Here is a 106,625-nt window from a genome sequence, read left to right as displayed (position 1 = left end):
ATCCAACGAGAACACCAACGGGCTGCTGCGCCAATACTTCCCCAAAGGCACCGACCTGAATGTCTACGGGCCCGAGGACCTCGAACACGTCGCCCAGGAACTCAACGCCCGACCACGCAAAACACTCCACTGGGACACCCCCGCCGAACGTCTTCGTGGTTTACTAGAAGCCAACTGACCTCGGGTGTTGCATCGACCCCTGGAATTCGCCCCCGGGTGCGAAGAATCGGTATGTCCCCCGGCGCAAGAAGGTCCAGGCTCCGTCTGACCCCCGACGAACTAACGAAAATGCCCACTAGCGGCCCAGCGTCGCCGTCGTGCCGCGGCCGATTTCGAGGCGCGGACGCCTGGACATATAACCTGGTCATGTATGCCCATCATGGGTATATTGCCGAGTATGACCGAAGTTGCCTTCTGGATCCTCACGGCCCTCGCTGGCGGACGTCAGCACGGATACGCCATCCTGCGTGACGTTGAACAGCTCACGGCGGCCGAGGTCTCGTTGCGGGTTACCACGCTCTACGCCACGCTTGAACGTCTCGAACGGGAGGGGCGCATACGCAGGGCGGGCGAAGAAACAGTCGACGGGCGTGCGCGCCGCTATTACGAACTGACAGAAGATGGGCATCAGGCGTTGGCCCTGGAGGCGGAACGACTCGCTGCCAGGCTTCGGGCTGCGGAAAGCCGGTTAGCGGCGCCCCGGACTGCTCACAGCCGACCTACGCCGGCAACGATGTCATGGGGGATGGCGCGATGAGCGGGTATCGACGGCGACGGTACACCCGGCTGTTGCGCTGGTATCCGCGATCCTGGCGCAAGGAGCACGGCAGCATCGTGCTCGATAGTGTGGAACAGCATGCCGGCGACCGGGGCGTGGCGCGCCCGACTATTCGGGAAGCGTGGTCCCTCCGGGCCCACGGACTGGGCGAAAGGGCGACGCATCGGTGGGCCGCCGGTTTCGCTGCGGCGGCTTTGGTCGCGTTCATCGGAGCCACCGGGCTGCTGTTGAGCAATGCGTCATTTCTTCCCGGGGCAGGCCTTGTTCAGCTCCTTTTTGCCGTGTTCATCGGACCCCTCGCACTGGCCCTTTCCGCCGTCGTGCTTTTGCATCGGGCGGGGCGGCTCTCCGCCCCGGTGGCGTTGTCCACCGCGGCCAGTGCCTTACCGGCGTTCGGTTTCGCGGCCCTGGCAGCAGCGAGTTGGGCGGCCGGCTTCGACGAAGCCGACGCGGGTCTGGGTCGCAGCTGGTTTGGATCGTCCACGCTTCTATTCCTCGTTCTCGCGTGGTGTGCCGGCACAATTTGCCTGGCCGCTCCGCTCAGCTCGGTGCTGAGCAAACGGCGCTCTATGCCCACCCGATTCGTGCAAAGTACTGTTCTGGCAGCACCTTTGGCGCTTATCCTCGGCGCGCTGACGCTGAGGGCACAGATCATCGGCACCTTGGGTGCCGTCGTGCTGCTCGTCGTGGCTCTGCGTAAAAGCACGTCGACGCACCCGGCAGCACCCCGTGGGGCTGCGGGGGCAGCAGTGCGGTGGTCCCCGCCGAGGCCGGTGGCAGCCTGGAGCCGGCAGGGGGACGCTGCCGCTGGCGCAGCGGCGCTGGTGACCGTGATTGTGGGACTCGGGTGCGCAGTGTTTGCCCTCACCGGCAGCAACTGGGCACCAATGGTCACCGATTCCACCCACGCCATGAACCTCGGCCTGGCCGCCGGCGCACTGGCAGCCATCCCTGCGACCATCGCTGCCGGGCTCATGCTGACCCCGCGGTTTGGCGCCGTCATGCGCTGGTCGGCCGTCATCTGCTGCGCAAGTCTCATTCTGGCAGCGGCCGCCCAACTCCTCGGCGCCGGACACCCCTCGCAGTGGCCGCTTACCCTTGTCGCAGCAACGCTGATGGGCTTCGCTATCGCGCTGCCGTTCGGGCGGCTCATTCCCGGAGGGCGCTCACTCCGCATCGCCGTGACAGCGGTGCTCGGCTTGGCGGGTTCGACCATCGGACTCAACCTCGTGACCATGGCGGCGTTCATCGCACCGCTTGCCGCCGCCGCACTCGTCGTCTGGTCACTGACGCGACTTGCCGCCTCATCGTCAAGGCCAGCGGAGGCCAGGCACGTTGGCAGCCCGTCGTAGGGTGCTGGCGAGGGGGCGGGGGCGACCGGATCCAGCGGCGCCGCCCTGCGACGGAAGCGCCTGCCAGCTAAGCAATACTGGGAAGGCGGCCGTCACTCCATTGGCGCCCGCCACGCCTCTCACGCAACCACGTTCTCAAGGAGTCACCAAGGAATGCGCCCTACCGTCGTAGCCGTGCCTGCAGGAACTTTTATCCTCCGAAAAGCTGAAGCGTCCGACGTCGACTCAATCGTGACGCTGATAGCAGCGGACCCTCTCAGAGCGTCCGAGGAATCGGTTGGCCTCGAAGACCGCGATCCGTACGACCTGGCATTCAGCAAAATCGATGACGATGATGCCCAACTTCTGGTTGTCGCGGTTGCACCCGCAGGCGACATCGTTGCCACCATGCAGCTGACTTTCATCCCCGGCCTCGCCCGGGCTGGCGCGACACGGCTGCAGATCGAGGCAGTCCGGGTTCATTCCGAGCTACGCGGCAACGGACTCGGCGGTGCCATGATGACCTGGGCTTTCGCGGAAGGGCGGCGCCGCGGTGCTCGACTGATCCAGCTCACGTCAGACCAGTCCCGGCCCGCCGCACACCGGTTCTACGAGCGCATGGGTTTCGAAGCCTCGCACCTGGGCTTCAAGCTCACCCTCTGAGCTGTTGAACCGCCGCGTGAACCGCGCGCGGCTGATGAATCCGGCGGTGCCTTCGCTGGCCAGGTACTTTGGCGACTTCTACGACTGCGACTTCGCCCGGACCACCGAGATGGCGGCGGTGGAGGTGTCATCCGCGGCGTGCGCCGCAGAACCTGCTTCCTCCGCGGCGGCCGGCTGGACGACGGCGATCGACTGCGTCGATGTGTCACCGGCGTCGGGCTCGTCCCCGGGGATGGCCTGCACCGAAACGGCAGTACCGGCGTCGCCCGCCGGAACGTCATCGGTGTCAGGGGCGGCGATCGGGATCGGCGTCACCTGCACTGCAGACATCGCACTGCTGGCGGGGACGGCCGCCAGGCCGGACACGGAATCCGGCGCGAGCAGCGTCACCCTGCTGACGGACGGGAGCGTGATGTTGCCCGGATCCGCCGGCAGGCCGGCAGCGGGAGCAGCCGCCGGCTCCGGGAGCGGTTCCACGCTGATGGGCTGCCCGCCGTGTTCGGCAACGTCATCGGCCAACGCACCGAGCATGGACTCCGCCTCGTCGATCATGTCCTGATTTCCGGCCGCGAGTCCCTTGACCAGGTACTGGGCCAGGGCGAATTCGGCCGAGAGCGCGGCACGCCGCAGCAGGTGGGCATCGGGAACGTCGCGCCGGCATGAGGTGTAGTGCTCCAGCACTGCGTCGACGAAGTCCTGGTCATTGGAGGCGACCAGCCAGGCCATGTCGTCGGCCGGATCGCCGATCCGCAGATCTGTCCAGCCGGTTACGGCCGTCACCCGGTCGCCGTCGACCAGCAGGTTGTCCTCGTGGAGATCGCCGTGGACGACGCATGGATTGAAGCGCCACAGCGAGACGTCCTCCAGCGCGTGCTCCCAGCGGCGGAGCAGCAACGGCGGGATCTTGCCCGTGGTCGCGGCCTGATCGAGTTCGTTGAGGCGCCGCTGGCGGAACTCGTTGGGCGTGTAGCTCGGCAGATCGGCGTTGTTGACCAGGGTCTGGGGGAGATCGTGGATGGCGGCCAGGGCGCCGCCGATTTCGCGGGCCAGAGCCGCGGACCCGGCGCCAAGTTCCTCGACGGACCGGGTGGACCCTGCCAGATGCGAGTAAACGAAGGTGCTCAGCGGACCCTGCCGCACGGTGCCGGCCACGGTGGGCATCAGGAAGGGAAGCTCGGCACGGATGCCGGGAACGAACGCCCGCAGGACCAGAAATTCCGTCTCCAGCCGCGTGCTGGCCTCGGGATGCCGGGGCGAGCGGACACGCCAGCGCTTGCCTTCGGAGTCCAAAAGGAGCGCCGAATCGAAGTCCGCCGGATCGTCGGGCGCAGAGCTAACGGCGGTCGGGGTCAGCCCGGGGACTGCCGCGGTTGCCACAGCTGCCAGTTCGATTGGTTGTCTTCTCACCCTTCCACGGTAGATTGAGCGGCGCCCACAACGGCGATGCACGACGGCGAGTCTGGAAGATAGGGAATAAATAGCACCCATATTTCCTTTTGCCAGGCCGGCCCGTGCCGCCGCTCACACGGTGATGTGAGCGTGCCCGCCAGGACCGGCGGAAAATGTGAATTGTCATCGGGAGTCAGTACGGTGGGTACATGAGTCATGCGGAGTCAGCGGCGTCAAAGTACCCGCCTCAGGTGAGCACGCCAGTCTCTCCCCAGCACGGTCCGCCCGCGGACCAGCTGGCGGACAATGTCCTGCCGGTGCGTGGCGCGCTGATTGACCGCGGATCCGCAGCCCGGACCAAGCCCGGGATGCTGGCGGAGCTCATCAGCTCCGGGACCGCCCGGGCCATGGTGCTTTCCGGCCGGCAGGCTCTCATCAGCGGCAGGAGCCTGGTCCTCCTGGATGCGGCCGAGCTGGCGGAGCATCTGCAGGGGACCGCCTACGCCCCGGAGCAGCTGATCTACCTGGGGACGGCACTGCCCGGCTCCGGCCTCGACGCCGGCACCCAGCTGGTTCTCTTCCTCCTGCCGCAGCAGTTCGAGGTCCAGGCCGAGGAATTCGAGGCGCACATCGCCGGCATCCCTTCGGGCGCGCAGTGGGCCGGCTTCCGTGATGTCGCCGCCGGGCTGAACGCCACGGACACCGCCCTCTTCATCGAAGCGAGCGCCATCGCCAACTGGCATGCCACGCACACGCACTGCCCGCGCTGCGGCACTGCGACCCAGCCGGAAGCCGGCGGCTGGGTCCGCCGCTGCCCGGCGGATAGCTCCGAGCACTACCCGCGCACCGATCCCGCGATCATCGTCACCGTGGTGGGAACCGACGGCCGCCTGCTGCTGGGCGGCGGCGGCCCCCTCGATGCCCGGAACTACTCCACGCTGGCCGGCTTCGTCGAGCCGGGGGAGTCGCTGGAACAGGCCGTCGTCCGCGAGATCGGCGAGGAGGTGGGGGTGCGGGTCACCGCGAGCCAGTACCTTGGATCCCAGCCGTGGCCCTTCCCTGCCTCGCTGATGCTCGGCTTCACCGCCATCACACCGGACACCGAGGCCAGGCCCGACGGCGTCGAGGTCACCAGGGCGCGCTGGTTCAGCCGGAGCGAATTGCAGGACGCGGTGCTCAGCGGCGAGATTGTCATCTCCAGCCGGCTTTCCATCGCCCGGGCCCTTATCGAGCACTGGTACGGCGGCGTCATCCGGGACCGGCCGGGCGGTTGACGGCTCCGTGAACGCCCCGAACGCGCCGGCCGCGCACCGGCCCGTCCGCCGCGCAGGACACCCTCGGCCGGCTGAACAGCGCGTGAACCGCAAAAGTGACCCAGTAAAGTGACCAGTAAAGTGACCCGGTAAAGTGAGCACAGAGAATTTCAGCCCCAGCGACTTGCCCATGACCCTGTCCGACGTCGACGGGCCGGGCAGCGAGCCGGCGGCCCCGGACAACAGTTCCCCGGACAACCGCTCCCTGGAAGAACGCATCCTGGGCGGCCTCGACGCAGAGCAGCGCGAGGTGGCGAGCACCCTGCAGGGGCCGATGTGCGTGCTGGCCGGCGCCGGCACGGGCAAGACCCGCGCCATCACCCACCGCATCGCCTACGGAGTGCACTCGGGTGTGTACAGTCCGCAGCGGCTCCTGGCCGTCACCTTTACCTCGCGCGCCGCGGCTGAAATGCGCAGCAGGCTCCGGGACCTCGGCGTCGGCAACGTCCAGGCGCGCACCTTTCACGCCGCGGCGTTGCGGCAGCTGCAGTTCTTCTGGCCCCAGGCCATTGGCGGGGCGCTGCCCAACCTGCTGGACCACAAGGCCCAGATGATCGCCGAGGCAGCCCGACGGCTCCGGCTCAGCACCGACCGGGCCTCCATCCGCGATCTTGCCTCCGAGATCGAGTGGGCCAAGGTGTCCATGCTGACACCGGCCAACTACCTGGAAAAAGCCCAGGGCCGCGGGAACCCCGGCGGCTTCGACCTGACCGCCGTCGCCCGCGTCTTCCAGTCCTACGAGGATGTGAAGACGGACCGCAACGTGATCGACTTCGAGGACGTGCTGCTGATCACCGTAGGCATCCTGCAGGAGGATCCCAAAGTGGCGGCCACCGTCCGCGAGCAGTACCGGCACTTCGTCGTCGACGAGTACCAGGACGTCTCGCCGCTGCAGCAGCGGCTGCTGGAACTGTGGCTGGGCGGCCGCGACGAGCTGTGTGTGGTGGGCGACGCCAGCCAGACCATCTATTCGTTCACCGGCGCCTCGCCGAAGCACCTGCTCGGTTTCAAGGCGATGTACCCGGAAGCGAACGTGGTCAAGCTGATCCGGGACTACCGCTCCACCCCGCAGGTGGTGAAGCTGGCCAACGAGCTGCTGGCGGGCCGGCGTAGCGGCGGCCCCGTCGCGGATGCCGCCTGGGCCAAACCCCTGCAGCTCCTGGCGCAGCGCCCGGCCGGGCCCGTGCCGCAGTTCACCGAATGTTCCGACGACGAGGCTGAGGCCGCCACTGTTGCCGTCAAGGTCCGTGGGCTGCTCGACGCCGGCACCCCGGCGAGCCAGGTGGCCGTGCTGTTCCGGACCAACGGGCAGTCCGAAGCCTACGAACAGGCCCTGGCTTCGGCCGGAATCGGCTACCAGCTGCGTGGCGGGGAGCGGTTCTTCGCCCGCAAGGAGGTCCGCGACGCTATCCTCCAGCTCCGGGCAGCCACCCGCGCCGTCGCGGAGACGGCCACGCCCGAGCCGCTCGGCCAGCTGGTCCGCGACATCGTGGCCTCGCTGGGCTACACGGACGCCGCACCGCACAGCGGCGGCGCCCTCCGGGAACGCTGGGAGTCCCTCGCGGCCGTCGTGGCGCTGGCCGACGAGCTCGTCATCAGCCGTGGGGGGCAGTTCAGCCTCGCCGACTTCGTGAACGAGCTCCAGGAACGCTCCCTCGCCCAGCACGCCCCGACCGTCCAGGGCGTCACCCTCGCCTCGCTGCACGCCGCCAAAGGCCTCGAATGGGACGCCGTCTTCCTCGTGGGCCTCAGCGAGGGGCTCATGCCGATCTCCTTCGCCGACAGCCCCGAGTCCGTGGACGAGGAACGACGCCTGCTGTACGTGGGGATCACCCGTGCCCGCGAGCACCTGTTCCTGTCCTGGTCCACCGCGAGGACGCCGGGCGGCCGGGCGAACCGCAAGCCCTCGCGGTTCCTGGACGGGCTGCGCCCGGACTCGGTGGCGAGTTCCTCCGTCCGGGGCAAGGGCGCCGCGCCGCGCCGGAAGGCCGCCGTTCCGGCGTTGTGCCGGGTCTGCGGAACCATGCTCTCCTCCGGTGCCGAACGCAAGGTGGGACGCTGCAACGCGTGCCCGCCCACCTACGAGGACCAGACCTTCGACGCGCTGCGGCAGTGGCGCAAGGACGTGGCCCTCGAGGCGGACGTTCCCGCCTTCGTGGTCTTCACCGACGCCACGCTGACCGCGATTGCCGAGGCCCGGCCGGAGTCCCTTGAACAGCTGGCCAAACTTGCCGGCGTCGGCCCGGCCAAGCTGGAGAAATACGGCGAAGCCGTGCTGGCCGTGCTCGTCGAAAGCACCACCCACTGATGGCCGGCGATGCAGCCGGCCGGGCCGGGAACCGTGCGCCGTCACCCGCGCCCCCGGCGCTGACCACCGCCGACGGCGCCCCGGTGGAGGTGCGCCGCTCGGCCCGACGGCGCCGGACCGTCGCCGCGTTCTGGGAGAACGGCACCGCCGTGATCGCCATTCCGTCGTCCTTCAGCCGTACCCAGGAGCGCGAATGGGTGCACCGGATGCTCGAAAAGCTCAGGCTCCAGGGGGAGCGGGGAACGCGAGCGGGCAAGAGCCGTCCGCGCAGCGACGCCGCACTGGCCGCGCACGCCGCGGAGCTGTCCGCGAAGTACTTCGGCGGCCGCGCCGTTCCGTCCTCGGTCCGCTGGGTGAGCAACCAGAACTCCCGCTGGGGGTCCGCGACGCCGTCAGACGGCACCATCAGGCTCTCCGACAAGCTCCAGCCGATGCCGCAGTGGGTCATCGACTACGTCCTGCTGCACGAACTGGCGCACCTGCTGGTGGCCGGCCACAACGCCGCGTTCTGGCGCCTGCTGGAGGCCTACCCGGAAACGGCACGGGCCAAGGCGTTTCTTGAGGGTGTCTCCTTCGCGACCGCGCGGGGCCTGACGCCGGGCGACGCCGATGACCTGGACGGCGTCACCGACGCCGACTGAACGGCGACGAGGGGGGCCGGCCGACGCGGACTGGACAGTGACGGCGGCGGCGGGCATGGGAATGCCCCGGCTGGAACTGGCGTTCCGGCCGGGGCACACTGACTCATCCGCTATGACTTGGTGCTGTCGCCCCCGCCGGGAGCTTCGTCGGGGCCGGGTTCCTGGGAACCGGCCTCCCCTGTATCACCGGCGTCCCCGTCGGCCGGTGTCCCGGTCTCGGGCTCATCGAATCCGCCGCTAAGGAGCTTCTGCAGGGCGTCGTCCACTTCGGTGCCGCTCGCCTCGGCAAGCTGCCGGCGACCGCTGAAGCCACGGGGATCATCCAGGTCCTCTGCCGTTGGCAGCAGATCGGGGTGCTGCCAGATGGCGTCGCGTCCCTCGATGCCGCGTTCCGCCTTGAGCGAGGCCCACAGCGTGGCGGCCTCGCGCAGCCGGCGCGGCCGCAGCTCCAGCCCCACCAGAGACGAGAATGCGTGTTCGGCCGGCCCTCCGCTGGCACGGCGACGGCGGACGGTTTCGCGCAGTGCCGCGGCCGAGGGAAGCATCTTTTCCGTGGCGGCCCAGGTGAGTTCGTCTACCCAGCCCTCCACGAGGGCGAGGGCGGTCTCGAGCTTCTCGAGGGCCTGATCCTGCGCCGGGGTACGCTGCGGCATAAAGACGCCCTGTGACAAGGCCTCCTGGATGCCTTCGGGGTTGCCCGGATCCAGCTCGCGGGCGAGTTCCTCGATCTTCGAGGTGTCGATGTGGATGCCGCGGGCGTAGGCTTCGATCGCTCCGAGCAGGTGCCCCCGCAGCCATGGGACCTGCACGAAGAGCCGGGCGTGGGCCGCTTCGCGGACGGCCAGGAAAAGCCGGATGTCGTTCTCGGGCAGGCTGAGGCCTTCGCCGAATTTCGCCACATTGGACGGCAGCAGTGCCATTTCGAGGTCGGCCAGCGGTACGCCAATGTCGGTGGAGCTGACCACTTCGGCCGAGAGGGCGCCGATTGCCTGCCCCAGCTGCATGCCAAAGATGGCCCCGCCCATGTTCTGCAGCATCGAGGAGGCGCCGCCCATCATGGACTTCATTTCCTCCGGCATCTGCTCGGTCATGGCGGTGGACAGCGCATTCGCGATGCTGTTGGCCACCGGCTCGGTCAGCCGCTTCCAGGTGCCGAGGGTCTCCTCGACCCACTCCGCGCGGGACCAGGCCCGGCCGATCAGGCCGGTGGCCGGCAGCCCCGTGACCTGATCAAGCCACAGTTCGGCGAGGCGCAGGGCCTCATCGACTTCGCGGGACTGCTGGGCGGTGACAGAGGGGTCGGAGCCGCTTGCGGCCACCCGGCGGGCGTTTTCGTGCGCCAGCTGCCAGTTGACAGGGCCCTCCGAGGAGGCACCCATCATCGCCTGGACCTGCGAGAACATCTGGGCGAGGAGATTCGGATCATCCGGAAGGCCGGCGGCCTTGGCGAGCTCGGCGGGGTCGATATTGCCCATGCCCTGGCCGCCCATCAGGTTCTTCAGCATCTCTGCGAGCGGGTCCTTGGGTTCCTCGTCGCCATTGGACGGATTAAGTGGGTTGGATGTCATGATCCCGCCGATCGTCGGTGTGGCTGCTTCTCACGTTCACGGTACCCCGCGGCGAGCAGGGCTGTCTGCCGAAACCGCGCCACGTTCGCTGTAGGCAAAGAGCCGTCCCGGCAAGCGAGCGCGTACTGTTAGAAACTGGAATATTGGCAGGCGGCAGCCGCGGCTGAGGCCGCGGCCGCGGTGCGCTGTTCACGGGTCCGCTGGATCCCCAGGCGCCGGCACGGAGAGGTCTTTCATTGACGATTACCCAGGGCGGGCCGCCTGCCGGCGAGCCGGCAGCCGGCCCGGCCAAGGGCCGGAGGGCCCAGCTCGCCGGACCCCGTGTCCCCAGGAAACGGGACAGACGGTCCTCCGCGCTGCTCATCTCGGGAGTCCTCGCCGCGGGCCTGGGCATCACCGCGGTGAGCCTGCCCGTCCCGTACGTCGTCGAATCACCCGGACCGACGTTCAACACCCTCGGCACGGACAACGGCAAACCGGTCATCACCGTGACGGGACGCGAGGCCTTTCCGGCGAAAGGAAACCTGGATCTCACCACGGTCTACGTCGACGGCGGGCCTAACGGCCCGGTCACCGTTTTCGAAGCCTTCTCGGCATGGATCGGCGGCACCAGGGCCGTCTACCCCGAGGAACTCATCTATCCCACCGGGGTGACGAAGGAGCAGTCCCAGGAGGAGAGCGCCGTCGCAATGACCACCTCGCAGGAGAACGCCGTCGCCTCGGCCCTGAAGGAGCTCAACATCGCCTTCGAGCAGAAGATGCAGATCGCCGGTGTCCCGGACGGATCCGCCTCGAGCGGACAGCTCCGGGACGGTGACGTACTGGTGTCCATCAACGGCAAACCGATCACTTCCCTGAGCGTTGTCCAGACGGAACTGGCTGCCGGCAACGGGGCCCCGGTGACGGTCGTCGTCGACCGTGGCGGCAGCAGCGTGCCGGCCACCATCACGCCAGGCAAGGCCAGCGGCGGCCGCTTCATTCTTGGGGTGATGCTGCAGTACAAGTTCACGTTCCCCTTCGACGTCACCATCTCCCTCGAAAAGGTGGGCGGCCCCAGTGCAGGGCTGATGTTCGCCCTTGGGATCGTCGACACGGTGACCCCTGGTGACCTGACCGGCGGAAAGCACATCGCGGGAACCGGCACCATCACCCCCGACGGCGCCGTGGGCCCGATCGGTGGAATCGCGCAGAAAATGCACGGTGCACGCTCCGGCGGGGCCACCATGTTCCTGGCGCCGGCGGAAAACTGCGGCGACGTCGTCGGCCACATCCCGGACGGCCTGCAGGTGGTTCGGGTCGAGAATCTGGCCGCGGCTCGGAAAGCTGTCGAATTGACCGCGTCCGGTGCAGATACATCCGGGCTTCCTGTCTGTACCAGCAACTAGACTGACCCCGGAACTAAGCCCTTCCGCCACTCGTGGCACGTATAACAGCCGACGCAGCCCTGCCGGGGCGGCGCCCGGTGTGGATAGAATGCAGCAACACCGTATATTGCAACGCCGCACCAACCGATAACTAAACAACCAATACCTGACGACCAGCTATGAGGTACCGAGTTTGTCCCGTCCCGCCAGCCCTGTCCCGCCCGGAAGACCGCAGACACGACGAGGCGCACTGACGCCGACGCTGATTGTCGTGGCCTTGATCGTGGTCGGCTTCATTTTCCTCGCCAATGTCTGGACGGACGTCCTCTGGTATCAGCAGCTGGGCTTCTTTGAAGTCTTCGTGACGGAGAACCTCTCGCGCATCGCGATTTTCCTGATCGGCTTCGCCGTGATGTTCGCGGCCGTCTTCTTCGCCATCCGGATCGCCTACCATTCCCGTCCCGTGTACGCGCCGGATTCGGAGATCCGTGACAACCTGAGCCGCTACCAGACCCAGCTTGAACCGATCCGCCGCGTCGTGATGATCGGACTTCCCGTGCTGTTCGGCCTCTTCGCCGGCAGCGCCACCGCGAGCCAGTGGCAGAAAGTCCTGCTGTTCCTGAACCAGGAGCCCTTCGGCCAGGCAGATCCGCAGTTCGGACTCGACCTCAGCTTCTACCTGATGACCCTGCCGTTCCTCGGCGTCGTGACCGGCTTCCTGATCAGCGTCACGGTTGTGGCCGGCGTCGCCGGCATCCTCACCCACTACCTCTACGGCAGTATCCGGATCATGGAACGCGGCATCTTCACGAGCCGTGCGGCCCAGATCCACCTCGCCGTCACCGGCGCAGTCTTCCTGCTGTTGCTCGGCACCAATTTCTGGTTGGACCGCTACGCTGCGCTGCAGAGCAACGGGGGACGTTGGGCCGGGGCCATGTTCACGGACGTCAACGCCGTCATTCCCACCAAAGCCATCCTCGCCGTGGCCGCGGCGCTTGTCGCCGTGCTCTTCATCGTCGCCGCCGTCATCGGAAAGTGGCGCCTGCCGCTGATCGGCACCGCCATGCTCGTGATCACCTCGATCCTCGCCGGCGGCGTCTACCCCTGGGTGATCCAGCAGTTCCAGGTCCGCCCCTCGGAGCAGACCCTGGAGAAGAAGTTCATCGAGCGGAACATCAGCATGACCCGCGCCGCGTACGGCCTCGATCAGATCCAGGAGAAGCGGTACGAGGCCACCACCGACGCCACCACAGGCGCCCTGGCCCCGGATGCGCAGACCACCACGAATATCCGTCTCCTGGACCCCAACCTGATCTCAGACGCGTTCTCGCAGCTTGAGCAGTACCGGCCCTACTACCAGTTCCCGAGCGCCCTGAACGTGGACCGCTACGAGGTGGACGGAAAGATCCAGGACACCGTCATCGCGGTGCGCGAACTGAACCCGGACGGGCTGAGCGCCAACCAGCAGTCCTGGCTGAACCGCCACGTCGTCTACACCCACGGCTACGGCGTGGTCGCAGCCAAGGGCAACAAGTTCACCGCCGACGGAAAACCCGAATTCCTGCAGTCAGGCATCCCCTCCACCGGTGTGCTCGGCAACGACTCGACGTACCAGCCCCGGATCTACTTCGGCGAAAACTCGCCCGAGTACTCCATCGTCGGCGCCCCCGACGGGGCCCCGAACCGAGAGCAGGACCGACCCGCGGCCAAGGAAGGCGACGGCGAAACGCAATACACCTTCACCGGAAACGGCGGGCCGAACGTCGGCAGCTTCTTCAACAAGATCCTGTACTCCATCAAGTTCCAGTCCTCGGACCTGCTGCTCTCCGACGGGGTCAACGCAGAGTCCCAGATCCTCTATGACCGCAACCCGAAGGACCGCGTGGAGAAGGTGGCGCCTTACCTGACGGTGGACGGCAACGCGTACCCTGCGGTGGTCGACGGCCGGGTGAAATGGATCGTCGACGGTTACACGACAAGCCAGTACTACCCCTACTCGCAGCAGGAGCAGCTTTCGGCGGCCACCACCGACTCGCAGACAACCGCGGGCCGCACCACGGCCCTGCCGAACAGCTCGGTCAACTACATCCGCAACTCGGTGAAGGCGACCGTGGATGCCTACGACGGCTCGGTAACGCTGTACGCCTGGGATGACCAGGATCCGGTGCTGAAGGCGTGGCAGAACGTCTTCCCCACCTCGCTGAAGCCGTTCTCGGAGATGTCCGGTGCGCTCATGAGCCACGTCCGCTACCCGGAAGATCTGTTCAAGGTCCAGCGTGAACTGCTGGGACGCTACCACGTGACCCAGGCGGACAGTTTCTACAAGAACGACGACGCGTGGAGCGTTCCGAACGATCCGACCGTCAAGGAGAATGTCAAGCAGCCGCCGTTCTACATGTCGCTGAAGATGCCGGACCAGGACAAGCCGGCTTTCCAGCTGACGTCATCCTTCATTCCGCAGGTGGTCAACGGCAACGCCCGCAACGTGCTCTACGGCTTCCTGGCCGCGGATTCGGATGCCGGCAACGAGAAGGGGGTGAAGGCGGAGAGCTATGGCCAGCTCCGGCTCCTGCGGATTCCGCCGGAAACCCAGGTTCCCGGACCCGGACAGGCGCAGAACAAGTTCAACTCGGATCCCACCGTCTCGCAGGCCCTGAACCTGCTGCGCCAGGGCGCGTCAGCGGTGCTGAACGGCAACCTGCTGACACTGCCGGTGGGTGGCGGCCTGCTCTACGTCCAACCGGTCTACCTGAAGTCCACGGGTGAGACCTCCTATCCCACCCTGCAGCGTGTCCTGGTAGCCTTCGGCGACAAGGTCGGCTTCGCGGCGACCCTGGATGAGGCGCTGAACCAGCTGTTCGGAGGCCGCTCCGGCGCCACGGCAGGCGATGCCGCCAACAACGGCCAGACGCCGCCAACTTCCGCCCCGGGCGGCAGCGCGACGCCGCCGGTAGCGGGCACCGCGGACGCCAAGGTGGAGCTCAAGGCGGCCCTGGACGAGGCGACCGCGGCTATCACCGCCGGCCAGGAAGCCCTCGCTAAGGGTGACTTCGCAGCGTACGGCGAGCAACAGAAGAAGCTCTCGGCGGCCCTGCAGCGGGCGCTCGCCGCCGAGGGCAAGGTTGCGGCGACTACGGCCCCGGCACCGTCGGCCACTCCGTCGCCGGGCGGCACCGCCTCGCCGTCGGCCACCCCGTCGCCGACGCCGAGCAGCTAACAGGGGGACATGCTCATTCTTCGCACCCGGGACTGGGCAGAATGACACTATGTGCACCTGCTGGCCCCGGCGCGGGGCATGTCCCTTCGGGCCGGTGTCCGGTCCAGCGGGACATGCTCATTCTTCGCGCCCGGGACTGGGCAGAATGACACTGTGTCCACCTGCTGGCCCCGGCGCGGGGCATGTCCCTGAGCCCGGCCACCGCGCCCAGACCCCCGGGCCGGTGACTTGACCCCGGCGGAGGGAGATGCACATCACGCCACCTCGATTTGGCCTCCAGTTCACCGGCCGGTAGAGTTGATCTTGCGACGCGGGGTGGAGCAGTTCGGTAGCTCGCTGGGCTCATAACCCAGAGGTCACAGGTTCAAATCCTGTCCCCGCAACTGAAGAGAAGGCCCGGAATACTGGATACAGTGTTGCGGGCCTTCTGCTTTAAGTCCTTCTGCTTTGAATTATCGTGGCGGCCATGCACCGGGCGCTTCGACCGGGGGCGTGGATGGACCCCGGGCGCGGACCCGGACCCGATGGCCTGAGGCAGTGTGGCGCGGGCGCCGCCAGAAGTAGGGTAGTGTTGAGCAAGCGACGCGGGGTGGAGCAGTTCGGTAGCTCGCTGGGCTCATAACCCAGAGGTCACAGGTTCAAATCCTGTCCCCGCAACTGAAGAGGAAAAGAGAGGCCCGGATCTGATGATCCGGGCCTCTCTTGTTGTTGGCGGAAACGCTCCCCGGCGCGGCATCGCTGACGTGCCCCCGTGCACGTGGCCTACAGATCCCGACCGGCGGGCCCGCGCTTAGCCGTCCTTGAGCCGCTGGTAGGTGTCCAGCGCACGCGCACGTGATTCCGCAAGCCCGACGATCGGCTCCGGGTAGCCGGGTGCAGCGCCGTCGGCCTTCCACGGTTCATGGATTGTCTTGCCGTCCAGCCCGGTCAGCTCCGGGAGGTATTCGCGGAGATAGCGGGCCGCGGCGTCGAACTTCTTGCTCTGCGTGACCGGATTGAAGATGCGGAAGTACGGCGAGGCGTCGGCGCCGGAGCCTGCCACCCACTGCCAGTTGGCCGGATTGCTGGCCGCATCGGCGTCGACCAGCGTGTCCCAGAACCAGGCCTCGCCCAGCCTCCAGTCGGCCAGCAGGTTCTTCACGAGGAAGGACGCCGCCGCCATTCGGACACGGTTGTGCATCCAGCCGGTCTGCCAGAGTTGGCGCATACCGGCGTCGACCAGCGGATAGCCGGTCCTGCCCTGCTGCCAGGCCTGCAGTTCGGCGTCCGAGGGGCTCTGCCAGGCGAAGCGGTCAAACTCTGGCCGGTAGTTCCGGGTGGCCAGGTGCGGGTTTTCGTAGAGAAGTTGCCAGCAGAATTCCCGCCAGCCGAGTTCGGAGCGGAAGATCCCGACGTCGGCCGGGGCCTGCCGTGGATAGCGTTCGCGGAGGGTGTGCCAGATCCGGAACGGGCTGATTTCGCCGAAGCGCAGGTGGGGGGAGAGACGGCTGGTGCCCTCGACGCCGGGGACGTCGCGGCCGGTACCGTACTCCTCGGCCGGGCCGTCGACGAAGTCCACAAGACGGCTGTGGGCGCCGGTTTCCCCCGGGGTCCACGTCGCCGCGAGTCCCGCGCTCCAGTCCGGCCGGCGGGGGAGTAGCCCCCAGTCCGCCAGCTTGTCGCCGGCCGGCGGCTGCCCCGTGGCGCCCGTGGCGGGTGCCGGCAGGCTCTGCGGTGCGTCCAGCGGCAACCGGGGCTCCGGCGCGTCCAGGCATGCCCGCCAGAACGGTGTGAAGACTTTGTACGGCCCTCCTGCCCCGGTGCGCACAGTCCACGGTTCGAACATCAGGTTGGCCTGGAAGCTCGCGGCGTTGATCCCGTGGTCCGCCGCCCAGCCCTTGACGCCGGCGTCCACTGCGCGTTCCGGGCCGCCGTAACGCCGGTTCCAGAGCAGCGCCGTGGCAGCCGTTTCCGCGGCCAACTCCTGGATGATCCCGGCGGCAGGGCCGCGGCGGAGCAGCAGCCGCGAGCCGGCCGCCTCAAGGTCCGCGGCGAGCCCGGTCAGCGAGTGGTGCAGCCACCATTTAGCCGCGCCGCCGAGCGGGCGGATGCCGGGGGAGGCCTCATCGAGGATATAGACAACGGTCAGCGGCAATCCCCGCGACGCTGCCTCCGCCAGGGCCGGATTGTCGTCGAGGCGGAGATCGTCGCGGAGCCAGACTAGGGACGAGGGCGTGGATCCAGAAGACATGAATCCACGGTACACGTGCGGCCGCAGGCTGTGCACAGCAATCTGTGCACTGCAATCTGTGCACAGCAGGCAGCACACAGCGCTGCCGTGGACGACGCCGTCGTGGACAACACTGAGGGGGGCCGGGGACAGCAGAAGCCGGGCCCCCGGAACCGTCGTGTGCTGCTGACGATGGGCCGGGGGCCCGGCTTCATGAGCCCTGCCTGACGGACCGGCGGGAGCCCGCCGGCGGTGTGCCTAGAGCTTGTCGAAGTCGGCGTCGTCCACGGTGGAGGCGGCGGACCGGCTCTCGCCTGCCCCGATCGCCGCGGGCGCGCCACCGGACTTCAGCGCGGCAAGCCGTGCTTCGATCTCGGTCTGCTCGCCGAGGTCTTCGAGCGAGTTGAACTGCGAGTCCAGGCTGGAGGCGGAGAGTTCCTGCTGGCCGCGGACCTTGGCCTCTTCACGGCGGATCTTCTCTTCGAAGCGGCCCACCTCCGAGGTGGGATCCATGAAGTCAATGCTCTTGAGGGCATCGTGCACCTGGGACTGGGCGGCGGCAGTCTTGGATCGTGCCACGAGCTCGTTGCGCTTGCCGGTGAGCTCGTTGAGCTTGCCCTTCATCTGGTCCAGGCCGTGCTTGAGTTTGTCCACGACGTCGGTCTGGGACGCGATGCTCGGCTCCGCGGACTTCGCCTCATTCTCCGCGGACATCTGGCGCTGCAGGGCCACCTTGGCGAGGTTGTCGAACTTTTCGGCATCGGTGACGTCGCCCTTGGCCCGGTACTCGTCGGCCTTGCGCGACGCTGCGAGTGCCTTGTTGCCCCAGTCCTTGGAGTTCTTGACGTCTTCGTTGTAGTCGTCCTGGAGCATGCGCAGGTTGCCGATGGTCTGGGCCACCGCGGACTCGGCCTCGGCGATGCTGTTGGTGTAGTCCCGGACCATCTGGTCCAGCATCTTCTGCGGGTCTTCAGCCTGGTCCAGCAGGGAGTTGATATTGGCCTTCGCCAGCTGCGCCATGCGGCCGAAAATGGACTGCTTCATGGTGTTACCTTTCGTCCTGCTCAGTGGTTCCCACTGAAGTCGGTCAACAGTGAAATGTACCGCTTCTATCCGCTGGCGGAGAGATTTCCGCCGGCGCCTAGTCCGTTGTGAGTTGTTCAGGCCGGGGGCCGGAGGCTAGAAGTCGCCGCCCCCGCCGCCGTCGCCGCCCCAACCGCCTCCCGAGTCGCCGCCGCCCCAACCTCCGCCGGAATCTCCGCCGCCGCCTCCCCAGCCTCCGCCGCCGCCGCCGTTCAGGATGGAATTGATCAGGATGCCGCCAAGAATGGCGCCGCCCAGACCGCCGCCTCCGCCGCCGCCGAACATCCCGCCGCGGCCGTAGCCCTGGTTGGCGGCGCCGTCGAACTGGTCCACGTCGGACTGTGCCAGCTGGGCCGCCTGGGCCGCCAGCGAGTGGGCCTGCTGGGCGTACTGCAGCGCAGTGACGGGGTCGGCGCGGGAGACGGACAGGGCATAGTCCAGGTTCCGCTGGGCCTCGGCAAGCCGGGTGCGGGCCTCGGTGCCAACTCCGCCGCGTCGGGCGGTGATGTAATCGGAGGTCGCGCTGATCTGCGCCTGGGCCGACATGATGCTCTGCTGAAGCGAGGCCTGCGCGCGGCGGGACTGTTCCTGCTGGTCCCGGATCCCGGTGAGGGAAGTGTCCAGCGACTGACGCGCCGTTTCGACGCGCCCCAGGGTGGCGATCGGATCGATCTTTCCGCCCTGGATCTCTGCTTTGACCTGGGCCAGGGCTGCTTCCACACCGGCGACCGGACCCGCCAGCTCAGGGTGCGCCCCGGACTGGATCATGGCCCTGGCCTGCGCGAGGTCCTGCGAGACGTCCGCGACGGCGGACTCGAGTCCGTTTCGTGCCTCACCCAGGGCGCCGCCGACCTTGGTAATTGCGCCGAGGAGGACGTTCGTCTGATGCAGGCTCTCTTCCGCGGCCCGGACCGCGACGGCCGCGAGGCCGCCCTCCCCGGCGCTGAGCTTCTCCTGAGCCGTCACGGAGGCGTTCTGCACAAATGCCAGCCGCTCCTTGGCCTGGCCGATGTTGTCGGCCACCTGGACAAGGGCGCTCTCGGCGTACTTGGCGCGCAGCTCAGTGAGGGACTGTTCGGCGCTGGCGATCCCGGCCGCGGTCTCCTGGGCTCCGGCAGTCACGGCGGCGAGCGCCTCGGGGGCGTTTTTTTCGAGCTCACGGAGCGAATCGAAGTCCGACTTCTGCTCCCGCAGGGAGGCGAGCGCGGCCTCGGACCGGCGGATGATTTCGCCGAGCCAGGTCCGCTGCTGCTCCTCGGTGTCCGGGATATGGTCATCGAGCTGCTGCTGCAGTTTGAACGACTCGGACATATGGCCCTTGGCTTCCTGCAGGGCTTTTGTGAAGTTTCCGACGGCGGCATCCCCGTATTGCGCCTGGGCGAAACCGAGCTCCTGCTCGCTGGACTTGATTGAATCGTCCGCCTCGATCAGCAGCGAGCCGGTCTTGCGACGAAGTTCTTCAACTGTGAACCCGGCAAGCGGGTCAAGCTCGGCACCCTGCGGGCCGGAGCCGGCGCCTGCGGCCTGCCCGGCCTTCTTCCGGCGGTTGCGGAAATAGAGGTACGCACCCGCGCCGCCCGCCGCGACGACGCCGGCGCCGACCAGGACGGCGCTCCCTGCGCCGGCCCCGGATGGCACGTTGCCGGCCCCGCCGCCGGCCGCATCGCCGATGGCCGCGGCCGTGTCAATGGCAGCCTGGGCGTAGTCACCGTTTCGCAGCTGCGGATCCACTGCGGTCTTCTCAATGTTGGCGCGCTGGGTATTGGTGATCTTGCTGTTGGACGGCTTGCTCAGCAGGTACTGCTTGGCGTCCGTGGCGACCGTGAGCAACATTGCATTCGGACCCAGGCTTGCCTTACCAGCCACCGCTGCAGCCCAGGCCGCCCGGTCGGCAGGGTTCTCGAACTTCTTCACGTAAACGACGTGGAAAGTCATGGCACGGTCGGCGCCGAGCTTTTTGATTGCCTGTTCGACGTCGCCCTTGCGGTCGCCGAGAACCCCTGCGGAGTCAACAATCTTCGTGGCGGGGTCAAGGTTTACCGGATCTTCGGCCAGGGCCGGAGCGGCGGGAACTGCCAGCAGTCCGGCCACGCCAAGAACAGTGAGGTAACGCTTTAACTTAGACCGCATGTGCAACCCTTCAGCACTTCTGCGACCAGTTCGGCCGAACCAGTCGTCACAGAATGCAGCAGCGCCCCAACGCAAAAGTAAAGCCGCAGGTCGCTGTGGCGATTCCATTTGATTCTATGGTGCACCCAGTTGGCCGTCCACCGAGGGGAATATGCCACCAGCGAAAAGCGCTGAATCGTTCAAAGTGCGCCGCCGGGGGCGCCGGTCCCGGCGTTCAGGAACCTCCCAGCTAATGTCCGCTCTAGTATCAGTGTGAGCGTCCATAGTTAATGCGGACAAGGATGAAAGGAAGTCTGATGACTGAGAACCCAGCGCAGGGCGCCACACCGGAGCCATCAACGCCGAACCGCGAGGCCTCGACGCCGGATGAGGTCACTTCGGGGAACACCCGGGCTGTTCCCGCGCCGGACTCAATGCAGGAGAACCCGACCCTCCGGATGGACCGGTCCGCGGACACCCCGCAGCCGCACTACCCGCAGCATCAGCCGTCCTACGGCCGGCCTCCCGCTCCCCAGCCCCAGGCTCCCCAGCCCCAGAATGAGGCGCCTCACACCGGTGCGCCCCAGATGGGGAAGCCCGGCCCGGAGCACACCGCCGCGTACGGCCAGGGCACCGGCTATTCAGCCTTCAGCCAGTCGCAAAGCCCCGGCGGCCAGCCGCAGCACGCCCAGGCACCGTTCGGCTCCTACCCGGGCAACCAGCCGCCGTCGGGTTCGCCGTACGCCACTAATCCGGCCCACGCACCCAAGCGCAAGGCGGCGTTCGGGGTCCCCACCCTCGTGGCCAGCATCCTGGCCGCCGGCCTGATCGGTGGCGGCGTGGTCGCAGGGACAACCCAGCTGCTGGGCGAGAGCCCCATCACATCCACGGGATCCAGTAACAGCACCCAGGCCGGCCCTGTGATCGTGAACAACAAGGACGACGTCAACGCCATCACGGCGGCGGCCGTGAAAGCCAGCCCCAGTGTGGTAACCATCAAGGCCACCAGCGGCAGCGAGGGCGGCACCGGCTCCGGCATCATCCTGGACGGCGAGGGCCATGTCCTCACCAACACCCACGTCGTAACCCTCGACGGTAAGGCGGCCAGTGCCGCGATCGAGGTCCGGACCAATGACGGAAAGGTTTACAGCGCGAAGATCGTCGGCACTGATCCGCTGTCCGACCTCGCCGTCGTCAAGATCGACAACCCCTCCGGCCTCATCCCCGCCACACTCGGCGATTCGGGCAAACTCAACGTCGGGGACACCGCCGTCGCGATCGGATCGCCGCTTGGCCTCACGGGAACCGTGACGGACGGCATCGTGTCGACGCTCAACCGCACCATCAGCGTCGCGTCGTCCGCGGCTCCCAAGGAAGGGGCCGACAACTCCCAGGGCGGCGACCAGGGCTTCCAGTTCGCGCCTCCCGGCGGCGGGCAAGGCCAGAGCACAGCGAACCAGGGATCAATTTCGATCAATGTGATCCAGACGGACGCGGCCATCAACCCCGGCAACTCCGGCGGCGCCCTGGTGAACACCAAGGGCGAAATCATCGGCGTCAACGTCGCCATCGCGTCGGCCGGGGGTGACGCCGCGAGCAGCGGCAACATTGGCGTCGGCTTCAGCATCCCGATTAACAACGCCAAGCGCGTCGCCCAGGAGATCATCAAAAATGGCAAGGCAAGCCATGGCCAGTTTGGCGTCAGCGTGAAGCCCAAGACTGCGGGTTCCTCGGCCTCCGCCTTCTCGGTGGGAGCGGAAGTCGCCACCGTGGAATCCGGCTCCGCCGCGGACAAGGCCGGCCTTAGGGTTGGCGACGTTGTCACGAAGTTCCAGGACCTGCAGATCAGCGATCCGAACCAGCTCACCGCTGCAGTGCGCGAGCAGGCCGCCGGAGCAACGGTCAAGGTCACGGTCCTCCGGGGCGGGCAGCAGAAGGAACTCGACGTGACCCTCGGCGCAGCAGCCGACCAGTAACAGCCGACCAGTAACAGCCGGGCGGGACCCGAACAGCTGGACCCGAACAGCGGGGCCCAAGCTGCAGAGCCCGGGCAGCAACCCCCGAAGGCCGGGCGGCAGCACGTGCCGCCCGGCCTTCGGCCGTCAGCGAAGTCCCCCCGCGCCGGGTCCCGCAATATGGTTAGCTAGGAACAGCCCGGCATCCCGGGTGCTCCATGGCCACGACCCGCCCGGCTGGCTGCCCACCCGCATGGAAGGCTGCTGTACTCACAGTGGAAAAGACTTTGAAGATCATCGTGCTGGTCAAGCACGTCCCTGACGCTCAGTTCGACCGGCACCTTACCGGCGCGGGCCACACCACTGAACGCGCCGAAAGCATCCTGTCCGAGCTGGACGAATATGCCCTCGAAGCCGCTCTGCAGCTCAGCGAGGCCCGTGGCGGGGAGGCGGCCGGCAACAAGGTGATCGCCCTGAGCATGGGCCCCGCCGGTGCTGTCAACGCGGTGAAAAAGTCTCTGCAGATCGGTGCGACCGAGGGTGTCCACCTCACGGACGAGGCGCTCGCCGGTTCCGATGCCGCGGCGACGTCCCTGGCCCTGGCGGCGGCCATCCGCCATCTCAGCGCGGACATCCCCGCGGACCTCATCCTGACGGGCATGGCCTCCACCGACGGGGAGACCTCGCTGGTTCCGGCCCAGCTCGCCGAGCGTCTGGATCTTCCGCAGGTGACCTTCGCCTCCTCGCTGGTGCTCGACGGCGCCAGGCTCACCGTCCGCCGCGACGGCGACGCACACGCCGATACTGTCGAGGCGACGCTGCCTGCCGTCGTCTCGGTCACGGACCAGATCAACGACCCCCGGTACCCGAACTTCAAGGGCATCATGGCGGCAAAGAAGAAGACCATCACCACCCTGACCCTGGTGGATATCGGCGTCGACCCCGCGCAGGTGGGACGGTCCGGGTCCTGGACCGCCGTCGAATCCGCGGAGCCACGCCCGGCGCGTACCGCCGGCACCATCATCACCGACGACGGCGACGCCGGCATCCAGCTGGTCGAGTTCCTGGCCGCCCAGAAGCTGCTTTAAGGGGATTTGCATGGCAAAAGTACTGGTATTCATTGACAACCCAGGCCTGGCCCTCAAAAAGGCCAGCCTTGAGCTGCTTACTATCGCCCGCTCCCTGGGCGAGCCTGTGGTGGCCTTCAACGGCGAACTGCACGATGGGATCGCCGCGGCCCTGGCCGCTTACGGCGCCCAGACGCTGTACTTCCCCTCCGCGACGGACCTCGACGATTACCTCGTGGGTCCCAAGGCGTCCTATCTTGCCGCCGCGGTGCACACTTCCGGTGCCACGGTCGTCTTAACCGAGAACTCGGCGGAAGCGAGGGAAATCGCGGCAAGGCTCGGCATCAAGCTTGGTGCCGGCGTCATCACCGACGTCGTGGCCGTGGACCCGGACGGAACGGCGCACAAATCCGTCCTGGCCGGTTCCTACACCACCACGGCGAGGGCCACCACTGCGGCCGCGGTCCTGACTGTCAAGTCCAACAGCATCACGCCGGAACCCGCAGTCACCGGCACGGCCCCGGCAACCGTCACCGTGGTGGTGCCGGACCCTGCCGCCGCGGCTTCGGCAAGGATCACGGCCCGCAACGAGAAAGCCGCCAGCGGCCGCCCGGACCTGACCGAAGCGCGGATCGTGGTGGCCGGCGGCCGCGGTGTCGACGGCAACTTCGGCCCCGTGGAAGAGCTCGCGGACGCGCTGGGCGCCGCCATCGGTGCCACCCGCGCCGCAACCGACGCAGGCTGGATCGGCCACGACGCGCAGGTGGGCCAGACCGGCAAGACCGTCTCTCCCCGGCTGTATATTTCCGCCGGCATCTCCGGAGCCGTCCAGCAGAAGGCCGGCATGCAGACCGCCGGGCTGATCGTGGCAGTTAATAAGGACGCCGAGTCGCCGATTTTCGAGATCGCCGACTTCGGCATCGTCGGCGACCTCTTCAAAGTCCTCCCGCAGGCCACCGAAGAAATTAAGAAACGCCGGGGCTGAGTCCTTGGACACCTTCGCCACACAGGCGCACAGCCCGTTCGGTCCGGAACATCACCGGATTGAGCGGGTGCTTTGTTTCACCGCCCACCCCGACGACATCGATTTCGGCGCCGCCGGCACCATCGCCGCCTGGACCGCAGCCGGGGTGCAGGTCAGCTACTGCATCATGACAGACGGGGACGCGGGCGGCTTCGACCCTGACAAACGGGAGGAAGTCAGCGGCCTGCGGAATGAGGAACAGCGCCGCGCCGCCGCTCTGGTGGGCGTCACGGACATCCACTACCTCCATCAGCGTGACGGCTACCTTGAGCCCTCGCACGAGGTGATCCGCGAGGTGGTGCGGCTGATCCGTCAGCTCCGGCCCGACGTGGTGCTCTCGATGCACCCGGAACGGAACTGGACCCGGATCCAGAAGAGTCACCCGGACCATCTGGCGGTGGGCGAGGCCGTGACCCGGGCGGTGTATCCGGCGTTGGAGAATCCTTTCGCCTATCCGGAGCTGGCCGAAGCCGGGCTGGAGGCTTACAAGCTGCCGTATCTGTGGCTCTTCGCCGGGCCGGAGGAACGCGAAAACCACTTCGTCGACGTCACCGGGCAGGTTGACAGCAAACTCGCCGCGATCCACGTCCACGCCAGCCAACACCCCGACGTCGACGCCATGGACCGCACCGTCCGGACGCTGATGCTCCGGACCGCGGAACGCGGCGGACTCCCGGCCGGCCACAGCGCCGAGGTATTTCACGTCGTAACAGTCAACGGCCCGGGGACCATCGCCGGTTTCTAGTGTTGCCCCCTGCTGTCCGCTCCCATAAGCTGGCCTCTGTTTAAATCATATTTAATTGAGGAAGGCAGACTTTAATGGCGAAGACTGCGCAGCACCCCGTCCTGGTCATCATGGGCGTCTCGGGATCAGGAAAGTCAACTGTGGCCGGTCTGCTGGCCGGCCGGCTGGGCTGGGATTTTGTGGAAGGCGATGATCTGCACCCCGCATCAAATGTTACGAAGATGCACGCCGGCCGGGCCCTGACCGACGAGGACCGCTGGCCCTGGCTGGAAATCATCGCCGGGTGGATCCGGAGGCACACCGGGTCCGGTGTCCCCGGCGTCGTAACGTGCTCGGCGCTGAAGAAGCGCTACCGGGATGTCCTTCGCAGCGAAGGCGTGGTGTTCGTGTTCCTTGACGGCAACAGGGACCGGATCTCGGACCGGCTGGCATCCCGGCACGGTCACTTCATGCCACCGGCCCTGCTCGAGTCCCAGTTTGAGGCGCTCGAGGCGCCCACGGAGGACGAAAACGCCATCACCGTTCGCGTCGGAGCGACGCCCGCGGAAGAAGCCCAGGAAATCATCGACCGGCTGCAGCTCCTTTCTGCCGACGCCGGCAGGCCCTGAGCGGCGCAGCCAGCCCCCAGACCAGCCATCCATTTGTCACCATTCAAGGAACTCGTTGTGAAATTTCTGATAGCCACCCAGCTTCCGGCTGCCGTCGAGGCCTGGACTGGCTTCGACACCCGCCTTATGGTGGTCGCGGCCCTCGGCATCGCCGTCATTGTGGTGCTGATCACCAAGTTCAAGCTCCACCCCTTCATCGCGCTCATTCTTGGCTCGGCCTTCGTTGGCCTTGCCTCCGGCGTGGAACCGGCCCTGGTCATCAAAAACTTCGAAGACGGAGTTGGCGGCGTCCTGAAGGAAGTGGGCCTGCTGATAGCCCTTGGAGCCATGCTCGGCAAGCTGCTGGCGGATTCCGGCGGAGCCAACCGGGTGGTGGACACACTGCTGGCCAAGGCCACAGGGAACAAACTGGTCTGGTCCATCACGCTCGTCGCGGTCATCATAGGCCTTCCGATGTTCTTCGAAATCGGACTGGTGCTTCTCTTGCCCGTCATCGTCCTGGTGACACAGCGCTCCAAAATGCCGCTCATGCGGATTGCCATCCCGGCGCTGGCCGGCCTCTCTGTGCTGCACGGACTTGTGCCGCCGCACCCGGGACCCCTGATCGCGATCAGCGCCGTCAAGGCAGAGCTCGGCACCACGCTGGCACTGGGCCTCGTCGTCGCCATCCCCACGGTCATCATCTGCGGCCCGCTGTTTTCCCGGCTGGCCGCCAAATGGGTGCCCGTCGGCGCCCCCGGTATTGCGGGCGGCATCGACACCCGGCACGGCGCCGACATGGAGGGCGTCAAACGCCAGCCGAGCTTCCTCATCACCCTGCTGACCATCATTTTCCCGGTGGTGCTCATGCTCCTCAAGGCCGTCGCGGACATCATCTGGCCCGACGCCGCGACAGCGCCGTGGATCCGGACCTTCGTCGATTTCGTCGGCCAGCCCCTTGTCGCCATGACCCTGGCCGTGCTGCTGGCGATCTTCACGTTCGGCTACGCCGTGGGGTTCACGGGCAACAAGATCACTGCCAAGATCGGTGCAAGCCTGGGTCCCATCGCCGGGATTATGCTGATCGTGGGCGCGGGCGGCGGCTTCAAACAGACCCTGATCGGCGCCGGCGTCGGCGATGCCGTGAAGAAATGGGCCGAAGGCACCAACATGTCCGTCCTCGTGTTGGGCTTCATCGTGGCCGTCGCGCTGCGCCTGGCGACGGGCTCTGCCACCGTGGCGACGGTAACGGCCGCCGGAATCGTCGCACCGCTGGCCAGCTCGCTCACTCCGACGCACGCGGCGTTGCTGGCCCTTGCGATCGGCGCCGGCTCGCTGTTCCTCTCGCACGTCAACGACGCCGGGTTCTGGTTGGTCAAGGAACTCTTCGGACTTACCGTTGGCCAGACCTTCAAGACCTGGTCCGTGATGGAGACCCTGATCTCCCTGGTCAGCTTCGGCATCATCATGCTGCTCTCGCTCATCATCTAGCCGGTTTGGCCGCCAGCATCAGTTCTCGCCTTAAACTACAAGCCGCGCAGGCCTTTACCCTCTGAAGGTTCAAGGCATGCGCGGCTCTGTTGGCGGATGGTCCCCGCGCTATGCGCCCAGCGGGGCTGCGGCCACGGTGGGCAGTGTCGGCGAAATCGAGCCGCCGGCCGGTTCCACCGTGATGCCCAGAGCCGCGGCGGAACTGATGCCCTTGACGACGGCGGGCTTGGACAGCGCTTCGGCGTCCATCAGTCCCTGCGACACCGGTGCCGAGCCATCCCTGGGGATCAGCCACATCTGGTAGACCTTGCCCGCCGGCGGAGCCGGGACGTTGTTCATCCTGACCACTATGGCATCCCTCGAGCTGGAGACGGACACAGTGGCCGTACCGCCGCCGGCGACGTCGACGGTCGCCTGCCGTACGTCCCCTGCCTGCATCACCTGGTTGAGAGGGTCGTTCTGGTTTGCCATGTACGCCCCGACGCCCACTCCGCCGAAGGCGATCACGGCTGCGGCTGCGGCGCCGACCAGCCAGTTGCGCATGCCCTGCGGCCTGCGTCGCCCTTCGCGGCGCCGGCGGGCGGCGCCGAGCTCATCGGCGACGGGCAGTTCGGAAGATTCCCGGACGGGCCGGGCCATGACTGGCGGAACCGTTGCGGGCGCCTGGCCCGGGTGGCCTCCGGGCACCCGGCCGGAGGCCTGGGCCGGAAGGGATACCATGATCCGGTCCAGCAGGCCGGCGGGCGGTTCGTCCTCGGCAGTGAAACTTATGGCGAGCGTCTCCCGGGCCTGGCGGACGCGTTCGTTGAAGGCATTCCGCTCCGCCGGAGGGGCTGAGGCGACGTAGTCCTCAATGGCGGTGCGTTCGGCGTCGTCGACGGCGTTTAGCGCGAAGACCTCGGCGAGGTCAACCGCGCGGCCGGAGGCGAGGTCAGTGTCGATCTCGGCTGCAAAGCCGCCGGGGACGCGGCCGTTGTTCTGTGCATTCATGTCGGTCATCTCAAATCACCCCCAGGCAGGACTTCAATCGGATCAGTCCATCGCGGATGCGGGACTTGATGGTGGGTACCGCAGCACTGAGTTTCTCTGCGACTTCCCGGTAGGTGAGGCCGCCGTAGTAGGCGAGCCGGACGGATTCCTGCTGCGTGTCGGTCAGCGTATCCAGGCAGCGGACAACGGCCTCGGCCTCGAGCCGGCTGCCCACCGCATCGGCAACCGAATCGTGGTCGATTTCCTGGCTGCTGGCGCCGTATTTCGCTTCCCGGTCGGTGGAGGACTGGGAGGAGCGGACCTTGTCCACAGCGCGGCGGTGCGAGATTGTCATGAGCCACGCGAGCGGGGTTCCGGCCGCGGGATTGAACTTGGAGGCGTTCTGCCATACCTGGAGAAAAACTTCCTGGGCGGTGTCCTCGCTGAGTTCCACATCGATCAGGACGCGCCGGGCCATGCCGAATACACGCCGGGAGGTGAGCTCATAGAACTCTGCAAAGGCGGCCTGGTCACCGAGGGCGACCTGTTCCAGCAGCGCGCCAAGCCGGCGGTTCACGTCGGCTGGAGTGCCCGGGGGAGCAGTGGCCTCGGGGTTTGGGGCGTTTGGAGTTTCCATCACCTTCAAGCATAAGGTGCCCGCCGCCGATCGTGGGCCAGGGTGGGTTTGTCTTCTGCCGTGGCCGACCGCAATCCGGTGGGCCGGACGTCTGTCTAACTGCGCTGATATCACCTGCCGATCCTCGCTCCCTTTCCTGCTCTGGGCCCCGTGGCCTAACCGGGCTTCAGAAGTGATTCGGGACAGCGGTGGTGGCGGATGGGCGAACAACGGAAATAGTTGCGCCGGCTAGTGCTTGGCTCCGGCGAACCCGTTCTGTCGCCATGCCTCATAGACGGCGATGGATGCCGCGTTGGCCAGGTTCAGGGACCGCAGCGCCGGCAGCATTGGCAGGCGGACGCGTGAGGTCACATGGGGGTCGTGCTTGATCTCCTCGGGCAGGCCGGCCGATTCGGGGCCGAACAGCAGCACATCCCCGGGACGGTAGCTGATATCGGTGTAGGAAGCCTCGCCGTCAGAGGTGAAGGCGAAGACACGCTCCGGTCGCAGCGCCGCCCACGTCGCGCCGATGTCCGGGTGTACGGTGACGACGGCGAGGTCATGGTAGTCGAGGCCGGCCCGGCGGAGTTTGGCATCGGAAAAATCAAAGCCCAGCGGTTCGACCAGGTGCAGTTCGGCGCCGGTAATGGCGGCCAGCCGGATGGCGTTGCCCGTGTTGCCGGGAATTTCAGGGGTGTGGAAGAGGATGCGGAACACGCTCCCATCCTAGCGAGCCGCCGTCGTCGTCAAAGCCGCGGTGGAACCGCGGCCGTCGGCGCTTCTAGTGCATCCCGCGCAGCAGCCGGGCGAGCACCGGGATGTTGACGGTGTTTGGGGCCGGGCCGGAGCCCAGGAACTGCTTGAGCCCGCGTGCCAGGCCGGCGGCGTTGACCACCTGGACCAGACCGTGGCTGGTGCTGTCCCGTAAAGGACTTCGGCGGTGGTGGTCGATGACGGGCTCGTGCAGGTTGCCGTCCGTGCTGTGCACCACGGTCCAGCCGGTGACGTTGAGTTCCGGGAAGATGTCCTGCATCCGGCGCACCACCTGGGCCAGCTGGGGCGGGGAGATGGACCGGCCGCCGTGGGTCAGGGTGCTGCCGTTCCAGGCATAGGCGCCCGGCGGCAGCAACATTGAGCCGATGATCGCCATCCGGTAGCCGGACAGCAGAACATGGTCGATGTGGTTGCTGTCGGCGGGGGACTGCAGGCCGTTGACCAGCCGTGCGGCCGGGATTGCGGGGAGGATCTGGCGGCTGATCAGCTGAACGGTCCGCATTTCCCGCTGGATCCTCGCTTCGGCCCCGAAGATGCCACGCTTGCGCGGCATGCCGTGGACCTGCTGGCGGGCCAGTTCCGCCGGAATCAGCGGCACCCCGCCGGCCTGCGCCACCTCCTCGAAAGACGGGACGTAGACGGGGGCATCTGCGGACGTGTTGCGTGGCGTGTTGGGGTGGCGGATAGTGGCCGAGGCCCGGCTTCCGGCCGCCGGGGCGTCAAAATGGGCTCCCTCTCCGGCCGGGCCCGCGCTGAAGTCGCGGGATCCGCTGCCATAGGACCTGTCGTAGTCGGCGCGGCGCTTCGCATTGATGAGTGTCTCATACGCAAGGGTCACCTGCCGGAAGGTCGCAGGGTCGCCGCCGTGGTCCGGGTGCGAGCCGCGGGCGGCCTTGCGGTAGGCCACCTTGATTTCCTTGTCCGTCGCCGTCACGGGGATCCGGAGGACCTGGTAATGCGAGCTGTTGCCCTGCGTCAAGCAAGAATCCTTTGCATTGATACTGCCGGTTGATCGCTCCGGTCCATTCTGGCTGTCCGGCTTGGCCAGTTTAACCGGATAGGGGAACAACGACCGCGCGGGCAGTGATGGTTCCCGGCTGCTGGCATAATTCACGCCATGATTATCGCCGTCGCCGTCAACCCGCGGGCAGCCTTTGGCCGCGGGCAGCATGCCGGCCGGGAGGCGACGGACTGCTTCCGCGCCAGCGGGGCCGAGGTGGTGCTCCTGTGCGAGGACAGCTACTCAGAACTCGCCGACGCAGTGGACACGGTCCTGGCATCCGGGGTGGACGCCCTGGTTGTGGTGGGCGGCGACGGCATGGTCCACCTCGGCATCAATGCGCTGGCCGGTTTGGGCGCCCCGTACGGCTCGGTCCCGCTGGGTGTTGTTCCCACCGGCACCGGGAACGATATGGCCCGCGCGCTCGGCCTCCCGCGGCACAACATCCCCGCAGCCTGTGATCGACTGCTTGCGGCCCTGGTGTCCGGCGGCCGGCTGATCGACGTAGGGCGGGTCAGCTCCGGCGGGGTGTCCTGCTGGTTCGCCGGCGTGGTCTCGGCGGGGTTCGACGCCGCCGTCAACGAACGTGCCAACGCCTGGCGCTGGCCGCGGGGCAAGGCCCGCTACAACCTCGCCATGCTCCGCGAACTGGCCTCCTTCCGCGCGATCAACTACACCGTGACGGCCGACGGCGAGCGCTGGCAGCAGGGCGCAATGCTCATCTCGGTGGCCAACGGGCAGTCGATTGGCGGCGGCATGAAGGTCACCCCGGATGCCGTGCTCGACGACGGTTACCTGGACCTGTTCATCGTGGGGCCGCTTTCCAGGCTTGGCTTCCTGGCGGTCTTCCCTAAGGTGTTCTCCGGCGGCCACACCGGACATCCCGCGGTGCACATCCGCCGGGTCCGCAGGGTGGAACTGGCCGCGGAAAACGTTGTGGCCTATGCCGACGGCGAGCGGGTCGGGGCGTTGCCGCTCACCATCGAAGTGGTTCCGGGGGCCGTCCGCGTCCTGGCGTAGTCGGGCCCGGGGCCAGCATCGACATCTGCGGACCCCGGACCGGTACGACCACCTCGCGTGCTCTGCCGGCGATCCTGGACGCGTCCGGCGCCGTTTCTCCACGTCTAAAAAGGGCGACGTCGTGGACGGCACACGCAGTGTCCGGGTAAAACCGCTCAGGTGTGGGTGTTGATCCTCAGAAGATCGCCCAGCCGTACACGCTCACCCAGCACTTCGCCGTCGGCTCGCGGACCCCCGGGTCCAAACCGGATGCGTACTTCGATCCGAACGCTGAGGACATTCTGTCTCAGTTCTTCCTTGCCGCCGACCTGGGGGCCTGCCCATCACACAGATGTATCTGTGGGTGACGGAGCAGTCAGCCGCAGCCCCATCGAAATCCTGAAAGAGCACGGCTACCAGCTCCGTCGTGCCGATCCGCACCCTTAACCGGTGGATGTCCATGTGTCGCAATGGCGAACGGTTCCGCTTCCGGGGCGCAGGCCGCATTCGGACCTGGGCCGACGCGGACTTCCGCGGGACCCGAGCTATTCGACGGTCCGGGCGCTGGTCACCGGCATCGACCCCGGCCTCCGGACACTGGCCCACGACGGCGCCGCTGCGTACCGGAACACGTTTGAGCTGGTCTACCGGTGCACCGCCAGCCGCCCGAACGAGCAGTGGCAGGCCGGCCACACCCTCCTCGACATCGAAGCCATCGACGAGAAAGGCCAAGCCGCGCGGCCGTGGCTGATCGTCGTGCTCGACGACTACTCCCGGGTACCGTTCCAGCCTGACGTAGGGCTACGGGGCGGAAGGAAAACCAAGGTGGGCGACCTCTGCAAGGAGCTTGGTCTCAGACAGCAAACGATCTAGCGCCGCGTCTCCCCTTTCGGAGATCTGCGGGCGATGGCGCGAAAGTCATCGCGAAGCGATAGTCGTCATTCGCCCCGAAATGAGCCCAGTTCCTCGGCAGCGATCGGTGCGGCCGATGGCTTGGTGGCAGCGTGCCGCACGAACCTGTAGGTGAAGAGCATGGCTACGAGGCCGGCGACGAACGTCATGATCCCTGTCGCCTCGTAAAAGAGCTGTCCAGCTTCTGGTGACCAGAGGTGGAAAACAGTATTGATCACTTCAGCGTCGCTTCCGGGGAGATAGGTCGTGTTGTCCAGGCCAGCGGCCTTCAAGACATGGTCGAGAAAACCATCGGCGATACCGAAGTAGAAGAACACCACTCCGGTATAGCCCGCGTAAACCCAGGAAGGCAATCGGCTTGAGCCCCGGCTGTACCACCACATCAGCAGTATGGGGATGGCCAGTAGTGCGACTGCCGGGACGAGCAATTCGGGGCCCAGCCGGTATACGTGGTGGATCGACGTCACGAGAACCATGATCTCGGTCGGAATAAGTGCTCGAAGTATGCTTCTGTCTTTCAGTAGTGATTGCATGATGTTCCTTCTGGTTGGGGTGGTAAATTTTCAGCGACCGCGACCAAAACAAGAATCATCCCGAGGCCGCCGACCTTACGCAGCAATCCGTGCAGGGCGGACCGATCTGTGGTGGGGGCCTGTGAGGGCCAACCGCCGCGTGACTGCACTGGCGCTGATAAAGCCGGGCCCCCGTGGCCGAGGACTGGTGTCCGGTGGTGGGACATGATTCTCCTAAGTCAAACAGTGATGTACGAAGTACATGTCGATCACTATAACCCATACATAGATGTTCGAGATAGAGCAAAAGAAGAACTTGGCGACTGCGATGCCCTGCGCGCGGCGTGGCACAACGTTCAGAATGTACTTGTACACGGATGTTTGACATAGCATGGTGCCATGGCGAAACAACCGGAGGACCGAACACGTCGAGCGGATGCCGAGCGCAATCGCGCCGCCATCAGGGAGGGGGCGGTCACTTGCCTTTCTGTGGACCCGAGGGCCAGCATGGCCGAGATCGCCCAGGCCGCAGGCGTCGGACGGGTGACGCTCTATGGTCACTTCTCGTCCCGGCGGGAACTCGTCGACGCGATCGTAGAACAGACGGTGCGCGAGGCTGAGGCACAGCTCGCTCCCTTGTCACTGGAATGCGACCCGAGCCAGGCGCTTGAACTTCTGGTCACAACGTCATGGCGAGTACTCGTCAGATCCCATGGCTTGCTGGCCGCCGCAGAGCAGGAGCTGGGCCCCGATCGCATCCGTCACCATCATGACGAAACGATGTTGCGGGTGGGCCGGCTCATCGAGCGTGGGCAGGCTGAAGGGGCGTTCCGGTCTGATCTGTCCGCCGCATGGTTCACCGCGTGCTTCTTTGCCCTCCTCCACGGCGCGTCAGCGGAAATCCGCGCCGGGAGGATTGACGACCGTGAAGCAGGGTCGGCCATTTCGACGACAATTCTTGCCTTGGTAGCCAAACCAGTTGCCGCTCCGCGCCGGACCTGAGCAGCGGAAACAATATGCCACGGTGATCCCGGGCATGACATTCGTCATGGGACTGGACCGAGACCGCCCAGCGCGCCTCGCTCCCCCCGGGCACGGTCCGGAACTACCTCTCGTCGGCGGCCTCCAAGCTTGGCGCGGCAAACCGTCACGAGGCCGTGCATGTCGCTCGCGTCCATGGCTGGATCCGAGTCGGCAGGAGTCAGGTCCAGCAACGCTCCGTCCCCGCCAAATGTTCAAGGGGAGTGAACCCCGGACGGCATTGACAGTCATCATTCCGATGTGCAACAACCACTCCGACTGGTGGTGTGGCGCAATGGCTACGTCGGTCTCCTCGTGGGTATGAACGCATGGGGGTTCAGCTCTCGACGAGTCATCGTACATCGCGAGGTGCCCACCCGAGGTCGATTCAACCCGCGGGAAGCCTGCTTGCTACCCGCTCTCATCGATAAGCGCGAACCTCATCGCCTACTGGAGTGAAATGAACTACCAACGAGTTGGAAACGCTCTAGCAGCTCTTTTGTTTGTCGTTGTTGCGGTGGTGAATTATGCGCAAAACGACTCAGGAATAGGCACTATATTCCTAATCTTTGGAGCAGTCTTCTTGGGGCTCGCGCTCTCGCCTAAAAAACGAAACTGACTATCGATTAGGACCCTCAGGGTCGCGTCTGCTCCGGCGCCGAAGCTCGACGTCGGCACGGAGTCGTTGCGGAAGTGGATCGAGGGCCGGTGCTGATGACCTTGCGCCTGTTACTCGCGGCGGCGTCCATCGCGGACTGCGGCGAGTCAGTCCATTCCTGCCTCAGTTCACCGAGTCAGAGGCGAGGGTTCCGCCGCCGAACCAGCTGGGCCGTTCCCCACGCGCCGGGCGCTCGGCAACGGAGCAGCCGCGGGTGGCGTGCACGGTAGAGAGTTCTTCCAGGCCGTACTTCGTCTCCAGGGGCCGACAGGTTTTCTGCGCCCGGCTGTAGTCGCCGTGCGTGGACGCTTTGGTTCCGTCTTCACGGACCAGCGACACCGCAATGTGGATGTGGTGGTTGCCGTTCTCGCTGGTGCCGTTGCTCCTTCTTGGCCGCATCCCGCTGCATGTTTTTGACGCGGACCTCGACGCCGAACGTCCTGCGCGGCTGGTCCAGGTGCTTGGCAATGACCAGGGCATCGTCACAGTCCAGGACGCCGTCGTCGTACCAAGCCATGATCGCACCGTCGCCGGCCAGGAGGTGAGGATCGCTATGCGCGTTCTTCGTCTTGTCCGTATCGGTCGATGCAAGGTAAACCATCAGAGCGCCCATGCGGGAACCGCGTGTGGCGTGGCTGGCGATCTGGTTCACGTAGTTCGATACACGGGCCAGCAACATGTGAAACGCCATCAACTCAGCAGCAGCGGCGTTGCGCTGAGCCGGAGTTTCAGACGCCTCCGAGAGCGCAGCAGGGATCAGCAAATTGGGAACCGTCACATGCTCCCGGGCGGCGCAAGCAACGAGGGTGGCTTGCGCCCGGCAGGCAGCATCGTCGGCGCCAGGCGCGGCGGGAGAGTCTAGAATCGTGCGGAGACCCGGGCGACCTGACCGGCACAGCGCATTGGATGGCGGAGCAGGCATGGACAGCGGTGGTAGGGAAGCAGGGATTGAAGCGAAAAGCGGCACTGCGCCAGTTGTCCGCCACGGGCAGCGGGCCCACCGGGGGAGTAGTGCGTTCCTGGCGCTGGGCATGGCCGCTGTACTCGCAGGCTGCAGCGTGGGAGTCCCCGACCCTGCCGCGCCCCAAGCGATTCCGGCAACCTCCACCCTGGCCACCCCCACCGTTACCCCCGGCCACGACTCCGCGGCCATCGCCGCACGGGACATGCCCTTCGCCGCCGGGGAGAGCCTGGCCGCCGGCGTGGCCGTCCAGCTCTCCGATGGGCTCCGCGAGGCCCCCGGATGGACGCCCGGTAAGCAGAATGTGGCCGGCGTCAGCGAATATCTGAAGGCAGACGGCTGCGTGGTTTCAGCCAGGGTGCGAGTGAACCAGGGAGCGCTCGCCGTCGCGGGGGATGACAAGGCGTCCACCGAGGCGCTCTTCCAGTACTTGGACCCAAGCATCCTTTCGTCCTTCCTGTTGCCGGGCTCCCTGCGCTGGGGCGGCGAAACGGGCAAGCCCGCCCCGAGCGTGGAGGTGCTGGTATTCGACAGCGGCGCCGGCGCCGACGGACGGTCAACCGCCGTCTACTCCCGGCTCTTCAGCAAGGCGGGCTCCTCCGTCTACGTCTCCGTCTCATGCCCGGACGCCGCCAGCCTCGCGGCGGCTCGGGCCGACGTCGCGGCCCGCCTCGCCGTCGTGCCGCCCTCGGACTGAGCCGGACCGGACCGGGCCAGACCAAGCCGGACCAGGCCGCACTTTGCCTCCGGCCGCCCACCGTCAGGAACGGTTCACCGGGCCCACTTCAGCGCCGGCCTGTTCAGCGGCGGCGCCCCGTGCTGTGGGAATGGAACAGGCAATTAAGCAATGAATATTGTTTTTAGAGTTAGGCTGAAGTTATGATCCGAGCCCCCTGGACCCGCAGGATTGCGGCCGTCGCCTCCCTCGGTGACGAGAGCCGCAGGAAGCTGTTTGATTTCGTCGCCACCGCCCCGGAAGCCGTCAGCCGCGACGACGCCGCAGCTGCGCTCGGCCTGCCCAGGAGCACAGCCTCCTTCCAGCTGGACCGGCTGGTGCAGGACGGGTTGCTGGCGGTGGAGTTCCGGAAGCTGGGCGGCAGGGTTGGGCCCGGCTCCGGCCGCCCGGCCAAGCTGTACGCGGCCGCCGTCCAGGAGATCGCCGCCTCCGTGCCGGACCGCAACTATGACCTGGCCGCCGAGCTGATGGTCTCAGCTATCGAGGAATCGGCGGCCGACGGCGGTTCCGCCCGGGAGGCGCTGGTCCGGGCCGCGTTTGCCCGCGGTCAGGCGACGGCCAGGGCGGCAACCGGCGGCGCTGGCGGAGCCACGTTCGCCGAGTTCCTCGCCGCCGAGGGGTACCGCCCCGAGATCGACGGCGAAGGAGGCCTGGTGCTGCTGAACTGCCCCTTCCGCCGGATCGCCGAAGGCCATACCGGGGTGGTCTGCACCATGAACGGCGCCTTCCTGGGCGGAGCCGCGGCCGGCTGCGGCCTCGACCCGGTCCGGGTGCAGGCGCTCGACATCGAGAATTTCCGGGCTGGCGGAACCGCACGGCCGGCGCAGTGCTGCGCCCGGATCAGGCCACCGCAGGAGCCGGGTCTTTAGGAACGCCGGCGCGCTGCGGCGGGTGCCGCGAGCCTGGCCTGCCCCCTGATGCCGGTCAGCAGCACGCCCGCTATCACCAAGAGCCCGCCGGCGATCTGCACGAGGCTGAGCGGCGTCCCCAGCGCCACCGTGATGACGGCCGTGAAGACAACTATCAGGTTGAGGTAGTTCCCGGCGGTGCCCGGCGGGGTTGTTTTCAGCGCGAGGTTCCAGAACAGGTAGGCACCGAGAGACGGGAACACGGCAATGTACGCCAGCGACCAGCCCTCGGCCGGGGTATCCGGAAACTGCACCTTCATGGCGAGCGCGAAGGGTGCCAGAGTTACCGTCGCTATCACCACCTGCACGGCGGTGGCCGCGATGGGCGGAACGTCCAGCCTGCGGGCGATGATCGTGTAGCAGCCCCAGACGACGATCGCGCCGATCATCATGACTTCACCGATATTGATGGACAGGCTGAAAACGCGCTGCAGCTCGCCCCTGGTCAGGACCAGCAGCACGCCGAGCAGTCCGAGGCAGATGCCAAACCAGCCCAGGCGCGTGGTCCGCTCGCCGAGCACGACGATCGCCATAACGACGATCAGGGCCGGATTCGCGGCCGTGATCAGGGAGGCATTCATCGCGGAGGTGTAGCCGAGCGCACCGTACAGCAGCAGGGTGTAGCCGCTCATGCCCAGCACACTCAAGAGCAGCAGCACTGGCCAACGGCGCAGCACCGAGCGCCAGTCCGGCTTCTCGATGAAGTGCGCCAGGAGCAGCAGCGGCACGGCGGCCAGCGTCCAGCGCCAGAACGTCAGGTCCAGGGGGGTCATCGAGGCGACGGCGGCCTGGCCCACCACGAAATTGCCGGACCAGAACAGGGTGGCCAGCACAAGGTACAGGGACGCTTTCACCGCTCGAATGTACACCAGTACCGGGTCCTGCCCGTCAGCTCCTCCCCATGCCGGCGCGGGTAGGCGCGGGTAGAATTGCCCTGTGCCCGTATACCTGGATCATGCCGCAACCACCACCCTCGCTCCGGAGGCCCTGGCTGCGCTGACGCGCGAGCTGGCCCGGACAGGTAACCCCTCTTCGCTGCACGGCGCGGGCCGCCGCGCCCGCCGCGCCGTGGAGGACGCCCGCGAGGTCCTGGCCGCGGCGGCCGGGGCACACCCCTCGGAGGTCATCTTCACGTCCGGCGGTACCGAGGCGGACAATCTCGCCGTCAAGGGGCTGTACTGGGCCCGCCGCGCCGAGAACCCGGCCCGCACGCGCATCCTGTGTTCCGCCGTCGAGCATCACGCGGTGCTGGACGCCGTGGAGTGGCTGGAACGGCACGAGGGTGCCGAGGTCAGCTGGCTGCCGGTGGATGCCAGCGGGGTCGTAGATCTTGCGGTCGTGGCGGCCGAGCTGTCCCGCGATCCGGCGTCCATCGCGCTGGTCACGGTGATGTGGGCCAACAACGAGGTGGGCAGTATCCAGCCGGTCGGCAGGATCGTGGAGCTGGCACACGCGGCCGGCGTGCCGGTGCATTCCGACGCCGTCCAGGCCTTCGGCTCCGTGCCCGTGGACTTCCGCGGCACCGGCCTTGACGCCATGACCATCTCCGGGCACAAGATCGGCGGCCCCGTCGGCGTCGGCGCTCTCCTGCTGGGCCGCGCAGTGAAGCTGACCCCGGTCCAGCACGGCGGGGGACAGGAACGCGACGTCCGGTCCGGCACCCTGGACACTGCCTCGATCGCGGGCTTCGCCGCGGCCGCCGGAGCCGTCACCGCGAAGCTGCCCGGGGAGGCCGCACGGATCACCGCGCTGCGGGACCGGCTGATAGACGGCGTCCTCGCGGCGGTGCCCGGGGCCGTGCTGCGCGGAGCCCCGGGGGCCGGTCGGCTGCCCGGCAACGCGCACTTCACCTTCCCCGGCTGCGAGGGCGACTCACTGCTCTTCCTGCTGGACCTGGCCGGGGTGGAATCCTCCACCGGCTCGGCGTGCACGGCGGGGGTTCCCCGGCCGTCCCATGTGCTGCTGGCGATGGGCCTGGACGAGGACACGGCCAGGGGTGCCCAGCGCTTCAGCCTGGGCCATTCCTCTACCGGGGCCGACGTCGACGCCCTGCTGGCCGCGCTGCCCGGCGCCGTCGCCCGCGCGCGCCTGGCCGGGATGGCGGGACACGAGTCCACCATCCAGACCGCCGGAACGGTCGCCCGTGAATCTGCCCGTCAGGCCGCCGGTCAGGCCGCCGGCAGGAGCTGATCCAGCGGGACGGCCGGGTCCGCCAAAACATCAGGGCGCAGCGCCGATTTTGAGGTGATGAGTGACTTGATCATCTTCTGCGGCTTGTCGGACCGCGGCCAGTTCACACTCATTCCAGCCACCACGCGGCCCTCGCGCTGCCAGAACGCAAGGAATTCCCTGGCCTCGAGCGAGCCGCGGATGGTGGGCGGCCCGGTGATCAGCGTCGGGAAGCCGGAGTACTCCATGCTGACGTCGAACTGGTCGGTGTAGAAGTAGGGGACCGTGTCCAGCACGGCGTCCTGGCCCAGCATGGCCCTGGCGGCGACCTTGCCGCCGTTGAGGGCGTTGGACCAGTGCTCGCTGCGGTGGTGCTCACCGGTGAACGGGTGCAGGGCGTTGGCAACGTCGCCGGCCGCGAAGATCCCGGCCGCGGACGTCCGCAGCGAGGCGTCCGTGAGGATGCCGTTGTGCAGCCCGATCCCGGCGGCCGCGGCCAGTGAAACCTCGGGGACCACCCCCACGGCCATGACCACCAGGTCCGCGGGCAGGACCTCGCCCGCGTCGGTGACCACGCCGGTCACCCGGCCCGCCCGGCCCGTGATCTCGGCGGCCGAGGCGGGGAGCCGGAAGCGGACGCCGTTGGCCTCGTGCAGCGAACGGAAGAACCCGCCCAGCCCGGGGCCGATCGCCGCGCCCAGGGGCACCTCCTCCAGCCCCAGCAGGGTCACAGTGTTGCCATAGGCGCTCGCCGCTGCTGCCAGTTCCATGCCGATCCAGCCCGAGCCGATCATCACCACGTTCCGGCCGCCGCCGTCGAGCTGCTGGCGCAGGCGGCGGCTGTCCTCCACGGTCCGGAAGGTGCCGACCCCATCAAGGTCGCTGCCCGGCACCGGAATCGCCCGGGGCCGTGAGCCGGTGGCCAGCAGCAGCGAGGCATACTCCAGCCGGCTGCCATCACCGAGGCCCACGGTGCGGGCGGCCGGATCGAGGGATGTGACGGGGCTACCCAGCCGCAGTTCGACGCCGTTCTCCGCGTACCAGCCCGCCGGCACCACCGGCAGGGCGTCGTCCTGCGCCTGGCCCAGCAGGTACTCCTTGGACAGCGGCGGCCGCAGGTACGGGTGGTGGGTCTCTTCGGCCAGCAGGACCACCGGCCCGGCGAAGCCTTCCGTGCGCAGGGTCTTGGCGGCTATGGCGCCGGCCAGTCCGCCGCCGACGATCACGATATTCTCAACAGCCATGTCCGCTCGATTCCCGCTGGTGCGTGCTTCGTTTTCTAAAACCGGTAATCCTGACGCTAGAAGCGCGGCGCGGTCCCGTCAAGGCCTTTTGGGCAGGATTCGGCGTGGCGATAGAATAGGGCGGCAGGCATTGCGTTGTCCCTGCGGCCCCAGCCGTGAATAGCAGCCGTCACCAGCATCCTTGAATAGCAAGCCGTGAGCAGGCCGCCGTGCACTCCGGCGGCGGCCAGCGGCCGGCACTGTCTGCCGCACCCCGAACCCTAGAGAAAGCCAGTATGCGAGTTCTTGCAGCCATGAGCGGCGGCGTTGATTCCGCCGTTGCCGCCGCCCGCGCCGTCGAGGCGGGACACGACGTCGTCGGGGTCCACCTGGCGCTGTCCCGGATGCCCGGCACCTTGCGAACCGGCAGCCGCGGCTGCTGCACCATCGAGGACTCCCGCGATGCCTGGCGGGCCTGCGACGTGCTGGGCATCCCCTACTACGTCTGGGACTTCTCCGAGCGGTTCAAGGAGGACGTGGTCCAGGACTTCATCGACGAATACGCCGCCGGGCGCACGCCCAACCCGTGCATGCGCTGCAACGAACGGATCAAGTTCGCCGCGCTGTTGGAGAAGGCGATCGCGCTGGGCTTCGACGCCGTCTGCACCGGCCACTACGCCAAGGTGATTTCCGACGCCGACGGCAACCCTGAGCTGCACCGCGCTGCGGACTGGGCCAAGGACCAGAGCTATGTGCTCGGCGTGCTGACCCATGAACAGCTTAAGCATTCCATGTTCCCGCTGGCGGACACCCCGTCGAAAGCCGAGGTCCGGGCCGAAGCCGAACGCCGCGGGCTCTCCGTGGCCAACAAGCCGGACAGCCACGACATCTGCTTCATCCCCGACGGCGACACGGCCGGCTGGCTGGCTGAGAAGATCGAGATGACCACCGGCGACATCGTGGACGAGTCCGGCGCGAAGGTCGGCGAGCACCCCGGCGCCAACGCCTTCACCGTCGGCCAGCGCCGCGGCCTGAAGCTGGGCACGCCTGCCGCCGACGGCAAACCGCGCTTTGTGCTCGAAATCCGGCCGAAGGAAAACAAGGTGGTGGTGGGGCCCGGGGCCCTCCTGGCCATCGATGAGATCCGCGGCATCAAGGTCTCCTGGGCCGGGCTGCCGATCGCCGAGGTGCCCACCGGCGAGGAATTCGACTGCTATGCCCAGGTCCGTGCCCACGGGGATCCCGTGCCCGCCAAGGCGCACATGGAACGCGCGGACGCGAATGACGACGGGACTGGCGGGACAGGTGTGACTGGCGGGACAGGCGCAGACGCCACCGGCGGCGAGCACGGAAATCTGGTGGTCATGCTGGCGGAACCGCTGCGCGGCGTGGCGCCCGGCCAGACGGTGGTCCTCTACCAGGGAACCCGCGTGCTTGGGCAGGCCACCATCGACACGGCCCGGTCGCTGCAGCGCGCGGCGCTCTAACAAGCGGTGCACTAACTGGCAGGGCACCAACAAGCAGGCACTGATCGCAGGAGCACCGCACATATTCGATGTGCGGTGCTCCTGCCGTCTTAACGCGCGTTCCCGGTTTCCGGGCGGCTGCGAACTGCCGGAATCCGGGCAGGATCGCTGAAGATAGTGATGAATTCCACCGGTTCGTGTAAATTTTGTGTCTCATCTCACAGGATGTGACGATTCACCGCGTGGTGTCTGGTTGAATCTAGGAATCAGGACAGCGTGCAGCCCGCCGAGTCATGAGCAGAATCGTCTCCGGGCCGCGCACCAGTACTCATCGAACAGAAAGTTCACAGATGGCAATGAACAAAAACGCCCTGCAGAGCGCCATCGCGCTCGCCGGGGTATCCGCCTTCGCACTGACCGCCTGCACGGGCCCTTCCGGCGGCGGAACAGCGACCGGCAGCGCAGCCGGCGGAGGCAACATCACCTACGGCACCACTGACAAGGTGGTTACCCTCGACCCGGCCGGTTCCTACGACGCCGGCTCCTTCATGGTGATGAACCAGATTTACCCGTTCCTCATGAACTCGAAGCCGGGGACGGCTGATGCCACCCCGGACATCGCCGAGTCCGCTTCCTTCAGCACCCCGACGGAGTACACCGTCAAGCTCAAGTCCGGACTCAAGTTCGCCAACGGCCACGCGCTGACGTCCTCGGACGTCAAGTTCTCCGTCGACCGGATCGTCAAGATCGCCGACGACAACGGCCCCTCGTCCCTCTTCAGCAACCTGGCCTCGGTCACGGCCAAGGACGATTCCACCGTGGTCTTCACGCTGAAGGCCGGCAACGACCAGGTCTTCCCGGGTGTCCTTGCCGCCAACGCCGGACCCGTCATCGACGAAGAGGTGTTCCCGGCCGACAAGCTGATGAGCGACGACGAGATCGTCAAGGCCAAGCCCTTCGCAGGCCAGTACACGATCGAAAGCTACAAGAAGAACGAGCTCGTCAGCCTCAAGGCGAACCCCGACTACAAGGGCCTGCTCGGCAAGGCCGCCAACGACAGCGCCACGATCAAGTACTACGCCGACTCCAACAACCTGAAGCTGGACGTCCAGCAGGGCAACATCGACGTCGCCGGCCGCAGCCTGACCGCGACCGACGCCGCCGATCTGGAGAAGGATGCCAAAGTCAAGGTCCACAAGGGCCCCGGTGGCGAACTGCGCTACATCGTCTTCAACTTCGACACCATGCCGTTCGGCGCCAAGGCCCCCGACGCCGATCCCAAGAAGGCTCTCGCGGTCCGCCAGGCGATGGCCAACATCGTTGACCGCGACGCCATTGCCAGCCAGGTCTACAAGGGCACGTACCTGCCCGCGTACTCGGTTGTTCCCGACGGCTTCGTCGGAGCCATCAAGCCGCTCAAGGACATGTACGGCGACGGCAGCGGCAAGCCCAGCCCGGACAAGGCCAAGAAGGCCTTCACCGACGCCGGCGTCACCGCTCCGGTCACCCTGAAGCTGCAGTACAACCCGGACCACTACGGCAAGTCCTCGGGCGACGAGTACGCCATGATCAAGGAGCAGCTCGAAAAGTCGGGCCTGTTCAAGGTGGACCTGCAGTCCACCGAGTGGGTCACCTACTCCAAAGACCGCACCAAGGATGCCTACCCGGTCTACCAGCTCGGCTGGTTCCCGGATTACTCCGATGCAGACAACTACCTCACGCCGTTCTTTATCCCCGGCAACTTTCTGAAGAACCACTACGAGAACTCCGCCGTCACCGAGCTGATCGGCAAGCAGCTGACCACCGTAGACAAGACGGAACGCGAAAAGGTGCTCGGCGAGGCCCAGACGGCCGTCGCCAAGGACTTGTCCACGCTGCCGCTGTTGCAGGGCGCCCAACTGATGGTCGCCGGCAAGGACATCAAGGGTGTTGAGAAGACCCTCGACGCTTCCTTCAAGACCCGTCTTGGTGTGATTTCCAAGTAGGTCCAATTCCCCATCCGGTTCTGACCAGCACGAAAGGCGGGGCGCCAGCACGGCGCCCCGCCTTTTGTGCTGGGACAGGACACACAGATTCCCGGGCTCCTTGGCTCCCGGAAACACACATTTAGGTACCAATGACAACACTTATTGAGGCGCCGCCAACCGACGCCGACGGCCTCCTGCCGTCGAAGAAGAAGTCGTCCGGCGGGGGACTGGGCCAATACATCCTGATCAGGTTTTTCCTCATCTTTCCGACCATTCTCATCCTGGTCACCATGGTGTTTTTCCTGATGCGGATCACCGGCGATCCCATCACGGCAGCCCTGGGCGGCCGGCTCCCGCCGGAACAGCTGCAGGAGCGCATCACCGCTGCCGGCTATGACCGGCCCATCCTCGTGCAGTACTTCGAGTACCTCGGACAGCTGATCACCGGCAACTTCGGCACCACGCTGTCCGACAACCGCAGGGTCTCGGAAATGCTCACGACCTACGGCGCGGCTACCCTGGAACTCTCGATCAACGCCGTGCTCGTGGCGCTGCTTGTCGGCATCCCGCTCGGCATGATCGCCGCACACCGGCGTGACAAGGCCGCCGACGCCGTGCTGCGCATCTTTGCGATCCTCTGCTACGCCACTCCGGTCTTCTTCGCCGGGCTTCTGCTCAAGCTGACGTTTGCGGTCTGGCTGGGCTGGCTCCCGGTGGCCGGACGCGCCAAGACCTCGAGCGAACTGGCCCTCACCGCCCTGCAGGCCCCGACCGGCATCTACTGGCTGGATGCCATCCGCAGCGGAAACGTAGCCGCCTTGGGTGATGTGGTGGCGCACGCCGTGCTGCCGGCCCTGGCCCTTGGCCTGCTGACCGCCGGCATCTTCCTGCGCCTGGTCCGGACCAACGTGATCGGCACCCTCGGCAAAGACTATGTGGAGGCCGGCCGTTCACGCGGCGTCAGCGAATTCCGCCTCGTCACCAAGCACGCCTACAAGCCGGCCCTCATTCCCATCATCACCGTGATGGGCCTGCAGATTGCCGTCCTGCTGGGCGGTGCCGTGCTGACCGAGACCACCTTCGAATGGAAGGGCCTCGGCTTCCAGCTGGCCACCTACCTGACGGCCCGCGACTTTGTCGCCGTCCAGGGCATTGTGGTCCTCCTGGCAGTGATCGTGGCCGTTACCAACTTCATCGTGGACATTGTCGCCGCGCTGATCGACCCCCGCGTGAGGTACTGACATGAGCACCGCTCCCACAATCGAAACCGGCGCGGACCGCCGCGCACCCTGGTTCCGGCGTCTGCCGGTCATCTCGCATTTCAACAAGAGCGTCGGACTGCAGCGGGGTATGCTCGTCGCCGGACTCGTCCTGACCGGTATTTTCCTGCTGACCGCGATCTTCGCGCCGCTGATTGCCCCCTTCGGCTTCTCCCAGATTTCCGACGCCGGCGGAAGCTTCCCGGCGCAGGAGGCCCCCGGCGGCAAACACCTGATGGGTACCACCGTGGGCGGCTACGACGTCTTTTCCAGGGTCGTCTGGGGCGCCCAGACCGCCATCCTGGTGATCATCGTGGCCGTGGTCATGTCGATTTTCATCGGCGTTGCATTGGGCCTGATCAGCGGCTACCTCGGCGGCTGGCTGGACCGGATCCTCGTGGTGATTGCTGACGCCGTCTACGCCTTCCCGTCGCTGCTCGTCGCAATCGTCATGGCGATCGTGATCAGCGGTGGCCGGTCGAGTCTGTGGGGCGGAATCCTGGCAGCGGCGATTTCCATCACCGTCGTCTTCATCCCGCAGTACTTCCGCGTCATCCGGGCCGAGACCATCCGGCTCAAGGCCGAACCGTTCGTGGAATCGGCAAAGGTGGTGGGTGCCTCCAATATCCGCATTATGCGCCGTCACGTGTTCAAGAACGCCACCCGTACCCTGCCGCTGATCTTCACGCTCAACGCCTCCGAGGCCATCCTTACCCTGGCCGGCCTGGGCTTCCTCGGCTTCGGCATTGAGCCGACCTCGGCCGCGGAATGGGGCTTCGACCTCAACAAGGCGCTGGCGGATACCACCTCAGGTATCTGGTGGACGGGGGTGTTCCCGGGCCTGGCGATCGTCCTCACCGTGCTCGGACTGACGCTGGTCGGCGAGAGCATCAACGACCTCAACGATCCCCGGCTGCGGGGCCGTAAGGCAGCCTCCGCCGGAAAAGGCGGCCCCGATTCCACCACCGCCGCCACGGCAGCAACAGCAGGAGAAGTGAGAAGTTCATGACCACCAACATTGACAAGCGCGGCACAGGCGCCGGACCTGTCCTGGACATCGACCACCTCAAGGTCACCTTCGCCACAGACGCCGGCGACGTCTACGCCGTCAAGGACGTGAGCCTGGCGGTCAACCCCGGCGAAGTGGTGGCGATCGTGGGCGAATCCGGCTCCGGCAAGACCGTCACCGCTAAGACCATCCTCGGACTGCTGCCGGACACCGCCATCAGCTCCGGAGCGGTGCTGATCAACGGCAACAACGTGATCAGCGTCAGCGCCGCGAAGCTCCGGCAGATCCGGGGCCGGGACGTGGCCATGGTCTTCCAGGAACCGTCCACCGCGCTCAACCCCGTCTTTACCGTGGGCTGGCAGATCGCCGAGGGCATCCGCGCCCACGCCGGCCACGGGGGAGCCGGTAAGGTCAGCGCCAAGGAAGCCAAGTCCCGCGCGGTCGAGGCGCTCCGCAAGGTGGGTATCCCGGATCCGGAAACCCGGGTCAACTACTACCCGCACCAGTTCTCCGGCGGGCAGAAGCAGCGCGTGGTCATTGCCGCGGCGCTGGCGCTGAACCCGGGGCTGATCGTCGCCGACGAACCCACCACCGCCCTGGACGTGACCGTGCAGGCCGAAATCCTGGAGCTACTGCGGGATCTCCGGGACAAGTACGGTACCTCGATTGTGCTCATCACCCACAACATGGGGGTGGTGGCCGATCTCGCCGACCGCGTCGTCGTGATGTACCAGGGTGACGTCGTCGAAGAGGCGTCCTCGCGGGTTCTCTTTGCCGACCCGAAGCAGGACTACACCAGGAAGCTCCTGGCCGCGGTTCCGCACCTGGGCCGGAACTCGGCCTCGGAAGGCATGACCGAGCGCGCCCACCAGGGCGGGGAGGTCCTTGTCGAGGCCAGGAACCTGACCATCGAGTACCCCGGCCGGCTGGGAAGCCCCGCCTTCAAGGCCGTCGACGGAGTCAGTTTCACGCTCTCGGAAGGCGAGGTGTTCGGGCTCGTTGGCGAGTCGGGATCGGGCAAGACCACCATCGGCCGGGCCATCGCGGGGCTGAACCGGACCACGGGCGGAAGCCTGCAGGTGCTGGGCTACGAGATGCTCAACCTCAAGGAACGCACCTTCAAGCCGCTGCGCAAGCAGATCGGCTTCGTGTTCCAGGACCCGGCGGCGTCCTTCAATCCGCAGCTGACCATCGGCGACTGCGTCGCCGAGCCGCTCATCATCCACAGCAACCCGACGCCGGCGCAGGCACGCCAGCGGACCCGCGAGCTGCTCGAATCCGTGCAGCTGCCGGCGTCCTACGCGGAGCGGTTCCCGCACGAACTCTCCGGCGGGCAGCGGCAGCGCGCCTCACTGGCGCGGGCGCTGATCCTGAACCCGAGGCTGCTGATCGCCGATGAGCCGACGTCGGCCCTCGACGTCTCGGTCCAGGCGAAGGTGCTGGAGCTGTTCAAGGAGCTCCAGGCCGAGTTTGGGTTCGCCGCCCTGTTCATCAGCCACGACCTCGCCGTCGTGGATATCCTGTCCCACTGGGTCGGGGTGCTCTACAAGGGCAAGCTGGTGGAGCAGGGCCTGGGTAGCCAGGTGATGGGCAATCCGCAGCACGCCTACACGAAGAAGCTCATTGCGTCCCTGCCGGTTCCCGACCCGGATGAGCAGGCCCGGCGCCGGGAGGCATTCCGCGAGGTGCTCCACAGCTAGACCGCCGCCGGGGATCCGCTGGCCGGACATGCCCACCGTTCGCTTCCACGCGGGATACCTCCACAACCATGGATCTTCCTGCTTTCACCGGCGTCACGTCAGGTGGGACTCCAGCGGTTCGCCAAAGATGGCCGCTTTGGGGCGTCCCGGTGCGCCGGTATGACGCTCCTGCCCAGTTGCTTCCGCGCGCACCGGCCGGCACCCGCGGGATCCTGCGGAATTCTGCGGTTCCCGGGGGCCGAGACGGGTTCCGGAACGGAGTAACTGGGCTGGAACGTCGTCACCCGGGGAGCAAGGACGAACGCAGCAGCTCCGCCACTGGACATGCCCAGCGGCGGGGGCTTCGTGGTTTTGGGTCGGCAGGTCCTTCGTGGCAAGGGGGGCAACGGGGCGGCCACCATGCCGTCGATTTGCCACAGATGGCCGGGATGACGGCCCTTATACCGGCCATTTGTGGAGAATGGGCGCACTCAAACGCACTCAAACGCACTCAAACGGCACCACCGGACGGCGCACCCGAACGGCTCCCGCCAGGTGTGCCCGGACGTGACGATCATCGAAGAGAAATCGATGGCGCGCCTGGCAATCCGCCCCGACTCATGGCCTCTCTGCGGAAACTGGCCATCACCCTCTGCCGGATAGCCAAGACACCAACATTGCGGAAGCCACCAGACGGTGGTGATGGTGATAGGCCGTCGGCCGGAAACGCCAACAGAACCTTCAAATCCGCCAGAATCAAGCCACTGGCCACGATTTTGCAGCAGTCATGGGGCAGGCGCCCGCACATGCCGCCGGGAAAGCGCCCGGCAACGCTTCGGGAAAGCGCACCGGAAGGCCCCGGGGCAGGCTCCCGCACCAGCCGGCCCGGGCCGCGTTGAACGGTTTGGAACCGTGGGGTACCTAGACTGGGTCAATGACCGAGCAGAACCAGACTCATCCCGACGCCGACGCCGACGCCGACACTTATGACCCCGGGGCCAGCTCACTGGCCGGTCAGGTGGATCCGGCGGTGATGGCGGAACTGCTGTCAATCCGCTCCAGCATCGACAATATCGATGCCACCCTCGTGTACCTCCTCGCGGAACGCTTCAAGGCGACGCAGAAGGTCGGATTCCTCAAGGCTGGGCACAAGTTGCCAGCCGGCGACCCGGGCCGGGAAACCGCCCAGATCGCCCGCCTGCGCCGGCTGGCCGCCGAGGCGCACCTGGACCCGGCCTTCGCCGAGAAATTCCTGAACTTCATCATCGGGGAGGTCATCCGCCACCATGAGGCCATCGCTGAGGACCACGAGGCCGCAGCCCAGGCCGCCAGTTCCCAGACCGCCAACGCCCAGAGACGCGTCTCCGCGGACCCTGCCGTGTCCGAGGAAGCCTAGCCGTGGCCGCCCCCAAGCGTCCGGAGCCGGTCGAGGTCACCGCCACCGCCCTTGGCCCCTGGCCCGGAGAGGACCCGGTCGAGGCGGCACGGATCATCCGCGGCGAACTCGGCAGCCCCCATCTGCCTTTCCTCGCCGAGCTCCCGGACCGCGGCGTCGGATCGGACGCCCTCGGCCGGACCGCCTCCCTGCTGGTGGACCTGTCCGTCGACGTGCAGCCGCATGGCTGGCGGATCGTGGACCGGCCCGGCCAGGATCTGAAGCGGGCGCGCTCGGCCCTCTCCACCGACATCAACATCCTGGCCGACGTGATCGGAGCGGAGGACACCCCCGCCACGGACATCAAGATCCAGCTGCGCGGCCCGCTCAGCCTCGCTGCCGGCCTGCATCTGCACAACGGGGAGCGCGCCCTCCTCGATTACGGCGCCCGCCGCGACCTCGCGGCTTCCCTGGCGGCGGGTGCCGGCAGCTACCTCAGCCGGGTTGCCTCGGCGGCACCCGGGGCCCGCATCGTGGTCCAGATCGACGAGCCCGAGATTGCGTCCGTGCTGGCCGGCACCATTCCCACTTCCAGCGGCTACCGGACCCTACGCTCGGTGCCAGGCCAGGAAGCCACCGACTCCTGGCAGCTGGTCATCGACGCGCTGCGGGCAGCCGGGGCCGTTGAAACCGTCGTCGCGGTCGCTGAAATCGAGGCGCCGTTTGACCGGATCCTCGCGGCCGGCGCGGACGGGATCGCCGTGCCGCTCCGTGCTCTCACCTCCCGCCAGTGGGAGCAGCTGGCCGGCGCGGTGGAGGGTGGCAAACGGCTATGGACCGGAGCCCTGGACGTGGCCTGGCCCGCCGCGGCGCTGCCCCGCGTTGCCGACGTCGTCGAGTCCGTCTGGCGGCCGTGGCGGCAGCTCGGCCTGCCGGCGTCCACGCTGGGCGCGTTGCGGGTCACGCCGTCGGCCGGGCTGGAGGGGCATTCGCCTTCCGCCGCGACCGCGGTGCTCGCGCGGCTGACCCAGGTGGCCGACGGGCTCAACCAGCTTGCCCTCGGCTAGCCGTTCTCGCCAGCCATAAGCCTGTGCCGGAAGCCTGCGCGCGAAAGCTCCGCCGTCAGACGCGCCGCTCCCAACGGTCCGGACGGGCGCGCTCGGGAAGGTAGCCCGGGGCCGTGATGCCGCCGGGGTAGGGCTCCAGCCGGTAATCGAAGTGGCCGGCATAGACCAGCACCAGGCCGATCTGCGGCTGGATCACCTTGACTTGGATCCGGTGCTTGCCTGTGCCGCCCTCGCCCGGCTCCCACCACTGCTCGGCGTAGGCCTTGGCATCGAAGGCAGCGGGCAGCGGAATCCGCAGCGGCGCCAGGAACAGCCGGGAAGACTCCGAAACACCGCGCAGCCTGCCGCCGGCGGTGACGCTGAGGTTGAGGTCCGTGACGAGCCGGCGGTACCGGCCGACATAGTCCACCAGCCCCCGTCGACTGCCCGAATCGTCGAAGCTGGTGGTGTCGTGGAAGAGCCGGGTGGTGCCGGGGAAGAAGATCTCCCGCCGGGCCGTCAGGCTGGACCGGCCGAACGGGTCCAGATGGGCGTGGTTCTCGATCCGGAACGGGATACCTTCGCCGTATTCCGGGAAGAAGGACTGCTCCCTGCTGGCGAGGCGCAGCAGCGGACGCAGCCAGCGCTGCCGGCAGCCGACAACCTCGAATACGCCCTCGCCCACACCGTAGTGGCCGGATCCCGGGACGAGCGAAAAATAGGTTTGCAGTTCCGGCTGCAGGCGGGCAAAGTCGCGGCCGAGCGCGCGCTCGTAAATCGGGGTGCTCACGGGATCCTCCTGGTCATTCCGCTCATCCTGGCCGGACAAGTGCCTGTCCACAGCATGCAGGACAGTCCGCGGATTGTCACAGCCGGGCCTGCCGATTGTCACAGCCGGGCCTGCCGCGGCCGCGTCCGGCAAGGCGGACACACCGGCGCGCGGGCAGACCGGCCCGCCCGCCAGCCTCGGCGCACGCCATGCCGGTGAAGCGCCGAATACGACAAAGCCAATTCAATAGGGGAATATATAACTATGAAGGCACGCATTCTGGTAGTGGACGATGACGAGGCGCTCGCCGAGATGATCGGTATTGTGCTGCGCAACGACGGGTTCGAACCCGTCTTCTGCGCTGACGGCGGGCAGGCCCTGGAAGTTTTCCGTTCCTCGAAGCCGGACCTTGTGCTGCTGGACCTGATGCTTCCCGGCATCGACGGCATCGAAGTGTGCCGCCAGATCCGCGCCGAGTCGGATGTGCCCATCGTCATGCTGACGGCGAAGTCCGACACCTCCGACATCGTGCGGGGCCTGGAATCCGGCGCCGATGACTACGTGCCGAAGCCCTTCAAACCCGCCGAGCTTGTGGCCCGTGTCCGTGCGCGCTTGCGCCCGGGCGACCAGAAGGCGCCGGAAACGCTGCGCATTGCGGATGTCACCATCGACGTCGCCGGCCACCTCGTCAGCCGGGGCACCGAGCGGATCTCGCTGACTCCGCTGGAATTTGACCTGCTGGTGGCCCTGGCCCGCAAGCCCTGGCAGGTCTTCACCCGGGAGCTCCTGCTGGAGCAGGTCTGGGGCTACCGCCATGCCGCCGATACGCGGCTGGTCAATGTGCATGTCCAGCGGCTGAGGTCCAAGATCGAACGTGACCCGGAAGCCCCCGAAGTCGTATTGACGGTCCGTGGTGTTGGTTACAAAGCAGGTTCCTGACCCCTCGGACGGCACGCCTAGGGTGCCGGGCGGGCAGGCGCTGCCGGCGAGCGGCGCCCGCACTCCGGCTGGCACACGGGAATCTGACTATGCGGCGCCCGCCGTCGGGCCTGACGCCGCACCGCCCGCCGTCGGGCCTGACGCCGCAGCTGAACCAGGCGCCAACCCTGGGCAGCACCCTGCCGCCGGCGTAACTCCGGGCGCTCAGTCCGTGGCGTTCCGAACCCGGATCTGGGCCCGCCGGGCCCGCGTGGTGGGTGTGCGGGTCGCACGGCTGGTGCGCACCGGTGTGGCCGGACTGGTGCCCGGCAGCCGGCACGTGGTGCGTGCAGTGCACCGGAAGTGGCGCCGGTCCCTGCAGTTCCGGACGGTGCTGACCACGCTGATGCTCGCCATCGCTTCATTCGCCGTGGTGGGAGCGTACTTGTCCAACCAGATCGCCAACAACCTCTTCCAGGAGCGTCTCGCCCAGGCAGAGTCGGAGACCCGCTACAACGTCAAGCAGGTCCAGGACACGTTCGACGGCGCGCAGGTCACTGACCAGTCCAGCGTGATCACCCTCGTCTACGACACCCTGAACGCCGTCGAGGGCCGCGGATCGGTGATCCAGCGCTACGTCTTCGAAGCGATGCCCGAACAGACTAAACCCCGGAACCGCTGGGTCGAATCCCGGGCCTCGGACCAGCTCACTATCAGTGTCATTCCTGCCGAGCTGCGCACCGCCGTGCAGGATTCGGGCAAGGAGCAGTTCTGGGCGTCCACGGAGTTCCCGGTGGGCACCCAGGACCGGCCAGGCATCGCCGTGGGCAACAAGGTCACCTTCAACGGCACCGTCTACGAGCTCTATCTCATCTACGACCTCAACACGGCCCAGAAGACCCTCGATGAGATCCAGAACGTCCTGCTCGCGGGCGCCGCGGCGCTCGCGCTGATGATCGGCGCCGTCGCCTGGTATGTGACCCGGAACGTCGTCAGCCCGGTCAGCCATGCCGCTCTGGTCTCCGAAAAGCTGGCCGCCGGACAGCTGCAGGAGCGAATGGTGGTCAAGGGCGAGGATGAGGTGGCACGCCTCGGCGCCTCGTTCAACCACATGGCCGCGAGCCTCCAGGAGCAGATCACCCAGCTCGCCACCCTGTCCCAGATGCAGCAGCGCTTCGTTTCCGACGTCTCCCACGAACTGCGCACCCCGCTGACCACTGTTCGGATGGCCGCCGAGGTGCTTTACGACGCCCGCGAAGAATTTGACCCGATCAATAAACGTTCCGCCGAGCTGCTTTACCATCAGGTGGAGCGCTTCCAGTCCCTGCTCGCGGACCTGCTGGAGATCTCCCGCTTCGATGCCGGCGTTGCCATGCTCGACGCCGAACCCACCGATATAGTGCAGGTCATATCGCATGTGCTGGACGGCGTGGCCCCGGTCGCCGCCGAGTACGGCTCCAGGGTCACGCTGAATGCCCCCGCCGAGAGCATCATCGCGGAGATGGACGACCGGCGGTTCGACCGGATCCTGCGCAACCTCGTCCTGAACGCCCTGGAACACGGCGAGGGCCGGCCCGTGAGCATCTCCGTGGCGGCCAACGACACGGCTGTGGCCGTTGCCGTCCGGGACCACGGAATCGGCATGAGCCAGGCCGAGGCAGCCCGCGTCTTTGACCGCTTCTGGCGCGCCGATCCGGCCCGCGCCCGGACCACCGGAGGCAGTGGCCTGGGCCTGTCCATCGCCGCGGAGGACACCAAACTCCACAACGGCTGGCTCCAGGCTTGGGGGAAGAAGGGGAGTGGCGCCAATTTCCGCCTGACGCTCCCGCTGCACCAGGGCGGGATCATCACCAAGTCCCCGCTGCAGCTGGAGCCCGCCGACGTCGGGATCCCCGGTACCGGACGGGAACGGACCCTAGTCCTGCTGGACCCTTCGGTCCCGGAGCCGCGCCTTGCCGTCGGGAAGCAGCGCGGTGACGGGCTGCCCGACGTTGAGGGCAATCCCGACGGCGGCGTTCCCGACGGCGGCGCTGCCACCGGTACAGCGGACGCCGGCTCCACCGGGTCGACCGGCGCCGGAACGAAGGAGTGGTCATGAGTGAAGGCTCGAGCAAGCTCACCCGCGCCGGCGTAGCGCTGCTGGCGGTCCTGTTGGTGCTGCTGACGTCCTGTGCCCAGATTCCGCGCTCGGGACCTGTCGGCAAGAGTACGGACGAGAGCGCCGGGAACCCCAAGAATGCCCCGGTGTTCTTCCCGTCCGCGCCGCGCCCGGGCGCCGGGCCTGAGACGGTGATCGAGGACTTCTACCTCGCCGGCAGCGGCTACGAGGACGACTACGCGGTGGCCCGCCAGTACCTCACCCAGGCATCGTCGGTCACCTGGAAACCCGACCAGCGGGCGCTCGTCTTCCGGTCCGCCCGGGTGGTGCCCACCGGCGTCGACAATGTCTTCAACTATGAGCTGGACCTTGCATACACGGTGGATGCGGACGGCATCGCCACCCAGCTGCCCGAGGGGACCAAGGAGAACATTCCCGCCACGCTGACCCAGGTGGACGGTCAATGGAGGATCGCGCAGATCCCGGACGGGACGGCAATCCCGGAGGAAACCTTCAAAGTCATCTACGGGGCCTATCCAATCTATTTCTATGACCCCACCTTCACCTATGCGGTCCCGGATGTCCGGTGGTTCATCGCTAAGAAGACCGTCAAGGCCATGACCAGCGCCCTCCTCGGCGGACCCGCCCCCTATCTCAAGGGCGCCGTCGTCAGCGCTTTCCCCTCCGGCATCAGGCTGGCCCGCGAATCGGTCCCGGTGGTCTCCGGCGCCGCCCAGGTGGACCTCACCGCCAAGGACCTCGTGGAGGCCTCGAACGAGGACCGGCTGCGGATGCAGACCCAGTTGGCCCTGACCTTCCGCAGCCAGCCCGACGTCATCAACGTCGAGCTCCGCGCCAACCAGGACCTGGTCCGCGTCGAGGACAACGGATCGGTCCTGCCGCCGATCCGGGACACGAACGTCCCATCGCACCAGATTGCCGTCAGCAAAAACGACCTGGTCCGGTACGAAAACAACCGGATCTCCCCGCTGCAGGACATCCAGTCCGTCTCCGCTCTGGCACCACGGGCGCCCGCGGAATCCCCCCGCTCGCAGTCGGCGGCGTTCCTGGACGCGGCCCGGACCACCCTGTACTCCATCGTGCCCGGCCAGCCCGCCAGGGCGCTCTCCACCCGGACCAGTCTGACCGGGCCCTCGTTCGACCGGTACGACTGGGTCTGGACGGCCGGCCCCGGGGCCAGCGGCGCCACCGAAGTGATTGCCTACCGGCCCGTCGGCGTGGCTGAGGCCGCCCCGGTGCCGGCCGTGACGCTGGCGCCCACCTGGCTTGCCGGCCGGATCATCAAGGAGTTCAGGGTATCCCGTGACGGCGCCCGGGCCCTCGTCATTACCGAGCAGAACGGCAAGACGAGGGTACAGGTGACGGGCGTCGTCCGGGCGGCAGACGGCACGCCGAAGGACCTCACCGCGCCGATGACGCTGCTGACCTCCCGGGGGGCCGACCAGGGCGTGTGGGTGGACGACACCACGGTCGCCGTGATGAAGGGCTCCGCGGGTGAGAGCGTCACTCCCGAACTGCTGTCGCTCGCTTCCGCCACGCCGCAGCAGCTGGCGCCGTGGCCCGGGCTGACCGCCCTGAGCGCAGGCAACGGCCCCGAGGAAATCTTCGCCCAGTCCGCGGACGGCATTTTCCAGCGGCTCGGAAACGGCTGGTCGCCGCAGCTCAAGGGCCCGATCGATCCGTCCTTCCCGGGCTGAGCCGTCCGCGGACGGCCCGACCCGATTTTTCTGAGAGAGCGGGTTTCCACTGAGGGTTGTGCCCAGAAGGTTGTGGACGGCGGGTTGTCCACATAGGGCCCGCAGCGGCTTCCGGGGTTCCCGGCGCCGGAGGGAACCTTGGCGTATGAAGACACCCGGGCAGCCGCATGTCGGGGACAGCGGCACCGGCGACGGCACCGACGTGGACCCGGATCTGGTTCCGGCGGCACTGACGGCGGCTAAACACCGCGGAGACTACCGCCGCCCGCTCCTGCGGATGGCGGACCGGGCCGGCGCGGCGGCGGCTGAGCTGCTGGCTCTGGCGGTACCGGTGGACTGCGTCTGCTGCGGCGCGGAGGACCTGGCCCTCTGCGGCGGCTGCGAGCGGCAGGTCCGCCTCCTGACCCGAACGCCCTTCAGGGCGGAGGCGCAGGCACCCGCCCTGATGGACGTGGACGGCTCGGTACTCCTAGCTGTCGTGGCCGCCGGCGCCTACCGCGGGGAGCTGGCGCAGGCCCTGCTGTCCTTTAAGAGCCACGGCCAGGGGCAGCTCGGGGATGTGCTGGCAAGGGGCCTCGCGCGCGCCATCAGGGCTGCGGCGGAGGATGCTGAGGGACTGGTGCTGGTCCCGGTACCCACGAGCGGCGGCGCCTACCGGAAAAGGGGCTTCAGCCCGGTCCACCTCCTGCTTGGCCGGCTCGGTAGGGGCAGCCCCGCGGGGGAGTTCAGCGGATTCACCGTCGTCGACGCCCTGCGCAAGGCCGGCCCCAGGGCCCAAACCCGGCCACGTGACCTGGCCGGAACGCTGAGCGGATCGCTGAGCGGGACATTGACAGGAACAGTGGCAGGGACCGGGGCGGGACCGGCCGGCGGGCAGAAAGGCCTCGGGCGGGGAGCCCGCGGGCAACGGGTGCGCGGATCCATGCGGGCCAGGGGAGGACTGCGCCCTCCGGACATCCGCGGCCGGCACTGCATCATTGTTGACGACGTGTTGACCACCGGGGCAACGCTGGCCGAGGCGGCCAGGGCGGTGCGGGCAGCGGGTGGCCTGGTCAGGGGCGCCGTCGTCCTCGCCGCGACACGCCCGCCGGTTGCAATGGAGTTCGGTGCCGGTGGCCGCACGGGGGCTGAAGCGACGGGCGGCAAGGAAAAAAATAAACCAAAAAAGGATGAATAAGAGATGGCTATGAACTAACGTCGAAGATGGGTACCAAGAACAGATGTACCTGTCGATAGCGGCTCGGAAAGGGGCTCGACTGTCAGTCAGATCAGCCCCAGGATGTGCCGCCGTCGTGTCACCGAAGTCATTTGGAGGGCACCATGGAGTTCATGATCAGCGGACGCAATTTGACGGTCTCGGACCGGTTCCGCGAGTACGCCGACGAGAAGATCTCGAAGATCGCCTCGTTGGGGGACAAGGTCCAGAGGGTGGACGCAAAGGTCTCGAAGGAGACGAAGGCCCGGCAGACCGATGAGATGCTCACGGTTGAGCTCACAGTCCTGGGCCGCGGCCCCGTGATCCGTGCCGAAGCCAGTGCCGCAGACAAATTCGCCGCGTTCGATCTTGCCTACAACAAGCTTCTTGAACGCCTGCGCCGGGCCAAGGACCGCAAGAAGGTCCATCACGGCAGGCACACCCCCAAGTCCGTCACCGAGGCGACGGCGACCCTCGAGCCGGCCAGTACCAGCGAGCCCATCTACGAGGAAGCGAACCACTGGCAGGAGCCCAAGGCGGCTCCCGCCGAGAAGTCACCCTATGAGGTCGAGAACGACATCCCGGCCGGAGACTCACCTGTGCTGATCCGCCGGAAGGTCTTCCCCGCGGCATCCCTGACTCTCGACGACGCCGTCGACAACATGGAGCTCGTCGGGCATGACTTTTACCTCTTCGTGGACAGGGAAACCAAAGCGCCGTCGGTGGTGTATCGCCGCGACGGGTGGACCTACGGCGTGATCTCCCTGGACCAGACCTGCCAACCGGGCCAAGCGCAGCTGGACGAACGGATCATGGCGTACCGTTCCGAGGATGAGCCGGCCAGCGCATAAGGATAGTGCAGACTATCCGACGAAAGGACTGACGTGCACGAATCGCTGAGCCTCAGGCAGGCCCGGCGGATCGCACTGGCAGCCCAGGGACTGGACAAGGTACGGCCCGCCGGACCCGTGACTGCACGGGCGGTGGGCCGTACCTTTGCCCGCCTGCAACTGGTCCAGATCGACTCCGTCAATGTGCTGTCCCGCAGCCACTACCTGCCGTTCTTTTCCAGGCTGGGGAACTACGACCGCTCGATCCTGCAGCGGTTGGCCGGCACGCATCCCCGCCGGATGATGGAGTACTGGGCCCACGAGGCCAGCTTCATCCGGCCGGACCATTTCCAGGACCTGGTGCTGTGGCAGAGCCGGCAATGGGTTGGCGCGCACGCCATGGACCCGGAACTGAGGAGCGCCGTCGCGTCCCGGGTGCTCGCCGCTCTCGCCGCAGGGAAACCGATGACCGCGGCGGAACTCACGGCCCGGCTGGGCCATGTCGAGGACCGGCAGCAGGACAACTGGGGCTGGAACTGGAACGCCGTCAAGAGGGTCCTGGAGCACCTCTTCGAGCAGGGCTTCGTCTCCGCGGCCTCCCGCACAGACTCGTTTGAACGCCGCTACACGCTGACGGCCAAGGTCCTTCCCTCGGGCCCGGACACCCAGTCCGGTGCTGAGACTGACCCTGCGGCTGCGATGGACCGTCTGATCGACGCCGCCGCCCTGGCGCACGGGATCGGGACGGTGCGATGCTTTGCGGACTATTTCCGGTCGCCGCTGCGGCCCGCCGCCGTGGCCGTCGGCAACCTCGTCGAGGCGGGCAGGCTGAGGCCGGTGCAGGTTGCCGGCTGGAACAGGCCCGTGTTCCGGCACGCCGAGGCCAAACTTCCGCGCAGGGCCAGCGGCCGCGCACTGCTGGGCCCCTTCGACTCCCTGGTTTTCGAGCGCCGCCGTCTCGAGGAGCTGTTCGGATTTCACTACCGGATCGAGATTTACACCCCCGAGCCGAAGCGCCGCTTCGGCTACTACGTGCTGCCGTTCCTGCTCCGCGACGGCATTGTGGCCCGTGTCGACCTCAAGGCAGACCGCGCCGCCGGGCTGCTGCTGGCCAGGGCCGCCCACGCCGAGCCCGGCGCTCCGGCCGACACCGCCGTCGAACTCGCCGCTGAACTGCGGCTCATGGCAGAGTGGTTGGGACTGGACCGGGTTGTTGTCTCCCCCATGGGGGACCTGGCCCCGGCGCTCGCGGACGCCGTGTCCGGGCACGCAGCGGCCTATCCGCTCTGAGGGAACAGGCGTAACCGGCGCTTTGTCTCTCCCGTAGACTAAACACGCCAGAATTCGGCAGCTTGAGACTGGGAGCAACTTCACGTGGCATCACTTATCGAAAAACTTCTCCGCACGGGTGACAAAAAAACCCTGAGGCAACTGCGGAACTACGCCGATTCCATCAATGCCCTTGAAAGCTCGTTCCAGACCTTCACCGACGCCGAACTCCGCGAGGAGACGGACCGTCTCCGCGAACGGCACGTCGACGGCGAGAAGCTGGATGACCTCCTGCCCGAGGCGTTCGCCGCCGTCCGTGAAGCGGCCTCCCGCACCCTCGGCATGCGCCACTTCGACGTCCAGCTTATGGGCGGTGCCGCCCTACACCTGGGCAACATCGCCGAAATGAAGACCGGTGAAGGCAAGACCCTGGTAGCCACCGCTCCGGCCTACCTGAACGCCCTCGCCGGCAACGGTGTCCACGTCATCACCGTGAACGACTACCTGGCCGAATACCAGTCCGACCTTATGGGCCGGGTGTACCGCTTCCTCGGCCTGAGCAGCGGCTGCATCCTCTCCAACCAGGATCCAGCCGTGCGCCGCGAGCAGTACGCCTCGGACATCACGTACGGCACCAACAACGAGTTCGGCTTCGACTACCTGCGCGACAACATGGCGTGGGACAAGTCGGAACTGGTCCAGCGCGGCCACCACTTCGCCATTGTCGATGAAGTTGACTCGATCCTCATCGATGAGGCCCGCACGCCGCTCATCATCTCCGGACCCGCGCAAGGCGACACCAACCGCTGGTACGGCGAGTTCGCCAAGGTGGTCATGCGGCTCAAGGCCGAGACCGACTACGAGGTCGACGAGAAGAAGCGCACCGTCGGCGTCCTTGAATCCGGGATCGAACTGGTCGAGGACTACCTCGGTATCCACAACCTGTACGAGTCCGCCAACACCCCGCTCATCGGTTTCCTGAACAACGCCATCAAGGCCAAGGAACTCTTCAAGCGGGACAAGGACTACGTCATCCTGGACGGCGAAGTGCTGATCGTCGATGAACACACCGGCCGCATCCTCGCCGGCCGGCGCTACAACGAAGGCATGCACCAGGCCATCGAAGCCAAGGAGGGCGTCGAGATCAAGGCCGAGAACCAGACGCTCGCCACCGTCACGCTGCAGAACTACTTCCGGATGTACGGCAAGCTCGCGGGCATGACCGGTACCGCCGAAACCGAAGCCGCCGAGTTCATGAGCACCTACAAGCTGGGCGTCGTCGCCATCCCCACCAACCGGGACATGACGCGGCTCGACCAGGCGGACCTCGTCTACAAGAACGAGGCCGTCAAGTTCGACGCCGTCGTCAAGGACATCGCCGAACGGCACGAGAAGGGGCAGCCGATCCTGGTCGGCACCACCAGCGTCGAGAAGAGCGAATACCTCTCCCGGCTGTTGGCCAAGGAAGGTGTCCGGCACGAGGTCCTGAACGCCAAGAACCACGCCCGTGAAGCCGCGATTGTGGCCCAGGCCGGCCGCAAGGGCGCCGTGACCGTCGCGACCAACATGGCCGGCCGCGGTACCGACATCATGCTCGGCGGCAACGCCGAGTTCACCGCCGTCGCCGAGTTGGCGACGCGCGGACTGGATCCGGAGGAGAACTCGGAAGAATACGAGGCCGCCTGGCCCGCAGCTTTCGAGGCCGCCAAGCAATCCGTCAAGGACGAGCATGAGGAAGTCCTGGAATTCGGCGGCCTGTACGTGCTGGGCACTGAACGGCATGAATCACGCCGCATCGACAACCAGCTGCGCGGCCGCTCCGGCCGCCAGGGCGACCCGGGCGAGTCCCGCTTTTACCTGTCCCTGACCGATGACCTGATGCGCCTGTTTAACTCCGGCGCGGCCGAGCGGCTTATGAACAGCTCGGTGCCGGACGACGTCGCGCTCGAATCCAAGCTCGTCTCGCGCGCCATCGCCTCGGCCCAGGGCCAGGTGGAGGGCCGCAACGCCGAACAGCGCAAGAACGTCCTGAAGTACGACGACGTGCTGAACCGCCAGCGCGAAGCCATCTACGGCGACCGCCGGCGTATCCTGGAGGGCGGCGACCTGCACGAGAAGGTCCAGTTCTTCCTCGAAGACACCATCAGCGCCTTCATCGACGAAGCCACCCGCGAAGGGAACGGCGACGACTGGGATTTCAACCTGCTGTGGACCAACCTCAAGACCCTCTACCCGGTGACCGTCACTCCACGCGACCTGATCGACGAGGCCGGCGGAAAGTCACGTATCACCGTGGATTTCCTCAGGGAAGAGATCCTCTCTGACGCCCGGCTGGTGTACGGGGCCCGGGAGGATGCTATCGGCCCGGAGAGCATGCGGGAGCTCGAGCGCCGGGTTGTCCTCTCGGTCATCGGACGTAAGTGGCAGGAACACCTCTATGAGATGGATTACCTGAAGGAAGGCATCGGCCTGCGCGCCATGGCCCAGCGTGATCCCCTTGTGGAATACCAGCGCGAGGGCTTCATCATGTTCCAGGCCATGATGGAGGCCATCCGCGAGGAAAGCGTCGGCTTCCTCTTCAACCTGGAGGTCGAGGTGACCCCGGCCGAGGACGTGGTCATCGCCGACGCCGGCGGCGGGCACACGGAGCACCACGAACCGCGGATTCGCGCTGCCGGACTCGAGGCGCCGGAGAAGCCCGCCCAGCTGCAGTACACCGCCCCCGGCGAGGACGGCTCGGCCCAGACCCGGGTCGAGGCCAAGGCTTCCGGCCGCTCCGGCAACCCGGCCAAGGCCGCGGCGCAGGACACCCCGCGCCGGGCCAGCAAGAAAAAGCGGCGCTAGCCAGGGGCTTACAGCCGGGGCCCGACAGCGAGACGATGACTGCCAGGCGCTGCTGACCAAGTGGCCACATGAAAGAGGACCGGAACAGTTGTTCCGGTCCTCTTTCGTTTGTCCGTCTCCTCCTTCCTTCAGCCCCCAGCGTGTTTTACGACGGGCGGCCGGCACGTCTGCCGCGGGCCCGAAACGGACGGTCAGCCGATCTCCAGGGCGGTGACGCGCCAGACCAGCTTGTTGCGCTCCAGCCGCAGGGCAACCGCGCGTACCCGCGACTCCTCGACCACCACGGCGCTGGCCTCGTAGACGTCCTCGGAGATCCGGCAGGCCCGGACCGAGCGGACCGAGGGGTTCCGGTGTAAACGACCTGCGGTCGGTGAGCTCCCGGACGGCATCCGCCGGGTCAGGGCCGCCCTGTGCTGCAGGGCCGTAAGGCAGCGCTGGTCCAGCCGCCGGGCGAGCTGCTGGACGGGCCGTGTGCCGCCCAGTACCTCGATCGCGGCCTGGACCGTGCTGCGGGCAATCGCGTAGATCTCGCGGCCTTCGTCTACCACCCGCAGGGACGGTGCCGCCGGGCCGTGCCCGGTGGGCCGGGTGGGCAGGGTTGTGTCCCGGCCGGTGGCCGCGCCGGAGGCCGGGGCTGCCGCACCGGATACGAGGCGGAGGGGTGCGGGTGAAACGGGGTTCTCCGCAGCGGTGCGGATCCCGGTCATTGCGTTCATGATGGTTCCTTTGCTGGTGGTTGTTGATGTCGCTTGGTGCTGGAAATACGGCGGCTGTTCTGCGGTTGCACAGAGGCCGAGCAGCCGGGGCGAGCCCCCGGCGTCAGTCCCCGGGCGGAAGCCTGAGTACCTGGCCGGGCCGCAACACATGGGGGTTCCCGCCGATGACGGCGCGGTTGGCCCGGTAGAGCCGGGGCCAATCCATGGCGATGTCGACGTCGGAGGCGAACGGTCCCAGCCGGGCTGCGGAAAGGCTCCACAGTGAGTCCCCGGCCAGGACGGTAACTTCGGTGCCCTGTTCCGTAGGTTCCTGGACGCGGATTTGTTGGCCCGCCAGCGGCCCGGGTTCCACCACCGGGCTGAGCGGCGTCCACTGCGGATCGACACCGGCCGTCGGCACCGGGACCGGGGCCGACGCGGGGCCCGCCGCCGAAGAAGGTGCGGGAACCGCCGTCGAAGGTGCGGGAACCGCCGTCGGGGTCCAGGCGGCGGAGACCGCCGGTCGAGCCGAGCCGGCGTCGGGCACAGCGGGCGCGGCCGCGGTGGCCAGCGGCGTTCCGAGCAGTTGAAGCCCGACGGCGGCAAGGGCGAGGCGGCGCATGAACACAGGAGCGAACCCGCCGGCCGCTGAAGCTGCCCGCGTCCTTCCGCCGCGCTCAAGCAGGGCCGCGGCCACCGCGACCGCGAGGGACATCACCCACCACGTGACGATGATCAGGCCAGCGGTGTTCGCCACGATGCCGAGCTGGTCCTCGAACCCGAGAGACTGTTGCCGTGCGGCGGAGGACCGCCAGCGCTGCACGAGGGTGCTGCCGGTTCCGGCCAGGAACAGGCCCAGCAGCAGGATGGCGGCGGCCATGAACGCGTCGGCCCGCAACGGTTGCCGGGTCCCGGAGCTAGCTGCCGCTGCTGTAACCATGGCCTTCACTTTCGCTCGTCTTGAATGCAGTTTGATGTATTTTGATGCTGTTTGACTTATTTAGTGTCAGTTTGAACCCGTCTCGCATATTTGTCTAGTGGTGCCGGCATCGGGGTGCGCATTGACCGCGGCGAAGCGGCCGCCTACGCTGGCGCCATGCGCTGGGATGCCCTGTTTGGCGATATGGAGGCACAACTCGCCGCCACCGTGCGGCTGGAGCTGGACGCGGAGACCGCGGAGCGGACACGTGCGGATGCGGCCGCGGTGGAGCTCACGGACCGGCTCCGCGGTTCGCTGGGGCTCCTGATCGGCGTCCAGCTGGCGTCCGGGTCCATGGTCGAAGGGGTCTTGAGCCACGCCGGCAGCCAGGCACTGGTGCTCAACGAACCGCGGCACCAGTTGCTGATCCCGTATGCTTCGGCCGTGCGGTATCTCGGGCTCTCAAGGCTGGCGGTAGCCGAGCCATCCAGGGTCCGGCAACGGCTCGGACTCGCCAGCGCCCTTCGTGCCCTAGCGAGGGACCGGGCGGCACTGGCTATCCTGGTCCTGCACGGGTCAGCGGCGGAAGCCACGCTCCACGGCGTGATCGACAGGGTGGGGCGCGATCATCTGGATCTGGCGGTCACCGGGGAGGGCGAGGACCGGCGCGCGGCGAATGTCCGGCAGGTGACGACCATTCCCTTTGCGGCCCTGGCGGCGCTCAGATCCGTCCGTTCGCCGGAGGACTAGCGGACATTTCGTTAGTTCGTCGGGGGCCCGGGCATGGTGTTCCGACGGAGATGCCCGCCCAAAGGGACATGCCCCGCGCCGGGGCCAGCGGATGGACATAGTGTCATTGTGCCCAGTCCCGGGTGCGAAGAATGGGCATGTCCCCGACGAACCTGCGAAAATGACCACTCGCGGCGCAGTCCCACCCGCGCCAGGTGAACGGTATTGGACCTAGACCGACTTGGACCTGGCTTCCGCGATCATGCGGCTTGCCTCGGCGTAGCGCTCTTCGATGTACTGCTCGAGCATCTTCTCCTCCACGCGCCACTGGCCGCGGCCACCCACCTGGATCGCCTTGATCTGGCCGCTGCGCACGAGGGCATAGGCAGCCGGAGCGTTGATCTGGAGCTGCTCGGCCACATCTGCGAGGGTCAGGAATCGAGGCATGATTTCATTTTGCCACCGATGGGCCCGGCTGGTGCCGTTATCCACAGTTTGCATTTGTTTGTCTCAGCATCTTCCCGTCCGGGCCACCAAGACGTCACAATGATGGTGCCCGGCACTGACGCCCGGGCGGCGGCTACAGGGGGAGTGGGGCGCATGAGTGCAAGCACGGGGTCCGCCGGGGCGCGGCTGAAGAAGCCTTCGTGGAAAGACCCCCGGCTCCTGGTCGGAATCCTGCTGGTCCTGGCCTCCGTCGTCGGCGTCATCTCCTTGCTGGGAGCCGCGGATCAGACCACGGAAGCCTATTCGGCGAGGGAATCGATCGCCGTCGGCGAGAGGCTCACCACGGATAAGCTCAACCGTGTCAAGGTCCGCCTTGGCGACGTGGAGCAGCACTACCTGACTCCTGAGTCGGGACTTACCGAGGGGCTGGTGGCCGTCCAAAGAATCGGCAAGGACCAGTTGCTGCCCCGCGACAGCCTCGGACGCCTTGATGCGCTGGACCGCAAACCGGTGGCGGTCACGATCGATGAAGCCCTGCCCGGCCAGGCCGTGGCCGGCTCGCGGGTGGACGTTTGGGTGGCACTGCCCGACACCCGCAACGGCTTCAGCGAGCCCACCCTGCTGTTGCCGGGGGCGGAGATTGCCCAAGTCACGACGGGCAGCGCCGCGCTCGGTTCCGCGCGGTCCACCGTGGTCATGGTGCTGGTTCCGGACGAGCAGATGCCCAAACTGCTGGGCGCCCAGGCAAACAAAGCGAAGATCTCGGTGGTCTGGAATCCGGGCGGTGCGGGCCGATGAACATCCCGGTGGTGACCGTCGGGCACTCCAGCGATGACCTGGTGGGCGGTCTGGAGCGGCTTCACGGCCCGGTGTCCGTGGTCCGGCGGTGTGGCGAACTCGCCGAACTGCTGGCGGCCTGCCAGAGCGGTCTGGCCCGCGCCGCGATAGTGGCGGAAGGCAGCGGGGAGCTGACGGCGTCGCTGGTTGACCGGCTGGCCGCCGTGGGCGTTGCGGTGCTCGCATTGACGGACAGCCGGGAGGAGATGGCCCGCCTGCGCGGGATCGGCGTCGCCGCCGAACCGCCCGGCGTCGGTGCCGCCGCGCTGGCGAGCCGCATCACCGCTGCCGTAGCCCAGCTCGGCGGGGACGGCACCCGGCCGCGCTACGGCGCCGATCTCGCCTTCGCGGATACCACCTCTGCCGATGCACCCTTCGCCGGCGGCGAGCGGTCCGGCGGCGAGCGGTCCGGCGGCGCGCCGGAGCGCGCCGGGACCGGGCAGCTGATCGCGGTCTGGGGCCCGGCCGGCTCGCCGGGCCGGACCCTGGTTGCGGCCAACATCGCGGGTGAATTGGCAGCCGAGGGAAAATCCGTGCTGCTGGTCGACGCCGACAGCTACGGTGCCAGCGTGGCCGCCCTGCTCGGCCTGCTGGATGAGGCCGCGGGCCTGGCACAGGCCTGCCGGCTGGCGGACCAGGGCCTGCTCGACGGCGAGGCGCTGCTCAGGATTGCCGCCCCGGTGGCCACCCGCTCGGGGACGTTCCGGGTACTCACCGGGATCACGCGCGCGGACCGCTGGACCGAACTCCGCGCCGCAGCACTGTCCCGGGTACTGGGAAGAGCGCGGCAGATCGCCGACGTGACGGTGATCGACACCGGCTTCTGCCTGGAATCCGACGAGGAGCTGAGCTTCGACACGATGGCGCCGCGCCGCAACGCCGCGACGCTGCGGAGCCTCGAACTCGCGGACACAGTCTTCGCGGTCGGGGCAGCGGACTCCATCGGGGTGCCGCGGCTGGTCCGGGGCCTGGCCGAGCTGGAGGCCGCCGTCCCCCAGGTGTCACCGAGGGTGGTGCTGAACAAGGTCCGCTCGGCCGCCGTCGGGCGTTCGCCCGAGCGGCAGCTCCGCGATGCGTGGGAGCGGTACGGCCCGGCGGCGCCTGTCTCGGCCTTCCTGCCGGCGGACGCGGCGGCGTGCGACGCGGCGCTGCTCGCCGGGTCGCTGCTGCTCGAAACGGCCCCCGACTCGGCCCTGCGAAAGGCAATCGCCGGCCTGGTTTGTGCACCTGCCCAGCGAACTCGCCGATCCTCTGTCTTTTCTTCCACAGCAATGGGACGCCTAAAGCGTTAGGCTCGCCAGGAGGGCCGCAAAGATGCGGCAATGAACTTTTTGATGGAGGCGTTTGTCGATGTCGTCTGGGTCCAGCGTGCAGGATCAGCCCGTTTCGATTGGTGCCAGGGAAGGCTACCTCGGGGACTATTACGAGCACCTTGCGGACGATGACGCGCGGGGGTACGCCTACGATGTGCTGACCGCCAGGGCCGAGACGCACCGCCGGGGGGCGGCAACGCGGTTGCCCGGAATCGCCAACATCACCATCAACGACGAGCCGGACTGCAGCGTCGTCTACATCGTCACCGACGATATGCCGTTCCTGGTGGACTCGGTCAACGCCGAACTGGTCCGCCAGAAGTCCCCGATCCACCTCGCCATGCACCCGCTCTTCGTCGTGACGCGGAACCGCGGGACCGGCGAGCTGGTCAAGGTGGCGCGTGTCCCCTCCCATCTGGGCATCTCCAGCGGCGACACGGCTGCGATGCCCAACCTGTCCCACCTCATCGCCGAGGGCGACAACGCCTCCCACATGGAGTCCTGGATCGCCGTCGAAATCGACCCCGTGGACGATGAGAAGCGCCGGCAGCTCGTCGAAGGAATCGGGCGGGTCCTCCGTGACGTGCGGGCCGCCGTCGAGGACTGGCCGAAAATGCGGAACAAGGCACACCAGATCGCCGGGGATCTCGACAAGGTGGCCAACCCCGCGCAGATCGCCGAACTCCGCCAGGCCCAGGAGCTGCTCCGCTGGCTCGACGACGGAAACTTCACCTTCCTGGGCTACCGCGAGTATGACCTCAAGACCGAATCGGACGAGGATGTGCTCGAGCCCAGGGAAGACAGCGGCCTCGGATTGCTGCGCGGCAGCGCCGACACCCGCCACCACATCCAGCACCTGACCGAGACGGGGCGCAAGAAGGCGCGCGAGAAGCGTGCTCTCGTGATCACCAAGGCCAACTCCCGCTCCACGGTGCACCGCTCGGCGTACCTGGACTACATCGGGGTCAAGAGCTTTGACGCGGCCGGAAACGTCAACGGCGAGCGCCGCTTCATCGGACTTTTCGCGACTACCGCCTACGCCGGCTCCGTCCGCGACATCCCGGTGGTCCGCGAGAAGGTCGCCGCTGTGCTGAATGACGCGGGTTTCCCGCCGGACTCCCACTCCGGGAAGGACTTGCTGGGTATCCTCGAAACGTACCCCCGCGACGAGCTGTTCCAGATCGAGGTCCCCGACCTCGCCGCCATCGCGACCGGGATCCAGCGTCTGCAGGAACGCCGCAGGACACGGCTGTTCCTCCGGCCGGACATCTATGGCCGGTTCATGTCCGCCGTCGTCTACCTTCCCCGCGACCGGTACACCACCAACGTGCGGCTGCGCATCGAGCAGGAGCTGCGGCAGACTTTCGACGCCGTGTCCATCGACTATGAGGCCCGGATGACTGAATCCGCGCTGGCGCGCCTGTTTTTCCGGATCCGGCTTCCCAAAAACGCCGATGTCAGCAATATCAACGCCGATGAGCTGGAAAAGCGGCTGGTCCGCGCGGCCCGCTCGTGGAGCGAAGGCATCACCGAAGTCCTGCGCGCCCGGGCGGAGGGCGACGGGCCGGCCAGTGCTTACGCGGGCACAACCGGGGAGGCCACCGCAGGGGAGGCCACTTCCGGGGAGGACGCCGCCAAGAAACTCGCGTCCGTGTGGGCCGAGGCCTTCCCGGCCAACTACCGCATCGACTACGAAGTGGAAGACGCCCTGGAGGACATTGCCCGCTTCGAGAAGTACGGCGCTGCCGCCGAGCTGACAGGCGATGCCGTGCGGGAACAGCCCGGCGTCCACGTGTACCTGCCCGAAGGCGCCGGTGCCACGCTTGAAGAGGATGCACGGGTCAAGCTCTACATGCTGGAACCCAAGAGCCTGAGCCAGATCCTGCCCTTCTTCCACAACCTCGGACTCGAGGTCCTGGACGAACGCCCCTTCGAAATCGAGACGGCCGACCACCGTGACTTCTTCCTCTACGACCTTGGCCTGAAGTACCCGGCCGGGGTGGACCCGCAGGCCACCGGCCAGCTGCTCGCGAACTCCTTCGGGGCTGCCGTGACCGGCGCCGCGGAATCGGACAGCTTTGACCGGCTGGTGCTGCGCCAGGGGATGCACTGGCGCCAGGTCATCGTGCTGCGGGCCTATGCCAAGTACATGCGGCAGATGGGAAACACCAACTCCTTCGGCTTCCTGGCGGACACCCTGCTCGCCAACCCGGAGGTGACCCGCGGCCTGAACGCCCTGTTCCAGGCCCGCTTCGACCCGGCGCTGGCCGGGGCGGAACGCCTCGCCGGGCAGGACGAGGTCCGCGCCGCTCTCGACGCCGCCATCGAAGAGGTGGCCACTCTCGACGCCGACCGCGTGCTGCGCACCTTCAAAAACCTGATCCAGGCGACGCTGCGGACCAACTATTTCCAGGACAAACCGCACCTGAGCTTCAAACTGGACCCCGCCCAGATTCAGGGACTGCCGTTCCCCACCCCCATGTACGAGATCTGGGTGTACTCGCCCCGGGTCGAGGGCGTGCACCTCCGCTTCGGCAAGGTGGCCCGCGGCGGACTGCGCTGGTCGGACCGCCGCGAGGATTTCCGCACCGAAATCCTCGGCCTCGTCAAGGCCCAGACCGTCAAGAACGCCGTGATCGTCCCCACCGGCGCCAAGGGCGGCTTCTACGCGAAGCAGCTCCCCGATCCGGCCTCGGACCGCACCGCGTGGATGGCCGAGGGCATCGAGAGCTATAAGACGTTCATCCGCGGCCTCCTGGACATCACGGACAACCTCATCACCACGACGGCGGGCGAAACGCTCGTGCCGCCGGCCGACGTCGTCCGTCACGACGACGACGATTCCTACCTGGTGGTCGCGGCCGACAAGGGAACGGCCTCGTTCTCCGACATCGCCAACGGCCTCGCCGCCGAGTACGGCTTCTGGCTCGGCGACGCCTTCGCCTCGGGCGGTTCCGTCGGCTACGACCACAAGGCCATGGGCATCACCGCCCGCGGCGCCTGGGAATCGGTGAAGCGCCACTTCAGCGAGCTGGATCTGGACACGCAGTCGGAACCGTTCACCGTCGTCGGCGTCGGGGACATGTCCGGCGATGTTTTCGGCAACGGCATGCTGCTCTCGAAGCACATCCGCCTGCTCGCGGCCTTTGATCACCGGCACATCTTCCTCGATCCCGCCCCCGACGAGGCGGTCTCCTTCGCCGAGCGGGAGCGGCTCTTCACGCTTCCCCGCTCCTCCTGGGACGACTACAACAAGTCGCTGATCAGCGAAGGCGGCGGCGTGTTTGCCCGCCAGGCCAAGGTCATTCCGGTCTCCGCGCAGATCCGGGCTGCGCTGGGGCTGCCCGAGGGCACCACCCAGCTGAGCCCGCCGGAACTGCTGCGTGCGATCCTGCTGGCCCCCGCCGATCTGCTGTACAACGGCGGAATCGGTACCTACGTCAAGGCGTCCACCGAAACCAACGCCGAGGTGGGGGACAAGGCCAACGACGCCATCCGCGTCGACGGCCGCGAACTGCGCATCAAGGTGGTCGGTGAAGGCGGCAACCTGGGCATGACGCAGCGCGGACGCATCGAGGCTGCGCTCCAGGGCGTCATCCTCAACACCGATGCGATCGACAACTCGGCCGGCGTGGACTGCTCCGACCACGAGGTCAACATCAAGATCTTCGTCGACCGGATGGTCGCCGCAGGCAAGCTGGATCCGGCCGAGCGTGCGGAGTTCCTCGCCTCGATGACGGACGAAGTAGGCCGCCTGGTGCTGGAAGACAACATCGACCAGAACATCCTGCTGCTCAATGACCGCATGCGGGTGTCCGAGTGGAGCCCCAGCTACGAGCGGCTGATGGACTGGCTGGAAAAGTCCGCCGAGCTTAAGCGTGACCTGGAGGCGCTGCCCACGACGGAGACGCTGCGCGAGCGGCTGGAGCAGGGGCAGGGGCTGACCTCGCCGGAGCTTTCCGTGCTGGCGGCCTACGCCAAGATCGAACTCACCTCGTCACTGCGGGACAGCGACCTCGCCGACGACCCGTGGTTCCGGGACACGCTGCGGGCCTACTTCCCGAAGCAGCTGCGGGAACGGTTCGACGCCGAACTGGACACCCACCCGCTGCGTCGGGAAATCATCGCTACCGTGGTGGCCAACGACATGATCAACATGGGCGGCATCACCTTCGCGTTCCGGGCCATGGAGGAGACCTCGGCCACCGAGGCCGCCGTCGCCAAGGCCTTCGTCGCGCTCCGTGAGGTCTACGAACTCGACGTCATGGTGGGGGAACTCAACGAACTGCCCGCGTCCTTCCCGACCGAGCACTGGAGCACCGTCCACCTGGACATCCGCCGGCTCCTGGACCGGGCCGTCCGCTGGGTCCTGAGCCAGAGCAGCGCGGCCCGGCCGATCGCCGAAATCGTCGCGGAGTTCAAGCCCCTGATGGACCCGATGCGCGCCCGGCTGCTGGACTACCTGCGCGGCGACGACCGTGCACGGGTGGCCGATTGGCTCGAGAAGGCACGCGGCTGGGAATTGCCCGAAGACCTGGCCCACCGCTGGGCGGAGCTGTTCGAGAGCTTCGTGCTGCTGGATATCGCCAAGATCGTCCATGTCAGCCCCGAACCGGTGGAGAGCATAGCGCACGTCTACTACACGGTGTTCAACCGCTTCCACGCCGATTCCCTGCTGGAACGCATCACCAAGCTGCCCAGGAAGGACCGCTGGCAGGCTCTGGCACGTGCGGCGCTGCGCGATGACCTGTACTCGACCGTCTCGGACATGACCACGGCGGTGCTCGAGGCGACACCTGCCGGGATACCGGCGGATGAACGGCTGATTGCGTGGGAAAGCCAGAACGTGGAGCAACTGGGCCGTGCGAAGTCCATGTTTGACGAGGTCAACGCGCTCGAAGCCGATGACATGGCCTCGCTGTCGGTAGCATTGAGGCTCTTGAGGTCAATCGTTCGACGCTAGGGGACGGCTGCTCCCGGCGTCGCAAATGGAGGTGCTGTGGCAATCTTTACGGACCCTATCCGGGAGCATGCTGATTTCGGGCCGGGGGATGCCGAGTGGCTTCACCTCCTCGTGGGTGACTGGCAGATGGTGGCCGACCTGGCGTTTGCCGACCTGGCGCTGTGGTTTCCGCATCCCGAGCTCGGATACGTGGCGCTTGCCCATGTCCGCCCCTCCACCTCGCATACGGTGTTCCACGCCGACTTCGTGGGGGAACGGATCAGGTCGGACCTGGTGCCGCTGGTGGACAAGGCGTGGGAGAGCCGCACGATCGAGCGCTCCAACGAGACGAACTGGAGCAGCGACATGGCCCTGCGGGTCGAGGCTGTGCCGATGGTCCGCAACGGCCGGACCCTGGCCATCGTCACCACCCACATGGACCTTTCCAGCTCGCGGATGCCGTCCCGGCTCGAGCTGACGTACCGGCAGTGTGCCTACGATCTGCTGCGGATGGGCACCCTGGGGCTCTGGCCGGACTTCGCCTCGCCCACCGGTTCGCGCCGCGGCGCGCCGCGCGTCGGCGATGGCCTGATCAGGCTCGACGCGGAGGGAATCGTCCAATACGCGAGCCCCAACGGCGTGTCCGCCTTCCGCCGGCTCGGCGACGGCGAGTCCCTCGAGGGCCGCAGCCTGGCCGAAGTGACGGCCGGGCTGCTCAAAGACCGGCGCCTGGTGGACGAGACGCTGCCGCTGGTAGTTACGGGGCGGATGCCGTGGCGGAGCGAGATCGAGTCGCGCGGGGTCAGTCTTTCCCTGCGCGCCATACCCCTGCGCGACGAACAGCACCGCTTCGGCGCCCTGGTGCTCTGCCGTGACGTCTCCGAGCTGCGCCGGCGGGAGCTGGAACTCGTCACGAAGGACGCTACGATCCGCGAGATCCACCACCGCGTAAAGAACAACCTGCAGACTGTCGCGGCCCTGCTGCGCATGCAGTCACGCCGGATGGTCAGCGACGAGGCCAAGCAGGGGCTCGAGCAGGCGATGCGGCGGGTGGCAACCATCGCCCTGGTGCACGAGACCCTGTCCCAGGGGCTGACCCAGAGCGTGGACTTCGACGAGCTCATCGGCCGCCAGTTCCGGCTCTCCGCCGAGGTGGCGTCGCCGTCGCAGCAGGTGAAGACGCAGCGCTCAGGGCTGTTCGGCGAGCTGCCCAGCGACTTCGCCACTCCGCTGGCCCTGGTGATCAATGAGCTGGTGGCGAACGCCGTCGAGCATGGGCTGGAGGGCCGGACCGGCACGGTCTGGCTGATCGCCGACCGCTCCGAAGGTGAGGACGGGGAGGAGCTGCTCACCGTGACCATCGCGGACGACGGCGTCGGCATCCCCGCAACCCCGTACGTCGAGGGCCTCGGCCTGCAGATTGTCCGCACCCTGGTCACGAGCGAGCTTGGCGGGACCATCCGGTGGAAGGCCAGGGACGGCGGCGGAACCGCCGTCCAGATCATCCTGAGCCTCGCCCCGCGCTAGGCTCCGGCCGGCCGGGGCGTGTTCCTTGGGCCGTTAAACGGCCAATGGCCGCGGACTGGATCGTCCGCGGCCATTGTCGCCGTGTCGCCCGGAGGCGTGCAGCACGTTGTTGGAAGTCTGCCTGTCAGGAGGCGCGGCGGGCGCGTGCTGCGCGGCGCTTCAGAGCGCGGCGTTCGTCTTCGCTCATGCCGCCCCAGACGCCAGCGTCCTGACCGGATTCGAGTGCCCACTGCAGGCAGGTGTCCACAACGGGGCACCGCCGGCAGACACTCTTGGCTTCCTCGATCTGCAGCAGGGCAGGACCGGTGTTTCCTACCGGGAAGAAAAGCTCCGGGTCCTTGTCAAGGCACGCTGCGCGGTTACGCCAATCCATGCTGATCAGTCACTCCATTCCTGGGAACTCGTTAAATGCCTTGTGAAATTATTCACTAGAGGCTTCATAAGAAAAGGGCCCTCTGGGGCCCCCTCGGTCATCTGAATTAAGCGTGTCATGTTAACGCTGCGTAAACAAGGGGTACTGGGCTGCAAGATACCTCGGGATCGTGAGCGATGCATCACAGTGGCTGGCGGCGCCCTCACATCTAGTTGACTATGTCCGGTACTGTGCCAGTGTGTCAAGACCCTTTGAGAACCCCTCCGGCCCCGATGAGAACCCCGCGGACGGTCACGCGGACGGTCCCGCGGCGGTGCCCCCGGTGCGGCCCGCCGGCATCCTGGTGGTCGCCGTCATTGTGGCGCTGGAGGCATCCGCGCTGCTGGCTGCCGCGGCCTGGTACGGCAGCCAGCTCCTGACCGGCGCCCCGGTGCTCTCCTTCTGGGGCGCGGTATTCACGCTGGGCCTGTTGCTGGCCTTCTCCGCGTGGCTTTTTGCCGTAGCGAGGTTCCTGTTCCGCGGGTACCGCTGGCCCAGGGCCGGTGCCCTTGTGGCCCAGCTCTTTGTCCTCACCATCGGGTTTCCGACCCTGACCGGCGGTTACCCTCTGGCGGGCCTGGCCATGCTGCTGCCGGCGGTCATCGCGATCGTGCTGCTGTTCGATAAGCGGGTCATTACGTTCGCATCCCGGGCCGGCGGCGTACCCCCAGCGCTATAGCTCAGTGCTCTAACGTCGGATTTTCCCCGCCGCAGGCACCGGGGTCAACGGCCAGTTGCACCGTTGTGGCCCGTCCATCGGAGATTACGACGGCGCGCCCCGGCGGAGGGTTGTGCTGGAGTTCCACCCGGACCCCGAACAGGTCTCCGTCCAGCAGGCTCCGCGGCGTAATGAGGATGCCGTTTCCGTGGCTGCGCGCATGGAGCGCCAGCGGTGTCCGTTGCTGGAGAGCTTGGCTGAAACCCGCTGTCAGGATCACCGTCCAGCCCAGGGTGTTCAAGGCCAGCAGTTGCCTGTTGGTTTCGGTGGACTGCAGATCCAGATCGTCGGCCAGCAGGATTGATGTCCGGTCGAGGGTCCCGGCGAGGGCCCTGGCATAGATCCCGGACCAGTACTGACCTGGCTCCGCCCCGGCCGCGGGCCGTTGCCAGCTGGCGGCCGGGTTGAGGCCAGGCAGGGCCGTTAATAAGGTACTTTTCCCGGATCCCGGAGCGCCGAGGACGGCAAGGACGCTGCCGGGCGGCAACTGGACGCCGGCCGGACGGAGTTCGTCTCCGCCGATTCCAACGCACAGGAGTCCGCGGGCCGACGGCCCTTCGCGCGGGAGGGATTTACCTGCGCGGGCGAGGACCTCAGGGACGGTCACTCGCGGGGGAAGCGGCTCCACCCTGAACGGCGGGCTCCGTACTTGCGGGTTGGGACGATGTCCCACGACGGGAGCTTCGAAGAGCTGCCCGATGTGGCCGGCCGTGGAACTGCCCTCTGCAAAAGGGCCGAAAGCCACCATCCGGCCGGGAACCACGTCGAGTGACGGCAGCCGGGGCCAGGCCAGCCGTCCCTCCTCGGTGGTTCCGGCCGGAAAGTAAAGCCGGTTGGGGATCGCCGCAAAGAACCTAGCCGTGACCAGCTCGCGTTCTCCGGACGCGATGACGGTGATTCCCGCCGCCGGGCCGTCCCGCACGATGTCGTGGACGAGGTCTTCGGCCCAGGCCAGCGGCCCGGCGCGGAAGGCCGAAACCCAGGATCCCCATCCACCCAGGACCAGGATCAGCGGCGGCGAGCCGGCGTCTGCCCCGGTGCTCAGCCTCCGGGTCACTTCACCGGCCAGACGCTCCAGGACCCGGACACCTCTCCGCAGCTCATAAACCCCCACCGCGGCTCCGATCCGGGGAGATGCCGAGGAACCGCTGAACGAACCACCGTAGGAACCGCTGACGGAACCGGCGGCGTCGAGGAGATAGAGGTGCGATTCCTGTTCCGCCCACAGCAGCTGGTCCACGGCAAGGGCCACAGCCGCAGCGGTACCGCCGGGGCCACCACCGACGAGTCCGAGGTGACCGTGTTGGGCAGCAGACCAGCTCAGCTCGGCGGTGCGTTGCTCTTCGGGCAGGTCCAGTTGCCCCAGCCGGACCTGTTCCGGTCCCACGCCGGCGGGAAGCGGATCCGTCGGGAACGCCACCCTGGCCGGGAGCGGATCGGCAACGGGCCGGCGCAGCGGGCGGACCCCCAGGGATTCCCACAGTGCTGTTGTCGCTTCGATGAACGGTGCCAGTGCCCGGGACGGCGTAGGAGCCGCGGCGGCCCCCACGTGAGAAGAGCCGCCGGCGGGCGGCCGGCACAGGAAGTCAGCGGCTGGTATTACGCTCACGACGCCGATAGCCAACTCGGGCAACGCTGGGGTGACCGTAGCCGTCTGGAATTCCTCCGGCTCCTCGTTTCCCCGGATCAGGTAGGCACGGCCCGGGCCCTCAATGGGGATGGTTGCCGCGAGCCGGGAATTCATGATGTCGATGGACTCCATCTCGGACTGGACCCGCAATGCGATACAGCTGGTCACATTCGCCCGGATATCGGCGGTGATGGCGCCTTGGGGGCGCTGCGTGGCCATGACCAGGTGAAGTCCAAGCGAGCGGCCGATCGCCGCGATGCGCATGAGCTCAGACAGCGCCTCCGGCGCCTCATTCACCAGCATCCTGAACTCGTCAATGATCACCACCAGGTGGGGGAGCGGGAGCCCTGGCAGGTTCAGGTCCTCGTAGGCTTTGAGATCGGGGGACCCGCAGGCGGCGAGCCGCTCCTCCCGGCGGCGAACCTCGGCGCGCAGGGAAACCAGGGTGCGGGCCACCTCATTCGTTCCCAGATCGGTGAGCAGCCCGACGCAGTGTGGCAGCCCGGTCAGCGATCCGAGACCGGAGCCGCCCTTGAAATCGATGAACAACAGATTGAGGCGGTCCGGCGGATGGCAGGCCGCGAGGGCGACTGCAAGGGTCCGCAGGAACTCGGACTTGCCGGAACCGGTGGTGCCGGCCACCAGGAAGTGCGGCCCGTCCGCCTGGAGGTCCAGCCGCAGAGGGCCCGAACCGCCGAAGCCGACCAGGACGGGAAGACCGGGGGAACGTGCCGAGTGTGCCCAGCGCCGGGAGGTGTCCGCGGTCGAGAGCGGGAGGATCCCGGCCAGGGAACAGGCCTCCGGGATGGCCGCCGGGGGCGCATCTCCCGGACCGGCCGGGCCGACCGGGCCCGCAAGCCGACGGCAGAACCGGTCGAAGACCGGACCCGGCACCCGATCAGGAGTGAAGTCGAGCGTTAGGCGGTCCGAGGTGAGCACGCCGGTGCGCTCGCCGAGTACGACGGACTGGCTGGCGGCCGGGTCCGTGTGGGCTGACGCGTCAAGCCCGCCGCATTCAATCACCCCCCACCCGAGACTGACCGCTGCAGCACGCAGCGCTGGGGCTTGGCTACTGTCCACAATGATCAGCAGTCCGAGGTCAAAGCCCCGGCCGGGCCCGGCCGCCAGTGCCTCCAGCGTGAATGCTTCATGGCCTGACAGCGTAACGGTGGCCAGGAAGCGCGCGCAGAGGGGGAGGAAGCGTGGCGTGCCATGAACCAGGACGCGGGTGCGCCGGGCGAGGGGGTAGCAGGCCAGCTGCATCAGGAAGGCCCGGACCAGCCCGGCCACCACGGGTTCCGGGCCACGGATAGTCGTAACGGAGGCAGCAGGGTCCAGTGTGACGGGCATCAGACCGAGTGGCGGCGACCGTACCGCGGAACCGGGCGGTTCCAGCCGGAGGTTCGCCGTCTGTTCAGCCAGCCCGAGCCGCAGCCAGACGGGCGTCGGAGGCGGCGAAGACTGGCTCGCGTCGGATGTCACCGCCGTGCCGTGGAGCGAAAGTTCCGCGGCGGAAGGCGCGGACCGCCGTCGTCGGTCCTGATCCTCCCGCGCTGCGGCGGCGACAGCAGTCTTCAGCTCGCTGCGCTGCCTTCGCCCAGACACCACGGGAACCAGGAGCGAGACGGCAGAAACGGCCGTGAAAGCCAGGAACATCCACATGCCGGTGATCACGGCCAGCCCGATCCCAATGGCGAGAGGCACGACTGCCGTCGCCAAAAGGACTCCGCGGTTGGCCGACGCAGAATCGTTGCGCACCAGGAGCGGCTCCGCGACGCCGTACCCTGCCGAAGCGGACACTCCGGCATCCGTGGACCCAGCGAATATCAGAGAGAGTGAGGAGTTGCCGCAACGGATCGAGGATGCGGTAGTCACCGGTGACCCCCGCACCCTCCGGCCATCCACGGCGGTGCCGTTGGCGCTGTCGAGATCGACGAGGGTCACCGCGGAATCCGAGACGTCCAGCCGGGCATGCTCGCGGGAAAGTTCGGCATCCGGAATCACGATCTCCGTTCCGCTCCGCCCGATCCGGAAGCGTCCCCGCCGCAGCGGGATGATCATGCCGGCGCCCGGCCCGCTGTGCACGGCGAGCAGCAGGGGCGCCGTACCATGCACGGCCTCATTGCGGCGGGGTGCGCACCCGTCCACCAGGACGGCCCCGTGGACGAGGGGCGGCTCGCCGACGGTCATGGACACGAGAGGTGCTCCCTCCAGAGTCAGAGCGCCCGTGCCGTAGTGCCGCGACACCGCCGACTGCAGCTCCGCGCCGGAGCAAGCGCGGGGCAGATCGAGGGCCAGTTCCACGGGCTCCGGGGCCAGCGCGGAACCCGGCGCCGGGACCAACGTGCAGTGCAATATCATCGGCCGGAGTCCTTCCCTCGGCATCGTTCATTCCCACACTAGGCAGGATTGAAGCGGCGTGCGGCTGGAAATCCGGCTATGTGGACAACGGCCCCGACCTTGGAAAACAGCCGGGGGATGGGGGCGAAGGCGGGCCCCGACGTCGTCCACGATTCGCCGGTTCCCACCCCGCCTCGGGTAGGCTGGAGCAGCAGACAATGCACAACGTTGCGCTGCCCACATTCGAACCAGGAGATTTTGTGACCGCTGACCTCGTTATCGTAGGGTCGGGCTTTTTCGGCCTGACAATCGCAGAACAGGCCGCCACTGAGCTGGGCTTGAAGGTCGTCGTCATCGACCGCCGCCACCACATTGGCGGCAATGCTTACAGCGAAAAGGAAGAGCAGACCGGCATCGAGGTGCACTGCTACGGTGCCCACCTCTTCCACACCTCGAATGAGCGTGTCTGGGAGTACGTCAACCGCTTCACCACATTCACCAACTACGTGCACAAGGTGTACGGCGTCCACAAGGGTGAGGTCTACTCCCTGCCGATCAACCTGGCCACCATCAACCAGTTCTTCCGCGCCAACCTGACCCCGGGCCAGGCTCAGGAGCTAATCCAGGAACAGGCCGGGGAACTGGCCGGCACCGATCCGCAGAACCTGAACGATAAGGGCATCCAGCTCATCGGCCGCCCGTTGTACGAGGCGTTCATCAAGCACTACACCGGCAAGCAGTGGCAGACGGACCCCAAGGACCTGCCCGCGGGCATCATTTCCCGCCTCCCGGTGCGATACAACTACGACAACCGCTACTTCAACGACAAGTACGAGGGTCTTCCGACGAACGGCTACACCGCGTGGATCGAGAAGATGGCGGAGCACCCGAACATCGAGGTCCGGCTCAACACCGATTTCTTCGACGAGTCGCACGAGTACAGCAAGAACAAAGTGGTCGGCAACATCCCGGTCATCTACACCGGGCCTGTCGACCGCTACTTCGATTCCTCCGAGGGCGACCTCTCGTGGCGCACCATCGACTTCGAGAAAGAAGTGCTCGACGTCGGCGATTTCCAGGGAACGTCGGTGGTCAACTACAACGACGAGGATGTTGCCTACACGCGCATCATCGAGCCGCGCCACTTCCACCCGGAGCGCGGCTACCAGACGGAAAAGACCGTCATTATGCGCGAATTCTCCCGTGCGGCGGAGGAGGGCGACGAGCCCTATTACCCGATCAACACGGCAGCGGACCGCGAACGCCTGCTGAAATACCGCGACCTGGCCGCGGCCGAGAAAGACGTCCTGTTCGGCGGACGCCTCGGCACGTACAAGTACCTGGACATGCACATGGCCATCGGGTCCGCCCTGACCATGTTCGACAACAAGATCCGCCCGCATTTTGAGGGCGGGGCCACGATTGAAAGCGGAGGAGTGGACGCGTGACTGTCTCAAGCGAGGTTCAAGTTGAAACGAAACTGAGTTGGTCTGCCCTTCAGCGGGTTATTCTGCCAAGCCAGAGCCAAATGGACACGGTCCCGCTGTATCTGGATATGGGTGCCGCAACCGGTACGCAGCTGCCCACCGTGGGCGACCGTGATGGGAAGACGCCCGGCACAAATAGTGTTGCCGGCCCCGCGAAGGAAGCCCATGTCGAAGACTTTCTCTCGCGCAGGTCGACGTTTGTGCGTTCCGGCGAGCGGGTATCATTCGGTAGCTACTTCAATGCTTTTCCGGCAAGCTACTGGCGTCGCTGGACGACGGTGGAGAGTATTCGATTGCATGTCCGGACCGAGGGTCAAGGCTCGGTGATTGTTTACAAATCCAACGCGCGGGGGTCTCTCCAGCGCGTCGACACTCGCAGGGTCGAGGGCAAAGCCGATAGCGTCTTTGAGCTGAGTCTCGCGCCCTTCGGGGACGGTGGCTGGTACTGGTTTGATCTCGTAGCCGGGACGGAGCCGCTGGTAATGCTTGAGGCCGAATGGCAGGGCGCCGCTGCCGATAAAGTTCCGGGCTCTGTGACCCTCCAGATAACGACACTGAACAAAAACGACTTCTGCCTGAACAACTTGCGTCTAATGGCAGACAACCCTGAGGCCTTGGAGCACGTCAAGGAGATACTCCTTGTGGATCAAGGCTCCCAGAAAGTGTCTGATTGCGAAGGATTTGCAGAAGTTCAAGACGCACTTCACGGCAAGCTCCGTATCATTAACCAGACAAATCTTGGCGGCTCCGGCGGATTCGCCCGCGGCATGTATGAAGCTGTGGAAAACGGCAGCGACTATGTCCTGCTGATGGACGACGACGTCGTGGTTGAGCCGGAGAGCATCATTCGCTTGCTCACTTTCGCCGACCGCTGCAAAACGCCGACGATTGTCGGCGGGCACATGTTTGATCTTTACAACCGGACGGTTCTGCATACCTTTGGCGAGGTAGTTAATCCTTACCGATTCCAGCCCTCGCTACCCAGCGAGGAAATGATCCTTGGGCACGATTTTATGTCCTCAAACCTTCGCCAAACGTCTTGGCTTCACCGTCGGTGCGATGTGGACTACAACGGCTGGTGGATGTGTCTCATCCCTACTGCCGTCATTCGTGAAATTGGCTTGTCGCTTCCCCTCTTCATCAAGTGGGATGACTCCGAATACGGACTTCGGGCCAAGAAGCACGGGTTCCCGACGGTATCCCTGCCCGGATCAGCAGTCTGGCACGTTTCTTGGATCGACAAAGATGACCTGGTGGGATGGCAGGCCTATTTCCACTCACGGAACCGTATTGTCGCTGCACTGCTGCACAGCCCGTATGAATATGGCGGTCGGGTAGTTCGGGAGTCTCATTACTACGACGTGAAGCACCTCGTTTCGATGCAGTACGCCACCGTGCGCGGCCGCAACTGGGCGCTTGAGGACGTCCTAGAGGGGCCTCGCGGGCTGCGCGCACTGCTGCCGACGAAACTGCCGGAAATCCGCAAAATGATGGCCGAATACTCCGACTCGGTTTTTCGTCCGGATCAGGACGATTTCCCGGCCCCCAAAATGGACAAGCCTCCGCGGCGAGGTCACGGGATCTCCAGACCCACGAAGATCTCGCTCGTACCGTGGGCTGCCAAGACGGTGGTCAGGCAATTGCTCAACCCGGTAAGCAAGTCGAGCATGGAGCGTCCGCAGACAACCGTGGCTCATCAAGACAATCGATGGTGGAGGATGGCCCAGTTCGACAGTGCGGTAGTCTCCAACGCCGAAGGCACAGGGGCATCCTGGTACAAGAGGGACCCAAAGCAGCTTCGCGAGATGCTCGCTGAAAGCGCCCGCCTCCATTCCATGCTGCTCAAGAACTGGCGCGAACTCAGCGTCGAGTACAGGGCTGCAATGAACGAACTGACTTCGATGGAGTCCTGGAGGCAGACATTCGAGCAGCACACTCAGAACGAGATCAAGTGAGCGGCCTTGGCCTGAGCGAGCTTGCGACGCCAGGTGTCGGAGGCGGAATCCGTGACATTCGCCAGTCGGGATTCTTGCTGAAGTTGTTGGTGCGGAAAGAACTCAAGGTTCGTTACCGCGGGTCCGTGCTCGGGCTTCTGTGGTCGTATGTCAAGCCGGGTGTTCAGTTCATCGTTTTTTACATCGCCCTTGGAGTTTTCCTGGGGTTGGAACAAAGTCCGAGGAATCCAGGTGGGTTGCCTAACTATGCCGTTTATTTGTTCTCGGGAATTGTGCTCATTAATTTTTTTTCCGAGGCCCTGGGTAATGCGGCTCGTTCGATAGTGCACAACGGAAATCTAATCAAAAAAATTTACCTTCCCCGGGAACTGTTTCCCGTCGCCTCAGTATGGGTTTCGGCGGTTCACTTCTTTCCGCAGTTGGTTGTGCTCGTGACAGCATGTTTGTTTGCGGGGTGGCACCCGAATCTATTGCAAATATTAGCTTCCGTCGCTGGATTCGTGATCGTTGCCTTACTCGCCACCGGACTCGGCCTCCTTTTCGGCGCCGCAAATGTATATTTTCGTGACTCGGAGAACATCGTTGACATGCTGCTGATGGTGGCAACCTGGGCTTCTCCTGTCATGTACTCGTGGACCATGGTTCAAGACAAGATCGGGAATGTTGCTTTTTCCGTGTATCAAGCAAACCCGATCACCATTGGTGTTGAGCTTTTCCACTATGCCTTCTGGCTACCTACCACCGACGGGTCAGCCCCTATGCCGCCGAACTTGTTTAGCCTGTGGTTACCCGTGGGGATAGTTGTATCGCTCTTGGTCCTTGCTTTGGGTCAACTAACATTTCGTCGGCTCGAAGGCCGATTCGCCCAGGAGCTGTGAGTGGTCAACGCTATTGAAGTTCGGGATGTCAGCAAGCAGTTTGTGCTGCGTCATACCAGATCGTTGAAGGAAGCCGTCGTATGGCTTGCCAAAGGTCGCAGGGGTGACCTGTCTGAAAAGTTTCATGCTCTGCGAGACGTTTCACTGGCGGTGGGAACCGGCGAATCGGTTGCCCTCCTAGGCTTGAACGGTTCGGGCAAGTCGACTCTCCTGAAGCACATTTCCGGGGTCATGTTGCCAGATTCCGGCTCTGTGCTCACACGAGGACGCGTGGCCGGTCTCATAGAAGTCGGAGCGGGATTTCACCCGGATCTGTCCGGGCGGGACAATGTCTTCCTCAACGGAGCCATCCTCGGCATGACCGAGCAACAAGTGACTGAACGCTTCGACGCCATCGTTGACTTTGCTGAGATCGGTCAATTCATCGACACCGAGGTCCGGTTCTATTCATCCGGAATGTATCTGAGGTTGGCTTTCTCGGTGGCAGTTCACACTGACCCGGAGGTGTTCCTCATTGATGAGATTCTGGCGGTGGGCGATGAACCGTTCCAACGTAAATGCATCGCCAAAATCAAGGAGCTGGCCGAGAAAGGGAAAACCCTCGTTGTCGTCAGCCACGACTTGGATCTCGTTTCACGTATCTGTTCACGGGGCGTGCTGCTTGAACACGGCGAAGTCGTCATGGACGGGGACGTGCATGCTGTCATTGCAGAACTGAGACGGCGTTCAGGGCACACGGAATCCGGGGGAAGTTTGTGAAGCGTCTGCATGAGTCCTACGATTTCAAATGGCTGGCTGCGACCGTAGTTGCTGCGTTCCTCGGTTCGTTGATTCCGCTCGTGACCAACAATAGGTTCTATCACTACGACGACACCCAGGCCGGAGCTTTTGGAATCTGGTTCGAAATTGGAACCAAACTCAGGGCAGGAGAGTGGCCTCTCTTTAGCGACAGTGCTTGGGGGGCCGGTAACTATGCGGCCGAGGGCCAATGGGGGATCTGGAATCCGCTGATACTCCTCATCGGCTGGTTGGCCAGCGGTTCGGCGAACCTTGTAGTCTTTTCAACGATTCTGAAGATCACCTGTCTTTGCGTTCTGGCTGCCGGAACGTTTCTGCTGGCCAGGAGCTACAAGGCCGCGCCGGAATGGTCGGCCATCGCCGGAGTGGCGGTAACACTGACCGGATTCACCGTCTACATGGACGCCGCTTCCTGGGTCACCGGCCTCATGGTGTTCAGCCTTCTGCCCCTCACCTGGTACGGGTTGCGCCGTATGGCCTTCGAGCGGGCAAATCCCATACTCGCGCTGGCCCCGGCGTATGTGCTGATAACTATTGGCTATGTTCACGGAACGCTCATGCTGGTCATCGTCTTCGTGGGGCTGCTGCTGGAGGCATGGCTGCACGTAGGCCGAAGGGGAGCCGTCCGGTTACTCCTCGCGGGCCTCGTCTGCGGGCTCATCGCGACGGCTGTGTATCTCCCTGGCGTCCTTACGGCTTCCGTGACGGCACGCTCCGGCGGAATCGTAAACAGCGGCTTCCTGACGCCCGATTTGACCGGATTGTTTACAGCCTGGGTGCCGGGCAGCCTGCCGCAAGTGACCGGTTGGTGGGGCGTTTTCGCGACAGTTCCCTTGTTGTACGTGGCATGGTTCCTTCCGGTACTCGCGATCGTGGACTACTCCAAGGTGAAGGCAGCCAGCAGGGAGTTGACAGCGATTTGGTTCGTGGGGCTATTGTCTTTGGCTCTGACGCTGGCGCCGAGCGATCTGGGACCCCTCCGCTTTCCCATCCGGATCATGCCGTATGTCTCCCTGGCTGTCCTGCTGGCGCTGTCGGTGATGGTCTCCCGATTCAGGGTGCCCATTCTGAGCCGCGGTCGCATGATCGTCACCGTCGCTAGTGTGCTCTCCGGGCTCTACCTCGCCTGGAGCCAGAATCCGACCGTCCGGTTATCGGCGCTTTTCGGACTGCTGGCCGGCGTCGGCATCGCTAGCCTCCTCTTTGTCCTCTATTTCCCCCGACTGCGGCCCCGCTTCAAGGGTCCGGCCGTGTTGGCCGGAGGGGTGCTGCTCGTGAGCATGGTGTTAGCGGCCGGACAGCACATGGCGTTCAAAGCGGCCCCGTTGCCCGACTACCAGATGCCTGATACTCCGGAGAGTTATTCGCGTCAGCTTCCCGGAGCACAAGGCGGCACTTTCATCGTGGGAGATCCCACGAGGCTCGGCCCCGGGATCTGGAACGAGACGCTCGCGTCCAATGCCTGGTATTTGAATTCCGCCGAAGTCCAGAACTTATATTCGCCGATCATGTTCAGGAAATACGCTGAAGATCTGTGCATCTCAAGCCACGGATGGACCTGCGGAGCGGCTGCCGAAAAGCTCTTCCAGACTGACCCCACCACCGGCAAGGTTCTGGCCGATCTCCTGTCAGTGGACACAGTCCAGGTTCTTCGTGATCCCGACCCCCGCTCAAACGAAACCTTCAATGGTGCCGCTCCGAGTGGCTGGCACGAAGCGAGCAAGTCCGCCGACTCGGTCGTGTGGGTCCGGGATCAGCCTCAGCTGAACACCGGTCAACTGGTCTGGATATCGGAGGGAACCGACCTTTCGCTGGTTTCTGAGAGCAACCAGGAGATTGTGATCCGCGTCGACCGGATGGGCGAAGCCCCGGGCAAAGCCGTGCTCAGCCGGCTGGCGTGGCCGGGATACGACGCCGACGGGGCCGCCGTCGCTGAACCGCTGCGTGGCTATCTTCTTGAAGTGGACATCCCTGCAGGTTCCGCCGGGAAAACCGTGACCGTGCGTTTCGATCCGCCGGGATGGCCGATAGTTGTGGGCGGCATCACTCTGGCGGTCGGGATCTCCGCCGCGTGGAGCATAGCGGAGCTGATGCGGTATCGCCGAAGGCCCGATGTGGAGCCCGTGGGCGCAGGCGAATCAGCCACTAAAACTGGCGACTCCGAACAGCGGAAAAGAGTACTGCGGTAAAAAGCACTCCGGAGCCTATCTCGTGGGGAAAGGCCCCGGAGTGCTTTGGCGGATCGCGCCGCCGGCGAGGTTGGCTGGTATTCCTTAGACCGTACTCTGCACGGCGTGCTGACGACCCATGCGTCGGCTCAGCCGGACATAAGCGAGGCGGCGGGCATACGACATGGCGATGGCCCTGGCGTTTCCCACCGTCACGTCTAGCCAGCTCAGCAGCGAGGGATCGTCCTTTCGGAGCTGGCTATGGAACGCAATCGCCTGGTCGGACTGCTGGCGGGCCAGCCGGACACTCCACTGGCTTGCACTGATCCTGAAGGAAGCCAGCGTTTCGCGGAGCGCAACGAAGTCACCGTGGCGGCAGATGCGCACCAGAGTCGCCTCATCGATGAGATAGGGGTGGGAGTTGTCCCACCAACCTTCCTTAGCCAGCAGATCGCGCTTGAACAGGGAGCAGGCAGGCTCGCCAAAGATGTTGGACCCGGCGAGGACTGTGGCCCGAATGGCCTGGCGCCCGCTGACGGGGCCATCTACGCCCTGCAGACCGCGGCCCTTCAGGAAAAGCCTTCCATCGGCGTCGACAAGGTCGCGGAGGGACGAAACGATGACGGCCCCCGGGTTGTCCTCGATGGCCTTGACCTGGAGCTCCAGCGCGTCGGGCGAGATCAGATCATCGCCGCAGACCAGCTTGAGGTATTCACCGGCGGCCGCTTGGCTGACGCGGTTCCAGTTGGCTTGGGCGCCACCGCCGGTCGGTGTCGGCGTCAGCACACGCACCTTGGGGTTGTCCGCGAAACGGGCTATAACCTCAGCCGTGCCGTCGATTGAGGAATGGTCGGAGATCACCACCTCATAGTCATCGAACGTCTGATTCAACACAGACTGAAGGGTCTCTTCGATGTACTGGACATTGTTGTACGCCGGAATGACGATCGAGACTTTAGGGCTCATGTTGTGCTTTCCTCGGTGGCTTTCTTTGGGGACACGGGTTCAGGACTTCGGCGGAAGGAAAAATACTTGTGGCCGAAGTAGTTGATGATGACCGTTACACAGGTGATGGCGATTTGAGCCGGAATCTGGGGATATCCGAGTACCTCGTGGGCCACCAGCAGCAGCGCCATATTCGTGAAGAACATCGTCAGATTGACCAGTGTGAACCTGCCGAGGTCCAGCCAGAAGTGACCTTTGACGCGGAACACGAGCTTTCGATAGACGAAGAACACTGCGACAAGGGAAACGACAAATGCGATGCTCAGGACCACCGGCGAGGGAAGATCCGGATACAACCACGCAACCGCAATGAAGAGGCCTGTGCTGAAGACCGTGTTGGCGCCGCCGACGAGCACAAACGCCACGCGTTCGTCCTTAACGATCTTTAGCAGGGGGCCGCGGGGACCGCTATGGATACCCTTGACAGCCTCCTCGGGGTTTTCGGGCTGCTTCATAGGACCCACCTATTCTCTAAACTCTTGAGGCCGATAACCGGCAAACACACACTCCAGACTACCGAAGCGCGGCAACGCCGTCAGAGTTGACCCGAAATGGCCAGGCGCTGGACCTCTTGCACCGTGTTGTTGATCCCCACCGCCAGCGGTGTCACGGGGTGCGCGTCGAGCTCCGGCCAGACGACCGATTTCAGGCGAAGGTCGTGCGCCTGGGCTTTCGCGAACGGCGAGGCGCCCAGGACAATCAGCGGGCGGCGCTTGAAGATTGCTCGGCAAGCGCCGATGAGATTGCCGATAGTGTCGGCCCGCTGGGACGCAAGAATCTTCACGACAGTCTCGCCCGGGTGGACGTCCGGGAGTACGAGGCGGTCAAGTCCGTCCGCGACCAGCCGGCTCGCGTCGTCTACGAACAGATAGTCCCGCAAGGTGTCCAAAGACACGTAAACCGACACCGGTGCACCCGTGAGGTGTGCCTTGGCGAAGACCGAGATGAGGCCCTGCGGCTTCCGCAGATTTTGGCCCGGTCCATACAAGTTGCTGACCCGGCCGACGAGGGTGCGGACTCCGCTGCGCTGCGCGAACTCGGCGACTGACGCTTCTGCCCGGAGTTTGGCGAAGCCGTAGGGAGCCAGCGGCTGCACGGGGCTGTGTTCGGTGAACGGGGGTGCGCTGGACCCGGCGTACACTCCGCCGGCGGACGACGCCAGGAACATCGCCCCGTTCCGCCCTCCCGCGGCGCAGAGCGTTTCTTCAAACACATCAAGCGCTTGAGCGAACAAGGAAAGTTCTGCTTCGAGCGCATCCGGTGAGGTTCCGGTGACGCCTGCTCCTGCGCACCAGGCGATCGTCCATGGCCCTTCAGCCGCGGCGTCACGAAGTGCCTCGGCGCCATCCCCGAACGCTCTGCGCGCGGACTCCGGGTCGCCCCAGGGGATCCTGCTGGTCAGGACGGGGGCGCCGCGGGACTGTAATTCTCTGACGACGGCTTTGCCGAGGAGGCCTCCGGCGCCGATCACCCAAGTAGGCCTAGCCTGCATCAGCCACCTGGCCGGCGGGCAAAGTGGCCTGCGCGGTCTTGCCGAGAGGGCCCAGCGCCGGGTCGCTCACAATCAGGTACGCGGGTTTGCCCATGGCCATATTGACATTGACGCCCACGTACTCGGCTATGACCCCCAATGCAAACAAGATGGCCCCGGAACTGACGAGAAGGACCACCATGGTCGACGTCCAGCCCTGTTGTCCGGCTCCATGTCCGGACAGGTATGCGATCACGAAGTAAATGGCGAGTCCGATTCCCGCCAGCGCAAAGACAGCGCCGATGAGGCTGACCATGCGAAGGCCACGCGTCCCGCTGGAGATGACCATGCGCCAAAAATGCGAGAGCAACGAGCGTAGTCGGTAGCCGGAGCGGCGGTCACCTTCCTCGCGCAGCATCACGGGGCAGGTCGCCGTCTTGTCGGCAATCCAACCCATGGCTACGTCGAGATAGACACCGTGACCTGCATAGGCGGCCACTGAGCGTGCCACTTCGCCTGTCACCAGCCGGAAGCTCTGGTAACTCGTAGCGTCGTCGCTGGAGAGCATGAAGCGAACCGTTCGTTTGGCGCTTTTTGACGCCATGTTCCGGAGAAAACCATGCGGAGCGGGATTGCTGGGCATCGCGTACGTGACTGAGGCGTTCTCGGCCATTGCCGTATCGAGCAGATCCCCAATGGCAGCGGGATCGTGCTGTCCGTCCTCATCTATGGTGACAACCCAGTCGCCGCCCGCGGAGGCCATGCCCGCCAAGGTTGCGGCATGCTGCCCGAAGTTCCGGCTCAGCCAGACGCCCCGGACAATGTCAATGGAAGTTGTGAGGGATCGGATGACAGCGGCGGAGTTGTCGGGTCCATGATCGAAGACCAGGAGAACTTCTGAGACCACGTAATCGTGGCCGCCTTTGGTGGTCGACACCTGCCGGTAGGGCAGGAGCTCGTTGACCACACCGACCAGAGTCTTCTCGCCTTGGTATACGGGGATGACCACGGATATGCGATGGGGCGTCGAGTTGGTCTCTGGTTGAGCAGATGTCATATCAGGATATTCTACCGGCTCCAGCCAACACCGTAGTCGGTGGCGCCTTCCAGCGGGGCCGGTCGGCGCCCCGCCACGGCAATGATGGGAGTCCGGGAAAGTCCATTCGGGTAATATGTACCTGTCCCTCGCGCCGTCCTGCCGTGGACGCCAGCCCAAACTGAACGGATCCCGACTTGCAGCCTTCGCCATCGTCCGCGTCGAGCACTCCTCGCGGTCCGACTGCGATCTGGAACGACGACTTCGTGAGCCTGGATTTCAACAAAGATTTGTACAAAGATGCGGCCAGAATTGAAAGAGCGGCCTGTCGGAGAACACCTGCTCGTCCTGCGGATCCGTTCACCTGCTCAAGGCAGGGTCATCGCTTTCAGCTTCGAGCCGCCCGGGTGGCGGATCGGCATTCCCATCTGGGGTGTGTCAGTGTAGGAATGCTTGGCTGGAGGCGGGCGGCCGTGCGGCGTCCGCGCCGGAACCTGTCGGGCCAGCCGGAAACAGTTCACGAGGGGACGAAGTAAGGACATGACGGAAGTCGGGAGCAAAGTGCGTTTTCCAGCCGCGACCAAGGTCTTGGTGATCATGCCGGCGTGGAACGAGCGGGCGTGTATTGGCAACACCGTCCGGGAGGTCATTGACCTCGGACGGGACTACGACGTTCTCGTCGTCGACGATGGTTCGGAAGACGGAACCCCGGAACTTGCCGAGGCCGCCGGGGCGCATGTCCTTCGGCTGCCCTTCAATCTCGGTGTCGGCGGTGCCATGCGGGCGGGTTTTAAGTACGCGCACCGGACGGGCTACGACGCCGTCGTCCAGGTGGACGCGGACGGGCAGCACGATCCCAAGGACATTCCGTCGGTGGTCGCAGGCCTTGAACACTCGGACATTTCGATCGGCGCACGGTTCGCTGACAAGGGACAATACACCGTCACCGGCCCCAGGAAATGGGCAATGCGTTTGCTGGCGGCCGTGATTTCCCGCATTGCTGGTACAGAGCTCACGGATGTCACGTCGGGGTTCCGCGCCGGTAATCCCCGCGCCATTTCCCAGTACCTGAAGCACTATCCTGCCGAGTATCTGGGCGACACCATCGACTCGCTCGTAGTGGCGATCCGGTCCGGGTGCGTAGTCTCCCAGACCGGAGTTGTGATGCGGCCCCGCCAGGGCGGGCAACCCAGCCACAACCCGGCGAAATCGGCGATTTATTTGGTCCGGTCGCTACTGGCACTCGTGTTTGCCATGACCCGGGGCAAAGCCCGCACGTCTCACGAAAGCGATATCTGACCGTGGAAAGCATTGCCGCCCTCATCTTCTCGATGCTTGTCCTGGGCAGCGTTGTCTACCTGCTGCGCGGCAAGGGCCTTCGGGAAAAGTACGCGTTTCTGTGGCTGCTCGTCGGCATCGCGAGCCTTGTGCTTACGGCAATCCCGGGCATGCTTCGGGGAGTCACATCCCTGACCGGGGTGCAGGTCCCGTCCAATCTCCTCTTTGCCATGGGCATCATCTTCCTGACCGGCGTCGCGCTGCATCTGTCCTGGGAAGTGTCCGTTCTCGAGGAAGAGGCGCGCACGCTGTCTGAGGAAGCTGCTATTGGGCGCGCACGGCTGGAGGAGTTGGAGCGGAAGGTTGAGGCCTTGTCTTCGACGGCAGGCGAAGCGGACCGGCAAGCGCCTGCGACGCCGTCCGCTGTGGAAGAATGGCAGTCCCAGCAGCCCACTGATTGATCTCAAAGACTGATCTGACTATTAGCCTCCCAGCACCACGTCCGAGTGGACGTGCGCGCCGTGGTGTGGAGCGCTTGGAGGAACTTAGTTGAAAATGCGACTTCCCACGCCTGTTGCCGATGCGGGCCGCAGAGTCCAACGTTGGGTTTGTGTGAATGACCGTCTGGCGCGCCTGATTACGGTGCTGGTCTTCGTGGCCCTCGTATTGTTCGGAATAACGACGTCGAATATCGGCATTTCAGAGCTGCGGCAGGATCCCGCCAACCCCCTGGGGTGGCAGTTCGGCGAGTCCCGGTGGATCCGGTCGGATGAGATCTACGCGTTTTCGACCATCGCCATCTCCATTCTGGCAACCCAGGGTGCCCCGAGCCTCAGTCCGCTGGCTGCGCGGGCTGATCTGGTCCACCGGTTTCCGACCGATGGGTTCTTCGAGCAATTTGTCTTTTTTGACTCGACCATGCTCCGCGCTGCTGCGGTCATCCCTGAACATATGCTGTTCGCCGCGCACTGGTGGCTTCCGTCGCTGATCCTGCTACTCGCAATGCCGACCTGGTTCGCCCAGCTGGGACGCTCGCGCCGTTACGGCTGGTTTGCAGCCATTTTGATCGTGCTGTCGCCGTCGAGCGCGTGGTGGTCCATGATGCCGGTAGCGCTGATCGCCTACACGCTAGGCGGCTGCGTGCTTATGATCGCCGCCTTCCAGCGCTTCCAAAAAGGACAACGCCTCGCCCCGGCAGCCATGGCGGTCCTTGGAGGCATCCTGATCGCGGGCCTGCCCACGTTCTACGCACCCTGGTCCTTGCTGCTGGGCCTCCCGGTCCTGATCGCCTCCACGTTGTGGATCCTCCTTCGCGGCGGCGGCTGGGTGCCCCGGCTGAAGTCCATCCTCATTACCGGGGGCACCGCTGTGGTCTTTGGCGTCGGGACGCTGCTGGAGAACAGGGAAGGCCTCCAAGCCCTGCTCAACACGGTCTATCCGGGAATGCGGCGGTCTGAGGCGGATCCGCAGCCCCTCGGACGCATTCTCGGGGCGCCGGCGCTCGGACCGCTGCAGTTCAGTGAACCCGTGGGCATCAATGCGAGTGAACTGTCGTCCTCGTTCACAGTGTTCTTCGTGTGGATCCTTATCATCCTCCTCGCCGCCCAGTGGCGGCTGACGTTCCGGGACAATATCGCGGAATGGACGTTCGGAACGTGGTCGGCGCTATGGATTGTTTGGATCAGCCTTGACCTCGGCCCCACGAGCCAGAAGTTGCCGTTGCTCAACCTCATCACCGCACCGCGGGCGTCCCAGGTGGTGGGCGTGCTCGCGGTGGTCCTCGTCAGCCTCCTGCTGAGCCGTTGGTCTCCACCCGCCTCATGGCGCATCCCGCTGTTGGCCGGTGCGGCGTGTGGTCTGGCCACGGGCTACGCGGCGTCGTTGCTGAAAGCGTCGGATTTGCCGTCGATTTCAACCGCACTGGTTGTTTTGGTGGCGGCCGCAGTCGGCTTGGCCGTTGCTGCCGTAACGAAGTATCCCAAGCGCCTGTGGCCCTTGGCGCTCTGCATCGTCCTGGCGTCGCTCCCCGTCGCCCGGGCGAACCCGGTGCTTGCCGGCCTGGGCGACCTGCGGGCTTCTGACACCGCCAAGGCCGTGGCGGCGCAGGCACCGGCGGTGCGGGCAGAAGGCAAGGTCTGGGCAGCCGACTCGGGGGCACTGAACTCCCTGTTGATGGCCAACGGTATTCCCTCGCTCTCCGGACTCCAGCGGTCCGGTCCCGACGCCGAGGAGTGGCAGAAGCTGGACCCCGAATCGGCCTTCTCCAATAAGTGGAACCGCGGCGGCGGCTATATCTTCTTCTCCTGGGCACCCGGACAGCCGAAGTCCTGGTGGACCAACGACTTCGACGCTGTCGGCGTGGGCATAGATCCCTGCGAGCTCAAAGGCGTCTGGCCAAACCTTGACAAGATCGTCTCCTCGCAGCCCTTGGAGGCAGCGTGTTTGACATTGGACTCTGAACTTCAGTGGACGGGAAAACCGGCCTACGTCTACGCCGTCCGCTGAGGTCAGCGCGCAAGGAGCCTGATTGCCGGAGCCCCGGTGTGCTGACAGCACCGGGGATGGCGCACTCTCTGATCGCCATGCCCGCGGACCATTTCCGTGGCGAGGGGCGATGAGGTATCTGCTGCACGGAAGTCCCCGTCCGTGAGAAAAAGCCCGGCCCGGGCTCGCTTCCCGGCAAACGCTGCGGCGTGGTGCCTGGACTAGCGCAACACTTCTTGCAACCACCCCTCGGAGGATCGCCACCGGGGAGACGGTCCTACCAACCGGCTGGCTGGCTAGCTGCGGGCTCCGTCCAGCGCGTGCCGGCGCTCCGTACGGACTCCTGCGCGGAGCAGCCACAATGCAAGGGCCAGCGCGCCGGTGAATCCGGCAACGCACAGCACCGTGCCGCCGGGCGGCTGCCAGGCAGGGTCGGTGATCATCTCGATCCAGCGGCGGTCCACCGTCAATCCAGTCACATAGCGCCGCAGCGTCTGCATAAAGGTCCAGAGGTGGAATACGACAGCGAGTACGACGGTAGCGTTCAGGATGGCCGCGGCCTGCGGCGAGAAACCACGCGGATCCGCACGGTCCAGCGCCAAGCCGCACACCATCAGCATCGGAACGAACACCGCGAGGATATACCGGCCCTGCCAGACGATGCCCATCGTCTCAACGGCCTCGGCCTGGAGCAGCGGCGGGAGCAGCAGCAGGGCGGCGAGCAGGAAAATCGATGCGGCCCGGCCACGGCCCCGGGCCAGGACGACGGCAGCCATCGTGAGTGCGGAGGCGAGTCCCAGCCAGAACACATACGCGCCCATTGGTGCCGACACTTCCAACCAGCCAAAATGCCCAACGTATCCGGTCGCGTAGTCGAAGGTTCTATCCAGCATGATTTCCGCCCCGGTCATGGGGGAGGAGCCTGCTGCTTCGAATGGGTTGCTGGAGAGGCTGTCATGCTGAGTGATCCAGTAGAGCGCGAAGGCACAGGACACCCCGATCGCGGCGGTTCCGGCCCACACCCAGGCGTTGCGGCTTAGCGTCTTGATCTGTGGCCAGGTGCCCAGAATGCAGGCCGTGACGGCCATGAGAGCCAGCCAGAGGAGGGACAGGCCCTTTGTGTTGGCAAGCACGCAGGCCGCTGCCGTGATGACGGGGACGTAGCTCCGGTAGGCTCGCGGGTCAGCTGAGCGCTCCAGCAGCAGCACCAGATTGGCCAGCAGCGCAGCCGACGTGGCGTACTCCAAGGAATTCGGGTTCACGGCCCCATTGAGGAACAAAACCATCGGCGTCATCGCCGCAGCTGTCGCGGTCACGGCCCATTTCCGACGCCGCAGCTGTGAGAGTGCCGAAAAAGCAGAAGCCAGGAAGAGGCAACTGAACAGGGCGCTGACCAACCGCATCCCATAGACGGCGGCTGCGCCGTTGTTCACAAGCGACGGCAGCCCTACGACCAGGTAGTAGACCGGGTTGTAGCTGCTGGCGGAGGTCCGCGCGTCCACGAGAGCGCTCCCGTCACCGCTGAACGGAGGGACGCAGGAAGGCGTGGTCTCCCTCTTCTGTGCGAAGCACCCGAACGTGTCGTAGTAGGCGATTCCCGCCGGCACTGTAACGAGCTGGAAAGCGCCGCCGCCCGGCATTTCACGGCCCGTCAGCTCGCCACGAACCACGGCCGCGGCCTTAATGACGTGAGCGGGTTCGTCGGGCACACCCATCAGGGGGCTGGCGAAGGTCCATGCGGTGGAAAGGCCCATGAGCACCAGGAAGGCCCACCAGAACGTTCGACGTCCGCCGGACGGTTGGCCCCGGCCGGCCGGATGCTCGTCGCCCGCGTGGTCAGCGTCCTGTCGACGACACACCGTCGGCTGGATCAACGACCGTCTTCCAGTAGTCCAAGCAGGTAGCTGCCGTACCCGCTTTTCAATAGAGGTTCGGCCCGTTCACGTAGCTCATTGTCGCTGAGGAAGCCCAGCCGCCATGCGATCTCCTCGGGGGCGCCGATCTTCAGCCCCTGGCGGTTTTCTGTTGTCCGAACAAAATTAGACGCATCATTCAGGTCATTGAACGTCCCGGTGTCGAGCCATGCCGTACCGCGGGGAAGGATCTCAACGTGGAGCTTCTCGCGTTCGAGGTAGGTCCGGTTGACGTCCGTGATCTCCAGTTCGCCGCGCGCTGAGGGTTTGAGGTTCCGGGCAATCTCGACGACGTCGTTGTCGTAGAAGTAGAGGCCCGGCACGGCGTAGTGACTCTTAGGTTTGGCGGGCTTTTCCTCGAGGGAGATGGCCTTTCCGCTCGCATCGAACTCGACAACACCGTATGACTTCGGGTCGGACACCCAATATCCGAAGACGGCACCGCCCTGAATGTTCTCGAAACGCCGCAGCTGGGTGCCCATCCCCGGACCGTAGAAAATATTGTCGCCGAGAACCAGTGCAACGGTCTCATTGCCAATGTGCTCAGCACCCAGGACGAACGCCTGGGCCAGTCCATCAGGGGAAGGCTGCTGCTTATAAGTGATGCTGACACCGAACTGCGAGCCATCCCCCAGAAGACGCTGGAACTGCTCGGCGTCGTGAGGGGTGGTGATGATCAGGATGTCCCGGATGCCGGCCAGGATCAGGGTGGAGAGCGGGTAGTAGATCATTGGCTTGTCATACACCGGCATCAGCTGCTTGCTGATACCTAGGGTAATCGGATGGAGCCTTGAGCCGGTTCCGCCGGCCAAAATGATTCCGCGCATAGAGGCCATCTTTCCCGCTACCTTGCGCATCGGCCAAATCCGGTAACCTTTGAAACTATGCAGCGACTACTAGTAACCGGCGGCGCCGGCTTTATCGGCTCCAACTTTGTCCACTATGTCATGTCCGCCACGGACAACTTCGTGACTGTCCTTGACAAGATCACCTACGCGGGCAACCTGGATTCGATCAAGCATCTTCCGGCCGACCGGTTCCGGTTTGTGAAGGGGGACATCTGCGACCAGCCGCTGGTGGACGAACTCGTAGCCGCCCACGACATCGTTGTGCACTATGCCGCAGAATCGCACAACGACAACTCACTGCACGATCCCCGTCCGTTCCTGGACACGAACATCATCGGGACCTATACCCTTATCGAGGCCGCACGCAGGCACAATAAGCGCTTCCACCATATCTCCACCGACGAGGTCTACGGAGACCTCGAGCTGGACGATCCGGAGCGCTTCACGGAGGACACCCCGTACAACCCCTCAAGCCCGTACTCGTCGACAAAGGCCGGGTCGGACCTGCTGGTCAGGGCCTGGGTGCGGTCCTTCGGACTGCAGGCGACGATCAGTAACTGCTCGAACAACTACGGGCCCTACCAGCACGTGGAGAAGTTCATCCCGCGCCAGATAACCAACGTGATCGACGGGATCCGCCCTAAGCTGTACGGCAAGGGCGAGAACGTCCGCGACTGGATCCATGCCAGTGACCATTCCGCCGCCGTGCTTGCGATCATCGACAGGGGCCTGATCGGCGAAACGTACCTGATCGGCGCTGATGGAGAGAAGAACAACAAAGAGGTTGTCGAACTCATCCTGCAGCATATGGGCCAGCCCATGGACGCCTACGATCACGTGGTGGACCGGCCCGGGCACGACCTGCGCTACGCGATCGACTCCACCAAGCTCCGAACCGAACTGGGATGGGAACCGCAGTTCTCGAACTTCGATGCTGGCATCGAAGACACCATCGCCTGGTACCTGGACAACGGCGACTGGTGGCGGCCGCAGAAAGCTGCGACCGAAGCCAAGTACAAGGAGCAGGGCCAGTAGGGATGGAGTTTCATAAGAAGCTCTCTGTAACGGAGACCCCAATCCCGGGGGTTCTCCTCTTTGACCTTCCGATCCACGGGGACAACCGCGGCTGGTTCAAGGAGAACTGGCAGCGCGAAAGAATGCTGGCCGCCGGACTCCCCGATTTCGGGCCGGTCCAGAACAATATCTCGTTCAACGACAAGGCGGGGACCACCCGCGGTATCCATGCCGAGCCCTGGGACAAATTCGTCTCGGTGGCCTGCGGGCGCATCTTCGGTGCATGGGTGGACTTGCGGGAGGGCCCGACCTTCGGCGCCGTCTTCACTGCCGAACTGGACGCGGGCAAGGCGATTTTCATTCCGCGGGGAGTCGCCAACTCATACCAAACCCTCGAAGACGACACGTCTTACGTTTATCTGGTCAATGATCACTGGTCCGCGGATGCGGAATACACCTTCCTCAACCTCGCTGACGAAAGCGTCAGCATTCCCTGGCCCGTTCCCCTGGACCGGGCAGAGTTGTCCGACAAGGACAAGGCGCACCCGAGGTTAAAGGACGTCGTTCCGATGACACCGAGGCGCACGCTGGTGCTGGGGGCCGGGGGACAGTTGGGCAAAGCACTGCGGGCTGCGTACGCCGGCGATACCAGCGTGGAGTTCGCCGACCGCAGCGAATTCGACGTGGCCGATCCTGCTTCGTTCACGAGCCGGAACTGGCGGCGGTACTCCACCATCATTAACGCGGCGGCCTACACAGCGGTTGACGAAGCGGAAACGGAGGTGGGACGCCGCACCGCGTGGGCCCTCAATGTGGCTGCCGTGGCCGAACTGTCAAGGATTTCCGCGCGCTACGGGCTCGTGCTTGTGCACGTCTCGAGTGACTACGTCTTCGACGGATCCATGAAGAGCCACAGTGAGGACGAGGGGGCGGCGCCCCTGGGCGTCTACGGCCAGACGAAGGCCGCGGGGGACGCCGCCGTCGGCGCGGTGCCGCGCCACTACATCGTCCGTACGAGCTGGGTTATCGGTGACGGCGGGAACTTTGTCCGCACTATGGCGTCACTGGCGGCGAAGGGGATCACCCCGGCGGTGGTCGATGACCAGATCGGCCGGTTGACCTTCGCCGGGGACCTTGCCGCGGGCATCAAGCACCTCCTACAGGTCAAGGCTCCTTTCGGCATTTACAACGTGACCAACGACGGCAAGCCCCAGTCGTGGGCCGACGTCGCAGCAGAGGTCTTTGAGCTGGTGGGCGCTGCGCGGGAGGACGTCACGGGGGTCTCCACCGAAGACTACTTCCGGGGGAAATCAGCGGCGCCACGGCCGCTCAACAGTGTCCTGGAGCTGGAGAAGATTAAGGCGACAGGATTTGCCCCTGCCGACGCCTCGCAGCGGCTCGCGGAGTACCTGCGAAGCGCCGTATAGCGCCGCGTCTTTAGAACTGAGTAACTCCCGGACTGGATTCCAGTCCGGGAGTTACTCGTTGTGCCGTGGTTCCTGGGCCGACTCCGGCAGCGTACTTTGCGGTTCGCCGGCCGACGTCGACTCGACGTCGTCAGCCTGCAGGTGCTTGTGTTCCTGGGTGCCGTGATGGGTCGCTCTCTTCCCAAACACCCAATGCTGGTAGAGGAAGTAGTTCCAGACCGTCATGGCAGCTGTGGAGATGACCTTGCCGCCCATATACCCTACGACGGTTGGCGTCAGCCACTGCACAATGAGCACCGTGGCCAGGGTATTGGCAACTACCAGCAGTCCGTAGCGGATCATGCTGACGTGGGTCCGGTGCGCGGAGTCGAACGAAAACTTTCGCTGCATCAGGAAATTGAACCCGAGGCTAGCGAGAAAAGCGGTGGCACTGGCCAGCCCGACTTCCCAGCGGAATAGCTCGCGAAGAAGAACGAGGAGGCCGAAATCGACGGCGAACGAGAGCCCGCCCACAATCAGGTAGCGGACGGCGCTGTGGCCAAAGAATTTCCCCAGCAGCCCCCGGGGCTTTTTCGCCGCCGTCGCGTCCGTAGGTGTCATGGCTTGCCCAGTCCGACGGGTGCACGGCGTTCCCGATCGCTGGCGGAAGGCACTACGCGAGGGACAGGATGAGCGGCTGGATCTGTCGTCGGAATGGACTCGATGCCAAGGGCGGCGGGCCGCGTGATGGCGTGCTTCAAGGTGCGGGCTCCTCAGGGGATGGCGGGCAACGGACCTGCTGCTCACGGGTCTGCCTCAGGTCATAACTCTATGTAGTCTAAGTCAGTCCGGGCGGCACTTCCGCTCAGCCTCGGGTCACCGCGTTCCGGTGCCCCGAGGCAACGGCTGCTCAGAGAACCATTGCGAGAGTGCGGGCCAGATAACCCTCATTGGGCTTCATGCCGGTTCCGGAGTACGCCCAGAGGGAGCCGTCCGGCCGCCGTGCGACAAGATCCGGGTGGCCGTCGCTGTTGAGGTTCCAGCCGTTGAGAAGCTTGTCATAGACATTCCAGCCAGTTCCGATCCGAATCGCTGATCCGGGCTTGCCACTGCCGTTTCCGGGGTACAGCCAGAGTGTGCCGTCGGGCTTGCGTGCAAGAAGATCGTTCCTGCCGTCGGCGTTGACGTCACCGGCCCCAAGGAGCTGATCGAAAGCCTCCCAGCCGTACTCTCCGACCTTCACAGCATCCTGGAAGCTGTTGTTTGCCGCATCGACTTTTCCCGTCCCCTTGTAGAGCCACAAGGAGCCGTTGGAGTGCTTGGCCAGAAGGTCGTTCTTGCCATCGCCGTTCAGATCCCCGACCCCTGTGATCGTGTCGAAAGCCTCCCAGCCAAACGCGCCAATTTTTTTGGCACCCGCATACCCGTTACTTGCCGCATCTACACGCCCGGTTCCGGGGTACAACCACAGGGTTCCGTCCGATTTCCGGGCCAGGAGATCGCTCTTGCCGTCGCCATTGAAGTCGCCTGCACCGGCGAAGGAATCAAAGGCATCCCAGCCGTAGTCGCCGATCTTTTTCGGGTTTCCATAGGCTCCTGACCCGTTGCCGGGATAGAACCACAGGGTTCCGTCGGGTTTCCGGGCCAGGAGATCGCCTTTTCCATCACCGTTGAAGTCTTGGATTGCCACGAGGGCGTTGAAGGCACCCCAGCCGTACTCCCCGATTTTGCGAGCTCCCTGGTAGCCCTGGTCCCTCATTGCAGTTCCTGCGTAGAAATAGACCGCCCCGGTGGGTGTGCTTGCCACGAAGTCCGCCATCCGGTCTCCGTTGCTGTCCCCAGTCCCGAGGATGTCCTCGTAGATGCCCCAGCCCGCACCGATCTGGCGACCGTTGACCAGTACCGCGCGGCCGGTGTTGGAGTAGAGCCACAGTGTTCCGTCGCTTCGCCGGCCGGCGAGATCGTTCGTGCCGTCCCCGTCGAAGTCCTGAACGGCGATGAGCCGGTCAAAGATCTGCCAGCCGTAGTCGATTTTGCGCGCGGTTCCGGTCTGGCCGGCACCGGTCCCCGAGTAGAGGTAGAGGCTGCCGTCCGGTGTGCGGGCCGCCAGATCTACCTTGCCGTCGCCGTCGAAATCCCGGACGCCGAGGAGGCTGTCGAAGGCGTCCCAACCGAACTCACCAATCCTGACGACGGCGCGGTAACCCTCATTGGAAGCCGACACCCTTCCGGTGCCCGCATAGAACCAGAGCGATCCGTCCAGTTTCCGCGCGACGAGGTCGTTTTTCCCATCGGAGTTGTAGTCACCGATGCCGATGATCCGGTCATAGATTCCCCAGCCGGCACCGATGCGCCGACCCGCGAGATACTGTCCGGTGCCGTTGCCGGGGTAGAACCAAAGCTCGCCGTCGGCCCGGCGCTGGATTTGGTCGATGTGACCGTCGCCGTCGAAATCGCCGGGCGACAACAGCCGGCGGGTCTTATCAGTGGGCGCGGGTGGGGGAGTGCCCATGGCGAAGCGCTGGAGGCTGGCGTAATCGCCATTCCAGACGTTGGAATCGCCGCCGTTGGCAAAAGGGCCCTTCTCGCTGTACTGCCAGAAACTGTAGTTGCCCCAGCTGGACGGCAGGGTTCCCGGACTGTCGCTGGGTGAACCGGGAAAGCGTGCGATCCACAGTGGCCAGGGGCCGAAACCGGAAGGGCCACCAACGCAGTAGTTCCACCACGACGTGGTGGTGTACAGGACTGGCAGCCGGCCGGTCAGAGCCTGCATGGTTTTGCCGAAGTCGTGGGCCCACGACGTCAGCTGGCTGGGTGACATGTCGTAGCAGGTGTTGCCTTGGTAGTAGCCACCAATGGTCTGGCCGGCATACGGATTTCCCTCAAAGTCGAGCACGGGAGGAAGCGTGAAGCTGTCGGCGCTCCAGCCCCCGCCGCCCTGAACGAAGATCCGCGCCTGGTCGGCACCGGAGGACGCTGCGGGATTGGCGTAGTGGTACGCGCCGCGGATCATGCCGACGGCTTTGGAGCCCTGGTACTGGGCTCCGAACGCTTTGTTCGTGTAGTAGTTGCCCTCGGTGGCCTTGATGTAGGCGAATCGTGCGCCTAGGTTCCACTGATGCGCCCAATCGACGCTGGCCTGGTAGACGCTGACGTCCAGGCCCTGAACACCAAAGGTTGGCATCCAGGTACTTTCTGTGGTCAACGCCTCGGTCATCGCTCTTTGTCCTTCGTCGAGCAATGTGCCCGGAGCGCGCGATCCCTGTCCCATCTCGGCTCCACCGGAGCTCGTGGCCTTCGACATAGCCGCGCGATAACCCGGCGAGTCTCTGACCGCAGGGGTAGGAAGGCTGCTGGGTGACGTCGTCGGTTGGGGCATTGACGCCTCTGCCGGGGCTGCGGCGCCGGGGCTCTGGGCCGCTGTGGTAGGGCTCATTGTCGTCGGTGCCGCTGTCGCCGGGGCGGCTGTGGCCGGTGCCGCTGTGGCCGGTGCCGCTGTGGCCGTCGGGGACGGCTCGACGGCGGCAGCCGGAGTCGCCAGCCCGGGCCCTGCAATGAGCGAGACGGCAAGGAGCACGGCCCCAACTCGGCTGCCGCGGTGGCTATTGGGGGGAAGTAGGGTCCGCTTCATTTTCCGCTCCGGAACAACACGCTCATGGCAGTGTCATGGTGATCCCGCGTCCGGGACCGAGCAATGCAAGGCTGTCCGGGACTCGAGAATGTCTGACTTGTCGCGCCAACCATATACGGGGCGAAAGTCTGAAGACAGAGCTTCCAGTGTTACCTGTGTGAAAATTGTTGCGAAAATGCGGAAAGTTTTCCACATACAACCGAACAGACCCTTGTCTGGCCGGGTCGTCACCCATAGCTTTAACCCAATTGCACCGCCCGGGGGACAGGGCGGCAGTCATATTGGGGGCCATTGTGGAGGCTGTGCGCATTGTCGAGGACGAGGTCCGCGAGCTGATCCGGCGACGCGGCCTGGACCCGCTCCGGCAGGCCGGCGAGGTGCGGCGCCTCGTCGAGGCGGCAGTCACAGACTATGACGAACGCGCCTTGTTGGCGCCCCTCCCTCCCATCGGACCGCTGGAGACCGCCCGGAGATTTGTCTTCGATGCCGTGGCGGGGTTCGGGGCCCTGCAGCCGCTGCTGGACGACCCCGCCATCGAGGAGATTTGGCTCAACGCACCGAACGAGATCTATGTGGCGCGCAACGGCGAATCGGAGCTCACCTCGGTATCGCTGACCGAGCAGCACGTCAAGGACCTCGTGGAGCGGATGCTCAAGAGCTCCGGGCGCCGCCTCGACATGTCGTCCCCCTTCGTGGATGCAGCACTGCCTGATGGTTCCCGCCTCCATGTCGTCATCCCGGACGTCACTAGAAAGCACTGGGCCATCAACATCCGCAAGTTCGTGGTCAAGGCCAGCCGGCTGGAGCACCTCGTGGAGCTCGGCACACTGACCCCGCATGCGGCGCGGTTCCTCGGGGCGGCCGTGGCCAGCGGTCTGAACATCCTCGTGTCCGGGGCGACGCAGGCAGGGAAGACCACCATGCTGAACTGCCTTGCCGCCAGCATCGGCACGCGGGAGCGCGTCATTACGGTCGAGGAGATCTTCGAGCTTCAGTTCCCGCTGCGCGACGTCGTCGGACTGCAATGCCGGCAGCCGAATCTCGAAGGTGAGGGCGAGATTCCCTTGCGCAGGCTCGTCAAGGAAGCGCTGCGGATGAGGCCCGACCGGTTGGTGGTGGGCGAAGTCCGGGAAGCCGAAAGCCTCGACATGCTCATCGCCCTAAATTCCGGGCTGCCAGGGATGTGCAGCGTCCACGCAAACTCGGCCCATGACGCGGTGACCAAGATCTGCACGCTGCCCCTGCTGGCCGGCGAGAACATCTCCAGTGCGGGCAATGTCAAATACCTACCGACACGCCTAGACTCAAAGCATGACCGCCGCTCCCGCGCCCCGCGCCGCCATCTACGCCCGCATCTCGTCCGACAAGACGGGCGCCGGCCTCGGCGTGGCACGCCAGGAACAGGACTGCAGGGCCCTCGCTGAACGCCTCGGCTGGGAAGTCGTGGGTGTGCTCGTGGACAACGACGTCAGCGCTTACAGCGGCGCCCAGCGCAAAGCCTACGCCGAGCTGCTGGAGCGCATGAGATCCGGGACCATCGCTGGCGTCCTGACATGGCACACGGACCGGCTGCACCGTTCGCCCCGAGAGCTTGAGACGTACATCGACGTCTCGGAGGCCCACGGCGTCACCACGCAGACAGTCAAGGCCGGGGAGATAGACCTCAGCACCCCATCCGGCCGCGCCGTGGCCCGCACACTAGGCGCATGGGCCCGGTACGAGTCGGAGCACAAGAGCGACAGAATCACCCGTAAGAAGCTGGAGCTTGCCAAAGCGGGGAAGTTCAGCGGAGGGCCCGTGCCGTTCGGCTGGCACATGGTGGACGGTCACCCCGTCATCGTGGAGGCCGACGCCGCCGAGATCCGCAAGGCAACGACGGCGATACTCACCGGCCGCAGCATCGGCAGCGTGGTCGACGACTTGAACCGCCGCGGCATCAAAACCAGGCGCGGGCAGGTGTGGACCAGCACCAGCCTGCGGAACCTCGTGTTCAGGGCACGCAACGCGGGGCTGTCCATCTACAAGGGCGAGGTCATCGGGCAATCAGTGTTCCCGCCGATCATCACGGAAGATGAGTATTACGCGGTGAAGTCCGTCATGGAGAACCCGGAGCGGCGCACCAACACATCAAGCCGTGTCCGCCACCTGCTGTCCGGCATCGTGCGGTGCGGCGCGTGCGGGGCCGCCATGAAATCATCAAGCCGCGGGAGGGCCGGCCGCCGCGATATCAAGGCCGAGCACTACTACAAGTGCCCGACGTCGGGGCCCGGCCACGTTTTCCAGACAATGGAGCCGCTTGAGGATCTCGTGGAGCAGGTGGTCATCGGGCAGCTATCCCACCCGGACGCCGGTAAGCACTTCACGATCGGTGCTGACGCGGCCGAGAGCGTGGAGCAACTGCAGGGCGAATCCGAAGCATTGCGGGCCCGCCTGGACGAAGCGGCCAACAGCTACGCGGACGGCGCCATCACCGCCCGGCAGCTCGAAACCATCACGGCCCGGGTAGGCGCATTGCTGACAGCGGCAGGGGACCGTCTCGCGGCCTTGCAGCGCTCCAGCCTTGCCGCCCTACATTCCGGCACTCCGGAGACCGTCAGGGCATGGTGGGACGCCGCGGACATCGAACAGCGCCGTGCCGTCATCGACTCCATGTTCACGATCCGTGTTGACCCGGTGGGCATCAGCGCCCCGCGGCGGTTCGATCCGGAGCGCGTGAGGTTCAAAGCCAAGGGCCAGGACTGACCGCCGTTCCCATCAACTCATTACCCGGTGCCCGTTTTGGCGCTTTGATTGTTGGAAGACTTCCGGGAATCTGACAACCCCGGAAACCCGCGGAACCGCCGCCGACGTCGCGGCCGCTTTCAGGCACCCATCAAAGGACCGTTTATGGCGATGGCCCATGCCCAATGCGTAACACTTGCAAACGCACCGCCCGACAATAAGGAATCTTTAGAAAAGTTTTCCGGCGCCCGCGACTCTAGGGGACTGTAAGCCACTGTAGGCGACTGTAACCCGAGCATCTCGCCCTGGATTCCTAGTGATTCCGCAGCGTGCAAAATGCGGTTCTTGCACTCAAAATCACACGTACTCTGGGGCATATAGGCAGCAAGAGCACTAGGAGGAAACATGACACAGCAAGAGTATGGAACCGCCCGGCAAGTGGCCGAGCGCTACAACACTTCCGCGTGGGTCATTCGTAAACGGGTAGCGGAGGGAACGCTGCCGGCGGTACGCGTGGGGCCAAGGAGCCTGCGCATCAACTGGGCAACCGCCGCCCGGGTGTTCGGAGATCACGCCCATGCGTAGACACCAAACAGCCGCCCAGACAAACACAGACGGTATGAGCCAACTCGCCAAAGTCACAGCTCATACCGTCCGGAGATCCACCTACATGAGAGCAGGAGGAACACTTGAAGTGTACGCAAACAGCGCCGGCCGCACGAGATAGCCGCACATACGCCGCCACCAATCCAGCCATTGCGGCTTATGCAAGCCGGGTCATTGCGGGACTCCCGCCGCTCACGTCGGCCCAACTGGACCGCATCGCCGTGATTCTCCGCCCCGCGAGAGGTGGTGCTTCATGAATCGGGCAAACGAAAACCGCCTGGCTGCAGACCAGACGGTTATCAAAATCTCTAGTGGAGATATCACCAGCGTACACGGTACCGCGGACAATTTCACGGGTGCAGCGCTTCATGTTGTGGGCGCATACGTCGCCGTGGTCAGCACGTTGCACGGCACCAACCGCCGCCGCGTATTCCTGACTCTTAGCAGTGCCCAGCGAGCCGTAGACCGCGCCATTGAAGCCGGGCATGATGCTGACGTCGTCTTGTGTCGCTTGGTCCCGGTAGATACCGGTCGTGCACAGTGACGGATGACGAGATGACTGAGTTCATGGCAGACGCGCCCGACGTCCGGACCACAATCCGCCGCACAATCGCATTCATGGACATTCTCCTTGCACGGGCCGCGCCGGGCTCGGCCTACGTTTCGATGGGCGGCCGACGATGAACGGCACGTTCGCACCGCTCACAGATGCTGAACTGGCGCAAGCTGGCCTAACCCCCGTCGGTGCTGTCGCTTCCGTCACTCCCGTCGGTTGGTTTACGGAGTCCGAAACCGTCGATTCAGCCGGTTACGTCAGTCCCGTCGGTTCACTTGAGAGGGTACTAACCGACGTGAGGGCATGGCTCGCCCGCTTTGTCTGCGTCATGGATGATCTGGACCTGGACCTACTCACCCTCTGGGCAGCGCACACACACGTTGCATTCGAGACGTACACCACGCCGCGTCTCATCCTGGACTCATCCATGCCGGGCTCAGGGAAGACGACCGTACTCGAGCACCTTTCACGGCTGTGCATGAACCCGATACAGGCGGCCTCGCTCTCATCGCCGGCACTTCTTACCCGGATGCTGAACAAGTCCATGCGGACAATCCTCATTGATGAAGTAGACAGGTCACTTGACCCGAAGAAGCCCGGCGTTGAAGACCTCATCGCGGTTCTCAACTCCGGATACAAGCGCGGCGCTACCCGCCCCGTGCTCGTGCCCGGCAAGGGCGGGGAATGGGACGTTAGCGAGATGTCCACATTCTCGCCGGTAGCAATGGCAGGCAACGCGCCGGCACTCCCGGACGATACCCGGTCACGCTGCATCCGCGTGTTGCTCATGCCTGACCTTGAGGGCCGGGTGGAGTCTTCCGACTGGGAAGAGATCGAGGAAGAGGCCCAGGATCTCGGCCGGCGCCTGACGGAGGCCGCAGACGAATCAAGGGAGTTCGTCCGTACCGTACGCCCCGAACTCCCGGCCGGATGCATCGGCCGCATCAAGGAACGCTGGAACCCCATAAAGCGGGTCGCAGCAGCGGCAGGAGGGCACTGGACCGCCGTTGCCGATGAACTCATCAAACGAGACATTGTGGAGGCAGAGATGGACAAGGAAGACGGAATCAACCACCTGCCCCCGGCGGTGGTCCTACTGAAAGACGTAAGGGACGTATGG

General features: G+C 65.8%; 83 protein-coding genes and 2 tRNA genes (1 of these 85 cut by a window edge). 57 read left to right on the top strand and 28 right to left on the bottom strand.

Annotation, left to right across the window (positions count from 1 at the left end):
- The 4 genes from AC50X6_RS04925 to AC50X6_RS04910 all read left to right on the top strand — a co-directional run.
- Positions 1-178: transposase (locus AC50X6_RS04925; protein WP_494965151.1), on the top strand; the 178-nt coding region annotated here is incomplete at its 5' end.
- A gap of 219 nt (positions 179-397) precedes the next feature.
- Positions 398-757, top strand: coding sequence for a PadR family transcriptional regulator (locus tag AC50X6_RS04920; protein ID WP_494965136.1), 360 nt, complete (start codon positions 398-400; stop codon positions 755-757).
- Positions 754-2,130 carry a hypothetical protein gene (locus AC50X6_RS04915; protein ID WP_494965135.1) on the top strand — a complete coding sequence of 459 codons (1,377 nt, stop codon included), beginning with the start codon at positions 754-756 and terminating at the stop codon, positions 2,128-2,130. The genes AC50X6_RS04920 and AC50X6_RS04915 overlap by 4 nt, the downstream gene beginning before the upstream one ends.
- A gap of 174 nt (positions 2,131-2,304) precedes the next feature.
- Entirely contained in the window at positions 2,305-2,772 is a 468-nt protein-coding gene (locus AC50X6_RS04910; RefSeq protein ID WP_494965134.1) for a GNAT family N-acetyltransferase, read from the top strand.
- A 78-nt stretch (positions 2,773-2,850) separates the two neighbouring features.
- Here the strand turns inward: AC50X6_RS04910 and AC50X6_RS04905 are convergent, their stop codons facing one another.
- Positions 2,851-4,179, bottom strand: coding sequence for a macrolide 2'-phosphotransferase (locus AC50X6_RS04905; protein ID WP_494965133.1), 1,329 nt, complete (start codon positions 4,177-4,179; stop codon positions 2,851-2,853).
- A gap of 191 nt (positions 4,180-4,370) precedes the next feature.
- On the opposite strand from AC50X6_RS04905, the gene nudC reads away from it, so the two are divergent.
- The 3 genes from nudC (at position 4,371) to AC50X6_RS04890 (ending at position 8,423) form a co-directional block, all read left to right on the top strand.
- Positions 4,371-5,435 carry an NAD(+) diphosphatase gene (nudC, locus tag AC50X6_RS04900; RefSeq protein WP_494965132.1) on the top strand — a complete coding sequence of 355 codons (1,065 nt, stop codon included), beginning with the start codon at positions 4,371-4,373 and terminating at the stop codon, positions 5,433-5,435.
- A 169-nt stretch (positions 5,436-5,604) separates the two neighbouring features.
- Positions 5,605-7,782, top strand: a complete 2,178-nt coding sequence (locus AC50X6_RS04895; RefSeq protein WP_494965150.1) for an ATP-dependent DNA helicase UvrD2 — start codon at positions 5,605-5,607, stop codon at positions 7,780-7,782.
- On the top strand, positions 7,782-8,423 hold the full coding sequence (locus AC50X6_RS04890) for a M48 metallopeptidase family protein (protein WP_494965131.1): 642 nt from the start codon (positions 7,782-7,784) through the stop codon (positions 8,421-8,423). The genes AC50X6_RS04895 and AC50X6_RS04890 overlap by 1 nt, the downstream gene beginning before the upstream one ends.
- 110 nt (positions 8,424-8,533) lie before the next feature.
- Here the strand turns inward: AC50X6_RS04890 and AC50X6_RS04885 are convergent, their stop codons facing one another.
- The gene (locus AC50X6_RS04885; protein ID WP_494965130.1) at positions 8,534-9,991 is read right to left on the bottom strand and encodes a zinc-dependent metalloprotease; all 1,458 of its coding nucleotides are present in this window, start codon (positions 9,989-9,991) and stop codon (positions 8,534-8,536) included.
- A 236-nt stretch (positions 9,992-10,227) separates the two neighbouring features.
- On the opposite strand from AC50X6_RS04885, the gene AC50X6_RS04880 reads away from it, so the two are divergent.
- From AC50X6_RS04880 to AC50X6_RS04865, 4 genes are all read left to right on the top strand, one after another.
- Positions 10,228-11,376 (top strand): YlbL family protein, encoded by a 1,149-nt coding sequence (locus tag AC50X6_RS04880; protein WP_494965129.1) that lies wholly within the window; start codon positions 10,228-10,230, stop codon positions 11,374-11,376.
- Between the two features lie 172 nt (positions 11,377-11,548).
- Positions 11,549-14,572, top strand: coding sequence for a UPF0182 family membrane protein (locus AC50X6_RS04875; protein WP_494965128.1), 3,024 nt, complete (start codon positions 11,549-11,551; stop codon positions 14,570-14,572).
- 309 nt (positions 14,573-14,881) lie between these two features.
- Positions 14,882-14,955, top strand: a tRNA-Met gene (locus AC50X6_RS04870).
- 200 nt (positions 14,956-15,155) lie between these two features.
- Positions 15,156-15,229: transfer RNA gene (locus tag AC50X6_RS04865), tRNA-Met, on the top strand.
- A gap of 133 nt (positions 15,230-15,362) precedes the next feature.
- Here the strand turns inward: AC50X6_RS04865 and AC50X6_RS04860 are convergent.
- The 3 genes from AC50X6_RS04860 to AC50X6_RS04850 form a co-directional block, all read right to left on the bottom strand.
- Positions 15,363-16,802: a cryptochrome/photolyase family protein gene (locus AC50X6_RS04860; protein WP_494965127.1), complete on the bottom strand. Its 1,440-nt coding sequence runs from the start codon at positions 16,800-16,802 to the stop codon at positions 15,363-15,365.
- Between the two features lie 237 nt (positions 16,803-17,039).
- Positions 17,040-17,825: a PspA/IM30 family protein gene (locus AC50X6_RS04855; RefSeq protein ID WP_494965126.1), complete on the bottom strand. Its 786-nt coding sequence runs from the start codon at positions 17,823-17,825 to the stop codon at positions 17,040-17,042.
- A 135-nt stretch (positions 17,826-17,960) separates the two neighbouring features.
- A complete protein-coding gene (locus tag AC50X6_RS04850) occupies positions 17,961-19,994 on the bottom strand; it encodes a TPM domain-containing protein (protein WP_494965125.1) in 2,034 nt (677 codons plus the stop codon).
- A gap of 296 nt (positions 19,995-20,290) precedes the next feature.
- On the opposite strand from AC50X6_RS04850, the gene AC50X6_RS04845 reads away from it, so the two are divergent.
- The 6 genes from AC50X6_RS04845 (at position 20,291) to AC50X6_RS04820 (ending at position 26,842) form a co-directional block, all read left to right on the top strand.
- Positions 20,291-21,949 (top strand): S1C family serine protease, encoded by a 1,659-nt coding sequence (locus tag AC50X6_RS04845; protein ID WP_494965124.1) that lies wholly within the window; start codon positions 20,291-20,293, stop codon positions 21,947-21,949.
- A 254-nt stretch (positions 21,950-22,203) separates the two neighbouring features.
- Positions 22,204-23,016 (top strand): electron transfer flavoprotein subunit beta/FixA family protein, encoded by an 813-nt coding sequence (locus tag AC50X6_RS04840; RefSeq protein WP_494965123.1) that lies wholly within the window; start codon positions 22,204-22,206, stop codon positions 23,014-23,016.
- A gap of 10 nt (positions 23,017-23,026) precedes the next feature.
- Positions 23,027-23,980, top strand: a complete 954-nt coding sequence (locus AC50X6_RS04835) for an electron transfer flavoprotein subunit alpha/FixB family protein (RefSeq protein WP_494965122.1) — start codon at positions 23,027-23,029, stop codon at positions 23,978-23,980.
- 4 nt (positions 23,981-23,984) lie between these two features.
- Positions 23,985-24,764: a PIG-L deacetylase family protein gene (locus AC50X6_RS04830; protein WP_494965121.1), complete on the top strand. Its 780-nt coding sequence runs from the start codon at positions 23,985-23,987 to the stop codon at positions 24,762-24,764.
- Between the two features lie 74 nt (positions 24,765-24,838).
- Positions 24,839-25,372 (top strand): gluconokinase, encoded by a 534-nt coding sequence (locus tag AC50X6_RS04825; protein ID WP_494965120.1) that lies wholly within the window; start codon positions 24,839-24,841, stop codon positions 25,370-25,372.
- Positions 25,373-25,498: 126 nt separating this feature from the next.
- Positions 25,499-26,842: a GntT/GntP/DsdX family permease gene (locus AC50X6_RS04820; RefSeq protein WP_494965149.1), complete on the top strand. Its 1,344-nt coding sequence runs from the start codon at positions 25,499-25,501 to the stop codon at positions 26,840-26,842.
- A gap of 108 nt (positions 26,843-26,950) precedes the next feature.
- Here the strand turns inward: AC50X6_RS04820 and AC50X6_RS04815 are convergent, their stop codons facing one another.
- From AC50X6_RS04815 to AC50X6_RS04800, 4 genes are all read right to left on the bottom strand, one after another.
- Complete coding sequence (locus tag AC50X6_RS04815; RefSeq protein WP_494965119.1) at positions 26,951-27,832, bottom strand: anti-sigma factor; 882 nt, start codon at positions 27,830-27,832, stop codon at positions 26,951-26,953.
- 10 nt (positions 27,833-27,842) lie between these two features.
- Positions 27,843-28,448: an ECF RNA polymerase sigma factor SigK gene (sigK, locus tag AC50X6_RS04810; RefSeq protein ID WP_494965118.1), complete on the bottom strand. Its 606-nt coding sequence runs from the start codon at positions 28,446-28,448 to the stop codon at positions 27,843-27,845.
- Between the two features lie 228 nt (positions 28,449-28,676).
- On the bottom strand, positions 28,677-29,144 hold the full coding sequence (locus AC50X6_RS04805; protein ID WP_494965117.1) for a tRNA (cytidine(34)-2'-O)-methyltransferase: 468 nt from the start codon (positions 29,142-29,144) through the stop codon (positions 28,677-28,679).
- Between the two features lie 64 nt (positions 29,145-29,208).
- Positions 29,209-30,180, bottom strand: a complete 972-nt coding sequence (locus AC50X6_RS04800) for a J domain-containing protein (protein ID WP_494965116.1) — start codon at positions 30,178-30,180, stop codon at positions 29,209-29,211.
- A 138-nt stretch (positions 30,181-30,318) separates the two neighbouring features.
- On the opposite strand from AC50X6_RS04800, the gene AC50X6_RS04795 reads away from it, so the two are divergent.
- Both AC50X6_RS04795 and AC50X6_RS04790 read left to right on the top strand, forming a co-directional pair.
- Positions 30,319-31,221: a diacylglycerol/lipid kinase family protein gene (locus AC50X6_RS04795; RefSeq protein WP_494965115.1), complete on the top strand. Its 903-nt coding sequence runs from the start codon at positions 30,319-30,321 to the stop codon at positions 31,219-31,221.
- Between the two features lie 441 nt (positions 31,222-31,662).
- Entirely contained in the window at positions 31,663-32,073 is a 411-nt protein-coding gene (locus tag AC50X6_RS04790) for a hypothetical protein (RefSeq protein ID WP_494965114.1), read from the top strand.
- Positions 32,074-32,138: 65 nt separating this feature from the next.
- Here AC50X6_RS04790 and AC50X6_RS04785 read toward each other — a convergent pair whose 3' ends face one another.
- Positions 32,139-32,645 carry a hypothetical protein gene (locus AC50X6_RS04785; protein WP_494965113.1) on the bottom strand — a complete coding sequence of 169 codons (507 nt, stop codon included), beginning with the start codon at positions 32,643-32,645 and terminating at the stop codon, positions 32,139-32,141.
- A gap of 378 nt (positions 32,646-33,023) precedes the next feature.
- Here AC50X6_RS04785 and AC50X6_RS04780 point away from each other — a divergent pair, with 378 nt between their 5' ends.
- Positions 33,024-33,626 (top strand): TetR/AcrR family transcriptional regulator, encoded by a 603-nt coding sequence (locus tag AC50X6_RS04780; RefSeq protein WP_494965112.1) that lies wholly within the window; start codon positions 33,024-33,026, stop codon positions 33,624-33,626.
- A 799-nt stretch (positions 33,627-34,425) separates the two neighbouring features.
- Here AC50X6_RS04780 and AC50X6_RS04775 read toward each other — a convergent pair.
- On the bottom strand, positions 34,426-34,701 hold the full coding sequence (locus tag AC50X6_RS04775; protein WP_494965111.1) for a relaxase/mobilization nuclease domain-containing protein: 276 nt from the start codon (positions 34,699-34,701) through the stop codon (positions 34,426-34,428).
- Positions 34,625-35,080 (bottom strand): hypothetical protein, encoded by a 456-nt coding sequence (locus tag AC50X6_RS04770; protein ID WP_494965110.1) that lies wholly within the window; start codon positions 35,078-35,080, stop codon positions 34,625-34,627. The genes AC50X6_RS04775 and AC50X6_RS04770 overlap by 77 nt, the downstream gene beginning before the upstream one ends.
- Before the next feature lie 253 nt (positions 35,081-35,333).
- Between AC50X6_RS04770 and AC50X6_RS04765 the strand changes: the two genes are divergently transcribed.
- Both AC50X6_RS04765 and AC50X6_RS04760 read left to right on the top strand, forming a co-directional pair.
- Positions 35,334-35,960: a hypothetical protein gene (locus tag AC50X6_RS04765; protein ID WP_494965109.1), complete on the top strand. Its 627-nt coding sequence runs from the start codon at positions 35,334-35,336 to the stop codon at positions 35,958-35,960.
- Between the two features lie 182 nt (positions 35,961-36,142).
- Positions 36,143-36,868 (top strand): helix-turn-helix transcriptional regulator, encoded by a 726-nt coding sequence (locus AC50X6_RS04760; protein ID WP_494965108.1) that lies wholly within the window; start codon positions 36,143-36,145, stop codon positions 36,866-36,868.
- Here AC50X6_RS04760 and AC50X6_RS04755 read toward each other — a convergent pair.
- Positions 36,865-37,761, bottom strand: a complete 897-nt coding sequence (locus AC50X6_RS04755) for a DMT family transporter (protein ID WP_494965107.1) — start codon at positions 37,759-37,761, stop codon at positions 36,865-36,867. The two genes, AC50X6_RS04760 and AC50X6_RS04755, sit on opposite strands and share 4 nt — an antisense overlap.
- Before the next feature lie 82 nt (positions 37,762-37,843).
- Between AC50X6_RS04755 and AC50X6_RS04750 the strand changes: the two genes are divergently transcribed.
- A complete protein-coding gene (locus tag AC50X6_RS04750) occupies positions 37,844-39,097 on the top strand; it encodes a cysteine desulfurase family protein (RefSeq protein ID WP_494965106.1) in 1,254 nt (417 codons plus the stop codon).
- Here AC50X6_RS04750 and AC50X6_RS04745 read toward each other — a convergent pair.
- Positions 39,076-40,320 (bottom strand): NAD(P)/FAD-dependent oxidoreductase, encoded by a 1,245-nt coding sequence (locus AC50X6_RS04745; protein WP_494965105.1) that lies wholly within the window; start codon positions 40,318-40,320, stop codon positions 39,076-39,078. The two genes, AC50X6_RS04750 and AC50X6_RS04745, sit on opposite strands and share 22 nt — an antisense overlap.
- Positions 40,321-40,595: 275 nt before the next feature.
- Here AC50X6_RS04745 and mnmA point away from each other — a divergent pair, with 275 nt between their 5' ends.
- From mnmA to AC50X6_RS04710, 7 genes are all read left to right on the top strand, one after another.
- The gene (gene mnmA, locus AC50X6_RS04740) at positions 40,596-41,786 is read left to right on the top strand and encodes a tRNA 2-thiouridine(34) synthase MnmA (RefSeq protein ID WP_494965104.1); all 1,191 of its coding nucleotides are present in this window, start codon (positions 40,596-40,598) and stop codon (positions 41,784-41,786) included.
- A 329-nt stretch (positions 41,787-42,115) separates the two neighbouring features.
- Positions 42,116-43,750, top strand: coding sequence for an ABC transporter substrate-binding protein (locus AC50X6_RS04735; RefSeq protein ID WP_494965103.1), 1,635 nt, complete (start codon positions 42,116-42,118; stop codon positions 43,748-43,750).
- Between the two features lie 131 nt (positions 43,751-43,881).
- Complete coding sequence (locus AC50X6_RS04730; protein ID WP_494965102.1) at positions 43,882-44,973, top strand: ABC transporter permease; 1,092 nt, start codon at positions 43,882-43,884, stop codon at positions 44,971-44,973.
- 1 nt (position 44,974) lies between these two features.
- Positions 44,975-46,000 (top strand): ABC transporter permease, encoded by a 1,026-nt coding sequence (locus AC50X6_RS04725; RefSeq protein WP_494965101.1) that lies wholly within the window; start codon positions 44,975-44,977, stop codon positions 45,998-46,000.
- Entirely contained in the window at positions 45,997-47,700 is a 1,704-nt protein-coding gene (locus tag AC50X6_RS04720) for an ABC transporter ATP-binding protein (protein WP_494965100.1), read from the top strand. The genes AC50X6_RS04725 and AC50X6_RS04720 overlap by 4 nt, the downstream gene beginning before the upstream one ends.
- 913 nt (positions 47,701-48,613) lie before the next feature.
- Complete coding sequence (locus tag AC50X6_RS04715; RefSeq protein ID WP_494965099.1) at positions 48,614-49,075, top strand: chorismate mutase; 462 nt, start codon at positions 48,614-48,616, stop codon at positions 49,073-49,075.
- A 2-nt stretch (positions 49,076-49,077) separates the two neighbouring features.
- On the top strand, positions 49,078-50,121 hold the full coding sequence (locus AC50X6_RS04710) for a uroporphyrinogen decarboxylase/cobalamine-independent methonine synthase family protein (protein ID WP_494965098.1): 1,044 nt from the start codon (positions 49,078-49,080) through the stop codon (positions 50,119-50,121).
- A gap of 55 nt (positions 50,122-50,176) precedes the next feature.
- Here AC50X6_RS04710 and AC50X6_RS04705 read toward each other — a convergent pair whose 3' ends face one another.
- Positions 50,177-50,890 (bottom strand): DUF4166 domain-containing protein, encoded by a 714-nt coding sequence (locus tag AC50X6_RS04705; RefSeq protein WP_494965097.1) that lies wholly within the window; start codon positions 50,888-50,890, stop codon positions 50,177-50,179.
- A gap of 243 nt (positions 50,891-51,133) precedes the next feature.
- Here AC50X6_RS04705 and mtrA point away from each other — a divergent pair, with 243 nt between their 5' ends.
- The 7 genes from mtrA to secA all read left to right on the top strand — a co-directional run bounded on the left by mtrA (position 51,134) and on the right by secA (position 61,741).
- A complete protein-coding gene (gene mtrA / locus AC50X6_RS04700; RefSeq protein WP_326965679.1) occupies positions 51,134-51,808 on the top strand; it encodes an MtrAB system response regulator MtrA in 675 nt (224 codons plus the stop codon).
- 211 nt (positions 51,809-52,019) lie between these two features.
- On the top strand, positions 52,020-53,885 hold the full coding sequence (gene mtrB, locus AC50X6_RS04695) for an MtrAB system histidine kinase MtrB (RefSeq protein ID WP_494965096.1): 1,866 nt from the start codon (positions 52,020-52,022) through the stop codon (positions 53,883-53,885).
- Positions 53,882-55,603 (top strand): LpqB family beta-propeller domain-containing protein, encoded by a 1,722-nt coding sequence (locus AC50X6_RS04690; protein WP_494965095.1) that lies wholly within the window; start codon positions 53,882-53,884, stop codon positions 55,601-55,603. Before mtrB ends, AC50X6_RS04690 begins: the two co-directional genes overlap by 4 nt.
- Positions 55,604-55,748: 145 nt before the next feature.
- A complete protein-coding gene (locus AC50X6_RS04685) occupies positions 55,749-56,780 on the top strand; it encodes a ComF family protein (RefSeq protein ID WP_494965094.1) in 1,032 nt (343 codons plus the stop codon).
- 143 nt (positions 56,781-56,923) lie between these two features.
- Positions 56,924-57,649 carry a ribosome hibernation-promoting factor, HPF/YfiA family gene (gene hpf, locus AC50X6_RS04680; RefSeq protein WP_494965093.1) on the top strand — a complete coding sequence of 242 codons (726 nt, stop codon included), beginning with the start codon at positions 56,924-56,926 and terminating at the stop codon, positions 57,647-57,649.
- 33 nt (positions 57,650-57,682) lie between these two features.
- On the top strand, positions 57,683-58,918 hold the full coding sequence (locus AC50X6_RS04675) for a winged helix-turn-helix domain-containing protein (RefSeq protein WP_494965092.1): 1,236 nt from the start codon (positions 57,683-57,685) through the stop codon (positions 58,916-58,918).
- An 84-nt stretch (positions 58,919-59,002) separates the two neighbouring features.
- Entirely contained in the window at positions 59,003-61,741 is a 2,739-nt protein-coding gene (gene secA / locus AC50X6_RS04670) for a preprotein translocase subunit SecA (RefSeq protein ID WP_494965091.1), read from the top strand.
- A gap of 191 nt (positions 61,742-61,932) precedes the next feature.
- Here secA and AC50X6_RS04665 read toward each other — a convergent pair whose 3' ends face one another.
- Both AC50X6_RS04665 and AC50X6_RS04660 read right to left on the bottom strand, forming a co-directional pair.
- A complete protein-coding gene (locus AC50X6_RS04665) occupies positions 61,933-62,457 on the bottom strand; it encodes an Rv3235 family protein (RefSeq protein WP_494965090.1) in 525 nt (174 codons plus the stop codon).
- Positions 62,458-62,560: 103 nt separating this feature from the next.
- Positions 62,561-63,376 (bottom strand): LysM peptidoglycan-binding domain-containing protein, encoded by an 816-nt coding sequence (locus AC50X6_RS04660; RefSeq protein ID WP_494965089.1) that lies wholly within the window; start codon positions 63,374-63,376, stop codon positions 62,561-62,563.
- Positions 63,377-63,466: 90 nt separating this feature from the next.
- Between AC50X6_RS04660 and AC50X6_RS04655 the strand changes: the two genes are divergently transcribed.
- On the top strand, positions 63,467-64,105 hold the full coding sequence (locus tag AC50X6_RS04655; RefSeq protein ID WP_494965088.1) for a hypothetical protein: 639 nt from the start codon (positions 63,467-63,469) through the stop codon (positions 64,103-64,105).
- A 210-nt stretch (positions 64,106-64,315) separates the two neighbouring features.
- Here AC50X6_RS04655 and AC50X6_RS04650 read toward each other — a convergent pair whose 3' ends face one another.
- Positions 64,316-64,531, bottom strand: coding sequence for a helix-turn-helix domain-containing protein (locus AC50X6_RS04650; protein ID WP_494965087.1), 216 nt, complete (start codon positions 64,529-64,531; stop codon positions 64,316-64,318).
- Positions 64,532-64,684: 153 nt separating this feature from the next.
- On the opposite strand from AC50X6_RS04650, the gene AC50X6_RS04645 reads away from it, so the two are divergent.
- Genes AC50X6_RS04645 through AC50X6_RS04630 form a run of 4 tightly spaced genes read left to right on the top strand, consistent with a single transcriptional unit; the run spans position 64,685 to position 73,150 of the window.
- The gene (locus tag AC50X6_RS04645; RefSeq protein WP_494965086.1) at positions 64,685-65,329 is read left to right on the top strand and encodes a CpaB family protein; all 645 of its coding nucleotides are present in this window, start codon (positions 64,685-64,687) and stop codon (positions 65,327-65,329) included.
- Positions 65,326-66,660: a CpaE/TadZ family protein gene (locus AC50X6_RS04640; protein WP_494965085.1), complete on the top strand. Its 1,335-nt coding sequence runs from the start codon at positions 65,326-65,328 to the stop codon at positions 66,658-66,660. Before AC50X6_RS04645 ends, AC50X6_RS04640 begins: the two co-directional genes overlap by 4 nt.
- A 58-nt stretch (positions 66,661-66,718) precedes the next feature.
- Positions 66,719-71,644: an NAD-glutamate dehydrogenase gene (locus AC50X6_RS04635; RefSeq protein ID WP_494965084.1), complete on the top strand. Its 4,926-nt coding sequence runs from the start codon at positions 66,719-66,721 to the stop codon at positions 71,642-71,644.
- Between the two features lie 36 nt (positions 71,645-71,680).
- Positions 71,681-73,150, top strand: a complete 1,470-nt coding sequence (locus AC50X6_RS04630) for a sensor histidine kinase (protein WP_494965083.1) — start codon at positions 71,681-71,683, stop codon at positions 73,148-73,150.
- A 124-nt stretch (positions 73,151-73,274) separates the two neighbouring features.
- Here AC50X6_RS04630 and AC50X6_RS04625 read toward each other — a convergent pair whose 3' ends face one another.
- The gene (locus AC50X6_RS04625; protein WP_003804966.1) at positions 73,275-73,523 is read right to left on the bottom strand and encodes a WhiB family transcriptional regulator; all 249 of its coding nucleotides are present in this window, start codon (positions 73,521-73,523) and stop codon (positions 73,275-73,277) included.
- Between the two features lie 238 nt (positions 73,524-73,761).
- On the opposite strand from AC50X6_RS04625, the gene AC50X6_RS04620 reads away from it, so the two are divergent.
- The gene (locus AC50X6_RS04620; RefSeq protein ID WP_494965082.1) at positions 73,762-74,241 is read left to right on the top strand and encodes a hypothetical protein; all 480 of its coding nucleotides are present in this window, start codon (positions 73,762-73,764) and stop codon (positions 74,239-74,241) included.
- A 1-nt stretch (position 74,242) separates the two neighbouring features.
- Here the strand turns inward: AC50X6_RS04620 and AC50X6_RS04615 are convergent, their stop codons facing one another.
- Positions 74,243-78,271 carry an FtsK/SpoIIIE domain-containing protein gene (locus AC50X6_RS04615; RefSeq protein WP_494965081.1) on the bottom strand — a complete coding sequence of 1,343 codons (4,029 nt, stop codon included), beginning with the start codon at positions 78,269-78,271 and terminating at the stop codon, positions 74,243-74,245.
- Positions 78,272-78,510: 239 nt separating this feature from the next.
- On the opposite strand from AC50X6_RS04615, the gene glf reads away from it, so the two are divergent.
- The 5 genes from glf to AC50X6_RS04590 all read left to right on the top strand — a co-directional run bounded on the left by glf (position 78,511) and on the right by AC50X6_RS04590 (position 85,557).
- Positions 78,511-79,698 (top strand): UDP-galactopyranose mutase, encoded by a 1,188-nt coding sequence (glf, locus tag AC50X6_RS04610; RefSeq protein ID WP_494965080.1) that lies wholly within the window; start codon positions 78,511-78,513, stop codon positions 79,696-79,698.
- Between the two features lie 80 nt (positions 79,699-79,778).
- Positions 79,779-81,692 carry a glycosyltransferase gene (locus AC50X6_RS04605; RefSeq protein ID WP_494965148.1) on the top strand — a complete coding sequence of 638 codons (1,914 nt, stop codon included), beginning with the start codon at positions 79,779-79,781 and terminating at the stop codon, positions 81,690-81,692.
- Positions 81,689-82,570 carry an ABC transporter permease gene (locus tag AC50X6_RS04600; protein ID WP_494965079.1) on the top strand — a complete coding sequence of 294 codons (882 nt, stop codon included), beginning with the start codon at positions 81,689-81,691 and terminating at the stop codon, positions 82,568-82,570. The genes AC50X6_RS04605 and AC50X6_RS04600 overlap by 4 nt, the downstream gene beginning before the upstream one ends.
- A complete protein-coding gene (locus tag AC50X6_RS04595) occupies positions 82,571-83,329 on the top strand; it encodes an ABC transporter ATP-binding protein (RefSeq protein ID WP_494965078.1) in 759 nt (252 codons plus the stop codon).
- Complete coding sequence (locus AC50X6_RS04590) at positions 83,326-85,557, top strand: glycosyltransferase family protein (RefSeq protein WP_494965077.1); 2,232 nt, start codon at positions 83,326-83,328, stop codon at positions 85,555-85,557. Before AC50X6_RS04595 ends, AC50X6_RS04590 begins: the two co-directional genes overlap by 4 nt.
- Before the next feature lie 84 nt (positions 85,558-85,641).
- Here the strand turns inward: AC50X6_RS04590 and AC50X6_RS04585 are convergent, their stop codons facing one another.
- From AC50X6_RS04585 to AC50X6_RS04570, 4 genes are all read right to left on the bottom strand, one after another.
- Positions 85,642-86,502: a glycosyltransferase family 2 protein gene (locus AC50X6_RS04585; RefSeq protein WP_494965076.1), complete on the bottom strand. Its 861-nt coding sequence runs from the start codon at positions 86,500-86,502 to the stop codon at positions 85,642-85,644.
- On the bottom strand, positions 86,499-86,996 hold the full coding sequence (locus AC50X6_RS04580; protein WP_494965075.1) for a GtrA family protein: 498 nt from the start codon (positions 86,994-86,996) through the stop codon (positions 86,499-86,501). The genes AC50X6_RS04585 and AC50X6_RS04580 overlap by 4 nt, the downstream gene beginning before the upstream one ends.
- 80 nt (positions 86,997-87,076) lie before the next feature.
- Positions 87,077-88,012 carry an NAD-dependent epimerase/dehydratase family protein gene (locus tag AC50X6_RS04575; RefSeq protein WP_494965074.1) on the bottom strand — a complete coding sequence of 312 codons (936 nt, stop codon included), beginning with the start codon at positions 88,010-88,012 and terminating at the stop codon, positions 87,077-87,079.
- A gap of 10 nt (positions 88,013-88,022) precedes the next feature.
- Positions 88,023-89,069 carry a glycosyltransferase gene (locus AC50X6_RS04570; RefSeq protein ID WP_494965073.1) on the bottom strand — a complete coding sequence of 349 codons (1,047 nt, stop codon included), beginning with the start codon at positions 89,067-89,069 and terminating at the stop codon, positions 88,023-88,025.
- Positions 89,070-89,588: 519 nt separating this feature from the next.
- On the opposite strand from AC50X6_RS04570, the gene AC50X6_RS04565 reads away from it, so the two are divergent.
- From AC50X6_RS04565 to AC50X6_RS04555, 3 genes are all read left to right on the top strand, one after another.
- Positions 89,589-90,347 carry a glycosyltransferase family 2 protein gene (locus AC50X6_RS04565; protein WP_494965072.1) on the top strand — a complete coding sequence of 253 codons (759 nt, stop codon included), beginning with the start codon at positions 89,589-89,591 and terminating at the stop codon, positions 90,345-90,347.
- A gap of 2 nt (positions 90,348-90,349) precedes the next feature.
- Positions 90,350-90,787, top strand: a complete 438-nt coding sequence (locus AC50X6_RS04560) for a DUF2304 domain-containing protein (RefSeq protein ID WP_326967398.1) — start codon at positions 90,350-90,352, stop codon at positions 90,785-90,787.
- 151 nt (positions 90,788-90,938) lie between these two features.
- On the top strand, positions 90,939-92,831 hold the full coding sequence (locus AC50X6_RS04555) for a DUF7657 domain-containing protein (protein ID WP_494965071.1): 1,893 nt from the start codon (positions 90,939-90,941) through the stop codon (positions 92,829-92,831).
- Between the two features lie 275 nt (positions 92,832-93,106).
- On the opposite strand, the gene AC50X6_RS04550 is transcribed toward AC50X6_RS04555, so the two are convergent.
- Both AC50X6_RS04550 and rfbA read right to left on the bottom strand, forming a co-directional pair.
- Positions 93,107-94,684, bottom strand: coding sequence for a DUF2142 domain-containing protein (locus AC50X6_RS04550; RefSeq protein ID WP_494965070.1), 1,578 nt, complete (start codon positions 94,682-94,684; stop codon positions 93,107-93,109).
- Positions 94,681-95,550 carry a glucose-1-phosphate thymidylyltransferase RfbA gene (gene rfbA / locus AC50X6_RS04545; RefSeq protein WP_494965069.1) on the bottom strand — a complete coding sequence of 290 codons (870 nt, stop codon included), beginning with the start codon at positions 95,548-95,550 and terminating at the stop codon, positions 94,681-94,683. Before rfbA ends, AC50X6_RS04550 begins: the two co-directional genes overlap by 4 nt.
- A 57-nt stretch (positions 95,551-95,607) precedes the next feature.
- Between rfbA and rfbB the strand changes: the two genes are divergently transcribed.
- Positions 95,608-96,606, top strand: coding sequence for a dTDP-glucose 4,6-dehydratase (rfbB, locus tag AC50X6_RS04540; protein WP_494965068.1), 999 nt, complete (start codon positions 95,608-95,610; stop codon positions 96,604-96,606).
- Between the two features lie 2 nt (positions 96,607-96,608).
- Positions 96,609-98,012, top strand: a complete 1,404-nt coding sequence (locus AC50X6_RS04535) for a sugar nucleotide-binding protein (protein ID WP_494965067.1) — start codon at positions 96,609-96,611, stop codon at positions 98,010-98,012.
- A gap of 51 nt (positions 98,013-98,063) precedes the next feature.
- Here AC50X6_RS04535 and AC50X6_RS04530 read toward each other — a convergent pair whose 3' ends face one another.
- A complete protein-coding gene (locus AC50X6_RS04530; RefSeq protein WP_494965066.1) occupies positions 98,064-98,612 on the bottom strand; it encodes a GtrA family protein in 549 nt (182 codons plus the stop codon).
- Between the two features lie 289 nt (positions 98,613-98,901).
- The gene (locus tag AC50X6_RS04525; protein ID WP_494965065.1) at positions 98,902-101,175 is read right to left on the bottom strand and encodes a GH25 family lysozyme; all 2,274 of its coding nucleotides are present in this window, start codon (positions 101,173-101,175) and stop codon (positions 98,902-98,904) included.
- Between the two features lie 740 nt (positions 101,176-101,915).
- On the opposite strand from AC50X6_RS04525, the gene AC50X6_RS04520 reads away from it, so the two are divergent.
- The 4 genes from AC50X6_RS04520 to AC50X6_RS04505 all read left to right on the top strand — a co-directional run.
- A complete protein-coding gene (locus tag AC50X6_RS04520) occupies positions 101,916-103,046 on the top strand; it encodes a TadA family conjugal transfer-associated ATPase (RefSeq protein WP_494965064.1) in 1,131 nt (376 codons plus the stop codon).
- A complete protein-coding gene (locus AC50X6_RS04515; protein WP_494965063.1) occupies positions 102,934-104,364 on the top strand; it encodes a recombinase family protein in 1,431 nt (476 codons plus the stop codon). Before AC50X6_RS04520 ends, AC50X6_RS04515 begins: the two co-directional genes overlap by 113 nt.
- Positions 104,365-104,748: 384 nt before the next feature.
- The gene (locus tag AC50X6_RS04510) at positions 104,749-104,928 is read left to right on the top strand and encodes a hypothetical protein (RefSeq protein ID WP_354169759.1); all 180 of its coding nucleotides are present in this window, start codon (positions 104,749-104,751) and stop codon (positions 104,926-104,928) included.
- 905 nt (positions 104,929-105,833) lie between these two features.
- Positions 105,834-106,625 carry the 5' portion of a DUF3631 domain-containing protein gene (locus AC50X6_RS04505; RefSeq protein WP_494965062.1) on the top strand. 351 nt of this gene lie beyond the right edge of the window, so only the first 792 of its 1,143 coding nucleotides appear in the window; its start codon is at positions 105,834-105,836; its stop codon lies beyond the right edge, outside the window.

It is taken from the genome of Pseudarthrobacter sp. HLT1-7 (assembly GCF_059383435.1).
This window is presented reverse-complemented; position numbering and strand designations above follow the sequence as displayed.

Bases quoted from the DNA above. Each gene is read 5' to 3' on its own strand.
- AC50X6_RS04920 (WP_494965136.1), top strand. From the start codon at position 398: ATGACCGAAGTTGCCTTCTGGATCCTCACGGCCCTCGCTGGCGGACGT.
- AC50X6_RS04915 (WP_494965135.1), top strand. From the start codon at position 754: ATGAGCGGGTATCGACGGCGACGGTACACCCGGCTGTTGCGCTGGTAT.
- nudC (WP_494965132.1), top strand. From the start codon at position 4,371: ATGAGTCATGCGGAGTCAGCGGCGTCAAAGTACCCGCCTCAGGTGAGC.
- AC50X6_RS04895 (WP_494965150.1), top strand. From the start codon at position 5,605: ATGACCCTGTCCGACGTCGACGGGCCGGGCAGCGAGCCGGCGGCCCCG.
- AC50X6_RS04890 (WP_494965131.1), top strand. From the start codon at position 7,782: ATGGCCGGCGATGCAGCCGGCCGGGCCGGGAACCGTGCGCCGTCACCC.
- AC50X6_RS04885 (WP_494965130.1), bottom strand. From the start codon at position 9,991: ATGACATCCAACCCACTTAATCCGTCCAATGGCGACGAGGAACCCAAG.
- AC50X6_RS04860 (WP_494965127.1), bottom strand. From the start codon at position 16,802: ATGTCTTCTGGATCCACGCCCTCGTCCCTAGTCTGGCTCCGCGACGAT.
- AC50X6_RS04855 (WP_494965126.1), bottom strand. From the start codon at position 17,825: ATGAAGCAGTCCATTTTCGGCCGCATGGCGCAGCTGGCGAAGGCCAAT.
- AC50X6_RS04850 (WP_494965125.1), bottom strand. From the start codon at position 19,994: ATGCGGTCTAAGTTAAAGCGTTACCTCACTGTTCTTGGCGTGGCCGGA.
- AC50X6_RS04845 (WP_494965124.1), top strand. From the start codon at position 20,291: ATGACTGAGAACCCAGCGCAGGGCGCCACACCGGAGCCATCAACGCCG.
- AC50X6_RS04835 (WP_494965122.1), top strand. From the start codon at position 23,027: ATGGCAAAAGTACTGGTATTCATTGACAACCCAGGCCTGGCCCTCAAA.
- AC50X6_RS04825 (WP_494965120.1), top strand. From the start codon at position 24,839: ATGGCGAAGACTGCGCAGCACCCCGTCCTGGTCATCATGGGCGTCTCG.
- AC50X6_RS04820 (WP_494965149.1), top strand. From the start codon at position 25,499: ATGGTGGTCGCGGCCCTCGGCATCGCCGTCATTGTGGTGCTGATCACC.
- AC50X6_RS04815 (WP_494965119.1), bottom strand. From the start codon at position 27,832: ATGAATGCACAGAACAACGGCCGCGTCCCCGGCGGCTTTGCAGCCGAG.
- sigK (WP_494965118.1), bottom strand. From the start codon at position 28,448: ATGGAAACTCCAAACGCCCCAAACCCCGAGGCCACTGCTCCCCCGGGC.
- AC50X6_RS04795 (WP_494965115.1), top strand. From the start codon at position 30,319: ATGATTATCGCCGTCGCCGTCAACCCGCGGGCAGCCTTTGGCCGCGGG.
- AC50X6_RS04785 (WP_494965113.1), bottom strand. From the start codon at position 32,645: ATGCAATCACTACTGAAAGACAGAAGCATACTTCGAGCACTTATTCCG.
- AC50X6_RS04780 (WP_494965112.1), top strand. From the start codon at position 33,024: ATGGCGAAACAACCGGAGGACCGAACACGTCGAGCGGATGCCGAGCGC.
- AC50X6_RS04775 (WP_494965111.1), bottom strand. From the start codon at position 34,701: ATGCGGCCAAGAAGGAGCAACGGCACCAGCGAGAACGGCAACCACCAC.
- AC50X6_RS04765 (WP_494965109.1), top strand. From the start codon at position 35,334: ATGGCCGCTGTACTCGCAGGCTGCAGCGTGGGAGTCCCCGACCCTGCC.
- AC50X6_RS04760 (WP_494965108.1), top strand. From the start codon at position 36,143: ATGATCCGAGCCCCCTGGACCCGCAGGATTGCGGCCGTCGCCTCCCTC.
- AC50X6_RS04745 (WP_494965105.1), bottom strand. From the start codon at position 40,320: ATGGCTGTTGAGAATATCGTGATCGTCGGCGGCGGACTGGCCGGCGCC.
- mnmA (WP_494965104.1), top strand. From the start codon at position 40,596: ATGCGAGTTCTTGCAGCCATGAGCGGCGGCGTTGATTCCGCCGTTGCC.
- AC50X6_RS04735 (WP_494965103.1), top strand. From the start codon at position 42,116: ATGGCAATGAACAAAAACGCCCTGCAGAGCGCCATCGCGCTCGCCGGG.
- AC50X6_RS04730 (WP_494965102.1), top strand. From the start codon at position 43,882: ATGACAACACTTATTGAGGCGCCGCCAACCGACGCCGACGGCCTCCTG.
- AC50X6_RS04725 (WP_494965101.1), top strand. From the start codon at position 44,975: ATGAGCACCGCTCCCACAATCGAAACCGGCGCGGACCGCCGCGCACCC.
- AC50X6_RS04720 (WP_494965100.1), top strand. From the start codon at position 45,997: ATGACCACCAACATTGACAAGCGCGGCACAGGCGCCGGACCTGTCCTG.
- AC50X6_RS04715 (WP_494965099.1), top strand. From the start codon at position 48,614: ATGACCGAGCAGAACCAGACTCATCCCGACGCCGACGCCGACGCCGAC.
- mtrA (WP_326965679.1), top strand. From the start codon at position 51,134: ATGAAGGCACGCATTCTGGTAGTGGACGATGACGAGGCGCTCGCCGAG.
- AC50X6_RS04690 (WP_494965095.1), top strand. From the start codon at position 53,882: ATGAGTGAAGGCTCGAGCAAGCTCACCCGCGCCGGCGTAGCGCTGCTG.
- AC50X6_RS04685 (WP_494965094.1), top strand. From the start codon at position 55,749: ATGAAGACACCCGGGCAGCCGCATGTCGGGGACAGCGGCACCGGCGAC.
- hpf (WP_494965093.1), top strand. From the start codon at position 56,924: ATGGAGTTCATGATCAGCGGACGCAATTTGACGGTCTCGGACCGGTTC.
- AC50X6_RS04665 (WP_494965090.1), bottom strand. From the start codon at position 62,457: ATGAACGCAATGACCGGGATCCGCACCGCTGCGGAGAACCCCGTTTCA.
- AC50X6_RS04660 (WP_494965089.1), bottom strand. From the start codon at position 63,376: ATGGTTACAGCAGCGGCAGCTAGCTCCGGGACCCGGCAACCGTTGCGG.
- AC50X6_RS04650 (WP_494965087.1), bottom strand. From the start codon at position 64,531: ATGCCTCGATTCCTGACCCTCGCAGATGTGGCCGAGCAGCTCCAGATC.
- AC50X6_RS04645 (WP_494965086.1), top strand. From the start codon at position 64,685: ATGAGTGCAAGCACGGGGTCCGCCGGGGCGCGGCTGAAGAAGCCTTCG.
- AC50X6_RS04640 (WP_494965085.1), top strand. From the start codon at position 65,326: ATGAACATCCCGGTGGTGACCGTCGGGCACTCCAGCGATGACCTGGTG.
- AC50X6_RS04635 (WP_494965084.1), top strand. From the start codon at position 66,719: ATGTCGTCTGGGTCCAGCGTGCAGGATCAGCCCGTTTCGATTGGTGCC.
- AC50X6_RS04625 (WP_003804966.1), bottom strand. From the start codon at position 73,523: ATGGATTGGCGTAACCGCGCAGCGTGCCTTGACAAGGACCCGGAGCTT.
- AC50X6_RS04615 (WP_494965081.1), bottom strand. From the start codon at position 78,271: ATGATATTGCACTGCACGTTGGTCCCGGCGCCGGGTTCCGCGCTGGCC.
- AC50X6_RS04605 (WP_494965148.1), top strand. From the start codon at position 79,779: ATGGACACGGTCCCGCTGTATCTGGATATGGGTGCCGCAACCGGTACG.
- AC50X6_RS04585 (WP_494965076.1), bottom strand. From the start codon at position 86,502: ATGAGCCCTAAAGTCTCGATCGTCATTCCGGCGTACAACAATGTCCAG.
- AC50X6_RS04580 (WP_494965075.1), bottom strand. From the start codon at position 86,996: ATGAAGCAGCCCGAAAACCCCGAGGAGGCTGTCAAGGGTATCCATAGC.
- AC50X6_RS04570 (WP_494965073.1), bottom strand. From the start codon at position 89,069: ATGACATCTGCTCAACCAGAGACCAACTCGACGCCCCATCGCATATCC.
- AC50X6_RS04565 (WP_494965072.1), top strand. From the start codon at position 89,589: ATGACGGAAGTCGGGAGCAAAGTGCGTTTTCCAGCCGCGACCAAGGTC.
- rfbA (WP_494965069.1), bottom strand. From the start codon at position 95,550: ATGCGCGGAATCATTTTGGCCGGCGGAACCGGCTCAAGGCTCCATCCG.
- rfbB (WP_494965068.1), top strand. From the start codon at position 95,608: ATGCAGCGACTACTAGTAACCGGCGGCGCCGGCTTTATCGGCTCCAAC.
- AC50X6_RS04535 (WP_494965067.1), top strand. From the start codon at position 96,609: ATGGAGTTTCATAAGAAGCTCTCTGTAACGGAGACCCCAATCCCGGGG.
- AC50X6_RS04530 (WP_494965066.1), bottom strand. From the start codon at position 98,612: ATGACACCTACGGACGCGACGGCGGCGAAAAAGCCCCGGGGGCTGCTG.
- AC50X6_RS04525 (WP_494965065.1), bottom strand. From the start codon at position 101,175: ATGCCAACCTTTGGTGTTCAGGGCCTGGACGTCAGCGTCTACCAGGCC.
- AC50X6_RS04515 (WP_494965063.1), top strand. From the start codon at position 102,934: ATGACCGCCGCTCCCGCGCCCCGCGCCGCCATCTACGCCCGCATCTCG.
- AC50X6_RS04510 (WP_354169759.1), top strand. From the start codon at position 104,749: ATGACACAGCAAGAGTATGGAACCGCCCGGCAAGTGGCCGAGCGCTAC.